104 protein-coding genes, 1 other RNA gene, 1 pseudogene and 1 riboswitch (2 of these 107 only partly in view) are annotated in these 112015 nt (G+C 72.0%); of the genes and pseudogenes, 49 read left to right on the top strand and 57 right to left on the bottom strand.

The features are described from left to right. Both ABZ876_RS15790 and ABZ876_RS15795 read left to right on the top strand, forming a co-directional pair. A protein-coding gene (locus ABZ876_RS15790; protein ID WP_361780222.1) for a TMEM165/GDT1 family protein crosses the window boundary here: on the top strand, window positions 1–577 show its 3' portion. Its footprint begins 5 nt before the window's first position; only the last 577 of its 582 coding nucleotides appear in the window; its start codon lies beyond the left edge, outside the window; the stop codon is at window positions 575–577. Window positions 578–800: 223 nt separating this feature from the next. Further along, window positions 801–1466 (top strand): HAD-IA family hydrolase, encoded by a 666-nt coding sequence (locus ABZ876_RS15795; protein ID WP_361780225.1) that lies wholly within the window; start codon window positions 801–803, stop codon window positions 1464–1466. 260 nt (window positions 1467–1726) lie between these two features. On the opposite strand, the gene ABZ876_RS15800 is transcribed toward ABZ876_RS15795, so the two are convergent. Continuing rightward, window positions 1727–2875: a peptidoglycan-binding protein gene (locus ABZ876_RS15800; RefSeq protein ID WP_361780227.1), complete on the bottom strand. Its 1149-nt coding sequence runs from the start codon at window positions 2873–2875 to the stop codon at window positions 1727–1729. 185 nt (window positions 2876–3060) lie between these two features. Between ABZ876_RS15800 and ABZ876_RS15805 the strand changes: the two genes are divergently transcribed. Further along, window positions 3061–5277, top strand: coding sequence for a DHA2 family efflux MFS transporter permease subunit (locus tag ABZ876_RS15805; protein ID WP_361780230.1), 2217 nt, complete (start codon window positions 3061–3063; stop codon window positions 5275–5277). Window positions 5278–5381: 104 nt separating this feature from the next. Here the strand turns inward: ABZ876_RS15805 and ABZ876_RS15810 are convergent, their stop codons facing one another. Beyond that, a complete protein-coding gene (locus ABZ876_RS15810) occupies window positions 5382–5900 on the bottom strand; it encodes a GNAT family N-acetyltransferase (RefSeq protein WP_361780233.1) in 519 nt (172 codons plus the stop codon). A gap of 163 nt (window positions 5901–6063) precedes the next feature. On the opposite strand from ABZ876_RS15810, the gene ABZ876_RS15815 reads away from it, so the two are divergent. Continuing rightward, window positions 6064–6741: a hypothetical protein gene (locus tag ABZ876_RS15815; protein WP_361780236.1), complete on the top strand. Its 678-nt coding sequence runs from the start codon at window positions 6064–6066 to the stop codon at window positions 6739–6741. Window positions 6742–6746: 5 nt separating this feature from the next. After that, a complete protein-coding gene (locus tag ABZ876_RS15820) occupies window positions 6747–7397 on the top strand; it encodes a hypothetical protein (protein WP_361780239.1) in 651 nt (216 codons plus the stop codon). 38 nt (window positions 7398–7435) lie between these two features. Here ABZ876_RS15820 and ABZ876_RS15825 read toward each other — a convergent pair whose 3' ends face one another. Beyond that, entirely contained in the window at window positions 7436–7864 is a 429-nt protein-coding gene (locus ABZ876_RS15825) for a DUF1992 domain-containing protein (protein WP_361780242.1), read from the bottom strand. 118 nt (window positions 7865–7982) lie between these two features. Between ABZ876_RS15825 and ABZ876_RS15830 the strand changes: the two genes are divergently transcribed. Further along, window positions 7983–8387 carry a hypothetical protein gene (locus ABZ876_RS15830; RefSeq protein WP_361780245.1) on the top strand — a complete coding sequence of 135 codons (405 nt, stop codon included), beginning with the start codon at window positions 7983–7985 and terminating at the stop codon, window positions 8385–8387. A gap of 22 nt (window positions 8388–8409) precedes the next feature. On the opposite strand, the gene ABZ876_RS15835 is transcribed toward ABZ876_RS15830, so the two are convergent. Both ABZ876_RS15835 and proP read right to left on the bottom strand, forming a co-directional pair. After that, the gene (locus ABZ876_RS15835) at window positions 8410–9084 is read right to left on the bottom strand and encodes an O-methyltransferase (RefSeq protein ID WP_361780248.1); all 675 of its coding nucleotides are present in this window, start codon (window positions 9082–9084) and stop codon (window positions 8410–8412) included. 193 nt (window positions 9085–9277) lie between these two features. Next, window positions 9278–10615: a glycine betaine/L-proline transporter ProP gene (gene proP / locus ABZ876_RS15840; RefSeq protein ID WP_361780251.1), complete on the bottom strand. Its 1338-nt coding sequence runs from the start codon at window positions 10613–10615 to the stop codon at window positions 9278–9280. 403 nt (window positions 10616–11018) lie between these two features. On the opposite strand from proP, the gene ABZ876_RS15845 reads away from it, so the two are divergent. Then, window positions 11019–13070, top strand: a complete 2052-nt coding sequence (locus tag ABZ876_RS15845; protein ID WP_361780254.1) for a bifunctional glycosyltransferase 87/phosphatase PAP2 family protein — start codon at window positions 11019–11021, stop codon at window positions 13068–13070. Here ABZ876_RS15845 and ABZ876_RS15850 read toward each other — a convergent pair. Further along, window positions 13027–14652, bottom strand: coding sequence for a glycosyltransferase family 87 protein (locus ABZ876_RS15850; protein ID WP_361780257.1), 1626 nt, complete (start codon window positions 14650–14652; stop codon window positions 13027–13029). The two genes, ABZ876_RS15845 and ABZ876_RS15850, sit on opposite strands and share 44 nt — an antisense overlap. Before the next feature lie 221 nt (window positions 14653–14873). Further along, entirely contained in the window at window positions 14874–16109 is a 1236-nt protein-coding gene (locus ABZ876_RS15855) for a cytochrome P450 (RefSeq protein ID WP_361780259.1), read from the bottom strand. Between the two features lie 258 nt (window positions 16110–16367). On the opposite strand from ABZ876_RS15855, the gene ABZ876_RS15860 reads away from it, so the two are divergent. Next, complete coding sequence (locus ABZ876_RS15860) at window positions 16368–17537, top strand: steroid 3-ketoacyl-CoA thiolase (protein ID WP_361780262.1); 1170 nt, start codon at window positions 16368–16370, stop codon at window positions 17535–17537. A gap of 44 nt (window positions 17538–17581) precedes the next feature. On the opposite strand, the gene ABZ876_RS15865 is transcribed toward ABZ876_RS15860, so the two are convergent. Together ABZ876_RS15865 and ABZ876_RS15870 are read right to left on the bottom strand one after the other, a co-directional pair. Beyond that, on the bottom strand, window positions 17582–17857 hold the full coding sequence (locus ABZ876_RS15865) for a DUF397 domain-containing protein (RefSeq protein WP_361780264.1): 276 nt from the start codon (window positions 17855–17857) through the stop codon (window positions 17582–17584). Further along, window positions 17817–18665: a helix-turn-helix transcriptional regulator gene (locus tag ABZ876_RS15870; RefSeq protein WP_361780267.1), complete on the bottom strand. Its 849-nt coding sequence runs from the start codon at window positions 18663–18665 to the stop codon at window positions 17817–17819. The genes ABZ876_RS15865 and ABZ876_RS15870 overlap by 41 nt, the downstream gene beginning before the upstream one ends. A 92-nt stretch (window positions 18666–18757) precedes the next feature. Between ABZ876_RS15870 and ABZ876_RS15875 the strand changes: the two genes are divergently transcribed. Beyond that, a complete protein-coding gene (locus ABZ876_RS15875) occupies window positions 18758–19180 on the top strand; it encodes an ATP-binding protein (protein ID WP_361780270.1) in 423 nt (140 codons plus the stop codon). Between the two features lie 75 nt (window positions 19181–19255). Here ABZ876_RS15875 and ABZ876_RS15880 read toward each other — a convergent pair whose 3' ends face one another. The 10 genes from ABZ876_RS15880 to ABZ876_RS15925 form a co-directional block, all read right to left on the bottom strand. Then, window positions 19256–19672: a transglycosylase SLT domain-containing protein gene (locus ABZ876_RS15880; RefSeq protein ID WP_361780273.1), complete on the bottom strand. Its 417-nt coding sequence runs from the start codon at window positions 19670–19672 to the stop codon at window positions 19256–19258. Window positions 19673–20095: 423 nt separating this feature from the next. After that, a complete protein-coding gene (locus ABZ876_RS15885) occupies window positions 20096–20593 on the bottom strand; it encodes a DoxX family membrane protein (protein WP_361780678.1) in 498 nt (165 codons plus the stop codon). Between the two features lie 304 nt (window positions 20594–20897). Continuing rightward, on the bottom strand, window positions 20898–21836 hold the full coding sequence (locus tag ABZ876_RS15890) for a CHRD domain-containing protein (protein ID WP_361780276.1): 939 nt from the start codon (window positions 21834–21836) through the stop codon (window positions 20898–20900). A 112-nt stretch (window positions 21837–21948) separates the two neighbouring features. Then, the gene (locus ABZ876_RS15895) at window positions 21949–22872 is read right to left on the bottom strand and encodes an ECF transporter S component (protein WP_361780279.1); all 924 of its coding nucleotides are present in this window, start codon (window positions 22870–22872) and stop codon (window positions 21949–21951) included. Then, a complete protein-coding gene (locus tag ABZ876_RS15900; RefSeq protein ID WP_361780282.1) occupies window positions 22869–24608 on the bottom strand; it encodes an ATP-binding cassette domain-containing protein in 1740 nt (579 codons plus the stop codon). The genes ABZ876_RS15895 and ABZ876_RS15900 overlap by 4 nt, the downstream gene beginning before the upstream one ends. Then, window positions 24605–25693, bottom strand: a complete 1089-nt coding sequence (locus tag ABZ876_RS15905) for a CbiQ family ECF transporter T component (protein WP_361780285.1) — start codon at window positions 25691–25693, stop codon at window positions 24605–24607. The genes ABZ876_RS15900 and ABZ876_RS15905 overlap by 4 nt, the downstream gene beginning before the upstream one ends. A gap of 5 nt (window positions 25694–25698) precedes the next feature. Continuing rightward, a complete protein-coding gene (locus tag ABZ876_RS15910; RefSeq protein WP_361780681.1) occupies window positions 25699–26346 on the bottom strand; it encodes an SCO2322 family protein in 648 nt (215 codons plus the stop codon). Window positions 26347–26396: 50 nt separating this feature from the next. Next, window positions 26397–27632, bottom strand: coding sequence for a prenyltransferase/squalene oxidase repeat-containing protein (locus ABZ876_RS15915; RefSeq protein WP_361780288.1), 1236 nt, complete (start codon window positions 27630–27632; stop codon window positions 26397–26399). A 139-nt stretch (window positions 27633–27771) separates the two neighbouring features. After that, window positions 27772–27841: riboswitch (cobalamin riboswitch) on the bottom strand. Window positions 27842–27968: 127 nt separating this feature from the next. Further along, on the bottom strand, window positions 27969–28388 hold the full coding sequence (locus ABZ876_RS15920; RefSeq protein ID WP_361780291.1) for an alpha/beta hydrolase: 420 nt from the start codon (window positions 28386–28388) through the stop codon (window positions 27969–27971). A 123-nt stretch (window positions 28389–28511) separates the two neighbouring features. Further along, window positions 28512–29534 carry an MBL fold metallo-hydrolase gene (locus ABZ876_RS15925; RefSeq protein ID WP_361780294.1) on the bottom strand — a complete coding sequence of 341 codons (1023 nt, stop codon included), beginning with the start codon at window positions 29532–29534 and terminating at the stop codon, window positions 28512–28514. A gap of 186 nt (window positions 29535–29720) precedes the next feature. Here ABZ876_RS15925 and ABZ876_RS15930 point away from each other — a divergent pair, with 186 nt between their 5' ends. Continuing rightward, the gene (locus tag ABZ876_RS15930; RefSeq protein WP_361780297.1) at window positions 29721–31181 is read left to right on the top strand and encodes an aldehyde dehydrogenase; all 1461 of its coding nucleotides are present in this window, start codon (window positions 29721–29723) and stop codon (window positions 31179–31181) included. A 3-nt stretch (window positions 31182–31184) separates the two neighbouring features. Then, window positions 31185–31418: a ferredoxin gene (locus ABZ876_RS15935; RefSeq protein ID WP_361780300.1), complete on the top strand. Its 234-nt coding sequence runs from the start codon at window positions 31185–31187 to the stop codon at window positions 31416–31418. A 230-nt stretch (window positions 31419–31648) separates the two neighbouring features. Here ABZ876_RS15935 and ABZ876_RS15940 read toward each other — a convergent pair whose 3' ends face one another. Beyond that, a complete protein-coding gene (locus ABZ876_RS15940; protein WP_361780303.1) occupies window positions 31649–32296 on the bottom strand; it encodes a TetR family transcriptional regulator in 648 nt (215 codons plus the stop codon). Between the two features lie 224 nt (window positions 32297–32520). On the opposite strand from ABZ876_RS15940, the gene ABZ876_RS15945 reads away from it, so the two are divergent. From ABZ876_RS15945 to ABZ876_RS15955, 3 genes are read left to right on the top strand one after another with little or no spacing between them, the layout of a single operon-like run. After that, window positions 32521–33975, top strand: coding sequence for a glycosyltransferase family 4 protein (locus ABZ876_RS15945; protein ID WP_361780306.1), 1455 nt, complete (start codon window positions 32521–32523; stop codon window positions 33973–33975). After that, complete coding sequence (locus tag ABZ876_RS15950; RefSeq protein ID WP_361780309.1) at window positions 33969–34721, top strand: class I SAM-dependent methyltransferase; 753 nt, start codon at window positions 33969–33971, stop codon at window positions 34719–34721. Before ABZ876_RS15945 ends, ABZ876_RS15950 begins: the two co-directional genes overlap by 7 nt. Next, entirely contained in the window at window positions 34718–35788 is a 1071-nt protein-coding gene (locus tag ABZ876_RS15955; protein WP_361780312.1) for a prenyltransferase, read from the top strand. Before ABZ876_RS15950 ends, ABZ876_RS15955 begins: the two co-directional genes overlap by 4 nt. A 61-nt stretch (window positions 35789–35849) precedes the next feature. Here the strand turns inward: ABZ876_RS15955 and ABZ876_RS15960 are convergent, their stop codons facing one another. After that, window positions 35850–36416 (bottom strand): nucleoside deaminase, encoded by a 567-nt coding sequence (locus tag ABZ876_RS15960; protein WP_361780315.1) that lies wholly within the window; start codon window positions 36414–36416, stop codon window positions 35850–35852. 84 nt (window positions 36417–36500) lie between these two features. Here ABZ876_RS15960 and ABZ876_RS15965 point away from each other — a divergent pair, with 84 nt between their 5' ends. Both ABZ876_RS15965 and ABZ876_RS15970 read left to right on the top strand, forming a co-directional pair. Continuing rightward, window positions 36501–37466, top strand: a complete 966-nt coding sequence (locus tag ABZ876_RS15965; protein WP_361780318.1) for an antibiotic biosynthesis monooxygenase — start codon at window positions 36501–36503, stop codon at window positions 37464–37466. A gap of 46 nt (window positions 37467–37512) precedes the next feature. After that, window positions 37513–38892, top strand: coding sequence for an FAD-binding oxidoreductase (locus ABZ876_RS15970; RefSeq protein WP_361780321.1), 1380 nt, complete (start codon window positions 37513–37515; stop codon window positions 38890–38892). 23 nt (window positions 38893–38915) lie between these two features. Here ABZ876_RS15970 and ABZ876_RS15975 read toward each other — a convergent pair whose 3' ends face one another. Continuing rightward, on the bottom strand, window positions 38916–39209 hold the full coding sequence (locus ABZ876_RS15975) for a hypothetical protein (protein ID WP_361780324.1): 294 nt from the start codon (window positions 39207–39209) through the stop codon (window positions 38916–38918). A gap of 161 nt (window positions 39210–39370) precedes the next feature. Between ABZ876_RS15975 and ABZ876_RS15980 the strand changes: the two genes are divergently transcribed. After that, on the top strand, window positions 39371–39925 hold the full coding sequence (locus ABZ876_RS15980; protein WP_361780326.1) for a hypothetical protein: 555 nt from the start codon (window positions 39371–39373) through the stop codon (window positions 39923–39925). Between the two features lie 16 nt (window positions 39926–39941). On the opposite strand, the gene ABZ876_RS15985 is transcribed toward ABZ876_RS15980, so the two are convergent. From ABZ876_RS15985 to ABZ876_RS16025, 9 genes are all read right to left on the bottom strand, one after another. Continuing rightward, complete coding sequence (locus tag ABZ876_RS15985; RefSeq protein WP_361780329.1) at window positions 39942–40976, bottom strand: LLM class F420-dependent oxidoreductase; 1035 nt, start codon at window positions 40974–40976, stop codon at window positions 39942–39944. A gap of 110 nt (window positions 40977–41086) precedes the next feature. After that, window positions 41087–41812 carry a hypothetical protein gene (locus tag ABZ876_RS15990; RefSeq protein WP_361780331.1) on the bottom strand — a complete coding sequence of 242 codons (726 nt, stop codon included), beginning with the start codon at window positions 41810–41812 and terminating at the stop codon, window positions 41087–41089. Window positions 41813–42004: 192 nt separating this feature from the next. Next, window positions 42005–42919, bottom strand: coding sequence for an N-acetylmuramoyl-L-alanine amidase (locus ABZ876_RS15995; RefSeq protein ID WP_361780334.1), 915 nt, complete (start codon window positions 42917–42919; stop codon window positions 42005–42007). A gap of 10 nt (window positions 42920–42929) precedes the next feature. After that, entirely contained in the window at window positions 42930–43592 is a 663-nt protein-coding gene (locus ABZ876_RS16000; protein ID WP_361780335.1) for a class I SAM-dependent methyltransferase, read from the bottom strand. A 131-nt stretch (window positions 43593–43723) separates the two neighbouring features. Continuing rightward, entirely contained in the window at window positions 43724–45463 is a 1740-nt protein-coding gene (locus ABZ876_RS16005; protein ID WP_361780338.1) for an MFS transporter, read from the bottom strand. A 396-nt stretch (window positions 45464–45859) separates the two neighbouring features. Further along, window positions 45860–46501 carry a response regulator transcription factor gene (locus ABZ876_RS16010; protein WP_361780341.1) on the bottom strand — a complete coding sequence of 214 codons (642 nt, stop codon included), beginning with the start codon at window positions 46499–46501 and terminating at the stop codon, window positions 45860–45862. Window positions 46502–46562: 61 nt separating this feature from the next. Further along, entirely contained in the window at window positions 46563–47771 is a 1209-nt protein-coding gene (locus ABZ876_RS16015; protein WP_361780344.1) for a sensor histidine kinase, read from the bottom strand. Window positions 47772–47857: 86 nt separating this feature from the next. Then, entirely contained in the window at window positions 47858–48580 is a 723-nt protein-coding gene (locus ABZ876_RS16020; RefSeq protein ID WP_361780347.1) for an ABC transporter permease, read from the bottom strand. Beyond that, window positions 48580–49491: an ABC transporter ATP-binding protein gene (locus ABZ876_RS16025; protein WP_361780350.1), complete on the bottom strand. Its 912-nt coding sequence runs from the start codon at window positions 49489–49491 to the stop codon at window positions 48580–48582. The genes ABZ876_RS16020 and ABZ876_RS16025 overlap by 1 nt, the downstream gene beginning before the upstream one ends. A 263-nt stretch (window positions 49492–49754) precedes the next feature. Here ABZ876_RS16025 and ABZ876_RS16030 point away from each other — a divergent pair, with 263 nt between their 5' ends. Genes ABZ876_RS16030 through ABZ876_RS16040 form a run of 3 tightly spaced genes read left to right on the top strand, consistent with a single transcriptional unit; the run spans window position 49755 to window position 52728 of the window. Continuing rightward, on the top strand, window positions 49755–50612 hold the full coding sequence (locus ABZ876_RS16030; protein ID WP_361780353.1) for a MaoC/PaaZ C-terminal domain-containing protein: 858 nt from the start codon (window positions 49755–49757) through the stop codon (window positions 50610–50612). 47 nt (window positions 50613–50659) lie between these two features. Continuing rightward, complete coding sequence (locus ABZ876_RS16035; protein ID WP_361780356.1) at window positions 50660–51745, top strand: Zn-dependent alcohol dehydrogenase; 1086 nt, start codon at window positions 50660–50662, stop codon at window positions 51743–51745. Window positions 51746–51777: 32 nt separating this feature from the next. After that, entirely contained in the window at window positions 51778–52728 is a 951-nt protein-coding gene (locus tag ABZ876_RS16040) for a 3-oxoacyl-ACP reductase (protein ID WP_361780359.1), read from the top strand. Window positions 52729–52879: 151 nt separating this feature from the next. Here ABZ876_RS16040 and ABZ876_RS16045 read toward each other — a convergent pair whose 3' ends face one another. Next, the gene (locus ABZ876_RS16045; protein ID WP_361780362.1) at window positions 52880–53041 is read right to left on the bottom strand and encodes a hypothetical protein; all 162 of its coding nucleotides are present in this window, start codon (window positions 53039–53041) and stop codon (window positions 52880–52882) included. 954 nt (window positions 53042–53995) lie between these two features. After that, window positions 53996–55048 (bottom strand): annotated as a pseudogene (locus tag ABZ876_RS16050) (hypothetical protein); the annotation flags it as partial. A gap of 365 nt (window positions 55049–55413) precedes the next feature. On the opposite strand from ABZ876_RS16050, the gene ABZ876_RS16055 reads away from it, so the two are divergent. From ABZ876_RS16055 to ABZ876_RS16065, 3 genes are read left to right on the top strand one after another with little or no spacing between them, the layout of a single operon-like run. Further along, a complete protein-coding gene (locus ABZ876_RS16055; protein ID WP_361780365.1) occupies window positions 55414–56313 on the top strand; it encodes a Nif3-like dinuclear metal center hexameric protein in 900 nt (299 codons plus the stop codon). Next, on the top strand, window positions 56310–57053 hold the full coding sequence (locus ABZ876_RS16060) for a C4-type zinc ribbon domain-containing protein (protein WP_361780684.1): 744 nt from the start codon (window positions 56310–56312) through the stop codon (window positions 57051–57053). The genes ABZ876_RS16055 and ABZ876_RS16060 overlap by 4 nt, the downstream gene beginning before the upstream one ends. A gap of 12 nt (window positions 57054–57065) precedes the next feature. After that, a complete protein-coding gene (locus tag ABZ876_RS16065) occupies window positions 57066–58394 on the top strand; it encodes a bifunctional RNase H/acid phosphatase (protein WP_361780368.1) in 1329 nt (442 codons plus the stop codon). A gap of 32 nt (window positions 58395–58426) precedes the next feature. On the opposite strand, the gene eda is transcribed toward ABZ876_RS16065, so the two are convergent. Then, window positions 58427–59089, bottom strand: a complete 663-nt coding sequence (gene eda / locus ABZ876_RS16070; protein ID WP_361780371.1) for a bifunctional 4-hydroxy-2-oxoglutarate aldolase/2-dehydro-3-deoxy-phosphogluconate aldolase — start codon at window positions 59087–59089, stop codon at window positions 58427–58429. Between the two features lie 153 nt (window positions 59090–59242). After that, window positions 59243–60043, bottom strand: coding sequence for a peroxide stress protein YaaA (gene yaaA, locus ABZ876_RS16075; protein WP_361780374.1), 801 nt, complete (start codon window positions 60041–60043; stop codon window positions 59243–59245). A gap of 139 nt (window positions 60044–60182) precedes the next feature. Here yaaA and rnpB point away from each other — a divergent pair. From rnpB to ABZ876_RS16090, 3 genes are all read left to right on the top strand, one after another. After that, window positions 60183–60587: RNase P RNA component class A (gene rnpB, locus ABZ876_RS16080), an RNA gene on the top strand. Window positions 60588–60741: 154 nt separating this feature from the next. Then, window positions 60742–61812, top strand: a complete 1071-nt coding sequence (locus ABZ876_RS16085; protein ID WP_361302063.1) for an NADH:flavin oxidoreductase/NADH oxidase — start codon at window positions 60742–60744, stop codon at window positions 61810–61812. A 109-nt stretch (window positions 61813–61921) separates the two neighbouring features. After that, window positions 61922–62257 (top strand): TraR/DksA C4-type zinc finger protein, encoded by a 336-nt coding sequence (locus ABZ876_RS16090; protein WP_361780687.1) that lies wholly within the window; start codon window positions 61922–61924, stop codon window positions 62255–62257. A 135-nt stretch (window positions 62258–62392) separates the two neighbouring features. On the opposite strand, the gene ABZ876_RS16095 is transcribed toward ABZ876_RS16090, so the two are convergent. Together ABZ876_RS16095 and ABZ876_RS16100 are read right to left on the bottom strand one after the other, a co-directional pair. Beyond that, window positions 62393–62752, bottom strand: coding sequence for a MazG-like family protein (locus ABZ876_RS16095; RefSeq protein ID WP_361780376.1), 360 nt, complete (start codon window positions 62750–62752; stop codon window positions 62393–62395). 23 nt (window positions 62753–62775) lie between these two features. Continuing rightward, window positions 62776–63321, bottom strand: a complete 546-nt coding sequence (locus tag ABZ876_RS16100; RefSeq protein WP_361780379.1) for a DoxX family membrane protein — start codon at window positions 63319–63321, stop codon at window positions 62776–62778. Between the two features lie 227 nt (window positions 63322–63548). Here ABZ876_RS16100 and ABZ876_RS16105 point away from each other — a divergent pair, with 227 nt between their 5' ends. From ABZ876_RS16105 to ABZ876_RS16125, 5 genes are all read left to right on the top strand, one after another. Further along, window positions 63549–64739 (top strand): serine hydrolase, encoded by a 1191-nt coding sequence (locus ABZ876_RS16105; RefSeq protein WP_361780382.1) that lies wholly within the window; start codon window positions 63549–63551, stop codon window positions 64737–64739. 228 nt (window positions 64740–64967) lie between these two features. Beyond that, complete coding sequence (locus ABZ876_RS16110; protein ID WP_361780385.1) at window positions 64968–66332, top strand: multidrug effflux MFS transporter; 1365 nt, start codon at window positions 64968–64970, stop codon at window positions 66330–66332. Further along, window positions 66272–67459, top strand: coding sequence for a serine hydrolase domain-containing protein (locus ABZ876_RS16115; protein WP_361780388.1), 1188 nt, complete (start codon window positions 66272–66274; stop codon window positions 67457–67459). The genes ABZ876_RS16110 and ABZ876_RS16115 overlap by 61 nt, the downstream gene beginning before the upstream one ends. A gap of 12 nt (window positions 67460–67471) precedes the next feature. Then, the gene (locus tag ABZ876_RS16120) at window positions 67472–68464 is read left to right on the top strand and encodes a small ribosomal subunit Rsm22 family protein (RefSeq protein WP_361780390.1); all 993 of its coding nucleotides are present in this window, start codon (window positions 67472–67474) and stop codon (window positions 68462–68464) included. 328 nt (window positions 68465–68792) lie between these two features. After that, complete coding sequence (locus ABZ876_RS16125; RefSeq protein WP_361780393.1) at window positions 68793–69530, top strand: bifunctional DNA primase/polymerase; 738 nt, start codon at window positions 68793–68795, stop codon at window positions 69528–69530. A gap of 18 nt (window positions 69531–69548) precedes the next feature. Here the strand turns inward: ABZ876_RS16125 and ABZ876_RS16130 are convergent, their stop codons facing one another. From ABZ876_RS16130 to efeO, 4 genes are all read right to left on the bottom strand, one after another. Then, entirely contained in the window at window positions 69549–70550 is a 1002-nt protein-coding gene (locus ABZ876_RS16130; RefSeq protein WP_361780396.1) for a hypothetical protein, read from the bottom strand. A gap of 86 nt (window positions 70551–70636) precedes the next feature. After that, window positions 70637–71512, bottom strand: a complete 876-nt coding sequence (efeU, locus tag ABZ876_RS16135) for an iron uptake transporter permease EfeU (RefSeq protein ID WP_361780399.1) — start codon at window positions 71510–71512, stop codon at window positions 70637–70639. A gap of 3 nt (window positions 71513–71515) precedes the next feature. Beyond that, window positions 71516–72799, bottom strand: coding sequence for an iron uptake transporter deferrochelatase/peroxidase subunit (gene efeB / locus ABZ876_RS16140; protein WP_361780689.1), 1284 nt, complete (start codon window positions 72797–72799; stop codon window positions 71516–71518). Window positions 72800–72829: 30 nt separating this feature from the next. Beyond that, window positions 72830–73963 carry an iron uptake system protein EfeO gene (gene efeO / locus ABZ876_RS16145; RefSeq protein ID WP_361780402.1) on the bottom strand — a complete coding sequence of 378 codons (1134 nt, stop codon included), beginning with the start codon at window positions 73961–73963 and terminating at the stop codon, window positions 72830–72832. 197 nt (window positions 73964–74160) lie between these two features. On the opposite strand from efeO, the gene ABZ876_RS16150 reads away from it, so the two are divergent. Further along, window positions 74161–74805, top strand: coding sequence for a PhzF family phenazine biosynthesis protein (locus ABZ876_RS16150; protein ID WP_361780405.1), 645 nt, complete (start codon window positions 74161–74163; stop codon window positions 74803–74805). A 17-nt stretch (window positions 74806–74822) separates the two neighbouring features. Here ABZ876_RS16150 and ABZ876_RS16155 read toward each other — a convergent pair whose 3' ends face one another. Both ABZ876_RS16155 and map read right to left on the bottom strand, forming a co-directional pair. Beyond that, a complete protein-coding gene (locus ABZ876_RS16155; protein ID WP_361780408.1) occupies window positions 74823–75491 on the bottom strand; it encodes a biliverdin-producing heme oxygenase in 669 nt (222 codons plus the stop codon). A 128-nt stretch (window positions 75492–75619) separates the two neighbouring features. Further along, window positions 75620–76477: a type I methionyl aminopeptidase gene (map, locus tag ABZ876_RS16160; RefSeq protein WP_361780411.1), complete on the bottom strand. Its 858-nt coding sequence runs from the start codon at window positions 76475–76477 to the stop codon at window positions 75620–75622. Window positions 76478–76538: 61 nt separating this feature from the next. Here map and ABZ876_RS16165 point away from each other — a divergent pair, with 61 nt between their 5' ends. Beyond that, the gene (locus ABZ876_RS16165) at window positions 76539–76769 is read left to right on the top strand and encodes a hypothetical protein (RefSeq protein ID WP_361780414.1); all 231 of its coding nucleotides are present in this window, start codon (window positions 76539–76541) and stop codon (window positions 76767–76769) included. A 25-nt stretch (window positions 76770–76794) separates the two neighbouring features. Here ABZ876_RS16165 and ABZ876_RS16170 read toward each other — a convergent pair whose 3' ends face one another. Both ABZ876_RS16170 and ABZ876_RS16175 read right to left on the bottom strand, forming a co-directional pair. Next, window positions 76795–78060 (bottom strand): MFS transporter, encoded by a 1266-nt coding sequence (locus ABZ876_RS16170; protein ID WP_361780691.1) that lies wholly within the window; start codon window positions 78058–78060, stop codon window positions 76795–76797. 148 nt (window positions 78061–78208) lie between these two features. Beyond that, entirely contained in the window at window positions 78209–78811 is a 603-nt protein-coding gene (locus tag ABZ876_RS16175; RefSeq protein ID WP_361780417.1) for a hypothetical protein, read from the bottom strand. 142 nt (window positions 78812–78953) lie between these two features. On the opposite strand from ABZ876_RS16175, the gene ABZ876_RS16180 reads away from it, so the two are divergent. From ABZ876_RS16180 to ABZ876_RS16190, 3 genes are read left to right on the top strand one after another with little or no spacing between them, the layout of a single operon-like run. Beyond that, window positions 78954–80099, top strand: a complete 1146-nt coding sequence (locus tag ABZ876_RS16180; protein ID WP_361780420.1) for a sialidase family protein — start codon at window positions 78954–78956, stop codon at window positions 80097–80099. Between the two features lie 37 nt (window positions 80100–80136). Beyond that, complete coding sequence (npdG, locus tag ABZ876_RS16185; RefSeq protein ID WP_361780423.1) at window positions 80137–80841, top strand: NADPH-dependent F420 reductase; 705 nt, start codon at window positions 80137–80139, stop codon at window positions 80839–80841. 28 nt (window positions 80842–80869) lie between these two features. Next, a complete protein-coding gene (locus ABZ876_RS16190; RefSeq protein WP_361780426.1) occupies window positions 80870–81109 on the top strand; it encodes a hypothetical protein in 240 nt (79 codons plus the stop codon). Here the strand turns inward: ABZ876_RS16190 and ABZ876_RS16195 are convergent. After that, window positions 81099–81896 (bottom strand): site-2 protease family protein, encoded by a 798-nt coding sequence (locus ABZ876_RS16195; protein WP_361780429.1) that lies wholly within the window; start codon window positions 81894–81896, stop codon window positions 81099–81101. The two genes, ABZ876_RS16190 and ABZ876_RS16195, sit on opposite strands and share 11 nt — an antisense overlap. Window positions 81897–81998: 102 nt before the next feature. On the opposite strand from ABZ876_RS16195, the gene ABZ876_RS16200 reads away from it, so the two are divergent. Beyond that, window positions 81999–82496, top strand: a complete 498-nt coding sequence (locus tag ABZ876_RS16200) for a DUF6578 domain-containing protein (RefSeq protein ID WP_361780431.1) — start codon at window positions 81999–82001, stop codon at window positions 82494–82496. 95 nt (window positions 82497–82591) lie between these two features. After that, entirely contained in the window at window positions 82592–85951 is a 3360-nt protein-coding gene (locus ABZ876_RS16205) for a BTAD domain-containing putative transcriptional regulator (protein ID WP_361780694.1), read from the top strand. Between the two features lie 27 nt (window positions 85952–85978). Here the strand turns inward: ABZ876_RS16205 and ABZ876_RS16210 are convergent, their stop codons facing one another. The 3 genes from ABZ876_RS16210 to panB form a co-directional block, all read right to left on the bottom strand. Next, window positions 85979–86794 carry an ABC transporter permease gene (locus ABZ876_RS16210; protein WP_361780434.1) on the bottom strand — a complete coding sequence of 272 codons (816 nt, stop codon included), beginning with the start codon at window positions 86792–86794 and terminating at the stop codon, window positions 85979–85981. After that, on the bottom strand, window positions 86791–87816 hold the full coding sequence (locus ABZ876_RS16215; RefSeq protein WP_361780437.1) for an ATP-binding cassette domain-containing protein: 1026 nt from the start codon (window positions 87814–87816) through the stop codon (window positions 86791–86793). Before ABZ876_RS16215 ends, ABZ876_RS16210 begins: the two co-directional genes overlap by 4 nt. Before the next feature lie 288 nt (window positions 87817–88104). Then, on the bottom strand, window positions 88105–88986 hold the full coding sequence (gene panB / locus ABZ876_RS16220) for a 3-methyl-2-oxobutanoate hydroxymethyltransferase (protein ID WP_361780440.1): 882 nt from the start codon (window positions 88984–88986) through the stop codon (window positions 88105–88107). A gap of 234 nt (window positions 88987–89220) precedes the next feature. On the opposite strand from panB, the gene ABZ876_RS16225 reads away from it, so the two are divergent. From ABZ876_RS16225 to ABZ876_RS16240, 4 genes are all read left to right on the top strand, one after another. Further along, window positions 89221–90813 (top strand): MFS transporter, encoded by a 1593-nt coding sequence (locus tag ABZ876_RS16225; protein WP_361780443.1) that lies wholly within the window; start codon window positions 89221–89223, stop codon window positions 90811–90813. A gap of 104 nt (window positions 90814–90917) precedes the next feature. Beyond that, complete coding sequence (locus ABZ876_RS16230) at window positions 90918–91538, top strand: TetR/AcrR family transcriptional regulator (protein ID WP_361780446.1); 621 nt, start codon at window positions 90918–90920, stop codon at window positions 91536–91538. Between the two features lie 188 nt (window positions 91539–91726). Further along, window positions 91727–92764: an endonuclease/exonuclease/phosphatase family protein gene (locus ABZ876_RS16235; RefSeq protein WP_361780449.1), complete on the top strand. Its 1038-nt coding sequence runs from the start codon at window positions 91727–91729 to the stop codon at window positions 92762–92764. Window positions 92765–92928: 164 nt separating this feature from the next. Continuing rightward, window positions 92929–94149 carry an MFS transporter gene (locus ABZ876_RS16240; RefSeq protein WP_361780452.1) on the top strand — a complete coding sequence of 407 codons (1221 nt, stop codon included), beginning with the start codon at window positions 92929–92931 and terminating at the stop codon, window positions 94147–94149. A 237-nt stretch (window positions 94150–94386) separates the two neighbouring features. On the opposite strand, the gene ABZ876_RS16245 is transcribed toward ABZ876_RS16240, so the two are convergent. The 4 genes from ABZ876_RS16245 to ABZ876_RS16260 form a co-directional block, all read right to left on the bottom strand. Further along, window positions 94387–96141, bottom strand: coding sequence for an NAD+ synthase (locus ABZ876_RS16245; RefSeq protein WP_361780455.1), 1755 nt, complete (start codon window positions 96139–96141; stop codon window positions 94387–94389). Window positions 96142–96326: 185 nt separating this feature from the next. Further along, window positions 96327–98267 carry a S53 family peptidase gene (locus ABZ876_RS16250; RefSeq protein ID WP_361780458.1) on the bottom strand — a complete coding sequence of 647 codons (1941 nt, stop codon included), beginning with the start codon at window positions 98265–98267 and terminating at the stop codon, window positions 96327–96329. Window positions 98268–98547: 280 nt separating this feature from the next. Then, window positions 98548–99171 (bottom strand): DUF305 domain-containing protein, encoded by a 624-nt coding sequence (locus tag ABZ876_RS16255; protein ID WP_361780461.1) that lies wholly within the window; start codon window positions 99169–99171, stop codon window positions 98548–98550. Then, complete coding sequence (locus ABZ876_RS16260; protein WP_361780464.1) at window positions 99168–99869, bottom strand: DUF3105 domain-containing protein; 702 nt, start codon at window positions 99867–99869, stop codon at window positions 99168–99170. Before ABZ876_RS16260 ends, ABZ876_RS16255 begins: the two co-directional genes overlap by 4 nt. 152 nt (window positions 99870–100021) lie before the next feature. Between ABZ876_RS16260 and ABZ876_RS16265 the strand changes: the two genes are divergently transcribed. Then, window positions 100022–100456, top strand: coding sequence for an Rrf2 family transcriptional regulator (locus ABZ876_RS16265; protein WP_361780467.1), 435 nt, complete (start codon window positions 100022–100024; stop codon window positions 100454–100456). Window positions 100457–100521: 65 nt separating this feature from the next. Here the strand turns inward: ABZ876_RS16265 and ABZ876_RS16270 are convergent, their stop codons facing one another. Continuing rightward, on the bottom strand, window positions 100522–101703 hold the full coding sequence (locus tag ABZ876_RS16270) for a globin domain-containing protein (RefSeq protein WP_361780470.1): 1182 nt from the start codon (window positions 101701–101703) through the stop codon (window positions 100522–100524). A 309-nt stretch (window positions 101704–102012) separates the two neighbouring features. Between ABZ876_RS16270 and glnA the strand changes: the two genes are divergently transcribed. The 4 genes from glnA (at window position 102013) to ABZ876_RS16290 (ending at window position 106377) form a co-directional block, all read left to right on the top strand. After that, a complete protein-coding gene (glnA, locus tag ABZ876_RS16275; RefSeq protein WP_361780473.1) occupies window positions 102013–103374 on the top strand; it encodes a type I glutamate--ammonia ligase in 1362 nt (453 codons plus the stop codon). 672 nt (window positions 103375–104046) lie between these two features. Next, window positions 104047–104991 (top strand): hypothetical protein, encoded by a 945-nt coding sequence (locus ABZ876_RS16280; protein ID WP_361780476.1) that lies wholly within the window; start codon window positions 104047–104049, stop codon window positions 104989–104991. Window positions 104992–105305: 314 nt separating this feature from the next. Beyond that, window positions 105306–105794, top strand: a complete 489-nt coding sequence (locus ABZ876_RS16285) for a hypothetical protein (RefSeq protein ID WP_361780479.1) — start codon at window positions 105306–105308, stop codon at window positions 105792–105794. 103 nt (window positions 105795–105897) lie between these two features. Continuing rightward, window positions 105898–106377: a nucleoside deaminase gene (locus ABZ876_RS16290; protein WP_361780481.1), complete on the top strand. Its 480-nt coding sequence runs from the start codon at window positions 105898–105900 to the stop codon at window positions 106375–106377. Here ABZ876_RS16290 and ABZ876_RS16295 read toward each other — a convergent pair. Genes ABZ876_RS16295 through ABZ876_RS16305 form a run of 3 tightly spaced genes read right to left on the bottom strand, consistent with a single transcriptional unit; the run spans window position 106370 to window position 109573 of the window. Then, on the bottom strand, window positions 106370–107389 hold the full coding sequence (locus ABZ876_RS16295; protein WP_361780484.1) for a TolB-like translocation protein: 1020 nt from the start codon (window positions 107387–107389) through the stop codon (window positions 106370–106372). The genes ABZ876_RS16290 and ABZ876_RS16295 overlap by 8 nt on opposite strands. Next, complete coding sequence (locus tag ABZ876_RS16300; protein WP_361780487.1) at window positions 107386–108681, bottom strand: MFS transporter; 1296 nt, start codon at window positions 108679–108681, stop codon at window positions 107386–107388. The genes ABZ876_RS16295 and ABZ876_RS16300 overlap by 4 nt, the downstream gene beginning before the upstream one ends. A 1-nt stretch (window position 108682) precedes the next feature. Continuing rightward, window positions 108683–109573, bottom strand: a complete 891-nt coding sequence (locus ABZ876_RS16305) for an alkaline phosphatase family protein (RefSeq protein ID WP_361780490.1) — start codon at window positions 109571–109573, stop codon at window positions 108683–108685. 192 nt (window positions 109574–109765) lie between these two features. On the opposite strand from ABZ876_RS16305, the gene ABZ876_RS16310 reads away from it, so the two are divergent. Further along, on the top strand, window positions 109766–110683 hold the full coding sequence (locus tag ABZ876_RS16310; RefSeq protein ID WP_361780493.1) for a DUF72 domain-containing protein: 918 nt from the start codon (window positions 109766–109768) through the stop codon (window positions 110681–110683). Window positions 110684–110987: 304 nt separating this feature from the next. Further along, window positions 110988–112015, top strand: the start of a protein-coding gene (locus ABZ876_RS16315) for a bifunctional [glutamine synthetase] adenylyltransferase/[glutamine synthetase]-adenylyl-L-tyrosine phosphorylase (RefSeq protein WP_361780496.1). It continues 1972 nt past the right edge of the window; 1028 of the gene's 3000 nt are visible here — the first part of the coding sequence; it begins with the start codon at window positions 110988–110990; its stop codon lies off the right edge, out of view.

A 112015-nucleotide genomic window follows, 5' to 3' on the forward strand; every position in this document is an offset into this window, starting at 1 on the left:
CAGCATCACCGTCCTGGCGCTCGTCTTCGGCGTCGTCTTCCTGGCCGAGCTGCCGGACAAGACGGCCCTCGCCGGACTCGTCCTCGGCACCCGTTACCGCGCCTCGTACGTCTTCTCCGGTGTCGCCGCCGCCTTCCTGCTGCACGTCGTGCTCGCCGTCGTGGCGGGCAGCCTGCTGACCCTGCTGCCGCAGCAGATCGTGCACGGGATCACCGGCGTCCTCTTCCTCGGGGGTGCCGCCGTGCTGCTCCTGAAGAAGGACGATGGCGAGGAGGAGATCCGCCGGCCCGAGAACCAGAGCTTCTGGAAGGTGTCCACGGCGGGCTTCATGCTCATCCTCGTCGCCGAGTTCGGCGACCTCACCCAGATCATGACGGCAAACCTCGCGGCGCGTTACGGCGACCCGCTGTCGGTGGGCCTCGGTGCGGTTCTCGCCCTGTGGGCGGTCGCCGGGCTCGGCATCGTCGGTGGCAGGGCGCTGATGAGGCGGGTGCCGCTGAAGCTGATCACGAAGATCGCGGCGCTGCTCATGCTCGGGCTCGGGGTGTGGAGCCTGTTCGAGGCCGTGGCGGCGTGACGGCCTTCGTGGGGGCGGTGTCCGGACGGTGAACGGCTGATGGCGGCGTGCCGAAGGCTCCGGGGGGCCGGTGGCGTGACGTCGGCTTGTTTTGTACCGTGAAGGAACAAAGTGGCTCCCGCCCGCTTCCCCTGACCGGCGGGCGGGGCCGCCTTGTCCCGTGGGGCATACCCCTGTCCCGGTCCCAGGGGCGTATCCGGCCCCTTTCTCGCGCCTTGGAGCCATGCCGATGACGGCCACCACCGTTCTCACCGCCCGCGCCCTGCTGCTGGACATGGACGGCACTCTCGTCAATTCCGATGTCGTGGTGGAGCGCTGCTGGCGGCGGTGGGCGGAGCGGCACGGGCTGGACGGCGACGAGGTGATGAAGGTCGTGCACGGCCGTCAGGGCCACGCCTCGATGGCCGTACTGCTGCCCGACCGCCCCATGGAGCAGAACCACGCCGACAACGCCCGCATGCTGGCCGAGGAGACCGCCGACATGGACGGCGTGGTCGAGATCCCCGGCGCCGCCGCGTTCCTCGCCTCCCTTGCCGGGCTTCCGCACGCCTTGGTGACGTCGGCGGACGTGGCGCTGTCCACCGCGCGCATGGCCGCCGCGGGGCTGAGGCTGCCCGATCTGCGGATCACCGCCGAAAGTGTGGGCGCGAGCAAGCCGGACCCCGAGGGGTTCCTCAAGGCCGCCGCCGAACTGGGCGTCGCCCCGGCCGACTGTGTGGTCTTCGAGGACTCCGGCGCGGGGATCGCCGCGGGGCGCGCCGCCGGGATGCGGGTGGTCGGTGTCGGCCCCCGGGCCGGGGCGCACCGTCCCGACGTACTGGTCCGGGACCTCACCCAGGTCCACGTGGAGGCCACGTCCGACGGTGCGATCCGGCTGCACGTCGACTGAATCCGGCTGCACATCCGCGGCCCGGGTCGGGTGTCGGCCGGCTCGGGTGGCGTGTCGGTGGGCCCAGGTCGGGTGTCGGCCGGGTCGGGTGGCGTGTCGGTGGGGCGGGTCGGGTGTCGTCGGCTGGCTCGGGTGGCATATCGGTGGGCCCGGGTCGCGTCTCGGCTGACTCGGGCGCACATCCGTGGGCCCGGGCCGTGTATCGGCGGATCCCGGCTGCACATCGAGCGGCCGGAGTCCCGCCCCGCCGGTGGCCGTCGTCAGGGCTCGCTCGTCTCCGACTCCAGCGCCGCCCGTGTCGCCGGACCGTACACCCCCGGATCGTCCTGGGTGACGCCGCGGGCGAGCTGATAGGTGCGGACCGAGTTCTCCACCTGGTCGTCGTACACGCCGTCGACGGGGCCGACGTAGAGGTTCAGTTCCCGCAGCCGCAGTTGGAGCTCCTCCACCTCCGGGCCCTCGTCGCCCTGGCGCAGGACCTGGGTCTGGGCCCGGTTCCGTCGGCTGCCGCTGTCCGGGCTCGGCGACACGGAAGGGGTCGCCTGCGCGGTCGTCGTCCGGCTCGGGGTGGCCGAGACGGACGGGGTCGCCGACGCACTCGACGTCGACGCGGAGGACGAGGGGCTGGTGCTCGGTGGTGGAGTCGTACGCGTCGCGGTTGCCGGCGCGGACGTGGTGGACGCCGCTCCCGAGGTCCCGCCCGGCGACGGGCCCTCCGGCACGCTTGCGCGGATGGCGTCGGGCAGTGCCGTGTCCCGCTGTGGCGGGTGGTACGAGAACAGCCCGCCGGCGAACCCCGCCGCTGCCGCGACGGCCACCACCGCACCCCCGGCGGCCGGCAGGACGGCGCGTCGCCGGCGCCGGGGCGGCTCGCCGTCCGGGGGCTCGGGGCCGAGCGGCGCGTCCGGTACGGCGCCGAGCTGCACGGTTTCGTCCGCCCCGCCGTTCGCGTCCGGTACGGCGCCGAGCTGCACGGTTTCGTCCGCCCCGCCGTTCGCGTCCGGTACGGAGCCAGGCCGTAGAGCCGCGTCCGCCTCGCCGGGCGCGCCCGGTGCGGTCCTCGCCTCGGCCGCCGCGACGGGTGCGGTCCCCGCCTCGGCCGCCGCGGGCGGATCGGATGCATCCGGTGCATCCGGCCCGGTGCCGGATCCCCCGCCCTGCGCCGGTACCGCCGGACGGCGCAACGTCCCGTCCGGCGGTATCACCACCGTGTCCTCCCGCGCCGCGGACCCCAGCTCCACATACGGCCGAATCCGCAGCGGATCGAAGTCCTCCGCCGCTGCCGCCTCTGCCGTGCGTGCTTCCCTGAACGCATCGGAGGCCCGCTGGGTGCATGCGCACGACGGCGTACCGTCCGGCCGCCGCGGCGCCCCGCACTCCGGGCAGGCCCGTCCGTTCGATCCGCTCACGCGTGGGTCCCCTCCCCGACGAGTTCCAGCGATTATGCAGATCTCCCTCACGGAATCTCCCAGGAACCCCCGGAATCCCTGCTTCCCATCCGGACTAAACGGGGCGTAATGGGACGCACCGGACACGATGGGAGTGCACGATGGACGAGAGCCAGAGGTCGACGACCGTCCACGGGAGGCCTTTGATGACCAGTGACGCACAGGGCGGGACGGGAGAGGCGGCGGAGGTGACGGACAAGACGGATACGGCGGGCGTGTCGGACCCCACGGGCGCGCCGGACCCCACGGCTGCGTCGGACGCGCTGGACGCGACCGGGGCGGAGACGCCCAGCAGCGGCTCCGGCGATTCCGGCGGCCCCTTCGGCGGGCGGGGCACCGCGCTCGCCGACGAGAGCGTTCACGGCAGCGTCCTGGTCTCCATCGGCGCGCTGCTGCTCGGCATGCTGCTGGCCGCACTCGACCAGACGATCGTGTCGACCGCCCTGCCCACCATCGTCAGCGACCTCGGCGGCCTGGAGCATCTGTCGTGGGTGGTCGCGGCCTATCTGCTCGCCTCGACCGCGGCGACACCGCTGTGGGGCAAGCTCGGCGACCAGTACGGCCGCAAGAATCTGTTCCAGACCGCGATCGTCATCTTCCTCATCGGCTCGACGCTGTGCGGCATGGCGCAGAACATGCCCCAGCTGATCGCCTTCCGCGCTGTCCAGGGGCTCGGCGGCGGCGGGCTCATGGTGCTGTCGATGGCGATCGTCGGCGATATCGTCCCGCCCCGGGAGCGGGGACGCTACCAGGGGCACTTCGGTGCCGTCTTCGGCACCACGAGCGTGCTCGGGCCGCTCCTCGGCGGACTGTTCACCCAGCATCTGAGCTGGCGCTGGGTGTTCTACGTCAACCTGCCCGTGGGAATCGTCGCCCTCGCCGTGATCGCGGCCGTCCTGCGCATCCCGAGGAAGGCGGAACGGCATGTCATCGACTACCTCGGCACCTTCCTCATCGCCTCCGTCGCCACCTGTCTGGTTCTGATCGCCTCGCTCGGCGGCAACACCTGGCCCTGGGGCTCACCGCAGATCGCCGGCCTGGCGGCTCTCGGCGCCGTCCTGCTCGTCGCCTTCCTTCTCGTCGAACGCCGGGCCGCCGAGCCCGTCCTGCCGCTGAAGCTGTTCCGCGTGCGCACCTTCTCGCTCGCCGCCGTCATCAGCTTCATCGTCGGCTTCGCGATGTTCGGCGGGATGACGTACCTGCCGACCTTCCTCCAGGTCGTCCACGGCATCAGCCCCACCGTGTCCGGAGTGCACATGCTGCCGATGGTGGCCGGCATGCTGCTGACGTCCACCGCCTCCGGCCAGATCGTCAGCCATACCGGCCGCTGGAAGGTCTTCCCGATCGCGGGCACCGCGGTCACCACGGTCGGCCTGCTCCTGCTGCACCGGCTCGACGAGTACAGCGGTACCGCGCAGATGAGCATCTGCTTCTTCGTCTTCGGCCTGGGCCTCGGCCTGGTCATGCAGGTCCTGGTGGTGATCGTGCAGAACTCCGTCAGCTACCGGGATCTCGGCGTCGCCACCTCCGGTGCCACCTTCTTCCGCTCCATCGGCGCCTCGTTCGGGGTGGCCGTCTTCGGCGCGATCTTCACGGGCCGCCTCGGCGGCGAGCTGTCGGCGGCGCTCGCCGGGCGCCCTCTCCCGGCGGGCGTCACCCCCGGCACCCTGAAGGCCGATCCGCGCGGCATCGCGGCCCTCCCGCCCGCCGTGCGGCCCGCCGTCCTGCACGCGTTCTCCGTCTCCATCACCGACGTCTTCCTGTACGCCGCCCCCGTCGCCCTCCTCGGCTTCGTCCTGGCGTGGTTCCTGCGCGAGGACAAGCTGCGCGGCTCGGTGACGGCGCCGGACGTCACCGAGACGCTGGCGAGCAATCCGGTGGAGCGTACGTCGTACGACGAGGTGTGCCGGGCACTGTCCGTCATCGGTTCGCGGCAGGGGCGGCGCGAGATGTACGAGAAGATCACCCAAAGGGCGGGCTACGACCTGCTGCCCAGTGCGAGCTGGCTACTGCTGCGGATCAACAAGTACGGCTGGGCCGAGCCGGCGATCCTCGCCGAGCGCAGCACGGTCCCGCTGAACGTCATCCTCGGGGCCGCGCGGCAGGTGGAGGAGCGGGGCCTCGCGGTGCGCGAGGGGCTCGACCTGATCCTCACCGAGCGGGGCCGGGAGGCGGCCGACCGCCTGCGCGAGGCCCGTGAGGAGTCCCTGGCGGAGCTGCTCGGCGACTGGTGGGGGCCGGGCCGCCCGACCGACCTGCGCAAACTGGTCCAGGAACTGAACGCCGAGATGTGCGGCTGCGACGCGGAACGCCCGCACGACCGGACGGGCCCGAGGACGAGGACGCCGGGGCGGCCTCTCTAGGACGGGCAGCCCCGGCCGCGCCCCCTCCGGGCCCCGGCCGACAACCCGGGCCCCGGCCGCCTCCCCCGGGCCCCGGCCGACAACCCGGGCCCCGGCCGGCATCTCTAGGCCCCGGGTTCGGGCTCCAGGGCCGGGGTCAGCGGCTTGCAGAACCAGTGATCCGCGTACGGCTCGTCGTTGTGCGGCTCCGTCTCGACGTACCCCAGCCGGGCGTACAGGGCACGGGCCTCCACCAGGTCGTGGCGCGTGTCGAGGACCATCCGCCGTGCGCCGAGCGCCCGGGCGTGCTCCTCCGCGGCGGTGACGAGCAGCCGGGCCCCGCCCCTGCCGCGCAGTTCCCCGCGCAGGAAGACCCGCTTGAGCTCGGCCGTGGCCGGGTCCGTGAGCCGTACGCCCGCGGTCCCCGCAGGTTCACCCGCGTACCGCGCCACCAGCAGCACGCCGCCGGGCGGTGCCAGATGGGCGCCGGTGTCGGCGGCGATCTCGCGCTCCAGTTCGTCCGGGTCGGTCGAGCGCCCCTCGTGCAGCCGGTACCAGCGGTCGCTGACCTCCGTGTAGTACGCGCGCCACAGTGCGGCGGCGATGGGCGAGTCATGGGGTTCGGCAGCGACGGTCCAGGTCATGCCGGACATTGTCCGGACTGCCGGGGAGGCGCCCGCAACCGAATATGCGGCTCGGTAAGGCGCCCCCCGTCGGGGCGGCCGGTCGTGTGGCTCGTTTGGCGGCGGCCCTCCGGGCAACCCGGGCGGAAGACGGCCCGCCGGGCCGAGAAACCGGAAGGCAACCATGTCCACAGGACTGATCATCGCTTTGATTGTGATCGTGATCGTGGCGGCTGTCGTCGCGGGAGCGGCCGCCGTCTCCCCGCGCGTCCGCGGCGTGATGGGCGGGCGGGGGCTCAAGCGCCGCTTCGGGCCCGAGTACGAGCGGGCCGTGGTCCGGCACGACGGCGACGCCAAGGCCGCCGAACGGGAACTCGCCGCACGCCTGGAGAAGTACGGTTCGCTGCGGGAGCAGCCGCTGGAGCCGGCCGAGCGCGAGCGGTACGCGGCGCGCTGGACGGCCGCCCAGGAACGCTTCGTCGACTCCCCTGGGGATGCGGTGGCCGAGGCGGACCGGCTGCTCGCCGAGCTGGCGGGCGCGCTGGGCTTTCCCGACGGCGGGCGCTACGAGGAGCAGCTGGACGCGCTGTCCGTGCACTACGCCGACCATGTCCAGGGCTACCGGCGGCTGCACCGGGCCGCCCAGACCCCGGTCACCGGCGCCGCCGACGGCCGCACGGGCACGGAGGAGAGGCGGGCGGCGCTGCTGGAGGCCCGTGCGCTCTTCGATGACCTCGTCGAACCCGCGCGCCGGCAGCGGGCCGGAGCGGTGGCGGGCACGCCCAAGCACGCCGTCGGCCGCACCGAGGGACAGTCCCGTCTTCCGTGGGGCTTCCACAGGCAGCATGCGAAGGGGAGTTGAGGATGATGACTGATCGGACAGCGGGCGGGGGCGACGAGCGCCGGAAGGAAGGCGAGATGCCGCCCGAGGGCGTCGAGCGACGGGACTCCGCCGACGTGCGGTCCGAGGGGTTCGCGCGCCGCGAGGACGTACGGCCGGAAGGGACCGATCCCCTGGAGGCCGCGGATGTGCGGCCGGCGGGACTCGGGTACCGGGAGGAGGCCGACATGCGATCCGAGCGGGCGTATCGGGAGGCCGCCGGCCTGCGCCCCGAAGGCACCGGTTACCGGGAGGACGCCGGTACAGGCGGCGCGGGGGCCGGGTACCGGGAAGGCGCCGGTACAGGCGGCGCAGGGGCCGGATACCGGGAGGGCGCGGAGTCGGGGCAGGGACAGGCCCGGCTGCTGCCGCGCGAGGAGTGCGACAGGTTCGCGCAGCGCCTTCAGCACGCCATCGGTGAGTTCGTCGACGAACCGCGCGACGCCGTCGAGGAGGCGGACCGTGTGGCGCAGGAGGTCGTCGCACGGCTCTCGGAGGCCGTGGCCTCGCGTCGGCGGACCCTGAAGGCGTCGTGGCAGGACGCCGGCGACGACGCCCACGCGGGCGCCGACACCGAACAGCTGCGGCTCGCTCTGCGCGACTACCGTGTGACCGTCGAGCGGCTGCTGAGTCTGTGAGTCGCCGGCCGCGGGCCGAAGGAGGCTGAGGCCGCCGTTCAATGCCTGGGAGCGCCGGGATGCCCGCCCGCCCGGCGCTCGCGCCACTGCCGTACGACGTCCTCGACGTCGTACGGCTTGAGGCCCAGCGGCGGGCCCGGTGGCGGTTTGAACATCATGTCGCGGATCTTGGCGTTGAGGTCCTCGATCAGGCGTCGTACCACCCGCTCGGACGGTGCCCCCACGGCGGCGATCAGGGTGTCCTCGGCCTCCTTGCGCAGGGCCAGCGTCGGAGGCAGGACCGCCAGACCCTCGTGCACCATCTTCCGCTTGATCCACCAGAGTTCGTCATAGACCGTCTCGGAGACCGAGGCCGAGGGCCGGCCCGCACCGGGGAGGTTCGCGAACTCCCCGCGTTCCTGGGCGTCGCGGATCTGTTTGTCGACAAAAGACTCGAAGCTGACGCCGGGTGGCTTGCGCTCGGTCATGGGTCCATTGTGCCGGACGTCACCCGACGCGGCGATCGGGCGAATTATCATTCGGCCGCGGACGCCAACCGGGCTCGCCCGCAGGACACTTGAACCGCCGCACCCAGGAGGAGCGCACGTGCTCGAACTCACCATGGCCTCGGTCTCCGCGGCGGACGCCGGGGCGACGGCCGGCATGATGATGGCCGACGCGCCCAGCGACCCGGGGTCCGTGCTGCGGGTGGGCCGGGACACGTCCGTGTGCCGGCTGGTGACCCCGGACGACTGGCTGTTCGTCTCGCGCGTCCACCTCGAGTTCCTGTGCGGTCCGGAGGGTGACTGGCAGGTGGGCTGGCTGCGCGGCTCCCTGGCCGAGCCGTCCTCCGAGGTGGTGCTGACCCTGGCGGGACAGCCGGCCCAGGCCCTGCCCTACGGCGGTGCGGTCAGGCTTCCGCGCGGTGCCTCGGGCGAGTTGGTCATCCGGGACCGCACCGCTCCGCGCAGCGTGAACGTGGGTTTCTACCACGAGGCACACGCGGCGTAGACAGGGCCTGGGCCGGCCGCCGTCAGTCCACGACGCGCGCCAGCGCGAACCCGTCGTGTCCCTTGCTGCCCACCGTCTGTACCGCCGTCCCGTCCAGCTTGGGGTGGGTGGCGATCAGTTCGAGCGCGGCCCGGGTGCCCCGCACGCTCGGGTCGTCGCTGTCCGCTTCGGTGACCCGGCCGCCCCGCACCACGTTGTCGACGACGATCAGGCTGCCGGGGCGGGTCAGCTTGACGGCCCACTCGACGTAGTGCGCGTTGTTGGCCTTGTCCGCGTCGATGAAGACGAGGTCGAACGGGTCCTGGCGCTCCTCCGCCAGCTTCGGCAGCGACTCCAGCGCCGGGCCGACGCGGACCTCGGTGATCTTGCCCAGGCCTGCCCGGGCCAGGTTGCGGCGGGCGACCTCCGCGTGCTTGGCGTCGTACTCCAGAGTGATCAGCCGGCCGTCCGCGGGCAGTGCGCGGCCCAGCCAGATCGTGCTGTAGCCGCCGAGTGTGCCGATCTCCAGGATGCGGCGCGCACCCTGGATCCGGGCGAAGAGCTGGAGCAGTTTGCCCTGGTTCGGCGCGACGTTGATGGGCGGGAGCCCGGACGCCTCGCTGTCCCGCAGGGTCGCGGAAAGTGCCTCGTCGGCGGGGGCGAGGAGGCTGGTGAAGTACGCGTCGACGTCGTCCCAGAGCTCTTGCGCTGTGCTCATGCACCGTCCCTTTCCCGGATCTGGTTAGGCGCTCTAACTAGCCACCCTAACGAAGATAGCCGGGGCGGGATGTGCTGTCAGCGGATCTACGGCGACGGGACGGGAAGTCAGCCGATCGAGGGAGGAACGGGAGCGCCGGGGCCGCGGTCGCCCTCGGGGCGAGACGGCCCCGGCGTCCCCCGCCGGATCCGGGTCAGTGGTCCGCGCGCTCCACCGAGGGCGCCGAACCCGGCAGCGGACGGCCCGCCGACTCCGTCATGAACCACACCGAGGCACCGCCGATCACGGCCGCCGCCATCATGTAGTAGGCGGGCATCATCATGTTCCCGGTCGCGCCGATCAGCGCCGTCACCACCAGCGGGGTCGTGCCGCCGAACAGGGACACGGAGACGTTGAAGCCGATCGAGAGCGAGCCGTAGCGGACCCGGGTCGGGAAGAGGGCGGGGAGCGCGGCGGGCATCGCCGCCGTGAAGCAGACCAGCAGCAGCCCCAGCGCGCCCATGCCGAGCGCGACCGCGAGCAGGCTGCCCTGACGGATCAGCAGCAGCGCCGGGATCGACAGCGACAGGAAGCCCGCACAGCCCACGGCGATCACCGGACGGCGGCCGATCCGGTCCGTCAGCGCGCCCGCGAACGGCTGCACCACCATCATCAGCGCCATCACGCCGAGCACCACCAGCAGCCCGTGGGTCTCGTCGTACTTCAGCTCGCTGGTGAGGTAACTCGGCATGTACGACAGCAGCATGTAGTCGGTGACGTTGAAGACGAGCACCAGGCCCATGCACAGCAGCAGCGCCTTCCACTGGCCCGTGATCATCTCGCGCAGCGGCACCTTGGGGCGGTCCGCCTCGGCCTTCTTCACCTCCGCCGCGAACGCCGGGGTCTCCTCCATGCGCATCCGCAGGTACAGGCCGATGATGCCCATCGGGCCCGCGATCAGGAACGGGACGCGCCAGCCCCAGGCGACCAGGTCCTCGGAGGACAGCAGCGCCGTCATCAGGGTGACCAGGCCCGCGCCGCCGATGTAACCGGCGAGCGTGCCGAACTCCAGCCAGCTGCCGAGGAAGCCGCGCTTCTTGTCCGGCGCGTACTCCGCGATGAACGTGGAGGCGCCCGCGTACTCACCACCGGTCGAGAAGCCCTGGACCAGGCGGGCCGCCAGCAGCAGGACCGGCGCGCCGACGCCGATCACCGCGTACGACGGGATCAGGCCGATCGCGAACGTGCCCACCGCCATCATGATCATGGTGAGGGCGAGCACCTTCTGCCGCCCGATCCGGTCGCCGAGCGGACCGAAGACCATGCCGCCGAGCGGGCGGACCAGGAAGGCGGCGGCGAAGGCGCCGAAGGTCGACAGCAGCTGCGCGGTGGCGTTGCCGGACGGGAAGAAGACCTTGCCCAGCGTCACCGCGATGTAGCTGTAGACGCCGAAGTCGAACCACTCCATCGCGTTGCCGAGCGCGGCGGCCTTCACGGCGCGCCTGACCAGCGCGGGGTCGGTGACGGTTGGCCCTGGAGGGGCCGGGGACACGGGTGCGACGGATGCGGTGGGTGGTGCGACGGTCGGCAAGATTCCGCTCGCCTGCCTTTCGACGGGGACAAGGACAGGGCCCGCCGATGCGCGGCAGGACCGGTGGCCTGCCGCAGGGACGGGTTGAAAAAGCGACCATAGGGGCACTTGTCGCCTTTACGTGATGTGGCTGGTTGAACCCATGGCGTAACCAAATGCGGTATATCCAGGGACGACGGCGCGGTCACGAACGGTGGGCCGCCCCCGTCGATGTGATCCATCTCGCACACGGAGAAGGGAACCGAAGTCGTCCGCCCACTGCCGTCGGGCGGACAAGATCCGGGCGGACTTCAGATGAAGAGCGGGTTGCCTGCGTCATGCACATGGGACGCACGGGACGAATGGGGCGGAGGGTCGACCGTACGTGGCGAACGTGGAGCACAGCGGGCAGGTGGCCGGTGGCTTCGGGACGGGGACCCCTCAGGAGACGAAGGCACGGCTGAGAGCCGCCCGCGTGGGCCTCTGGCTGATCGCCGCGGTCCTCGCGGTACGGCAGGTCGCCGTCGTCGTGGGCACCCCCCGGGGCGAGCGGCTGACGGTCCTGGAGACCTGGGTCGGGCCGAACGGTGTCCTGCATGTGAAGGCTCCGCTGTACGACTCGACGCGGTTCACCGGTACGCCGTTGGCCGGACTCGTCCTGAAGTCCCTCACCCGGTCGGCCCAGCAGGCCCTCGGCTGGAGCTGGACGTTCGGCACGCTGCTCCTGGTCGTCGCGCTCGGCCTGATCGCAGCCCGCGCCCTGCCCCAGCCGGTGACCCGGCGCAGCTCGCTGCTCGCCGCGCCCGTCGCGATCAGCCTCTTGATGCTGTCGCTGCCCGTGCGCAACACCCTCTCTCTCGGCCAGACCAGCATCATCCCGGTCCTGCTGGTCCTGCTCGGCTGCTTCGTGGTGCGCGGGGAGCGGACCGGAGGACTGCTGATCGGCCTCGGCGCCGCGCTCCAGCCGACCGTGCTGGTGTTCGCGCCCCTGCTCTGGTTCACCGGCCGCCGTCGCGCCGCCGCCTCCACCGTCGGCACCTTCGCCGTGTGCACCCTGCTCGCCTGGGCCGCGATGCCGTACGACTCGTACACCTACTGGGTGCACCACCTGGCCGGCACCGGTCTGGGCGGCAAGGCCGACGACCACACCAACCAGTCCCTGCACGGCGCCCTGCTCAGGCTGGGCCTGTCCGGACCGCTGGAGATCGGCCTGTTCTTCGTCCTGGGCGCCGTCGTCGCGGCCCTCGGGCTGCGCCGCGCCGTCCGGTACGCACGGGACGGGCAGCTGCTGCTCGCCGTCGCGGTCACCGGGTGCGTCGCGGTCGCCGTCTCGCCCACCAGCTGGCAGCACCAGCTGCTGTGGGTGCTGCTCGCGGTCGTCGGCCGGGTCGGCGCGAGGGCCTCGGACCGGTATGTCTGGCCGGTCGCCGTCGTCCTGGTGATGACGCTGCCCGCGAGGATGATGCTGCCGAACATGACGGTGGCCGAGCCGCTCCGCGACAACCTGGTGCTGCTGGCCGCCCTTGCCGCCGCCACCTTCGTACCGTTCCTGTCCCGCACCTCCCCCTACTACCGGTCCCCCGTTCCCACGCGGTACGCGCCGTCCCTTCCCGCCCGGCCGCGGCACGTCCCGCTCCTGCCGTTCCTGCGCCGGGTCCTCACCCGGCCCAATCTGCTGCTGGAACTGCTCCTGATCCGGGTCACCTACGCCGCCTACTCCCGGGTCCGGCTCGCGGCGACCGGCGACGACAACACGGCGGGGCGGGCCACCGCCGAACGCCACGGCGACCAGATCCTCGGACTCGAGCGATTCCTCCGTCTCGACGTCGAGCGCGGGGTCAATCACGCCGTCGTCAACATCGGCTGGCTGCGCGGCTTCTTCGACTTCTATTACGAATCCTTCCACTTCCTGGTCCCGCTGACCGTGCTCGCCGTGCTCTACCGGCGCCGTCCGGGCGACTACCGGTGGGGGCGCTCGGTGCTCGGGTTCACCACCCTGGTCGCGCTGGCCGGTTTCTGGCTCTACCCGCTGGCCCCGCCGCGACTGATGCCGCACCTCGGCATCGTCGACACCGTGCACGGAGTCCAGGACTTCTCCAAGCCGGACTACGGTGCGCTGACCGCGGTCACCAACCAGTACGCGGCGATGCCCTCGCTGCACTTCGGCTGGTCGCTGTGGTGCGGGCTCACCGTCGCGGTCCTCGCACCCAAGTGGTGGATGAAGGTCCTCGCCCTGCTGCACCCCCTCCTCACGGCCTCCGCGATCGTGGCGACCGGCAACCACTGGGTGCTGGACGCGGTCGGCGGCGCGGTCGTCGTCGGCGCCGGTTTCGGGCTCGCCTCTCTGCTCCAGGGGCCGCGCGCCCGGGCGGCGGACGACGTCACCGAAGAGATCAGCAGCGCCCCTGTTCCGGTGAAGGCCCGTACTCCGAGCTGAGCCGGTAGGTGCCCGCGGTGGTGACCGTCAGCCGCGTGAACTCGCCGTCCCGGGCGAGGCAGCCGCCGTCGGTGTGCAGCCACGGCGAGTAGGCGACCCGCACGGTCACCGAGCCGGGCCGCGCCACCCGCACATCCATCTCGGCGCTCGTCGTGCGCAGGACGGTCGCGGGCGCAGTCACCAGCGGTACGGCGTCCCGCACCCGGTACACCCTCCAGTGCGCGTCCTGCCACACCGGCTCCAGCCAGGCCGGACGGTGCTCGCGCACGAGCCGCGCCTCGTCCTTGGCGTATCCGTCCGGCTTGCCCGGCGGCAGGACGACGAACCCGACCCCCCAGCGGTCCAGCCACCGGCGGTAGGCCCCCGCCGAGAACGTGCCGTCGTAGAAGAGACGGCCGCGCTCCATGTCGAGCTGCCGGTTCCAGCCGCGCGCCAGATTCACGTGGGGGGCGAGGGCGGTGGCCTCGCGGTGGTTGCGCGCGGGGACCGCCTCGACCCGGGTGCGGTCCGCGCCGAGCCCCTCCAGCGCACGTAGCACCCCGTCGGCGTCCGCGGCCCAGGCCGGCACCGCGGTGGAGACCCGCAGATCGTCGACGGTCTTACGGCCCACCCAGGTGACGGAGAAGACCAGTGCCGCGACCAGCAGCACCCGCCGGGGCCTCCGCAGCCGGGGCGCGGTCAGCAGCACCGCGAGCAGCGCCGCCGGCCCGAACAGCTCCGCGAACCGCTCGACGTTCGTCCCGATCGGGGAGGGGACCAGATACACGAGCACGGTCCCGGCCGCGTACACGACCGCGCCATGGCGTGCGACCCGCCAGCGGCGCGGGGCCGACGCCGCCACGGCCAGCCCCAGCAGCGCCGGCTGCCAGACGCGGTCCGCCGACATCGGCTGCTCGCCGGTGAAGGGGAACAGCAGGGTCGTCGTGGCGACCACCGCGAACGGCGGCACCAGCAGCACCGCGGCCCGCCCCCAGTCCCGTACGCACAGGAAGCCGGCCCCGACCACCGCCAGGAACAGACCGGCCACCGGGCTCGCCATGGTCGCGAGCGCCGCGCACACCGCCGCGGACACCAGCCGCCGCTGCCCGGCCAGCAGGACACAGCCCGCCAGCCCGAAGGCGACACCCAGCGCGAACGTGGTGCGGCCCGAAGCCACGTCGCACCACAGGGCCAGCGAGGCCAGCAGCGCCGGACCGGCCGGCCGCCGCACCCCGGCGCGCACGAGCAGCACCGCGGCCAGCCAGGAGGCGGCCACCCCGGAGACCACGGTGACCGTGCGCACGCCGAGAGCCGCCATCAGATACGGGGAGATCAGGCTGTAGCTGGCGGTGTGCATCCCGCCGTACCAGAAGAGGCTGTACGCCGATCCGCCGTGCCGGTCCGCGAACCCGGCCCATGCCTCCTGCGCCGCGAGGTCGCCTCCGCCGGTGGCGAGGAGCAGCCACCACACCGCGTACAGCGGCAGGGTGGGGAGTGTGGCGAGGAGCGGGATCCGGTGGCGCGCCCGGAACGCCCCCGGGCGCCGGTTCCGGAAGGCGGCCGTGTCCTTTGGCCGGACCGGTGCGAGTTCGGCAGGGATCACGGGTGCGTGTTCCGTTCGTTCCGTGCGGCGTATTCGGCGACTGCGGCGCCGGCAGGACGACTGTGCCCCGCAGAAGACGCGGAACGGAAGAAGGACGCTCACCCGTACGGGTGCTGATGTGGCGTACGGGACGTGAAGGAGGCAGGGGCGGGGCGTAGGGGACTGCCCCTGCCTCCCACGGGACGGGCCGGCGGCGCCGGGAGGCCGGCGGCCCGCGTCTGTCAGCCCGCGGTCACCTCTAGCTCCTTCACCCCGTTGATCCAGGCGGAGCGCAGCCGGCGCGGGTCGCCCACCGGCGCTATGCCGGGCATGGTGTCGGCTATCGCGCCGAAGATGAGGTTGATCTCCAGCACGGCCAGGGACTTGCCGAGGCAGTAGTGCGGGCCTCCGCCGCCGAACCCGAGATGCGGATTGGGGTCGCGGGTGATGTCGAAGACGTCCGGGTCGTCGAAGACCTCGGGGTCGTGGTTGGCCGAGGAGTAGAAGAGGCCGATCCGGTCTCCCCTTCTGATCCGCTTGCCGCCCAGTTCGGTGTCCTGGGTGGCGGTGCGCTGGAAGGAGACCACCGGGGTCGCCCAGCGGACGATCTCCTCCGCGGCGGTCGACGGGCGCTCCCGCCGGTAGAGGTCCCACTGCCCGGGATGGGTGAGGAAGGCGTGCATCCCGTGCGTGATGGCGTTGCGGGTCGTCTCGTTGCCCGCGACGGCGAGCATCAGGACGAAGAAGCCGAACTCGTCGGGGCCGAGATTGCCCTCGTCCTCGGCGGCCACCAGCGTGGTCACGATGTCCTCGGCCGGGCACCGCTTGCGCTCGGCGGCCATGTTCATCGCGTACGCGATGATCTCCGTGGCCGACTCGGCGCCGACCTGTTCGGTGATGGCGTACTCCGGGTCGTCGTACGCGATCATCCGGTTCGACCAGTCGAAGATTTTCGCCCGGTCCTCCTGCGGGACGCCGATCAGCTCGGCGATGGCCTGGAGCGGCAGCTCGCAGGCGACCTGGGTGACGAAGTCGAAGGGGCCCCGGTGCGCGCGGGCCTGCTCCACGATGGCCTGCGCCCTGGCCCGGAGCCGGTCCTCCAGCGCGCGGATGGCCCGCGGCGTGAAGCCGCGCTGCACGATCTGGCGGACCCGGGTGTGCTCGGGTGGGTCCATGTTCAGCAGGATGAACCGCTGGGCGTCGATCGCCTCGCGCCGGATGTGCTCGTTGAAGCGGATGATCGCCGTGTTAAGGCAGGAGGAGAAGAGCTCCGGATGCGTGGAGACGTACTTGACGTCCGCGTGCCGGGTGACGGCCCAGTAGCCCTCGTCCGCGAAACCGGCCACACCGCGTGGCTGGGGGATCCAGTGGACCGGTTCGGTGCGGCGCAGCTCGGCGAACTCCGGCAGGGGCACACGGTGGTGCAGCACGTCCGGGTCGGTGAAGTCGAACCCGTCGGGCAGCGCGGGACAGGGCATGGGACTCCCACCATTCTGACGGCCCATCAGGAATTGTCGTGAAGGTAGTAACGGGTTCTACAAGCCGCAAGGGGTCCAGCAGGCCCAATTGCGCACGAAACTCGTGCAGATCACGACTTCGGGGACTGCACGACCCTTGCGGCCTTGACGGCCGGGTCAGCAGACTGCAAGGAGAACTAGAACGCGTACTAGTTCTGCGTGGCGGGTGGGCCGGGACGCCCGCGCCGCGCGGGTGACCGAGGAGAGGACGAGCCCCCCATGGCCGCGGAACCCGTGATCGTCGAAGCCGTTCGCACCCCCATCGGCAAGCGCGGCGGCGCGCTCGCCCATCTGCACCCCGCCTACCTCCTGGGCGAGACCTATCGCGAACTCCTCGGCCGCACCGGCATCCCCGCCGACTGCGTCGAGCAGATCGTCGGCGGCACGGTGACACACGCCGGGGAGCAGTCCATGAACCCCGCGCGCACCGCGTGGCTGGCCGTCGGGCTGCCGTACGAGACCGCGGCGACGACCGTCGACTGCCAGTGCGGCTCCTCCCAGCAGGCCGCGCACATGGTCGCCAACATGGTCGCGGCGGGCGTCATCGACGTCGGGATCAGCTGCGGCGTCGAGGCCATGTCGCGGGTGCCGCTCGGCTCCGGATCCAAGCACGGCCCGGGCAAGCCGTTCCCGGAGGAGTGGAACGTGGACCTGCCGAACCAGTTCGAGGCGGCCGAGCGGATCGCCCGGCACCGCGGGCTCGCCCGGGAGAACGTCGACGCGCTCGGGCTGATCTCCCAGGAGCGCGCCGCGGTCGCCTGGTCCGAGGAGCGGTTCAAGCGCGAGACGTTCGCGGTGCAGGTGCCGACGACCGAGGAGGAGCAGCGGGCCGGTCAGGGCATGTGGCGGCTGGTCGATCGGGACGAGGGACTGCGGGACACCTCGATGGAGGCGCTGGCCGGGCTCAAGCCGATCATGCCGACGGCGGTGCACACGGCGGGCAACTCCTCGCAGATCTCGGACGGCGCGGCCGCGCTCATGTGGGCGTCGAAGCGGATGGCGCGCGCCCTGAAGCTGAAGCCCCGGGCACGGATCGTGGCGCAGGCGCTGGTGGGCGCGGACCCGCACTTCCACCTCGACGGCCCGATCGACGCGACGAAGGCGGTGCTGGGCAAGGCCGGGATGTCGCTCACGGACATCGACCTCGTGGAGATCAACGAGGCGTTCGCATCGGTGGTGCTGAGCTGGGCGCAGGTCTTCGACCAGGACCTGGAGAAGGTCAACGTGAACGGCGGCGCGATCGCACTCGGGCACCCGGTGGGGGCGACGGGGGCGCGGCTCATCACGACGGCCCTGCACGAACTGGAGCGCGCCGACAAGGAGTTCGCCCTCATCACAATGTGCGCGGGCGGCGGCCTGGCCACCGGCACGATCATCCAACGGCTGTAGCGATTGGCGGATTCGGGCCCGGACGGGCGGCCCCGGACCGGGCGTCAGCTCGCGGCTGACGCCCACTCGACGAACGTGGTGAACGCGGCGGGCGGGAAGGCGAGCATCGGGCCCGTGGGGGTCTTGGAGTCGCGTACGGCTACGGTGGCGCAGGGGGCTTCGGCGATCTCTACGCACTCGCCGCCTTGGTCGCTGCTGTAGCTGGACTTACGCCACGTGAGGCCGCCGAGTGGTGCGCACTCCACGCAATCGCCGCCTTGGTCGCTGCTGTAACTGGACTTACGCCACTGGATCCCCGTCAGAGCCGCGTTGCTCTCCATAACGTTCCTCCATCACGCGCCGGATCAGCTCCGCCGAGTCCTTCAGGGACAGCGCGGCGGCCTGCAGATGATCGTAACGGAGCGAGCAGTCCCTGACGGTGTCCGGATTCGCGGTCGGATGCCCGCTGCCGTAGCTCTCGGTGTAGACGATGGTCGGATCGCTCACGAAGCGGTAGAGGTTGAACGAGCCTGTCAGCCCGGCGTGGGCTCCAGCTGAGAACGGCAGCACTTGGATGTTGATCCGGGGGTTGTCGTCGAAGGACAACAGACGGGCCAGCTGGCCTCGCATGGTCTTGGGCCCGCCGATCTCCTGGTACAGGGCGGCCTCACTGAGGACCATCCAGAGGACCGGCGGCTCCTCCTTCTCGAAGATGCGCTGCCGGGCCAGCCGTACCGTGGTGCGGTCGTCGAGGTCGGTCCGGTCGAGCGCGCCGAGTGTGCCGCGCACGTACGCAGCGGTTTGGAGCAGACCATGGACCATGCCCATCTGGAAGGTGTAGATCTCGGTGGCCCGCGCCTCCAACTCCGCCGTCTGTTGAAACCAAGCCGGTAACTGACTCCGCATCACCAGCCCGACCAGCCGCGAAAGCAGCCCACCCGTCCCCAACGCCGCATCCACCCGTTCGCTGAACTCCGGTGTCGGCAGCTTTCTGGCCGTTTCGATCTGGCCCACCAGTGAACCGGTGTAGTTGATGACGTCCCCGAGCTGCCTCTGGGTCAGCCCCGCGGCCTCCCGGTGGCGGCGCAGCTCGAACCCGTAGTAGTCGAGCGGTGAGGCGCCCGGGTCGAGGACGTTGATGTGGGTCACGTACAGCCCCCTCTCGCACAACTCGGCCCACTGCGGCACCGGTTGTATCCCATCTGTAGCGCAGCGTAGTCGCGGCAGGTCAGCCTTGCACCGTGAACGACTACATTCCCCCCGCCCTGCTGGACCCCCGCCCCACCCGCTACCGCATGCGCCTGACCGTCGGCGAGCACTCGGCGCGGCACATCCGGCGCGTCATCCGTTCGTTCCTGCACGAGTGGGAGATGGCCGAGCTGGCCGACGCCGCGGAGCTGGCCGTGAGCGAGCTGGTCGCCAACGTCGTACGGCATGTTCCGGACCGGCGGTGCGCGCTGCTGGTGCAGCGGCGGGCGGCAGGCGTCCGGGTGGAGGTGACCGACGGGTTCGCCGGGCTTCCGTCGGCCCGGCGTGAGATGCCCGAGGACGCGGAGGGCGGCCGGGGGCTCGTCTTACTGGACGCGGTGGTCGACAAGTGGGGTGTGGAACCGGAACCCTCGGGCGGCAAGACCGTCTGGTTCGAGTGCCTGGCGCCCCGCTGAGGCGCGTGCGCACGCGCCGAAGGCGGCGACCCCGGGATGGGGGTCACCGCCTTCGCAGTCACAGCGTCAGGCCTGTCAGTACCAGTGGTGGGTGGACCAGAAGTTCCACGCGGCGGCGGGGCTGCCGTAGCGGGAGTTCATGTAGTTCAGGCCCCACTTGATCTGGGTGGCCGGGTTGGTCTTCCAGTCGGCACCGGCGGCCGCCATCTTGGAGCCCGGCAGAGCCTGGACCAGGCCGTAGGCGCCGGAGGAGGCGTTGGTGGCGTGGACGTTCCAGCCGCTCTCATGGGTGACGATCTTGTTGAACGCTTCGAACTGCGTGGCGTCCGGGATCATCTGGTGCGCGATCGCCTTCGCGTTGGAGGCCGAGGTGGGGGTGGCGGCCTGAGCGGGCGCCGAGGTCATGGCCAGGCCTGCCGCGGCGGCGGCGAGGGCGGTGGCGGCGACGGCCTTCTTCGGGTTGGCGATGCGGCGGATGAAGGAGACGGACACAGAGAAACCTTTTTCGTTGGGGACATGGGCGTCGCACACATGCCGGAACCACACGGAGGCGGTGGGGGGCATACGCCGGCGCCGCGACCCGGGTGGGTTCGTGGCGCCCTGCGACGTCATCCAGAGAAGCAGGCGGAGAACTCGTCCGCAATGCCCCCTTTTACTAGTTGTGGTCGCATTCGCGGCAAAGGTGTCCTGTGTGACGTGGCTCTCAATCCCCAGGTCAGGCGGCCAATTGACGAGTTCATGGCCGGGTGCGGGGCTACGGCCTCGGGCCGTAGGTGACGGTGGTCACGTGGGGCTCGTCACGGTTTGCGTGGCGGATGGTCGATAGTGCTTATACAGGGAGAAACCGGACAGTGTGAGCTGGGTCGCACGAGAGGGGAGCGCGATGTGACCGGCGTCGCACGCGGGGGAGGGCTCTCAGAGGCTCAGCGTGATCGCGGAGGCGATACCGCCGAGGCCCAGGGCGACGGCGGCCGAGGTCCAGCCACCCCTGCCCCAGGGGAAGAACCGGTCGACGGACAGACGGCCCGGACCGATGGCGGCGACGGCGAGGGCCGCGACGGCGATGCAGACGCTGTACTCCACACCGCCTTCCGTCTCCCACAGGCCGTTGGCTGCGGTGACGGTCACCATGGCGTTGATCATCACGCCGATCAGGGCGGCGGCCGCGAGGGGGGTGAGCAGTCCGAGCGCCAGACCGAGGCCGCCGAGGAACTCGGAGAGGCCACCGATCACGGCGAAGACCTTGCCCGGACGGAAGCCGAGGCCGGCGAACGCCTGGCCGGTGGCCGTCAGGCCCTTGCCCCCGAAGATCCCGAAGAGCTTCTGGGAGCCGTGCGCGGCCATCAGCAGTCCGAAGGTCAGCCTGAGGAGCAGAAGCCCCCAGTCACCGGCCCATGACTGCGGCCGTGGCATGCGGTGCGCTGCCGGTTTCGTGGGAGCCGACGGCCGGTTCGAGTCGCTCTTCGCCATCTGAGTGCTCCGGTGGATACGCCGTGACGGGCGCTCACTCCAGCTTTTCGCAGAAGTCCCGGTCGTGCACCTCGGCCCCGGGTGCCCCTGAACCGTCAGGACGAGCTTGCCCTGCGCCTGGCCGGCTTCCAGTGGTCGACGCCGTCGGCCCACCGCTGCCGTCCCTCGATCCCTTGCGGCGCTCCCGGGCAGCCGTCGTCCGTCCGTCGCCGGGGCCGGGAGACCCCGGCCCCGGCGACGGCGGATGTCAGCGCTGTACGAAGACGTAGTCCGCCTGGTAAGGCACTCCGGCGATCGAACCCGGGGTGCAGGAGCCGGCGGGGGCGACTCCGCCGACGGTGTTCAGCCGCAGGATCTCCGTGGTGGCGGCGAGCAGTCCCCGGTGCTTGCCCGACCCGGTGGCCTTGAGGTCGAGCTCGGGGATGTTGCCGTCGCCGTTGGGTGTCTTGCCGATCAGGGCACCCGTGACGGCGCTGCCGTCCGGTGCGACCCATTGCGGTGTGCCGGAGCCGGGCTTGACGAAGGAGTGCCGGATGGCGCCGCCGAGCAGAGCGTTCACGTCTCGCTGGGCGAAGGCGTAGCCGCCGCCGGCGGCCGGCTTGCACTCGTAGATCTGCACGCCCTTGACCACGGACGCCTGGAAGCTGTGCGCCGCGCTGTGGAACGGGACGGCCGTGGTGACCTTGTGGAGCTGGCCGCGGACGGCGCCGCCCGGGAACTCGGCGGTGTGCAGGTTGGCGTAGAACGAACCGGGGTCGGTGGTGAGCTTCTCGAGCAGGGCCGGGTCGTTCACCTTCACGGTGCCGGTGACGGTGTGGCCCTTGGTCTTGCCCAGCAGCTTGCCGAAGTCGACTTCGACGCCGCCGTTGGTGCCCTTGGCGCCCTGGTGGATGTGGAGCGAGGTCGGCCTGCCGGTGTGGCGCCAGGTCACGGCGACGGACACCTTGTCGCCCCGGACCTTGATGAACTCGAGCGCGGCGCCGTCCTTGTCCCCGACGGCCGGCCCGCCCGCGACGGGCACCTCGTTGGCGCCCCGCAGGCTCGCGGCGAGGATGGTCGTGTCCTTGCCGGTGTGGCCCGTGGTGGCGTGGGCCGGGATCACTGTGGCGGCGATGCCGCCGGCGGCGGCCACCGCTACCGCGGCGATGGTCAGGCTCCGACGGCGTGCCGGGAGCATCCCGTTCATTCCCATGATTCTTTTGTCTCCCCCTATTTCAGCCGACGCCCCCTGCGTCGGCTTCCGGGCATATGTACGGAATGGAACTTGGATGGGACTCGGTCCGGATCCGTGACGTGCATCACAGGCCGGCCTCCGCGCCGGTGCCGCCTGGGTCCTGGTGGGGGTCGAAGGCCACCGGGCTCTCGAAGGCCGCGCGGCGGGTCGCCCGGCGCAGTGCCTTGAGGACGGCCGGGCCGAGGAAGCAGGTGAGGACGGCCGTGAGGACGGCACGGCCCAGGTCCCAGCCCAGGGAGGTGGCCAGGCAGTACGCGAGGAAGTGGGCGAGGTTGGCGGCGAGACGGGCGTGCGGGTCGTAGGCGATGTTCGAGGCGAGCGCCCCCATGAAGGGCCAGCCGGCCAGGTTCATCACCGTGCCGTACGCGAACGCGGCCAGGAACCCGTACCCGGCGAGCAGCGCCACCTCGCCCCGCCCTCGAAGACCGTTCGGCCCCGGCAGCAGTCCCGCGCCCAGCGTGAACCACCCCATGGCGAGCATCTGGAACGGCATCCAGGGGCCGACCCCGCCGGTCAGCAGCGCGGACGCGAACATCGTCACGTTGCCGAGCACGAACCCGAAGCCCGGCCCCAGCACCCGCCCGCTCAGCACCATCAGGAAGAACATCGGCTCGAGGCCCGCGGTACCCGCGCCGATCGGGCGCAGTGCGGCGCCGGTCGCGGCGAGCACACCGAGCATGGCCACGGCCTTCGGCCCCAGTCCGGACTCGGAGACCGCCGCCGCCACGACGGCGACGAGCAGAACGAGCAGCCCGGCGAAGAGCCAGGGGGCGTCCTGGGCGTGCGCGCCCAGCCCCGAGGCGGGATCGGCGAACAGAGGCCAGGTGAAACCCACGGCACCGACCGCGCTCACCAGGAGGAGAGCGGCGACGGATCGGGGACCTAGGCGCACGGGACGGGCCTGGGGGGCCGCGACGGCTCGTGGTCCGGAGGCCGTGACGGCCGACGGCTCGGCGGACGTGACCGGATCCGGCGAACGGTGGCTCATGACGACAGCGCCCCCCGGACCTGGGAGACGGTGAGCCACCGCTGCGGGGCGAGGACCTTCGCCACCTGGGGCGCGTACGACGGGGAGGCGACGACCACCTCGGCGGTGGGGCCGTCGGCGACGACCCCGCCGTCCGCGAGGATCACCACGCGGTGCGCGAGTTCGGCGGCCAGCTCCACGTCGTGCGTGGCCAGGACGAGGGCGTGGCCGTCGGCGGCGAGTCCGCGCAGCACGGCCACCAGACGGGCCTTCGCCGCGTAGTCGAGACCGCGCGTCGGCTCGTCCAGGAGCAGCAGCGGGGGCCGCGCGGTGAGCACGACGGCGAGCGCGAGCGCCAGCCGCTGCCCCTCCGACAGGTCCCTCGGGTGGATGTCGTCCGCGACGCCCGGCAGCAGTTCGGACACCAGGGCCCGGCAGCTGCCCGCGGCGGCGCCGGCGTCCCGGTCGGCCGCCGCGCACTCCGCCGCCACCGTGTCCGCGTACAGCAGGTCCCGAGGCTCCTGCGGTACGAGGCCCACACGGCGCACCAGGTCGCGCGGTGCCGTGCGGTGCGGCACCGCGCCGCCGACCCGCACACGGCCACGGGCCGGTTCGACCAGCCCGACCAGCGAGGCGAGCAGCGTGGACTTCCCGGCACCGTTGCGGCCCATGAGGGCGACGGTCTCGCCCGGGCCGACGGTGAGGTCGACATGGCGCAGTGCCTCGACGCGGCCACGACGGACGCCGAGGGACTCGACGACCGCGGCGGGCAGGGGCTTCGCAGGCGTCGTAGGGGTGTCCGTTTCCTCGACTTCCTCGACTTCCTCGACGACGGGTGCCGGGGTGCGCCGCCGCAGGAAGCGGCGCCGGGCGGGGACGGGTGCGGGATCGGGGTGCACGGTCCGACGCGGGCTGCCGGCCTCGCGCGGCCCGGGCACCGCCCCCGCGAGCCGCTCACGCAGGGCACCCGCGCGGCGGCGGGCGTCACGGACGGTCAGGGGCAGCGGGGACCAGCCCGCCAGCCGGCCGAGGCCCACCACCGGCGGATAGACCGGGGAGACCGCCATCACCTCCGCCGGGGTGCCGAGGACCGGGCGGGCGCCCGGAGCCGGGAGGAGCACGACCCGGTCGGCGTAGTGCACGACCCGCTCCAGCCTGTGCTCGGCCAGCAGGACCGTCGTGCCGAGGTCGTGGACGAGCCGTTGCAGCACGGCGAGGACCTCCTCGGCCGCCGCCGGGTCCAGCGCGGACGTCGGCTCGTCCAGGACGAGGACCTGAGGGTGCGGGGTGAGCACCGAGCCGATCGCCACCCGCTGCTGCTGACCGCCGGAGAGGGTGGCGATCGGCCGGTCCCTCAGGCCCGCCAGCCCGAGCAGGTCCAGGGTCTCCTCGACCCGCCGCCGCATCACCTCGGGGGCGAGCCCCAACGACTCCATTCCATAGGCGAGTTCGTCCTCGACGGTGTCCGTCACGAAGTGGGACAGCGGATCCTGCCCCACCGTGCCGACCACGTCGGCGAGTTCGCGCGGCTTGTGCGTACGGGTGTCGCGCCCGGCCACCGTGACCCGGCCGCGCAGGGTGCCGCCGGTGAAGTGCGGGACCAGCCCGCTCACCGCGCCGAGCACCGTCGACTTGCCGACCCCGGACGGGCCGACGAGCAGCACCAGTTCGCCCTCCGGGACCTCGAAGTCGATGTCCCGCACCACGGGTTCGGCCGTCCCGTCGTACGTCACGGAGACCTTCTCGAAGCGGATCACGCGGCCTCCTCGGGGGCGGGGGTGACGAACGCGGGCAGCAGACCGAGCAGCACCGCCGCCGCGGGGAGCAGCGGCAGTGCCGGGGCGGTCAGGGGGACGACGCCGGGATGCAGGGCGGCGGCGTCGTAGGCGGCGCAGACGGCCGGGATCACCGCCGCGGCGGTCCCGGAGCCGGCGACCAGCCACGCCCGCGCGCCCCAGATGTCCGGGCGGTAGCGGGTGCGCGGCGAGCGGCGGCCGCCCAGCCGCAGCCCGGCGAGGGCGGCGGTGAGACCGGCGAGCAGGACGGGCAGCCCGTACGCGGTTCCCTCCGCGGTCAGCAGTCCGTACGTGCCCGCGCAGACGCCGAGCAGCCCGCCCAGCGTGAGGGCGGTGGTGGTACGGCGGACGGCCGGCGGGACGGCGGCGGTGCGGCCGAAGCCGCGCGCGTCCATGGCGGCGGCGAGCGCCACCGAGCGTTCCAACGCGCCCTCCAGGACGGGCAGTCCGACCTGGAGCAGACCCCGCAGGCCCCGGTCGGGCCGGCCGCGCAGCCGGCGCGCGGCCCGCAGCCGCCGTACGTCGGCGACGAGATGCGGGGCGAAGGTGAGCGCGACGACGACCGCCACGCCCGCCTCGTACAGCGCGCCCGGGAGGGCCTTCAGCAGCCGGGCCGGGTTCGCCAGGGCGTTGGCGGCGCCCACGCAGACCAGCAGCGTGGCCAGGCGCAGACCGTCGTACAGGGAGAAGACGAGACTCTCCGCGGTGACCCGGCCGCCGAGGCGGATCCCCTGCGCCCAGTGCGGGAGCGGGACCTCGGGGAGGGTGACGACGGTGTGGGTGCCGGGGATGGGGGAGCCCAGGACCACCGCGAACAGCAGGCGGATGGCGATGACGGCGAGGCCGAGCCTGGCGAAGGCGGAGTAGGAGCGGGACCAGGGGGCGCAGGTGCGGCGGGCTGCCACGACATAGGCGGACACGGCGACGAGGAGGGCCAGCAGAAGCGGGTTGGTGGTGCGGGTGGCGGCGGTGGCGAGACCGAGGGCCCACAGCCACCAGGCGCCCGGGTGCACGGCAGGCCGGCCGCGGCCGGGACGGGACGCCACCGCCGTCAGCCCCTGCGGCGGCGCGCCTGCCACAGCGCCGCGCCGCCCAGCGCGGCCACGGCGGCCACGCCCGCGAGGACGCCCACGGACGGGCCGTGGTCCGCCGCGCTCTTCGCCGGCGCCTGCTCCTTGCGGGCCGTGCTCTTGGCCGGGCCCTGTTCCTTCCCCGTCTCCCGGCCCGTCGTCACCTGCTCGCCGCAGCCCTTGCCCGGATAGCCCGCGATCGCGCACAGCAGGGCGTTGGTGTCGTAGCGCAGGGGATCCGCGACCGCGGCGAGCGCGTCCGCCGTCGTCGCGTCGCCGGGCACGCGGGCGCAGGCCGTTCGCGGGGCCGGCGGGGTCTCGCCGGAGGGCGCGTCCGCCGCCGTACCGAAGTCGAGGACCAGGGCCACGCGCTTGTCGCCGCCCCGCGCCGGGGTCCCGGCGCAGATCGTCGCGAAGTCCGCGCCGCCGCGCGGCTTCGTGGCGTCCGCCGAGTCCTCGCTCACCGCGAACCGGAAGCCCTGCACATCCCCGTCGGAGGGGCGGCTGGTCGACGGGCCCTGGGTGGCGTACGTCCAGGCACTGCCGTTCCGCTCCCAGAAGGACCAGTAGCGGTAGCCGACGGCCTGGGCCGGGCCCGCGCTCCCGAGCAGCACGCACACCACCACCATCAGCAGCAGGAGCGGTGCGGTCGGGAGCGGGGCGCCCGCGCGGACGCGGGTCACGGCTGCTGCCGCTTGCCGCGCCCGCTGAGCAGGAAGCCGATGCCGATGCCGGCGACCAGGAAGACGCCGACGATCCACCACACGCCGAAGCCGGAACCCGAGTCCGTCTTCTTGCCGGACTTCTCGGTCTTGCCGGTCTTCTGGGCCGTGGCGGCCGCCTGCGGCGCCGGGCCCGTCGCGTTCAGCGCGGTGACCAGGTCGGAACCGCCGAAGTGGCGCGGGTCGGTGCCCGTCGCGTGCGCGGCGAGGATCAGCTGGGCGTACGCCGCCGGGCCGCTCTGCCGTGCCCACGGCCCGGAGTGGGTCTCCAGCCAGTGCAGGGCGCCGGCCGCCCGCTCGCCCTGGCCGATGGTGGCGAGGGCGACCACCGCGTCCGCCGTGTTGCCGAAGTCCGGCTGGTCCTTGGCACCGGGCAGCGCCGAGATGAGGTGCTGGTCCTTGGCCAGGGCCTTGAGGAGGTACGCGGCGCCGTTGTGCGCGGCCTGGCGCGCATCGGTCGCCTTCCCGCACGCCGGGGCCGTGCCCTCCGCCGGAGCCTTCTCCCCGGCGAGCCCCTTGCCCAGCGCGCCGGTCACGGCCGCCGCCGTGGCGTCGGCGTTGGCGGTGAGCGCACCCTTGTCGTCGGGCTGGTAGGCGAAGGCGCCCGCCCCGTCGCCGCCGCAGGGCAGCGCGAGCTTCAGCAGCGCGTCGTACGGGGACTTGCCGTCCTTGCGTACATCCTCGGGCCGCTGCCCCGCCGCCGAGAGCGCACCGATCACGACGGACGTCGAGTTCGCGTCGCTCGCGCCACCCGCGGTGTAGCCCCAGCCACCGTCCTTGTTCTGCACGGACTCAAGCCAGGTCAGCGCCTTGCCGGTCGCGCTGCCGTGGCCACCGAGCGCGGCCAGGGCCTGCACGGCCGCCGCGGTGTTGTTGGTGTCGACGGGCGTCTTGGCGTCGCACTTCGCGGTCGGCTGCGCGCGGTACGGGGCGAAGGCGCCGTTGTCGCACTGCTGTCCCGTCAGCCAGTCCACCGCAGCGGCGGCGGGCCGCACACCGGCCGTGTGCTGGGCGAACAGGGCGAGCGACTGACGCCATACGCCGTCGTACGTGGGGTCCGCGGTGCCGTAGAGGCCGTGCGGCAGGGAGGGCGAGGCGGAGGGGGAGGGGGCGGTGGCGGTGGCTGCCGTGGCGGGGGCCCCGCCGAGGACGGCTATGGCGGCCAGCACCGCTGCGCTGCGGCGAACGATCATGATCGGGGGGGTGCCTCTCCCTTGGTGTCCGGGAGCAGGGCGGCACGGGGCATCCCCGGGCGGCTCGGCTCCGTAGACCTCGACGGTGCCGTGCACCGGCGGGCCGCCGGTGCGCGTGAGCCGGTCACGTCCCGTACGCGGTGTTCCGGCTCACCGCCTGCGAGGCGGCTCACGGTTGCGGGTCAGCGCCGGATTTGCACCGGCTTCCCCCCGTACGGGTGTGAGTACGACCCGGCTACTGTACCCGCCGGTAGAAGGGGGCCTGGAAGGCCCCTGCGCAAGGCCTCCGGCGGACTCCGGCCGGGGCCGTGCGCGGCTGCCCCGGCGGGCCCCAGGTCAGAGGGACGTGAGGAAGCCGATGAGGTGGGCGTTGACCTCCTCGGGACGTTCCTCGGCGATCCAGTGGCCGGTGTCGCGCAGCATCACCACGTCCCGGAGGTCCGGTACCACGGCGCGCATCCGCGTCTCCAGGTCCGGCCCGGCGACGGCGACGTCGAGGCCCTTGTCCCCGCCGATGAACAGCGCCGGAGGGGTGATCCGGGCGCCGTCGAACGCGGCGGTCAGCGCCCGGTTGCGGTCCAGGTTGCGGTACCAGTCGAGCGGGCCGGTGAAGCCGCTCGCGGCGACCTCGGCGACCTCGGCGACCTCAGCGACCTCAGCGAACTCGGCGAACTCGGCGAACTCGGCGGCGTGGGCGGCGATGTCGTCCTCGCTCGGCCAGCCGGGGAGCCGGTCCGGCTCGGGGAGCATGGCCATTGGCTCGGTGTCCTCCCGCACCACCGGGATCAGGGCGGGGGCCTCACCGGAGAGCCCGTCGCGGCGCCTCGCGGCCCCCGGTCCGGCGCCCGGGGCCGAGCGCGCGGCGTGAGGGCTTCGGCTCTACACCGCCGTGTACGCCACCGGGTCCGTCCCCGGTACCGCCTCCGCCCGGCCCAGTTTCACCAGGCGGCGCAGATGGGCCTCCGCCTCCGAGACCGCGATGTTCCGGGAGCCGTAGGGGATGTCGTCCCAGGGGCGGTTCCACTTCATGCGCGCGGCGAGCTGCCAGAGGGTCAGCGGGGTGCCGAGGAGGGCGAGCAGGCCGGTCAGCCGCTCCTCGTGGTGGGCCAGCAGTTCCCGGACGCGGGCGGGCGCGTCGGTGAAGGGGTGCTGGTGGGCCGGGAGCACCTCGGCGGGCGCGAGCCGGCCGACGCGTTCCAGGGAGTCGAGGTAGTCGCCCAGCGGATCGGCGGCCACGGCGGTGTCCTCCAGGTCCTCGTACAGGCCGATGTGCGGGGTGATCTCCGGCAGCAGGTGGTCGCCGGAGAACAGGCGGCCGTGGCCCGGGAGTCCGGCGGGATGCTCCTCCTCCAGGTGGAGACAGACATGGCCGGGCGTGTGCCCCGGGGTCCAGATCGCGCGCAGGCGGCGGCCCGGGAGGTCCAGCAGCTCGCCGGGGACGATCTCGCGGTCGGGCAGGGCGGGGGAGAGGCCGGGCAGCGAGCGCGGGGTGCGCAGCGGCGCGAGGTGCTCCTCGGGGGCGCCGGCCGCCGCGAGCTTGGCGCTCATATAGGCGAACCAGTGCTCGGGGCGGGCCTGCCGGGTGCGCCGTACGACCGCGGTGTCCGCCGCGTGCATGGCGACCCAGGCACCGGAGACCTCGCGGACCCTGCCCGAGAGGCCGTGGTGGTCGGGGTGGTGGTGGGTGATCACCACCCCGTGGATCTCCTCGGCCGAGGTGCCGCACGCCGCCAGTCCGTCGGTCAGCGCGTCCCAGGAGTCCGGGTCGTCCCAGCCCGTGTCGACCAGCACCGGGCCGCGGTCGGTGTCGACGACGTACACCAGCGTGTGGCCGAGGGGATTGCGCGGGATGGGAACCCTGAGGGACCGCACGCCCCCGCCGTGATCGGCCGTCCGCGTCATGCGTCCCCCCATCGCCGTCCTCCGGCCACTATAACTAGAACATGTTTCGAAGGTAGCCCGAGTCGACCTCCCGGGCCCGATCTCCCCGCCCCCGTCCGTGGACTCCGTGGGCCGGAGCTGGTATCAGTGGCGGTGTCGGCGATACCTGATGGATCGTCAGGGAGTGTCCCGGGGAGGCAGTCGGCCATGACCGAGCTCGTGGAACACGGACAGCTGTTCATCGGCGGGGAGTTGACCGACCCCCTGGGCAGGGACGTCATCGAGGTGGTCTCCCCACACACCGAGGAGGTCATCGGACGCGTGCCGCACGCCTCGCGCGAGGACGTCGACCGGGCCGTCGCCGTCGCGCGCCGCGCCTTCGACGAGGGGCCCTGGCCGCGGACGGCACTCGACGAGCGGATCGGGGTCGTCACGAGGATCAAGGACGCGATCGGCGTCCGGCACGAGGAGATCGCGCGTGTGATCTCCTCCGAGAACGGCTCCCCGTACTCCTGGAGCGTCCTCGCGCAGGCGCTCGGCGCGATGATGGTCTGGGACGCGGCGATCACGGTCGCGCGGGACTTCCGCCACGAGGAGCGGCGCGCCGGGGTCCTCGGGAGGATCCTCGTACGGCGCGAGCCGGTCGGGGTCGTGGCGGCCGTCGTGCCGTGGAACGTCCCGCAGTTCGTCGCCGCCGCCAAGCTCGCGCCCGCGCTGCTCGCCGGCTGCACGGTGGTGCTCAAGCCGTCGCCCGAGTCCCCGCTCGACGCCTACCTCCTCGGCGAGATCGCCCGCGAGGCCGGGCTGCCGGAGGGCGTGCTGTCGATCCTGCCCGCGGACCGCGAGGTGAGCGAGTACCTGGTCGGGCACCCCGGCGTCGACAAGGTGTCCTTCACCGGGTCCGTGGCGGCGGGCAGGCGCGTGATGGAGGTCGCCTCGCGGAACCTGACGCGCGTGACCCTGGAGCTGGGCGGCAAGTCGGCGGCCGTGGTGCTGCCCGACGCGGATCTCTCCCAGGCCGTGGCGGGCATCGTCCCGGCCGCCTGGATGAACAACGGCCAGGCGTGTGTGGCCCAGACCCGCATCCTGGTGCCGCGCTCGCGCTACGACGAGTTCGCCGACGCCTTCGCCGCCGCGGCGAGCGCGCTGGCGGTCGGCGACCCGCTGGACCCGGCCACCCGGATCGGCCCGCTGGTGGCCAGGCGCCAGCAGCAGCGCAGCCTCGACTACATCCGGATCGGCCAGGAGGAGGGCGCCAAGATCCTCACCGGCGGCGGGCGTCCGTCCGGCCTGGAGCGCGGCTGGTACGTCGAGCCGACCCTCTTCGGCGATGTCGACAACGCCATGCGCATCGCCCGCGAGGAGATCTTCGGCCCCGTCATCTGTCTGCTTCCGTACGGCGACGAGAGCGAGGCCGTGAGGATCGCCAACGACTCCGACTACGGGCTGAGCGGCAGCGTGTGGACCGCGGACGTCGAGCACGGCATCGAGATCGCCCGGCGGGTGCGCACCGGCACGTACTCGGTGAACACCTTCAGCCTCGACATGCTGGGCCCCTTCGGCGGCTACAAGAACTCCGGCCTCGGCCGGGAGTTCGGGCCCGAGGGCTACGGCGAGTTCCTGGAGCACAAGACGATCCATCTGCCCGCCGGGTACGAAGAGGCGTAGCGCATGGGCGACCGCTGGCACATCGAGGTCGACCGCGGCCTGTGCATCGGCTCCGCGCAGTGCGTCCACCGGGCGCCCGACGCCTTCCGCCTCGACTCCGCCCGGCAGTCCCACCCCGTCGTACCGGACGCCGACGCGGGCGAGCCGGTTCTGGAGGCGGCGGAGAACTGCCCGGTGGAGGCAATCCTGATCACGCTGGCGGGAAGCCGGGAACCGGTGTTCCCGCCGGAGGACTAGATGCCCGAAATAGGTGAAAAAATCAAGGTTTGGGGGCTTCCATCCGGAGAGGGCGGAGCTACACTGATAAGTGCCTACGGGATGAGCGAAGACGTTCAACCGGAGTAGCCGACTTTGGCGTGAGGTTACGATTTCCGCTTAGGCCGACATCGACGGTCGATCGAAAAGACGTTGGAAGATCGCAAGATCGGAAAACGGTTGGAACTTGTCTCGTAGGTCTTTTTCGTGCCCTAGTCCCGCCCGACGGCCCCACGCGTGAGGTCGATCAGCCGGCACACCGTCTCGATGTCGATCTTGACCTGGGCGATGGAGGCGCGCCCCGAGAGCCAGGTGATCAGCGCCGAGTGCCAGGTGTGCTCGATCACGCGGACCGCGGCCAGCTGCTCCGGCGCCGGGTCCTCCAGCCCCATGGCGTCCAGGATGATCGCCGTCGTCTGACGGGAGACCTGGTCCACCTCCGGCGAGACACTGCGGTCGGCGAAGGTCAGGGCGCGCACCATGGCGTCGGCGAGATGCGGCTCGCGCTGCAACGCCCGGAAGGCGCGCATCAGTGTCTCCGCCACCCGCTCGGCCGCCGTCTCACCGGCCGGCGGCTTCTTCCTGAGCGTGCGGTGCAGGTGCTCCAGCTGGTCCTGCATGGTCGCGACCAGCAGATGCACCTTCGAGGGAAAGTAGCGGTACAGGGTGCCGAGTGCCACCTGCGAGGACTCCGCGACCTCCCGCATCTGCACCGCGTCGAAACCGCCCCGGCCGGCCAGCTGCGCGCTCGCGTGCAGGATCCGGCGGCGGCGCGCCTCCTGCCGCTCGGTGAGCGGGGGCGAGGCCGGCTGCACCGCCGGCCGCGCGGTACTGGATGGCACCTTGGCTTCCGCAGGCATGGGTCCCGTTCCGTGTTCCGTGACCGTCGGTGAGGGTGAATGACCGCACAGCTCGGACAGCATGGCAGGGGTTCGCGCCGTGGCGCGAATCACCCGATCCGCCGCTCCCCCTGCCCTTACCTGCCGGTAGATTCAGAGCCTCTTCAACGATCAAGTCTGAAACTTGTTCTAGATTACCGTCCCGTCGTAATCTCGCGGGAAATCGCAGGGAGAAGGGGCCGAGAGTGACCGCTGAGGCCAGGGAGGCCGGTCCCGGGGAGGGGTCGGCCGCGGACGGGGAACACCCGCTGCGCATCGCGCTCCTGACGTACAAGGGAAACCCGTTCTGCGGCGGCCAGGGCGTGTACGTACGGCACCTCTCGCGCGAGCTGGCCCGGCTCGGCCACCGGGTCGAGGTCATCGGCGCACAGCCGTACCCCGTGCTCGACGAGGACGAGGACCTCGCGGGTCTCTCCCTCACCGAACTGCCGAGCCTGGACCTCTACCGCCAGCCCGACCCCTTCCGCACCCCGCGGCGCGAGGAGTTCCGCGACTGGATCGACACCCTCGAGGTCGCGACGATGTGGACCGGCGGCTTCCCCGAGCCGCTGACGTTCTCGCTGCGCGCCCGCCGCCATCTGCGCGCCCGGCGCGGCGACTTCGACGTCGTCCACGACAACCAGACACTGGGCTACGGCCTGCTGGGCGACGTGGGCGCGCCCCTGGTCACCACCATCCACCACCCCATCACCGTGGACCGGCAGTTGGAGCTGGACGCGGCCGACGGCTGGCAGCGGCGGGCGTCCGTCCGGCGCTGGTACGCATTCACCCGGATGCAGAAGCGGGTCGCGCGCCGGCTGCCGTCGGTGCTCACCGTCTCCGGCACCTCACGCCAGGAGATCGTGGACCACCTGGGCGTCTCCCGGGACCGTGTCCATGTCGTGCACATCGGCGCCGACACCGACCTCTTCTCGCCGGATCCCTCGGTGCCGCAGGTGCCGGGCCGGATCGTGACGACGTCCAGCGCGGACGTGCCGCTCAAGGGACTCGTCTTCCTGATCGAGGCGCTCGCCAAGGTGCGGACCGAGCACCCCGGCGCACATCTCGTCGTCGTCGGCAAGCGCGCTCAGGACGGCCCGGTCGCCCAGGCCATCGAGCGGTACGGGCTCGAAGGCGCCGTCGAGTTCGTCAAGGGCATCTCGGACGCCGAGCTGGTCGACCTGGTGCGCTCGGCCGAGGTGGCGTGCGTGCCGTCGCTGTACGAGGGCTTCTCGCTGCCGGCCGCCGAGGCGATGGCGACGGGTACGCCGCTGGTGGCCACGACCGGCGGCGCGATACCGGAGGTCGCCGGACCCGACGGCGAGACATGCCTGGCGGTGCCGCCCGGAGACGCCGGCGCGCTGGCCGCCGCGCTGAGCCGGCTGCTCGGGGACCCGCAACTGCGGGCGCGGCTCGGCGTCGCGGGCCGTGAGCGGGTGCTGCGCCACTTCACCTGGGCCAGGGCGGCCCAGGGCACGGTGGCGCGGTACCGCGAGGCGATGGCCGGCCGTGCCGTCCCCGTGGCGGCGCGCCCCGACCGTTCCCCCGTCACGCGTGCCGCCCGCCCCCTGGGCTCCCCCGGTGCCGCGGCCGCGACGGCCGGTGCCGCCGCAACTGTGACCGACGTCGATTCCAACCGCGAAAGCAGGGCCACGTGCTGACCGTCGACTTCTCCCGGTTCCCGCTCGCCCCGGGCGACCGTGTCCTGGACCTCGGCTGCGGTGCCGGACGGCACGCCTTCGAGTGCTACCGGCGCGGCGCCCAGGTCGTGGCCCTGGACCGCAACGGTGAGGAGATCCGCGAGGTCGCCAAGTGGTTCGCGGCGATGAAGGAGGCCGGTGAGGCCCCCGCGGGAGCCACCGCGACCGCCATGGAAGGGGACGCCCTCGCGCTGCCCTTCCCCGACGCCTCCTTCGACGTCGTGGTCATCTCCGAGGTCATGGAGCACATCCCGGACGACAAGGGCGTCCTCGCCGAGATGGTCCGGGTGCTCAAGCCGGGCGGCCGCATCGCGGTCACCGTGCCGCGCTACGGCCCCGAGAAGGTCTGCTGGGCCCTGTCCGACGCCTACCACGAGGTCGAGGGCGGCCATATCCGCATCTACAAGGCCGATGAACTCCTGGCGAAGATGCGGGAGGCGGGCCTGCGGCCGTACGGCACCCATCACGCGCACGCACTGCACTCGCCGTACTGGTGGCTGAAGTGCGCGTTCGGCGTCGACAACGACAAGGCGCTGCCGGTGCGCGCGTACCACAAGCTCCTCGTCTGGGACATCATGAAGAAGCCGCTCGCCACCCGGGTCGCCGAACAGGCGCTGAACCCGCTGATCGGCAAGAGCTTCGTGGCGTACGCGACCAAGCCCCACCTGCCGCAGCTCTCCGAGCAGTCCGAGGCGGCCGCCCAGTGACGACCCCCCGGACGGAACACCTCGTCCTGCCCGGGGTCCTCACCGCCGAGCAGGCCGCCGCGACCGTCGGCGGGATTCTCGCCGTGCAGCGGGAGGACGGAGCCATACCGTGGTTCCGCGGGCACCACCTCGACCCGTGGGACCACGTCGAGGCGGCCATGGCGCTCGACGCGGCCGGGGAGCACACGGCGGCCGAGCAGGCGTACGACTGGCTGGCCCGGCATCAGAACCAGGACGGCTCCTGGTACGCGGCGTACACCGACGGCGACCCGGAACACGTCACCGACCGCGGCCGTGAGACGAACTTCGTCGCGTACGTGGCCGTCGGCGTGTGGCATCACTACCTGGCCACCGGTGACGACGCCTTCCTGGACCGGATGTGGACGACGGTCTACGCGGCCGTGGAGTTCGTGCTCCGGTTGCAGCAGCCCGGGGGGCAGATCGGCTGGAAGCGGGAGGACGACGGCACCGACGTCACGGACGCCCTGCTGACCGGGTGCTCGTCCATCCACCACGCGCTGCGCTGCGCCCTCGCCATCGCCGAGCAGCGGGAGGAGCCGCAGCCGGACTGGGAACTGGCGGTGGGCGCGCTGCGGCACGCGATACGCCGGCACCCCGAGCGGTTCCTGGACAAGGACCGCTACTCGATGGACTGGTACTACCCCGTCCTCGGCGGTGCCATGACGGGGGCGGAGGCGAAGGAGCGCATCGAGGCGGACTGGGAGCGCTTCGTGGTGCCGGGCCTCGGGGTGCGGTGTGTGGTTCCCAATCCGTGGGTGACCGGCGGCGAGTCGGCCGAACTGGCGCTGGCACTGTGGGCGATGGGAGAGTCCGACCGTGCGCTGGGGATCCTCCAGTCGATCCAGCACCTGAGGGACCCGGAGACGGGCCTGTACTGGACGGGCTACGTCTTCGAGGACCGTACGATCTGGCCTCGGGAGCTGACCTCCTGGACGGCGGGTTCCCTGCTGCTGGCCGTAGCGGCGCTCGGCGGAGACGAGCCGACCTGCGCGGTCTTCGGCGGCGAACGACTGCCCCGGGGCCTGGATCCGGACTGCTGCGCCTAGGAACACCCAGGCCGTTTTCCGGAAGTTTCCGGAAGTCGCAAGTGGCCGGGGGGAGTGACCGTCAGTACGGGTGCCGGTTCGGCTTCTCCCGCCACGCCTGGTAGGCCCTGTCACCCAACTCGGGGTACATCTGCTCGATGGTGATGGTCCTCTGGTCCAGGGGCCGCTGGAAGTCCTCGTACTGGAAGTCGTCACTGAACCCGATGTCCTCGGTGGCTTTCCAGTCGCAGCTGTAGTAGACCGCGTCCATCCGCGCCCAGTAGATGGCACTCATGCACATCGGACAGGGCGCGCCGCAGGTGTAGATCGAGCATCCCTGGAGCATTCGGGCACGCTCCGGCAAGACGTCGGGGGACCCCTCGGGACGAGGCACCAATTCCAGTGTGTACTCGTTCTGATGCTCTTCGGAGACCGTGGGCGCATCCGGGTTGAGGACCTGGATGGCCTTGCGGATCGCTTCCACCTCGCCATGCGCGGTGGGGTCTGCCGTGAGGAGCACCCGGTTCTGTCCGCGAGCGATGATCTCGCCGTCGCGCGTGATCACGGCACCGAAGGGACCGCCCCAGCCTTTCTCGACGGATTCGGTGGCCAGTTGCGCCGCTTCGGCCAGGTACTCCTTGGGTCCCATCTCGGTGCCTCCGATTCAGACGCTACTTGTGCGCCCCAGACGCTACTTTTGCGCCATATATGCCTTCTACCTACTCTAGGGGTGGTGAGTCCGCATGCAACCCCTGGCTTCCACAACGAGAGCGCGACCGTCGTGACCTCCCAAAAGGTCCGCCGGGGTTGTGAAGACGACTACCGGCGCTGGCAGGATCGAACGAACGAGGCCGCAGGCGAATTCGACGGGTTCGAGGGCATGGAGCAGTACCCGCCGACCGCCGAAGGCAACGAGTGGGTCGTCGTCTTCCGCTTCTCCCGTCTGGATCAGCTCACCGCTTGGCTGAGCTCCGATACGCGCCGTGAACTCCTCGAACAGGCAAGCGTTCTGTTCGAGGAACCCCCCACACAGGAAGTTCTCGCGGGCGGCACTCCGGTCCATGACGCCGTCACTGCGGTGATCTCGCACGACGTGCGACCCGACCAGGAACGGGCGTTTGGGGGCTGGCAGGAGAAGATCCTGGCGGCTCAGCGAAGGTTCCCCGGCTTCATGGGCTCGGAGTTGTTCCGGCCCGTGAAGGGGGTCCAGGACAAGTGGGTCACCGTCTTCCGCTTCGACACCCGGCAGCACCTGGACACATGGCTCGAATCCCCCGAACGTCAGAGGCTTCTCGACGAAGGGCGGGACAGCTTCGTCTCCTACGACGTGCGTAAGGTCGGATCCGCGTTCGGCAGCTGGTTCCGCTTCGAGCAGGGCGAGGAAGAGGGCGCTCCGGCCAACTGGAAGCAGGCCATGTCCGTGGTACTGGCCCTCTATCCCACCGTCAAGATCCTCAACATCACGGTGGGCCCCGTGCTCAGCGATCTCGGCGTGCCCGGCTATATCGCCCTGTTCATCTCAAATGTGTTGAGTGTCTGCATCCTGACGTGGCTGCTGATGCCGTTGGTGAACAGAGCCCTCACCTTCTGGCTGATGCCAAGACGGGCGCCATCCCTCCGCATCGACGTGGCAGGCGCCGCAGTGGTGGTCATGTGCTGGCTGGTGTTCATCGCGATCTTCGGTCTGACCACCGGCTGACCGAAACGAGCCGATCCGGAGGCCGTCGGGCGACGAGGAGGCCGTCATGAGCGAACGCAGCCGTCGCCCGGGCATAGAGGGCGCACTCTTCCGCAGGGGCGACGCCGAATACGAGGCCATCCGCACGAGCGCGGTCTGGAACGAACTCAAGCCGGACCGGTACCCCGACCTGATCGTCCGGGCCGCCTGCGAACGGGACGTCCCGGAAGTGCTCGGGCTGGCCCGGTCCCGCGGTCTGCGGCTCGCCGTCCGAGCGGGTGGACACAGCTGGTACGGCTCATCACTGAGGGACGGAGGCGTACTCCTCGACCTCTCCGGACTCGATCGGTGGAGCATCGACGCCGACTCGGCTACGGCGACCGTGCAGCCCGGTGCCATCGGCAGCGAGTTCGCCATGGAGCTCGCCCGGCACGGCCTCGCCTTCCCGGCAGGGCACTGCGCCTCCGTCGCTCTGGGCGGATACCTGCTCAGCGGCGGACTGGGCTGGAACTCCCGTCTGTGGGGAGCGGGCTGCGCGAGCATACTGGAGATCACCGCTGTGACAGCCGACGGTGAAGTGCTCAGGTGCACCGAGGAGGAGCATCCCGGCCTGTTCTGGGCGGCGCGGGGAGCCGGTCCCGGCTTCTTCGCCGTCGTCACCGGCTTCCGTCTCCGCCTTCAGCCGCGACCGGCCGCGCTCGCCACGACCTCCTATGTTTTCCCTCTTGCGGCAGTCGGCCCCGTTGCCCGCTGGGCCGGCGCGACGGCGCGTGAGCTCCCCGCAAACGTCGAGTCGGCCTTCGTACTGGCCACACAGGACGCGTTCCGCGGGATGGCCGAACCGCAGTCCAAGGTGGTCGTGGTCACCGCCACCGCTTTCGCGAACTCGCGCCCCGAAGCCGTCCGCGCCCTTCGTCCGCTGCGGAGTTGCCCGCTCTCCGAGCGCCCGCTGTCCCGGCGACTGGACCAGCCGACATCTCTTGCCGCTCTCTACGACACCTCCACGGGCATATGGCCCGAACAGCACCGCTATGCGGCCGACACCCTGTGGTCGAGCGAGGACCACGCCACGCTCCTGGCGCAATTGGGCGAGGTGTTCGCCGCAGCACCCTCCGGGAAGTCGATCGTGCTGGCGCCCGTCTCACCGGTTTCACAGCAGGAGGAGCTGCTGCGGAACATGGCGTTCTCCGTGCTCGGAGAGAGCTACGTCGTGCCGTACGCGATCTGGGACGATCCGGCGCAGGACGAGGTCAACGTGCGCTGGCTGCGCGAAGCCATGGGCACGGCGGAGCGGTTCGGGACCGGGCATTACATCGGCGAAGCGGACCTGACCGCCGATCCCTCCCGCGCCCGCCGGTCGTTCACGCCTTCCGATTGGGAGCGTCTGCAATCTCTGCGGGCGGAGTACGACCCACAGGGCCTCTTCTTCTCCTACCTGTCCGCCTGAGGCGGGTTCCTCCCGGCGCTGGCTCAGTGGCGCTGGATGCGGTTGGCGATGGCGTGGCCGACGAAGAGGTAGACCACGGCGGCCAGACCGTATCCGGCGACGACGCGAGCCCAGGCCTCGTCGAACGTGAACAGGTCACGCGACCAGCCCGCGAGCCACGTGGCGGTGTGGTGGACGAACTGCACCAGGGCGTTGCCCGGGTTCGCGTCCAGCAGGTACATCAGGATCCACAGGCCCAGGATGAGGGCCATGACATCGGCGACGACCGCTATGACCGTGCCGGCTTGATTGGCACCGTTGCGATATCGAGGGGACATGCCCTCCGGATTGCCCGCCGCCCTTCGTTGAAACCCCCCGGGACCCGCGAAGCCCTTGCGGGACAAGGCATTCACCCGATCGGTCCCTCCGGGGCGGCGCCGCCCCGTGGGGCGGGAGAGGCTGCCGGTGGAGCAGTCGCCTTCCCTACCCGGAGGACCCCGTGCCGGCATCGATACGAGCCTTCGCCCTGGCGCTCGCCCTGTGCGGCGCCCTGCTTGCCGGGGTCGTCGCCTGCGGGAGCGGCGCCGCCACCCGGGAGGTCGCCGCCTACATCACGGTCCCCTCGCCCTCGCCGAGCACCCCGGCGCAGTGGCAGAGGCTCGCCAAGGCCCGTTTCGCGGTGAACGCGGGTCTCGCGTCCGGGGCGGTCCACCAGTGGATCGTGAAGCCGTGGAAGGCCGGGGCGTTCTCGAAGAAGGCGAAGGGACGCAACACCGCGCTGATGAAGGCGTCCCTGGCGGGCACGTTCGCGTACCACCGGCTCATGGCCGCCCGGCGCAACGCCCAGGGACACCCCGCGCTGTCCCGGGCCATCGCCCCGCTCGCCCCGTCCATCGACTCCCTCAAGTCCCTGCCGGGCAGGCTCCGCAAGGGCGACGAGTCGGCCGCGGGCTCCTTCGACGCCGTCATCCGCCAGGTGAAGGCCGGGGGAAAGAGCGCGGGCGTCCCCGTCCGGTCCCTGGTCCCGTCGACCCCTCAGCTCGCCCGGGGCTGACCGGGCCGGCGCCGCCCTAGCCGTTCAGTTCGGCCAGCACCCGCAGCGTGTGCGGGTCGGGGGACAGGGCCAGCAGGTCCGTGACCGGGCCCTTGCGCCACAACTCCAGGCGTTCCGCGATACGCCGGCGCGGCCCCACGAGGGAGATCTCGTCCGCGAAGGCGTCGGGCACGGCCAGCACCGCCTCCTCCCGCCGGCCTTCCAGGAACAGTCGCTGGACCCGGTGCGCCTCCTCCTCGTAGCCCATGCGCGCCATGAGGTCGACGTGGAAGTTGCGGGCCGCGTGGCCCATTCCGCCGATGTAGAAGCCGAGCATCGCCTTGACCGGCAGCAGTCCCTCGGCCATGTCGTCGCAGACCTTGACCCGGGCCATCGGCGCGATGAGGAAGGAGCGCGGGCCCCCTTCGCCGCCGGCCTCCCGCAGCCCGGCCAGCGACGCCTCGTACACCTCGGGACGGGTCGGCGACCAGTACAGCGGCAGCCAGCCGTCCGCGATCCGTACCGTCTGCGCCACGTTCCTCGGGCCCTCCGCGCCCAGCAGGACGGGAAGGCCGGCCCGCAGCGGATGAGTGATCGGCTTCAGCGGTCTGCCGAGTCCGGTGCCGTCCACGCCCCGGTACGGCAGGGAGTGGAAGCGCCCGTCCAGCGTCACCGGGGCCGCGCGCCGCAGCACCTGGCGCACGACGTCTACGTACTCGCGGGTCGCGGTCAGCGGGGAGGCGGGGAACGGCCGTCCGTACCAGCCCTCGACGACCTGCGGCCCCGACAGACCGAGGCCGAGCATCATGCGCCCGCCGGAGAGGTGGTCCAGGGTAAGCGCGTGCATCGCCGTGGCGGTGGGGGAGCGGGCGGCCATCTGGGCGACCGCCGTCCCCAGCTTGATCCTCGACGTCTGTGCGGCGATCCAGGTCAGCGGGGTGAAGGCGTCCGAGCCCCAGGACTCGGCGGTCCACACGGAGTCGTAGCCGAGCCGTTCGGCCTCCCGCGCCAGCATGACCTGGTCCGCCGCGGGCCCGCGGCCCCAGTAGCCGAGCGCCAGTCCCAGCCGCATCACGCCTCCAGACGATCGGTGACTGACGCCACGTCAGTTAGCTGCCGAGGTGCGACTGTACGACGACGGCCCCCCGCCCGGAAGGGGCGAGGGGCCGTGCGGAAGGGGGCTCAGCCCCGTTGGATACCGCTGGTGTCCTGGAGCACGCCGCGGCGGCCGTCCTGCGTCTGCGCCACCAGGCCGGGGCCGCGCTGCTCGACGGCCAGGTACCAGGTGCCGGGCGCCAGTTCGGCGATCGGCGTGGGCGAGCCGTCCTCCGCGTAGAGCGGACGCGGCACCGGCACGGCGAACCAGAACGGCGAGAACTCCGCGGCGGGAGCCTGCTGCGGCTGAACGCCGAACGGCTGGGTCTGCTGCAACTGGCCGCCGTAGGGCTGCTGTTGGGCGCCCGGGTAGCCGTAGCCCGTCTGCGGCTGTGCGCCGTAGGGCTGGGGGGCGGCGGGCTTGGGGGCGGGGATGAGGGCGGCCTGAAGGGCCGGGACGAGCGGGGTGGCGATGGCCGCGGCGGCCAGGACGAGGGCGGCGATGAAGCCGAGGACGAGACCGGAGCCGGCGTCCAGGCTGCCGGGGACGTCCACCAGGAACCAGAACAGGCTCCACGCGGCGAGGATCGTGAAAGCCGCGCCGACCGTTGCGAGGTCCAGACCGGCGATCTTGCGAGGCTGCGGCAGGCAACGGTTGGCGACGATCAGAGCGGCACCGATGACCCCACCCATGTAGAGGCCGAGGCCTACACCGAGGGTGTCCCAGGCGTTCGAGGCGCCGCTGAAGCCCGCGGCCGAGTAGAAGTCGAGGAACGACGCGATGAACAGCAATACCGCTGCTCCTATCACCACGCCGTCGCCTCTAGTGAGGGAGCGGATATTCACTTCGGGTCCTTCGTCTGTCGTCTCGTCGTCGGTGGAGGCGTCGCTGTCACCATGTCGCCGTCGGGCCGCGGGGTGAAGCGCCGGGGGCAGCCCCTCGTCGTAGGGTCGACACTATCGTCCGCCCGTCCGGGGTGTCCGCCGGGCCCGTACGGGTGATCGCTACCCGCGCAGGAAGCCCACGATTCCCTCGGAGATTCCCTGCGCCGCCCTCTGCCGCCACGCACCGCTGGTCAAGCGTGCGGCGTCCGTGCTGTCGCGCATGTTGCCGCACTCGATGAACACCTTCGGAACGGTGGACAGGTTGAGCCCGCCGAGATCACTGCGTACGTCGAGACCGGTGCCGTCGCCCACGTAGTTCGAGGGCTTGCTCCCGGTGACGCGGGTGAAGCCGGCCTCGATGCGTTCGCCCAGGTCCCGCGAGGGGCCCACGATGGGGCGGGTGTCGGCGGCACCCTTGTGCACGGAGGCCGGGAGGATGACGTGGAAGCCGCGGTCACCCTGCGCCGCGCCGTCCGCGTGGACGGAGACCGCCGCGTCCGCGTGCGCCGCGTTGCCCATGCGCGCCCGCTCGTCCACACACGGCCCCCACGCGCGGTCGCCGTCCTGGGTGAACTTCACGGTGGCGCCCTGCCGTTCGAGGATCGTGCGCAGCCGGCGCGCCACGTCGAGTGTGAACCGGGCTTCGGTGTAGCCCGAGTTGGTGGAGGTGCCGGTGGTGTCGCACTCCTTCCGGGCCGTGCCGATGTCCACCGGGCGATTGATCTCGGTGGCGTGCCGGAAGTTGCCGGGGTTGTGCCCCGGGTCGACGAGGACGACCTTCCCCTTGAGCGAGCCTGACGGGGCCGGGGCGGGGGAGGAGGGGGAGAGCTTTCCGTCGTCCTCCGAGGGCGCGGCCGCGGGCGGGCCCGTCCTGGGTGCCGCACCGGCCGGTCCGCCGCCGGTGTCGGCCACCGCCTCGTACACCAGCCAGCCGAGCAGGGCGGCCGGCACCAGCGCGGCGATCGCGACCGTCAGCGGCCCGCGCCGCGGGCGGCGGGGCTCGGGGGCATCGAAGTCCGGTCCAGCGTACGACATGCCTGCGACCCTAACCGCGCGTCGCGCCCGCCGCCCGCGTTCGCCTCAGGACGCGCAGCGAATCGGTCGCCGAGACCTCCGTGAACGCGCCCGACTCCAGGGCCCGGAGGTAGACGCGGTAGGGGGCCTGGCCGGTGAACTCGTCCTCCGGCTCCGGGAACACGTCGTGGATCACGAGCAGCCCGTCTTCGGCCACGTGGGGAGCCCAGCCCTCGTAGTCGGCGTTCGCGTGCTCGTCGGTGTGGCCGCCGTCGATGAAGACGAGGCCGAGGGGGCTGTTCCAGACGGCGGCCGCCTGGGGCGACCGGCCGACGAGCGCGACCACGTGGTCCTCCAGGCCCGCCTTGTACAGGGTGCGCCGGAAGGCCGGCAGGGTGTCCATCAGGCCGACCTCGGCATCGACCGTCTCCGGGTCGTGGTACTCCCAGCCCGGCTGCTGCTCCTCGCTGCCGCGGTGGTGGTCGACCGTGAGCGCGGTGACACCGGCGGCGCGGGCCGCGTCGGCGAGCAGGATCGTGGAGCGCCCGCAGTAGGTGCCGACCTCCAGCAGGGGCAGCCCCAGCCGCCCGGCCTGGACGGCGGCCTCGTACAGCGCGAGCCCCTCGCGCAGCGGCATGAACCCCTTCGCGGCCTCGAAAGCGGCCAGGATCTCAGGCTTCGGCGCCGCGGGCATGGGGGTCCTCTCGGTCGTACGTACGGGCAGGTCCCGCACGGCCGCGCAGGGCGTTTCGTACGGACCTGTAGGCGCCCCATGCTGCCGCACCCCCCGCCGCGTGGGCGACGGGGGGTGCGGATCGGCGAGGGTCAGGCCAAGACCGTCTCGCCCGGCAGGGAGAGATCCAGATCCACCGGGCGGACGTCGCCGGTGTGGCTGGCCGACGAGGCGAGCGGGGCGTGGCCCGCGGCCCTGGCGGCCACGACATAGGGGCCCTGTGCCGGCACGGCCAGCGCATAACTGCCGTCCTCCGCGGAGAGCGTGGCGCCCGCCTGGCGGCCCCGGCGGTCGATCAGCGTGACCTTGGCGCGGGCGACCGGGGCTCCCCCGGCGTCCAGAACCCGGCCGCGGAAGCCCCGCAGCACCTCCTCGGCCCGCTCCAGGCCGGCGTCCTCCTCGCTGCTCGCGCGCAGCTGGGGGTGGGCCGAGGGGCGCTGCCCGGGCAGGAACAGGGCGAGCAGCAGGCCGACCGCCACCGCGGCGGTCGCGATCACGAACGAGACGTGGAAGCCGTGCATGGTCGGGATCGCGATGCCGTTCACATGCTGCGCGGTGTTGGCGAGCACCATGCCGATGACGGCGCTGGAGACCGATGTGCCGATGGAGCGCATCAGGGTGTTGAGGCCGTTGGCCGCGCCCGTCTCCGAGGCCGGGACCGCGCCGACGATCAGCGCGGGCAGCGAGGAGTAGGCGAGGCCGATGCCCGCGCCGAGGATCACCGACGTCACGACGGTCTGCCAGGCGGCGTCCATCAGGCCGAGACCGCCGCCGTAGCCGATCCCGATGACGAGCAGGCCGGTGATCAGGGTGACCTTGGGGCCGTAGCGGGCGGAGAGGCGGGCGTAGAGCGGTGCCGTGAACATCATCGTCAGGCCCAGCGGGGCCACGCACAGGCCCGCGACGACCATCGACTCGCCCAGGCCGTAGCCGGTGGCGGCGGGCAGCTGGAGCAGCTGCGGCAGCACGAGCGAGACCACGTAGAACGAGACGCCGACCATGATCGAGGCGAGGTTGGTGAGCAGCACCTCGCGGCGGGCGGTGGTGCGCAGGTCGACCAGCGGGGCGGCCACGCGCAGCTCCAGCAGGCCCCACAGGACGAGGACCACGACGGACGCACCGAACAGGCCGAGCGTGGTGCCGGACGCCCAGCCCCAGTCGCTGCCCTTGGTGATCGGCAGCAGGAGCAGCACAAGGCCGGCGGACAGGCCGAGCGCTCCCGGCAGGTCGAAGGAGCCCCGGGCGCGCGCGGGGGACTCCGGCACGACGAGAAGGGTCAGGACGATCGACAGGACGCCGAGTCCGGCGGCGCCGAAGAACAGGATGTGCCAGTCGGCGTGCTGGGCGACCAGGGCCGCGGCGGGCAGCGCGAGTCCGCCGCCGACGCCGATCGAGGAGCTCATCAGGGCCATCGCCGAGCCCAGCCGCTCCCGGGGCAGCATGTCGCGCATGAGGCCGATACCGAGCGGGATCGCGCCCATCGCGAAGCCCTGGAGCGTACGGCCGGCGAGCATCGGCAGCAGGGCGTCGGTGAACGCGCTGACCAGTGCGCCGACCACCATCACGGCCAGGCTGGAGAGCAGCATCCGCCGCTTGCCGTAGAGGTCACCGAGGCGGCCCATGATCGGGGTGGCCACGGCGCCCGAGAGGAGGGTGGAGGTCAGGACCCAGGTGGCATTGCTGGGTACGGTGCTCAGCAACCGGGGCAGATCCTTGATGACCGGGACCAGCAGCGTCTGCATCACCGCGACAACGATGCCCGCGAAGGCGAGCACCGGCACGATCGCGCCGGGCGGCCTCCGAGCGGGCTGGTCGGTCGTCGTGTGCGTCATGACAGGGGGCCTCCAGGGCCGGGAGTGAACGGGAGCGGACGGCCGCGCGCGGCATCCGTGCGGCATCCGTGCGGCGCGATCGTGCCGGTGCAACCTGTATGCACGGGCAACTATTCCGTTGCTTCGGCGGACTAACGAATCCTTGACCGGTGCTTGGGTTTCCGACGTCCCGTCAGCTTCGGGGCCGCCGGAACCGGCCATCGTGGTCATCAGGCCGAGGGCGCTGCTCAGCCCCCTCCGCAGAGTCGATCTGCACGGCGCACCGAGGTTGGTCATGTCCTCCACCGCGGGCCGGCCCCAGGTGCTCTCCGGCCGCTCGGCATCCGGAGGGGTCGGCGGGCCCGGCCGGCAGCCGTTCCGTGCATGCGCGGCCCGTCGGGCCGTCTCGGCGCGGCTCTAGAGCCATCCTTGCCGCCGGGCCTCCCGCATCGCCTCCATGCGGTTGCGGGTGCCCGTCTTGCCGATGGCGGAGGAGAGGTAGTTGCGCACGGTGGACTCCGAGAGATGGAGCCTCGCGGCGATGTCCGCGACCGTCGCCCCGTCCACGGAGGCGTTCAGCACGTCGCACTCGCGGGCGGTCAGCGGGTTGGGGCCGGCGCTGAGGGCGGCCGTGGCCAGGGCCGGGTCGACGACCGTCTCCCCGGTGAGGACCCGCCGGATCGCCGCGGCCAGCTCCTCCACCGGGCCGTCCTTGACCAGGAAGCCCGCGGCGCCCGCCTCCATGGCGCGGCGCAGATAGCCGGGCCGTCCGAAGGTGGTCAGGATCAGCACCCGGCAGTCCGGGGCCCGCTCGCGCAGCACGGCCGCCGCGTCCAGGCCGCTCATGCCCGGCAGTTCGATGTCCAGCAGGGCCACATCGGGGCGGTGGGCCAGCACGGCGTCCACGATCGCGTCGCCCGCCGCGATCTGCGCGACCACCTCGATGTCCTCCTCCATGCCGAGCAGCAGGGCGAGGGCGCCGCGCATCATGCCCTGGTCCTCGGCGAGCAGGACGCGGACGGACGGGGCGGGCCGGTGGTCCCCTGGTATCTCCTTCACGGCCCCATCGTAAGGAGGAGCCGACGGCTCCCCGGCCGGACGGACGACGCCGGCCGGCCGGTCATGTCCCACCGGGGGCCGTGGACAGCGGCACCCTCGGCTCCTGGGCGATGTCCGCGCCGTCCACGGGGAGTTCGGCGGTGACCGTGAAGCCGCCGCGCGGCGACGGGCCGGCCCGCAGGGAGCCGCCCGCCGCGGCGAGACGCTCGGTCAGGCCCTTCAGACCGGTGCCGCCGGCACCCTCCGAAGCGGGCCGCGAAGGAGCACCGTCCCCGTCGTCGACGACCTTGAGCCGGACGCGTTCGGACGTGCCCTCGATGGTGATCTCGCAGTGCGCGGCACCGCTGTGGCGCACGGCGTTGGTCACGGCCTCCCGCACCACCCAGCCGAGCAGGGCCTCGGTCTGGGGGGCCAGGGGCGGCCCCGACCGGCGTACCCGGGGTTCGATGCCGGCGGCCGTCAGGGCCGAGCGGGCGCCGTCCAGCTCCGCGGCGAGGCTGCCCTCGCGGTAGCCCGTCACCGCCTCACGGATCTCGGTGAGCGCCTGGCGGCCCACCGACTCGATGTCGGTCACCTGTGCCAGCGCCGCCTCCAGGTCCCGGGGGGCCAGACGGCGGGCCGCCTCGGACTTCACGACGATCACGGACAGGGTGTGCCCCAGAAGGTCGTGCAGATCGCGGGAGAAGCGCAGACGCTCCTGCTCCACGGCGCGCCGGGCCAGCTCCTCCCGGGCGGCGCGAAGATCCCGTACCGCCTCGGCGAGGGAGAGGATCGCGGCCGTGACCATCGTCGACAGGAAGGTGCCGTAGGCGATGTTCACCCAGTCGCCGCCGTCGCCGCGCACGGCGGTGACGGCTCCGGCCAGGGCGGCGACACCCAGGCCGGTCCTCCCGAGCCAGGGGCCCCGCACGATCGCACCCGTCGCCAGGCCCAGCAGCGGGAAGAACAGCAGCCAGCTGCCGCCGTATCCGATGGCCAGGGCGCAGGTCACCACGCCCAGCAGCAGCAGCGCCACCCGTGTGGACCGCGCCTCGCGCTTGCACTTGTCGAAGGCGCGGAAGGCTACGTGGATATAGAGCGAGTTGAAGGTGAGCAGACCCAGACCGCCGATCCACGGGTTGGTGGTCTTGCCCTGGAAGATGTTCGAGAAGGCGCCCAGCCCCATCAGCAGCCAGGGCAGCAGGGTGAACCCGCTGGGCGGCGGGCCCGGGTGCTCCGGCGCCTCTCCGCCCTTCCGGGCCGCTTTCTGCCTGGGCCGGAACCGCCGCATGTCCGCCCTGTACGCCTCACATGCGAGCCGCCACGCGCTCCGGTGCCGGAAAAACCCGCGCCACCAGGACATGTCTCGCCCCCCGTTCAGACGGTCGCCGCGCTGCGGCGGTACGACAGCACGGCGTACGAACCGAACGCCACCAGCCAGGCCGCGAGCACGAGGATCGCGGCGAGCGCCGGAGCGTGCCCGTCGGCGACCGCCGTGCCGAGCTGCGCGAAGCGGCGGGTCGGAGTGTACGCGGACAGCTCCCGCAGCCAGCCGGGGAACAGCTCGACCGGGAACCACAGGCCCCCGAGCACCGCGAGACCCAGGTTGCAGACCAGGTTCGCCACGCCCGTGGTCTGCGCGGTCAGCCGGTAGCCGTTACCGAGACCGAGCAGGGTGAAGGGGATCGAGCCGAGCCACAGCAGCAGCGCGATCGCCGCCCACTGCCAGGCGGCCAGCCGTACGCCGTTGACCAGGCCGCCCGCCGCGAGCACCGCGACGATCGCGGGCAGTACGGTCACCGAACCGGTCAGCGCCCGCCCGGCGACCACCTGGCGCGGGGTCATCGGGGTCACCCTCAGCTGCCGCAGCCAGCCGATCGCCCGGTCCTCGGCGACCCCGCCGCCGGTGTTGAGAGCCGAGCCGACCGCGCCGTAGGCGGCCATGCCCACCATGGACGCCGTCTTCCAGCCGCCGCCGCCGTCGTTGCCGCCGATGTTCGTGAACAGCAGGTACATCATCACCGGCACCGCGACCCCGCCGATCACAAAGCCGGCGTCGCGCAGGGTCCGGCGCACCTCGAGCCGCAGATAGTCCCACATCACACCGTCTCCCTCTCGTGTGCCGTCAGGGCCAGGAACGCGTCGTCCAGCGACGCCGGCGCCACCTCCAGGCCGCGTATCGCGCCCAGTTCGGCCAGGGCGATCACCGTCGCGTCCGAGTCGTCGGTGCGCAGCAGCGCCCGGTCCCCGCGCACCTCCAGCGACCGCACACCGGGCAGCAGGGTCAGGCCCTCGGTGCCACGGCCCGCCAGGTCGATGGAGACCAGGTTGCCGCCCGCGGACCGCCGCAGCTGCTCACCGGTGCCGTTCGCGACGATCCGGCCGCGGTCGATGACGACGATCCGGTCGGCGTACGCGTCCGCCTCCTCCAGGTAGTGGGTGGAGAACAGGACGGTGTGACCGTGCCGGGCGTATGTCCGCATCGCATTCCAGAAGGCGTGCCGGGCCTCCACGTCCAGGGCAGCCGTCGGCTCGTCCAGTACGAGCAGGGCAGGGTTCCCGGCGAGCGCGACCGCGAAGCGCACACGCTGCGTCTGGCCCCCGGAGAGCCGGTCCACGCGCCGCCCGGCCAGCTCGGTGATCCCGGCGAGGTCCAGCGCCCGGGCCACGGGCATCGGGTCGGGGTAGCGCCCGGCCACGAACGACACCAGCTCGCGCACGGTGACCCGGGGCACGGCCCGCGCCTCCTGGAGCATGGCGCCCACCCGGCCCGCGCGCACCGCCCGCTCAGGGGGTGTGCCGTACAGCTCCACCGTCCCCTCGTCCGGCTCGCGCAGGCCCAGCAGCAGCGAGATGGCGGTCGACTTGCCGGCGCCGTTGCGGCCCAGGAGGGCCACCGTCTCGCCGGGTGTGATCTCCAGGTCGATGCCGTCGACGGCGCGGACGGCGCCGTAGGTCTTGACCGCCCCCGTGAAGGACACCGCGGGCGGTGTCCCGGTCGTTTTCGTCATGGCCACGACGCTACAAGCGCCGGAAGCCGCCCGGCAGATGCGCTTGTACGGGCTCCGGCAGGACAAATGTCACCCCTTCGGATCTGACGAGGTGTCAGGAGACCGCGTCGGGAGCCTTCACAACCGGCGGGCGCTGGGCTATACAGGGTGCGCCGTACTGAAACGCGTTCTAGAACGAGCGGGTTCCGCGGCCCCGTGACGACCTCGGTGCGGCCGACGGTGCGGACGGCCGCGCCGAGGTCCTGGACCCTGCGAGGAGACCCATGCCCATCGACGCAGCCAAGGCCCTCGCGGCCGAGCCCCGTACCGGCGAGATCTCCTGGAACTCCAAGGACGTCCAGCTCTACCACCTCGGCATCGGCGCGGGCCTGCCTGCGACGGACCTCGACGAGCTTCGCTACACCCTGGAGTCCCGGCTGCACGTCCTGCCGAGCTTCGCCACCGTCGCCGGCTCCGGCTCACCCGGTGTGATCAAGAGCCTGTCCATGCCCGGCATCGAAGTCGACCTCGCGCGCGTCCTGCACGGCGGCCAGACCCTCACCCTGCACCGGCCCGTCCCGGCGGCCGGGACGGCGACCGCCACCGGCCGCATCGCCGCCGTCTACGACAAGGGCACGGCGGCGATCCTCGTGATGCGCACCGAGGTCGCCGACGCCGACGGCCCGCTGTGGACCAACGACGCCCAGATCTTCGTACGGGGAGAGGGCGGCTGGGGCGGCGATCGAGGCCCCTCCGCAGGACTCGACATGCCCGCCGGCGATCCCGACAAGACCGTGGAACGGCCGGTCCGCGAGGACCAGGCCCTTCTGTACCGCCTCTCCGGCGACTGGAACCCGCTGCACGCCGACCCCGAGTTCGCGAAGCTCGCCGGGTTCGAGCGGCCCATCCTGCACGGCCTGTGCACCTACGGCATGACGCTCAAGGCGGTCGTCGACACACTGCTCGGCGGCTTCGTGACCCGGGTGCGGTCCTACCGCACGCGCTTCGCCGGGATCGTGTATCCCGGCGAGACCCTGCGTATCCGCATGTGGCGGCAGGACGGCGCCGTGCGGGTGGCCGTGAGCGCCGTGGAACGGGACGACGCGCCCGTCCTCGCCGACACCGTCGTCGAACACACCTGAGAGCAGCACGCCCCAGCCACCGAGTCGTCCTCGAGGGGAGCCGCACCATGCGCGCAGCCGTACTGCACGAGATCGGCCAGGACAAGCTGGAGGTCCTCGACGACATCGAGGCGGCCGGCTTCGGTCCCGGGAAGGTGAGGATCCGGATGCGTGCCACGGGCCTGTGCCACTCGGACCTGTCCGCGATGAACGGCGTACTGCCGCAGCCGGCCCCCTTCGTGCCGGGACACGAGGGCGCGGGCGAGGTGCTGGAGACCGGCGGGGGAGTGAGCCGTGTGAAGGCCGGTGACCGGGTCGTCGTGTGCTGGCTGCCCGCCTGCGGCGCGTGTCCCGCCTGCAAGCGAGGGCAGACCGAGCTGTGCCTCGCCGGGTTCATGAACGCCGCAACCCCCAACTTCCGGCGCTCCGGCGGCGGTTCTTCCGACGTGTTCGGCTTCGCCGGCACCGGCACCTTCGCCGAGGAGGTCGTCGTCGACGCGGGCTGCGCGGTGCCCATCCCCGACGACGTGCCCTTCGACATCGCGGCGCTGATCGGCTGCGGGGTCACCACCGGACTCGGGGCCGCCCTCAACACCGCCGAGGTGGAGGCCGGCGCGTCGGTCGCCGTCATCGGCTGCGGGGGCGTCGGCATCTCCGCGATCCAGGGTGCGCGGCTCAGGGGCGCCACCGAGATCGTGGCCGTCGACCCGGTCGCCTCCCGCCGCGAGTCGGCCCTGCGGTTCGGCGCCACCAGGGCCGTCGCCCCCGACGCCCTGCCCGACGCCAAGCAGCAGGTGACGGGCGGCGAGGGCTTCGACCACGTCTTCGAGGTCGTCGGAAAGTCGGCCACCGCCCGGACCGCGTACGAGAACACCCGGCGCGGTGGCACCCTGGTCGTCGTCGGCGCGGGCGCGCTGGACGACTTCCTCCAGCTCAGTATGTTCGAGCTGTTCTTCGACGAGAAGCGGATCCTGCCGTCGCTGTACGGCGGCGGAGACGTCCTGCGCTCCTACGAACGCACGATCGCGCTGTGGCGGGCGGGCCGAATCGATCTGGAGGGCCTGATCACGCACCGGGTGCCGCTGGCCGGGATCAACGAGGCGCTCGACCAGATGCGCACCGGCACGGCGCTGCGCACATGCATCGAGATCTGAACCTTCGACCAGCGTGACGGGAGCTGAGCCCGATGTCACTGCCCCTTGAGGGACGGACCGCGATTGTCACGGGCGCCGGGCGGGGCCTCGGCCGGGCCGAGGCGCTGGAACTGGCCCGGCTCGGCGCGTCCGTCGTCGTCAACGACTACGGACAGCCCGGGCGCGACGGCTCCGGCGCGGCCTCCTCGGTACCCGCAGAGGAGGTCGCCGCCGAGATCCGCGCGGCCGGCGGCCGGGCCGCCGCCCACAGCGGGGACGTGGGGGACCACGAACAGGCCCGCGCGATGCTGGAGTTCGCCGTCGAGGAGTTCGGTCCGCTGGACATCCTCGTCAACAACGCGGGCATCCTGCGCGACCGCATGGTCTTCTCGATGTCCGAGGACGAGTGGGACTCGGTGATCCGCGTCCACCTCAAGGGCCACTTCAACACCACACGCTGCGCCGCCGCGCACTGGCGGGACCGGGCCAAGGCGGCCGGGGGTCCGGTGTACGGGCGGATCGTGAACACGTCCTCGGAGGCGTTCCTGGCGGGCTCGGCCGGTCAGCCCAACTACGCGGCGGCCAAGGGCGGGATCGTCGGGCTCACGACCTCCACCGCCCACGCCCTCGCCAAGTACGGGGTGACGGCGAACGCGATCTGCCCGCGCGCCCGCACCCGGATGACCGAGGACGTCTTCGCCGGCGACGAGCGGCCCCACGAGGGCCTCGACCCGCTGGCCCCCGAGCACGTCGCCCCGCTCGTCGGCTATCTGGCCTCACCGGCCGCGGCACAGGTGAACGGGCAGCTTCTCGTGGTGCACGGCGGCATGGTCGCGATCGTCGAACGCCCCCGGGTGGGGGCCAGGTTCGACACCAAGCAGGACGTCTTCACCTACGACGAACTCGACGCGCTGCTCACCCCGCACTACGCGCAGCGGCCACGGGGCGAGACGTTCGCGGCCTTCGAGGTGCTCGGGCTCAGGCATGCGGCGGCCGATCGCTGAGCCCTCGCCGGGCAGTCGGCCGTCCGTCGGCCCGGGGAGCCGTGCACGGAAAGGCCCCGCCCGTCGTGGGACGGGCGGGGCCGTGTCCGCTGCGGTGACCGGCGCGCTCGCCGTGGTGGACGCGCGGTCGGCCGGCGCCGCCTGGTGCCGGTCAGGCCGCGGTGCCGGTGTCCTCCGGCTGCGCGGACGGCTTGCGGTGCCGACCGTGCGGTGCCGCCTCGTGATCCTCGGCGGCGACCGGGCCACGGTGCCGGCCGTGTCCCAGGTCCTGGGCCTCGGCGTACAGCGGCGATGCGGTGCTGGTGTCGCTCATGAGAAGTGTTCACCCCGTCAACATGATCCTTCGTACAGCCGGGCGAGTCTAACGGGCCGCGGTGACAGCGGCGTCGGGGGTTACGAGGACGGTCGTGTCGGGGGCGTCGAGGACGGCAGTTGCCGGGACGGCAGCCCCCGGGGCGGCGGGGGCCGGTGGGGTGGGGGCCGACAGGCGGGTCTGCGCGAGAGCGCGGCGCAGGGAGGCCCCGGTCGACGCGGGGGCCTTGCGGGGGCGTGACGGGGGCGGCTGGTGCGACGGGAGCTGTTGCACCGGGGTTTGTTGCGACGGGGGCTGGTGCACCGGGGTTTGTTGCGACGGGGGCTGGTGCGGTGGGGTTTGTTGCGCCGGGGTCTCTTGCGATGGGATCTGTTCCCACGGGACCGGTTGCGACGGGCGCTGTTGCGGGGGTGTCTGCTGCGTCGGGGCCTGTTCCAACGGGGCCTGTTCCAACGGGAGCTGTTGCGCCGGGGGCTGTTGCGGTTGGACCTGTTGCGACGGGACCTGTTCCAACGGGGGCTGTTGCGGCGGGACCTGTTCCAACGGGGGCTGTTGCGGTGGGGCCTGTTGCGACGGGACCTGTTCCAACGGGGGCCGTTGCGCCGGGACCTGTTCCAACGGGGGCCGTTGCGCCGGGACCTGTTCCAACGGGGGCTGTTGCGGCGGGACCTGTTCCCGCGGGACCGGTTGCGACCGGGGCTGGTGCAGCGGGGGCTGGTGCAGGGGGGTCTTTTGCAACGGCGCCTGTTGCAACGGCACCGGCTGCACCGGTCCCGAGCCCGCCGTTTGCGCCAGCGCCGTTTGCGCCGCTTGCGCCTGTGCCGATTCCGCCTCCGCGGATCCCGCCTCCGCCGATCCCGGCCTCCCCGGACCCCACTCCGCCGATTCCCTCCCCGCCGGTCCCGGAAGCGGGCGCGGTGCTTCGGGTCCCGCGAAGCGCGGGGCGGGCCGTTCGCCCGATCCCGAAGCCGAAGGCCCGGCCGTCGCCACGGGGGGCTCCAGCCGCGCCACCCCGCACCGCACCGCGCCCGTCGTGAACGGCAGCCGCAGCACCCCCTCCGGGGTCCACAGCCCCGTTCCCGCCAACCAGCCCTGAGGCGCGGCAAGATGCAGGACCCCCCGGTGCGCGGGGCGCCAGACCCCGATCCAACTGCCCGCCGCCCCGTCGACCCTGAGTGCCACCGCGCAGCTCTCCGGCGTGAGCACCTGTCCCGGCTGGATCGCGAACGGGGTCACCGGGCAGTCCAGGTGCAGGCAGTCGGGAAAGCGCACCGGCAGCATGCTCCCCAACACGCCCCAGCCGAGACGCTCGCGTCCCGGTGAGGGAGCGTCCGAGCCGATCAGCAGCAGCCCGCTGTCCGCATCCGCGAGCAGCAGCCGGTCATGGCTCCCGTCCGCGATGTCCAGCAGCGGCGACACCTCCCCCCGCGCCAGATCCACCACCACCGTCTTCGTGGGACCTCCGTCCGCGGTGCGGTCCAGGGCCAGCATCCGGCCGGTACGGTCCAGCCAGACCCCGCCCGAGCAGTGCCCGGGCAGCTCCGCCAGGCGCTCGGGCCCGCCCGCCCCGCCCGCCACCAGCCACACCGTTGTGGAGTGCGGGCCCACCGCGAGCGCGAACGCGCAGTCCCCCGTCGGCGCGGGCGGCAGCAGCCGCAGCCGGGTCCCCTCCCAGGGGCCGTCCACCGTGCCCAGCGGGAGCTCCCCGGTCCCGGGCCCGGTCGGATACAGCAGCGAGAACAGGTGGCGCCCGTCCACGAGCCGGTGGATCAGCACCCGGCCGTCGGCCAGCGGCTGCACCTCGGTGCCGGATTCCTCCGGCTGGTTGCCGGGCAGCGGTACGGCGTACGGCTCGGGTCCGTCCAGGGTCCAGCGCTCCGGGTACCAGGACTCGCCGTCCAGGGCGAGGCGGGCCGCGTAGGACCCGTCCGCGGTGATCACGCATCCGGGCCGGGCCGCCCACTCGCTCCCGTCCGCCGCGGCGGACGTGAAGGCACAGGCCGTCATCGTTCGGTCACCTCCGGCGACGAAGCTAGTTTCGTACGCACGGACGTGGCCTGCGGGGACGGCCGCTTCACACATAAGGGTGTTCGTGCGGCCGATCGCCTGAGGAAACGGGGGCGGATGTGCTGCACGGAAGGGCGCGCGCGACGCCCGTACACAACCCACGCCCCTTCGACCACTGGCCGAGTCGCCTCCGCCTCCGCCTCCGACGGCCGCGGGATCCCGCCCGCCTCCGCCCCCGGGCCACGCGCCTTGAACACCGCGACCGCGGGCCTCACCCGGCCGCAGGGGGAACGCTCCGGAGCCCGGCCTGCGGAAGTCAGCCGCGACCGGTGGGGCAGGGACCCGGGGCAGGTAGCCTTTTCCCCGTGCCCCGTCTGTCTGAAGTCATCGCCGCGCTGGAGACCCTGTGGCCCGCCGAGCGGGCCGAGTCCTGGGACGCGGTCGGCACCGTCGCCGGCGACCCGGACCAGGAGATCTCCCGCGTCCTCTTCGCCGTTGACCCCGTCCAGGAGATCGTCGACGAGGCGGTGAAACTGGGCGCGGACCTGCTGGTCACCCACCATCCGCTCTATCTGCGCGGTACGACCACGGTGGCGGCCTCCACCTTCAAGGGCCGGGTCGTGCACACCCTCATCAAGAACGACATCGCCCTGCACGTGGCCCACACCAACGCGGACACGGCGGACCCGGGCGTCAGCGACGCGCTCGCCGGCGCACTCGACCTGCGGGTCGTACGCCCCCTCGTACCGGACCCGTCCGACCCGGAGGGCCGCCGGGGCCTCGGCCGCGTCTGCGAACTCGACCACCCCCTGCCCCTGCGCGAGCTGGCCGCCCGCGCCGCCGAGCGACTGCCCGCCACCGCGCAGGGCATCCGGGTGGCCGGCGACCCCGAGGCCGTCGTCCGTACGATCGCGGTCAGCGGCGGCTCCGGCGACAGCCTGTTCGACGAGGTCCGCGCGGCCGGTGTCGACGCCTTCCTCACCGCGGACCTGCGCCACCACCCGGCGTCCGAGTTCATGGCGGGGCAGGCCCACCGTCCTCTCGCGCTGCTCGACGCGGCGCATTGGGCCACCGAATGGCCCTGGTGCGAGCTGGCCGCCGCCCAGCTCGACGAGATCTCCGACCGGCACGGATGGGACCTGCGCGTCCACGTCTCGAAGACGGTCACCGACCCCTGGACCGCCCACGCGGCGTCCGCCACCGCCCTTCCAAGGAGCGCTTCGCGCGCCCCCTCCGATACGAAAACCCCTGGAGCCCCCAACTGAACGCCGCGCCCGCCGACCAGATCCGACTCCTCGACGTACAGGCTCTGGACGTGCGTCTCCAGCAGCTCGCGCACAAGCGGAGGTCCCTGCCCGAGCACGCCGAGATCGAGTCGCTGACCAAGGACCTCACGCAGCTGCGCGACCTGCTGGTGGCCGCGCAGACCGAGGAGAGCGACACCGCCCGCGAGCAGACCAAGGCGGAGCAGGACGTGGACCAGGTGCGCCAGCGCGCCGCCCGTGACCAGCAGCGCCTCGACTCGGGTGCGGTCACCTCCCCGAAGGACCTGGCGAACCTCCAGCACGAGATCGCCTCGCTCGCCAAGCGGCAGGGCGACCTGGAGGACGTGGTCCTGGAGGTGATGGAGCGCCGCGAGTCCGCGCAGGAGCGGGTCGCCGAGCTGACCGAGCGGGTCGCGTCCGTGCAGTCGAAGATCGACGACGCGACCGCGCGCCGGGACGCGGCACTCGAGGAGATCGACGGCGAGGCCGCGACGGTGGCCAAGGAGCGTGAGGTCGTCGCGGGCTCGGTGCCCGCGGACCTGCTGAAGCTCTACGACAAGCTGCGCGAGCAGCAGGGCGGCATCGGTGCGGCCAAGCTGTACCAGCGCACCTGCCAGGGCTGCCGCCAGGAGCTGGCGATCACCGAGCTGAACGAGATCCGTGCGGCCGCCCCCGACACGGTCGTCCGCTGCGAGAACTGCCGGCGCATCCTGGTGCGCACGTCCGAGTCCGGCCTGTAAGAGGCGACGCGCGTGCGGGAGTTCATCGTCGAGGCCGACGGCGGTTCCCGGGGCAACCCGGGGCCCGCGGGGTACGGCAGCGTGGTGCGGGACGCGGCGACGGGCGAAACGCTCGTGGAGCGGGCCGAGTTCATCGGGACCGCCACCAACAACGTCGCCGAGTACCGGGGGCTGCTGGCCGGGCTGCGCGCGGCCCACGAGCTCGATCCGGCCGCTCGGGTGCACGTCCGTATGGACTCCAAGCTGGTCGTGGAGCAGATGTCGGGCCGCTGGAAGATCAAGCATCCGGCGATGAAGCCGCTGGCGATGCAGGCGGCCGCCCTCTTCCCGCCCGGACAGGTCACGTACGAGTGGATCCCGCGCGAGCGGAACAAGTACGCGGACCGGCTTGCCAACGAGGCGATGGACGCGGGGAGCCGGGGGGAGCGGTGGGAAGCCGCCCGGTCCACCGCGGAGCTGGACACGCACCAGGTGACGGCCCCCGAGCCGGCCGGCCCACCGGGCGACGCGGCCGCGGGCGCGGCCCGCGCCCGGGCGGCCCTGGCAGCCACCACCGCCGCCCCCGCCACCACCACTGCCGCCCCGGCCACCACCCGTGAGGCCGCTCGTGGCGGTGGTTCCACGACGACTGCTGCCGGTGAGGCCGCTCGTGGCGGCGGTTCCACGACGGCCGATGTGCGGGCCGCCCGCAACGTCGCCTCCGTCCGGCCCGACCTCGGCACCCCCACCACCTTCGTTCTGCTGCGGCACGGCGAGACCCCGCTCACCCCGCTCAAGCGGTTCTCCGGCAGCGGCGGCAGCGATCCGTCGCTGTCCGACGTCGGCCGGCGCCAGGCGGAACTCGCCGCCGGTGTGCTCGCCGCGCGGGGGACCGTCCAGGCCGTCGTCTCGTCGCCGCTGGCCCGCTGCCGGGAGACCGCCGCCATCGTGGCCGACCGCCTCGGCATGGAGGTGGGCATCGACGACGGGCTCCGCGAGACCGACTTCGGCGCCTGGGAGGGCCTCACCTTCGGCGAGGTCCGCGAGCGGTACCCGGACGACATGGACGCCTGGCTCCGCGACGCCGAGGCCGGGCCCAGCGGAGGCGGAGAGAGCTTCGAGGCCGTCGCCCGCCGGGTCGCCGCCGCGCGGGACAGGCTCGTCGCCTCGTACCCGGGCCGCACGGTCCTGCTCGTCTCGCACGTCACGCCGATCAAGACGCTGGTCCGCCTCGCCCTCGGGGCACCCCCTCAGGCGCTGTTCCGTATGGAGCTGTCGGCGGCCTCGCTGACCGCGGTGGCGTACTACGCGGACGGCAACGCGAGCGTCCGCCTCCTCAACGACACGTCCCACCTGCGCTGAGCGGGCGGCCCCCGGGTCCGGCCGCCGAGGCGCTACGCCCGAAGCGCGGCAGCCTCCCGTGCCAGCCCCTCGATCCTCGCCCAGTCCCGCGCCCCGACCGCGTCCTGCGGAACCATCCAAGTGCCGCCCACGCAGCCGACATTGGGCAGCGCCAGGTACTCCGGGGCGTTCACCGGGCCGATCCCGCCCGTCGGACAGAAGCGCGCCCGGGGGAGCGGCGCGGCCAGTGACCTCAGATACGCCGTGCCGCCCGCCGCCTGCGCAGGAAAGAACTTCATCTCCGTGACGCCCCGTTCCAGGAGCGCGACGACCTCCGAGGCCGTCGAGACCCCCGGCAGGAACGGCACCCCGGACGCCTGCATCGCCGCCAGCAGCGCATCCGTCCACCCCGGGCTGACCAGGAAGCGAGCGCCCGCCGCCACGCACTCGCCGACCTGCGTGGGCGTGAGCACCGTCCCGGCCCCGACCAGCGCGCCCTCCACCTCCGCGGCGATCGCCCGGATCGCCTCGAGCCCGGCCGCGGTCCGCAGGGTCACCTCGATCGCGGGCAGCCCGCCCGCCACGAGAGCCCGCGCCAGCGGTACGGCATCGGCGGCGTCCGTCACCACGACCACGGGGACGACAGGGGCGAGGTCGAGGAGGGGGGCGGCGGAGGGAGACGAGGGCACGGGTGAGGAGGGCAGGGGTGAGGTCATGACCTCATCCTGCCGAGGGGAAACAGCACCTGCAATGAACGTTGCAGAGAATGCAATGCAGCTGAAGAAGCCCATGAAGCTGGTGAAGCTACTGAGCCGATGAAGCTGGTGAAGCGGATGTGGCAGACGCCGGGAGACCCCGGCAGACGCCACTCAGTGGATCTCGGTCACCACCACATCCAGCGACCAAGCCTTCCCCGCCCGGCCCGGAGCCTCGGCCTCCACCGCATACCCCAAGTCACGCAGCGCCTCCACCAGCTCCGCGGGACCGGCCGGGGCGGCCCCCGCCGTCAGCAGGCTGCGGACGATCCGCCCCTTGGTCGCTTTGTTGAAGTGGCTGACCACCGACTGCTTCTCCACCCCGTCCACCGTGCGGGAGTGCAGCACCCGCACGGTCGCCGTCCGCCCGGCGACCTCGCCCTTCGGCTTCCACGCGGCCGCGTAGGCGGAGGAGCGCAGGTCGAGCACCAGCCCGTCGCCGGCGGCCTCCGGCAGGGCGGAGGCCATCGGTGTACGCCAGTGCGCGCCGAGTGCGCCCAGCCCGGGCAGCTTGACGCCCATCGAGCAGCGGTAGGAGGGAATCCGGTCCGTCACGCGGACCGCGCCCCACAGGCCGGAGAAGACCAGCAGGGACCCGGCCGCGCGCCGCCGGGCCGCCGCGTTCAGCGAGGCGAGGTCCAGGGCGTCGTAGAGCACACCGGTGTAGATCTCCCCGGCGGGCCGTGCTCCCGCGGTTCGCAGCCCGGCGTTCTTGGCGATCTCCCCGCGCAGGCCCTCGCCGATCCCGAGCACCTCGCGCGCCTTGTCCTCGTCCCCAGAGCACAGTTCGACCAGCTCCCCGAGCACGGCCTCCCGCGCGGTGCGCAGCCCGGGCAGCGACAGCGACTCCAGCTGCAACGGGGTGGCGTTCCCCGAGGGAGCCTTGCCTTCGGACGGGGGCAGCAGGACCAGCACGGATTCTCCTTCTCTCGGGCTCCGCGTCAGCGTACGGCGTCGGAGGCGCGGCCCTTCACGCAGCCTGATCATGAAGCAGTTCCTCTGACCGCCGGAGCGGGCCGGTGCGTGCGCCCGGTATCATGGTCGTCACGGCAGACGAGCCGGGCGGACGGCCGCGTGGGGGTTGTTGTGAACCTCCCCGAGGAACGTCCGGGCTCCACAGGGCAGGGTGGTGGCTAACGGCCACCCGGGGTGACCCGCGGGACAGTGCCACAGAAAACAGACCGCCGGGGATCTCGGTCCTCGGTAAGGGTGAAACGGTGGTGTAAGAGACCACCAGTGCCCAGGGTGACCTGGGCAGCTAGGTAAACCCCACCTGGAGCAAGGTCAAAAGGAGCCGCCGTCACAGGCGGTTCTGCGCGGACGCTTGAGGGCTGCCCGCCCGAGTCCGCGGGTAGACCGCACGAGGCCGACGGCAACGTCGGCCCTAGATGGATGGCCGTCACCGAGGGGCCCGCGAGGACCCCCGGTACAGAACCCGGCGTACAGCCCGACTCGTCTGCCCCCTTCGGCACGCCTGGCCGGTGGTGTGTGCCACGAGCGGCCGGGGTACTCGGGGGTGCACCCACCGTGCGGGGCGTCCCGCAGGAACCCAGGTCGTCACGGCTCGACGGCTGGGGGCACCCGCCGTCCCACATCCCTCTGCGAGGCCTCCGATGAGCCGTCTCTTCTCGCCGCTCACCCTCCGCGGCACGACCTTCCCAAACCGGGCCTGGGTGGCCCCCATGTGCCAGTACAGCTCGGTCGACGGCTATCCGCAGGACTGGCATCTGGTCCATCTCGGCTCCCTGGCACGCGGCGGGTCCGGCCTGGTCATGCAGGAGGCCACGGCAGTGGAACCCGAGGGCCGGATCACCCCTTCCGACGCCGGCATCTGGGATGACGGGCAGGCCGCCGCGTACAAGCGGATCACCGACTTCGTCCACGGGCAGGGAGCCATTGCCGGCATCCAGATCTCCCATGCCGGCCGTAAGGCGTCGACGGCACCGCCCTGGGAGGGTGACGTGTACGTCGAACCGGAGGCCGGAGGATGGCAGACGGTCGCACCGTCACCGCTGCCGTTCGGCGACTGGCCGGCCCCGCGGGAGCTCGGCGCGGACGACATCCGCGCTCTGGTCCGGGCCTTCGGCGAGGCCGCCGCGCGGGCGCTGTCCGCCGGCTTCGAGGTCCTGGAGATCCACGCCGCGCACGGCTATCTGCTGCACCAGTTCCTGTCACCGCTGTCCAACCACCGCAGCGACGAGTACGGAGGCGATCTCGACGGACGCAGCCGTTTCCTGGTCCAGGTCACCGACGCCGTACGGGCGCAGTGGCCGGAGGACCGCCCGCTGTTCGTACGCTTCTCGGCCACGGACTGGGCCGACGGCGGCTGGACCCCGGAGGAGACGGTCGAGCTGTCGCGGCACCTGGTGGCCCACGGCGTCGATCTGGTGGACATCACCAGCGGCGGGCTCGTCCACAACGCCCGTATCGAAGTGGAGCCCGGCTACCAGGTGCCCTTCGCCCGAGCCGTCCGCGAGGGCGCGGCCCTGCCCGTCTCCGCGGTCGGCCTGATCACCGCACCGGAGCAGGCCGACCAGATCCTCGTGGACCGCTCGGCCGACGCGATCATGCTCGCGCGCGAACTGCTGCGCAACCCGACCTGGCCGCTCCGCGCGGCCCACGTGCTCGGTGACGACGTCCCGTGGCCGAAGCAGTACCAGCGTGGCCGCCCACGTCATCGCTGAGGCCGTCGTCGCCCGAGCACCCGGGAATTCGGCACAAGACAATGAGGTTTCCTCCGATATGAGCGATCAACGCATCAATGCCGCTTTTCCCGCACCCCAGGGCGAGTCGATGCGGGCGCTGCTCGCGGCCGACCGTGTCGGCACGCTGCAGCAGATATCCGCCCTTAGCCGTGAGTTCGAAGGGATCGTCGAGGCGAACGCACTGGTGGCCATTGACGACGAGCACGACCCGGAGGGGGCGAGCACGGCCTTCGAGCGGGCGCACGTCGCCGCCCTGCTGTCCCAGGCGCGCGAGCATCTGAACGATCTCGATCGCGCCCTGGAACGGTTGGAGAGAGGCGACTACGGGCGCTGCGAGCAGTGCGGTGAGCCGATCCCGACGGAGCGCCTCGAAGTTCGCCCGGCGGCGAAAACCTGCGTGCGCTGCGCGTCCGTAGTTCGCTGAAGGGGCCTCGGCGACGACATCACCCACGCCTGGCTGTCCGGCAACGCCCGGCGCCTGCTCGGCGCACGGGCGTGATCTCAACGAGGATCCCCGAGCGTCTCAGGAGCCCTGTGCGTCGCAGGATCCCTGAGCGTCTCAGGAGCCCTGTGCGTCTCCCGCGTCCGGCGTGCTCAGCGAGCGTGTCGTGACCCGCTCCAGATGGGCCGTGAACACCTCGCGCGCGTCCGGGGTCATCGTGCGCAGTGCCACCAGGGCCGTGATCACCACGTCGCACAGCTCGGCCTGGACGTCCTCCCAGCTGTGTGTCGTGCCCTTGCGGGGGTTCTGCCCCGTCGCGCCGATCACCGCCTGGGCGACCTCGCCGACCTCCTCCGACAGCTTCAGGACCCGCAGCAGCAGGCCGTCGGCGCCGCCGTGCGCGCGGTGTGTGTCCAGCCAGGCGTGCAGCCGGCCGATCGAGTCCCAGAGGTCCGCGGGAGTGCCGTGCTCGTTCATACCCGCAGCGTCCCATGCGGCCGCTACTCGTCGAACAAGGCCTCCTGTTCCCCTTCCCTCTTCCTCCGCAGCCGCTTGTTCCGTGTCCCGATCACCAGTGCCGTGGCCGCCGCCGTCACCGCGAACGCCGCCGGGACCATCCAGTCGCGGTTCACGGCGTGCCCGAAAAGCGCGTCCACGGAGAGCCGGCCGGGCCCGGTGACCGCCAGGCTCGCCGCCGTGAGGCCGAGGGACGCCGCGTGCTCGTAGCCGCCGCTCTGGGCGAAGAACCCGTTCGGTACGTGCACCGCCGCCGCCCCCGCCATCGCGCCGGCCGCCGCCGCGCCGGCCGCAGGCGTCATGAGGCCGAGCGCCAGCAGCATCCCACCGCCCGCCTCCGCGAGCCCGGCCGCAGTCGCGCTCGCCTTCCCCGGGTGGTACCCCACGGACTCCATGAACTGCCCCGTGCCCTCGATACCGCCGCCGCCGAACCAGCCGAACAGCTTCTGTGTGCCATGGGCGGCCAGCACCCCGCCGGTGCCCAGCCGGAGCAGCAGCAGTCCCACGTCACGTCGGTCGACACAGTCCACGATCACTCCCGGGCCAGACAACAGGAACGGTTCCTGCTCCGCGTTCCCACCGTCCCATCGCCCACGCTCATCCGGCCCGCCCACGGTGCCGTTCGGGTGGCAGGGACCGTACGGGGCCGGGGCGGACCACCGGGAACTCCGCTGGTGACCCCGTCATGACCCGGCCTTTGCCACCCTTTTGTCACCCCGCCGCCTGCTGCCACAGGCTCACTTTGTACGGTCCCGGGGTGCGTGATTCCGCTTCGTTCTCCCCCCGTGCCGCGCGCGTGTCACGGCGTGCCGTTCTCGGGCTCGCCGCCGCCGCGCCGCTGACCGCCGCCGCGCCCGTCTCGGCACGCCCCGGGCGCTCCGCGCCCGTCGGCGGTGCGCGCCTCGGGGCTTCGGGCGTGCAGGTGCAGGCGGCCGCCGCCGGCCTGCCGAGGAAACTCACCGCCCGCTCCTGGCTCGTCGCCGACCACGCGAGCGGCGAGGTGCTGGCGGCGTACAACGCCCACCGGCGGCTTCCGCCCGCCTCCACGCTGAAGATGCTGTTCGCGGACACCGTGCTCGGGAGGTTCGAGCGGAGCCTGACCCACAAGGTGACCGACGCCGAACTCGCGGACGTCCCCGCCGGATCCAGCCTTGTCGGCATCAAGCCCGGAATCACCTACACCGTGGCTCAGTTGTGGCTCGGTGTCTTCCTCCGCTCCGGCAACGACGCGGTGCACGTCCTGAGCCACCTCAACGGCGGGCTCGCGAAGACCGTCGCCCAGATGCAGGCCAGGGCCGAGGACCTCCAGGCCCTGGACACCCATGTGGTCAGTCCTGACGGCTTCGACCACAAAGGACAGCTGTCCTCCGCGTACGACCTCACCCTGTTCGCCCGTCACGGCCTGAAGAACGCCGACTTCCGCGGGTACTGCGCCACCAGGACCGCCGACTTCCCGGCGGGCGGCAAGAAGACCTTCCAGATCCAGAACACCGACCGCCTGCTGACCGGTGCGTGGGGCCTTGGCACCTACAAGGGACTCATCGGCGTCAAGAACGGCTACACCAGCCACGCCGGCAACACCTTCACGGGGGCCGCCACCCGCGGGGGCCGCACCCTTCTGGTGACCGTGATGCACCCCGAGCCCGGCGGCAACGGCGTCTACGAGGAGACCGCCGCCCTGCTCGACTGGGGCTTCGCGCACGCCGGGGCCGCCCGGGCCGTGGGTGCGCTGGTGGAGCCGCTCAGCGAGGGCGGGGCGAAGGCGACGCCCGCGCGGGCGAGGGCAGGGCGTGGGGTAGCACCGGGCGCCGGGGGCGCCACCGCGCGTGACAGCTTGTCATGGGGCCTGGCCGGCGGGGGAGTGCTGGCGCTGCTGGCCGGCGGGGCGCACGCGCTGCGGGAGCGCAGGCGGCGGGACGCGACCGAGGAGGGGCGTCACCGGCGTTGACGAGGGTGACACCGGCTGCCGTCGAGGGGCGTCGGTGCCGCCGGTGTGCGGGCAGCCGTTCCGTGATCCGTGCGCATCCCGCGGCCCCGCGCGGGGTCCACCCCGCGATCCTCGTCTGTCCGTCCGTCATGGACCCGCAGCGTAGGGGGCGGGTTCGCGACCGCTTCGCCTGCCACCCCGCAGGAACTGAGAGCATGGTGGGCGGACCGTGAGACGAGGGAGGGGCAGATGCCCGAGCGTGGCCGCACCACGCAGCACCACAACGAGCCGGAAGGCCACATACCCGAGGCGGAGGCGACCGTCTCCGCAGCGCCCCCGCCGACCGCCGGCGCCGCACCCCCCGCCCGGGACGGTGCCGCGCTCCGCCGTACCGGTCTCCTGGTCACCTTCCTCCTCGGCGGCCTCACCGCCACACCCCCGCTGGCCATGGACATGTACCTTCCGTCCCTGCCGGAGGTCACCACGTCCCTGCACGCGCCCGCCGCGACCGTGCAGCTCACCCTCACCGGATGCCTCGCAGGCATGGCGCTCGGCCAGCTGCTGGTCGGCCCGATGAGCGACAAGTGGGGGCGGCGGCGCCCGCTGCTCGCGGGGCTGGCCGTCTATGTCGTCGCCACCGCGCTGTGCGCGTTCGCGCCCTCGGTCGAGGCGCTCGTCACGTTCCGGTTGGTGCAGGGGCTCGCGGGCGCGGCCGGGATCGTGATCGCCCGCGCCGTCGTCCGCGATCTGTACGACGGCGTGGCCATAGCCCGGTTCTTCTCCACCCTCATGCTGATCTCCGGGGTCGCGCCGATCGTCGCGCCGCTGATCGGTGGCCAGATCCTGCGCGTCACCGACTGGCGGGGCGTCTTCGTCGTTCTCACGGCCGTAGGCATCGCGCTCGCCGCGCTCGTCTGGGCGAGGCTGCCCGAGACGCTTCCCCGGGCCGGGAGGCACTGCGGGGGAGTGGGCTTCGCCCTGCGCTCCATGCGGACCCTGCTCGCGGACCGCGCCTTCACCGGCTACACCGTCGCGGGCGGCTTCGCCTTCGCCGCGCTCTTCGCCTACATCAGCGCCTCCCCGTTCGTGATCCAGGAGATCTACGGCGCCTCCCCGCAGACCTTCAGCCTGCTGTTCGGCCTCAACTCCGTGGGGCTCCTGGTCGCCGGGCAGATCAACGGCAAGGTTCTGGTGGGGCGGGTCGGTCCGGACAAGGTGCTGGCGGCGGGCCTCACCGTCGTCACGCTCGCCGCGGCCGCACTGCTGCTGATGGTGACGGGCGCCCTCGGGCCCGTCGGGCTCGCCCCGGTCGCCACCGCCCTGTTCGTCCTCATGTCGGCGATGGGCTTCACCCTCCCCAACACCCAGGCACTGGCCCTGATGCGCACCCGTCACCACGCCGGTTCCGCTTCCGCGCTGCTCGGCACCTCCTCCTTCCTCATCGCCACCGTCGTCTCACCGCTCGTCGGGATCGCCGGCGTGCACACCGCCGTCCCGATGGCCGTCGTCCAACTGGCGGCCGCACTGGTGGCCGCCACCTGCTTCGTGACACTGTGCCGTCCCTGGAACACCCGCACACACGCGGGCGTGGAGAGTTTGGGGGAGGAGCGCTGAGCGCACCGAGACTGCGCATCGACACCCCGGAGCGGGCCGGGCTCGATCCGGAGGAACTGCGTCTTGTCGTACGGGACCTCCACGACGCCGTCGGCGGGAAGCGCCCCTGGGCGGCGGGTGCCGTGGTGATCGCCGGGCGCGGCCCGGTGATCGCCCTGGAGGAGGCGGCGGGCTGGGCGGTCCGTTACGCCGCGTACGACGCGGAGACGGACCGGGGCGTCGAACTGCCGCCCGAGGCACGGGTGCCGATGACCGTGCACACGCCCTTCGACCTGGCCTCGCTCACCAAGCTGTTCACGGCGGTCGCCGCGATGCAGCAGCTGGAGCGCGGCACGCTCGGCATCGACGCGCGCGTGGCGTCGTATCTGCCGGAGTTCCACGCGGCCGCCGAACACGGCATCACCGTACGGCAGCTGCTCACCCACACCTCCGGGCTGCGGCCCGAACTCCCGTTGTACGACTGCCCGTCGCCCGCGGCCCGGCTGGCGCTGCTGCGCGCGGAGGCCCCGGCCGGACCGCCCGGCACCCACCGCTACTCGGATCTGAACCTGCTGCTGTTGCAGTACGTCCTGGAGCGTGTCACCGGCCGCACCCTCGACGTACTCGTCCGCGACGGCATCACCCGCCCGCTCGGGATGACGGCGACGGGCTTCGGGCCGTGCCCGGACGGGGCGGCCACCGAGGACCAGCGGCGGCCATGGGCCAAGGCGGACCGGGGCATGCTGCGGGGGGTGGTCCACGACGAGAACGCGTGGGCGCTCGGCGGGGTGGCCGGACACGCGGGCCTCTTCTCGACGGCACGGGACCTGGCCGTCTTCTGCCGCACCCTTCTGTCCGGCGGCTCCTACGGGCCCGCCCGCATCCTGGGCCCCGACTTCGTCGAGTTGATGCTCACCCCGCCGGGCCTGGGCTTCGCGGTCGACCAGCCGTGGTTCATGGGCGCGCTGGCGGGCCGGGGCGCGGCGGGCCACACGGGCTTCACGGGCACGTCCCTGGTCCTGGACCCCGCGACGGACACCTTCCTCGTCCTTCTCGCGAACACCGTCCACCCCCGCCGCCGGGACCCGGACCACCGGGTGCGGGTGGCGGCCGGAGACCGGCTGGCGCGGGCGGTCCGGGGCACCTGAGAGAATCGGTGGGTGAACGCCCCCGTCTCCCCAGCCGACACCCTTCGCGCCGCCCTCGCCGGACTGCTCGACGGGCTTCCGCCGAGGCAGGCCGCGGCGGCCGTGGAGCGGCTGATCGCCAACTACCGGGGGCGCACCCCGACGGACGCGCCCGTGCTGCGGGACCGTTCGGACGTGGTCGCGTACGCCGCGTACCGGATGCCCGCGACGTTCGAGGCGATGTCCGCGGCGCTGGCTGCGTTCGCCGACGCCGCGCCCGGATGGACGCCGGGGAGCCATACGGACATCGGCGGCGGCACGGGCGCGGCGACCTGGGCCGTCAGTGCGACCTGGGACGGGGAGCGCCCGGTCACCGTGCTCGACTGGGCCGAGCCCGCGCTCGCGCTGGGCCGGGAGATCGCCGCCGCCCACCCGGCGCTGAGGACCGCCGCATGGCACTGCTCTCGTATCGGATCGGGACTCTCCCTCAAGAGCACTGATCTCGTCACGGTCTCCTATGTCCTCGGCGAGCTGACCGAGGGCGACCGTGCCGCGGTCGTCGACGCCGCCGCAGTCGCCGCGCAGGCCGTCGTGGTCGTCGAACCCGGCACCCCGGACGGCTATGCCCGGGTCATCGAGGCCCGCGACCGTCTGATCGGCGCTGGATTCCGCGTCGCCGCGCCCTGTCCGCACAGCGCGGCCTGCCCCATCGTTCCCGGCGAGGACTGGTGCCACTTCTCGGCCCGGGTCAGCCGCTCCTCGCTGCACCGGCAGGTCAAGGGCGGCTCGCTGGCGTACGAGGACGAGAAGTTCAGCTATGTGGCCGCGGCCCGCTTCCCGGTGCACCCGGCCGCCTCCCGGGTCGTCCGCAGACCGCAGATCCGCAAGGGCCAGGTGCTTCTCGACCTGTGCGGCCCGGACGAGTCCCTGCACCGCGACACCGTGACCAAACGCCACGGCCCCCTCTACCGGGCGGCCCGGGACACGCACTGGGGCGCCCCCTGGCCCCTACCGCACGAGGACTGACGCACGGGCCCCGAAACCGCCCCGCGGGAAACGGGCCGGTCCTCGGCCGTCGGTCCTCGGCCGTCGGTCGTCGTCAGTGGTCGGTCGTCGTCAGTGGTCGGTCGTCACCGGGGCGGTCGTACGGCAGTGTGGAGGGGCACTCCGTCGGGCATTCCTCCGTCTCCCCGTCCGCCGGATACATGGCGGTAAATCCCGCAATGCCCTCTCATACCGGCTGGCGGTCGGCGTCCCCCGGCTACCCCGGATGGGGGCTCCGGTCACCCAGGGCTCAGGATGGTGGGACGATAGGGGGATGTTTCCCGACCACGGCAGTGAGACGAGGGGATAGATGAGCGCAGAGTTCGGCCGCCGCGCGGGCGGGCAGGGCAGGATCTCCCAGTGGCTGCGTGGACGCCGTCCCGCCCGTCTCAAGGAGGACGCCGACCACGGCGGCCGCGAGGCGATGCTGCTGGCTGCCGCCGCCGCGGGACTGCCGCTCGCGCCCGCCGCGCACCCCGTCGGCTACCGCTGCTCCTGCGACCGCATCGGCTGTCCCACGCCCGCCCGGCACCCCGTCTCCTTCGCCTGGCAGACCCAGTCCACGACGGACCGGGCGCAGGTCGAGCGCTGGGCCCGGCACCAGCCGCAGGCGAACTTCATCACCGCGACCGGGATGGTGCACGACGTGCTGGACGTCCCGCGGGAGGCCGGCGAGGAGGCCCTGGAGCGGATACTCGCCTCCAGCGTGGAGGTGGGACCGGTCGCCGCTACCGGCGACGGACGCATGCTGTTCTTCACGCTGACCCGCGGCACCCCCGAGGACGAGGACGAGTGGTGGCCGTGCGAGCTGGACTGCCACCCGGAGACGATGGACGAGCACCCGGGCCTGCGCTGGCACTGCCGGGGCTCGTACGTCCTCGTACCGCCCGCGCAGCTGCCCGGTGAGCTGACGGTTCAGTGGGTACGGGGGCCGGAGCACGCGCTGCCGGATCCGCTGAGCCTGCTGGAGCACCTGACGGACGCGTGCGCGCGGTACGCCGAGGACGCCCCCGAGGACCGGCTCGCGGGCTGGCCGCACCGGCGCTGAGCCGGAGCACCGGGGCGGCTACTCGCCCTGCGCCCCCGTCAGCCCCTGCACCCGGCTCAGGAATTCCACCTTCCCGTGCGCCGGGTCCAGCACCGCCTGGTTGGAGACGAACTCCAGCGTCAGCGACTGCTTGACCTCGCCGGTCACCAGGGCCTTGATGTTCACGTCGTTGATGTTGATGTTCACGCCCCGCGCGGCCGTCTGCTTCTCGTAGTGGCGCGTGGCGAAGAACACCAGCGCGCCGCCGTCGGTGGTGCGCAGCCCCACCGGGGCGTACGCGCCGTTGGTCAGCGGCTGGTCGACGTACTGGCGGGCCAGCCCGGGCTTGCGCGCGTCCGCCAGCCGGCCGGCCCGCCACTGTGAGGTGTGCGGGCCGGGCGCGAAAGCGTCCCCGCCGTTGCGGAGATACGACGTGAACGCCGCCGGGAGCCCGCGCGGTCGCACGGCGAGCGCCGCGTCGTCTGCGGTGACGGGCTTGGCCCAGCCGTCCTTGTCCGTCTCGAACGCCGGCACGTCGTTCGCCGCGAGGATCGTCAGATACGACACCGACCACACCTTGTCCGGGTCTGAGCGGCTGAAGACGAGCAGCCAATGGGCGTCCGCGCTGCCCTTGTTGGCGTGGGTGTCGGCGACGAACCAGCGCGGCCAGCCCGCCTTCTTCGGGATCGTGAACCTGGCGTCGGTCAGCTTCAGCGGAGAATGGCCGGGATTGCCGCCCGGGTTGTTCCTGTGCCCCGCCTCCAGCTTGCCGGCGTCGATGTCGGCGAGGGCGCCGGTGACGCGGTCCGCGTCCTTGGAGCGGTCGTAGGTCTTGTCCGCCTTGTTGTAGGCGGCGAGGAAGTCCTCGAGCGCGCGGGCGGCCTCCGCCCTGGTCGCCGTCGGCACGACCTCGCGTTCGCCGTGGACGACGACACAGCCGCTCGCCGCCATGGACACAGCGGCGGCCACCGCCGCCGCCAGGACGAAGCGACTGTGACGACGAAACGTTCGAGGGTTGCGATCCCCGCGATCCCTGCTCATCAGTGACCTTCACCTTCCCCTTCCCGGAGGCGAACCCTACCGGGGCGGGGAGCCGGGCGGGCGGGGGGTTCCCCAACCCGCCTGCGTCACTCGGACGCGGGCACCTTCGTCTCGACCGCAGGCGCGGCCCCGCCCGCCTGCCGGCCCGTCAGCCGGGCGATGAACTCCGGCGTGACGAGGAAGACGGCCAGGGTCGGAACCAGGTACAGCGCCCAGACCGCCAGCTGGACGACCGTCGGGTCCGGCTGGAAGTTGAAGACGCCCTTGAGCAGGGTGCCGTACCAGCTGTCCGGCGGGATGACACCGCTGATGTCGAAGGCCAGGTCCGTCAGACCCGGGATCCAGCCGGCCTCCTGAAGGTCGTGGAAGCCGTAGGCGAGTACGCCCGCGGCGACGACGACCAGCATGCCGCCGGTCCAGGTGAAGAACTTGGCGAGGTTGATCCTCAGGGCACCGCGGTAGAACAGCCAGCCCAGCAGGACCGCGGTGGCGAGCCCCAGGGCCACGCCGATGAGCGGGCGCGGGGTGCCGTCGCCGGCCGCGTGCACCGACGCCCACACGAACAGCGCGGTCTCCAGGCCCTCCCGGCCGACCGCCAGGAACGCGGTGGCGACCAGTGCGCCCGTGCCCATCGCGAGGGCCGCGTCCAGCTTGCCGTGCAGTTCGGACCTCAGATGCCGTGCCGTGCGCCGCATCCAGAAGACCATCCAGGTCACCAGGCCGACCGCGACGATCGACAGAGAGCCGCCCAGCGCCTCCTGCGCCTGGAACGTCAGCTCCTGGGAGCCGAATTCGAGAACGCTGCCGAAGCCCATCGCGAGCGCGATCGCGATGCCGATGCCGGTCCAGACCGGCTTCAGGGCGTCCCTGCGGCCGGTCTTGACCAGATAGGCGATCAGGATGCAGACGACGAGGCTGGCCTCCAGCCCTTCCCGCAGGCCGATCAGATAGTTGGAGAACACGGGCTACGCCTCCTCGGACAGCAGGCTCCGGCCCCACCAGTCGTCCTTGTCGCGGACGCCGGGCGGGACGGCGAAGACGGCCGAACCGACATGCTGGATGTACTCGTTGAGTGCGTCGGACGCCGAGAGCCTGCGCTGCAACGGGATGAATCCCTTGCGGGGATCGCGCTGGTAGGCGAGGAAGAACAGCCCCGCGTCCAGGCGGCCGAGCCCGTCCGTGCCGTCGGTGAAGGAGTAGCCGCGGCGCAGGATCGTGATCCCGTCGTTGGAGTCGGGGTGCGCGAGCCGTACGTGCGCGTCGGGCTTCATCGCCTTCAGGAACGGCGCGTCGTGCTCCTTCGCCTTGCCGACGGGGGCGCCCTCTCCCTTGTCGCGGCCGAAGACGTCCTCCTGCTCCTGAAGCGAAGTGCGGTCCCACGTCTCGATGTTCATGCGGATACGCCGGGCCACGAGGTATGAGCCGCCCGTCATCCAGTGCGGTCCGTCGCCGTCGCCGACCCACACGAACTTCTTCAGCCGGTCCGTCTCCGTGCCCGCGATATTGCGGGTGCCGTCCTTGAACCCCATGAGGTTGCGGGGCGTCTGGGCGTCCGGGGTGGTCGACGACGTCTTGCCGAAGCCGAGCTGCGACCAGCGGATGGCGACCTTGCCGAAGCCGATGCGGGCCAGGTTGCGGATCGCGTGCACGGCGACCTGCGGGTCGTCCGCACAGGCCTGGACGCACAGATCGCCGCCGGTGCGGGACTTGTCGAGGTTGTCGCCCGGGAACGGGGGCAGATCGACCAGCGCCTCGGGCCGCTTGTCTCCCAGCCCGAACTTCTCGAAGAACGACGGTCCGAAGCCGATCGTCAGCGTCAGCCGCGACGGCCTGAGACCCAGCGCCTCACCGGTGTCGTCCGGCGGGGCCTCGGCGAGCCCGCCGTAGGCGCCCTCACCCACCGCCTGGCCCGCCGTCATCCGCCGCGCGGCCGCCGTCCAGTCCTTCAGCATCTGCACGAACTCGGCGCGGTCGCCGGTCTTCACATCGAAGGCGGCGAAGTGCAGCCGGTCCTGCACGGGCGTGGCGATACCCGCCTGGTGCGCGCCGTGGAAGCCGACGGCGGCACCCGTACCGGCGCCCGCCGGGTCCAGGTCGTCGCCGGTACGGGTCATGGCCACCGCACCGCCGGCCGCGGCGGCGCCGAGCGCGAGCCCCGCGCCGCCCCAGCCGATCAGGGCGCGTCGCGAGGGGGCCGGGGAGGAGGTGGCGGTGGTCTCCGGAGCAGTTGTGTCCGTCGCGTCCGTCATGTCCGTCGTGTCCGTCATGGTCGCAGCTCCCTACTTCACAACCGCGGCGGCGAGCTTCGAGAGCGGCTCGGCTAGCGCGTTCACCGCGTCCGAGAGTTCCTTGCGGTCGTCCTTGCCGACCTTGTCGTAGGAGACGAAGTCGTAGGAGGTCTTGTTGGTGCGGTACTTGTCCAGCAGCGTGTTCAGGGCCGTGAACTGCTTGTCCAGCTCGGTGACCAGCGCCGCGTCGTTCTTCTGCGCCACCGGCTTGAGCAGCTCGTAGGCCTTCTGCGCGCCCTCGACGTTGCCCTTGAAGTCGACGAGGTCGGTGTGCGAGTAGCGGTCCTCCTCGCCGGTGACCTTGCCGGTGGCGACCTCGTCGAGCAGCTCCTTGGCGCCGTTGGCCATGGAGGTCGGGGTGATCTCGGCCTTGCCGACCCGGGACTGCCAGTCCTTCAGATCGGTGACGAGCTGGTCGGCGAGGGTCTTCTCCTCGGCGCCGACCTTCTTGTCCTGCCACAGGGCCTTCTCCAGCCGGTGCCAGCCGGTCCACTTCTGGCCCTGCTCCAGGCCGTCGGCGCGCGTGTCGACCTTCGGGTCGATGTCACCGAAGGACTCCGCGACCGGCTCGGTGCGCTCCCAGCCGATGCGGGAGGAGGCGTACGCCTTCTTCGCGGCCTCCAGGTCGCCGTCCTTGACCGCCTTCACGAAGGCCTCGACGCGGGGCAGCGTCTCGTCGGCCTGGTCCTGGGCGTACGCACGGTAGTCGGCGACGGCCTTGTCCAGCCTCGGGTCCCGCTTGGCGGCCGAGCCGCCGGTGACGGTCAGCTTCTGCCGCACGCCGTGGCCCTTCATGCCGGGCCGGCAGGCGATCTCGTACGAACCGGCCTTGACCTCGGCGGTCAGCGTGTACTTGGTGCCCGGGCCGATGTTCTCCTTCTCCGAGACGATCCGGTCGTCCGGGAACACGATCTCGACCTCGGTGGCCTTCGAGCCCTTGTTCTCGATGCTCAGCGTGACGTGGCCGGCCGGGACCGACTTCGTGGAGGTCTCGCACTTCGAGTCGGCGGCCGTGACCTGGATCGCGTCGCCTTCCTTGGCGTCGCTCTTGGCGGTGCAGGCCGTGACGGCGGTCAGGGCGGCCGCGGCGGCTGCGGTGACGACGGAGAGTCGGACGGCTCGCATGGATGCTCCAGGCTCGGGTCGGGCAGTTCGGTGAGGCTGCCCTAACTTACATGAGGCTTACCTGACTAAAAACCACCCCTGTCGAAATTCGGCATCGCGGAAAGATCACAGGCACGGCTTCATCACAACCGCCCACCGCGGAGCCGGGAAACGGTCGAGACGGCGGCCGGGCGGGCGGGGGGTGCTTCAATGCCCGCGTGACTGACTACGACGTGCTGCGCGTCTTCTGCGGACCGCGCGGCGCATACGGCAACGCACTGGGCGTCGTCCGCGACGGTTCCGCGGTCCCGGAGCCAAGTGACCGCCAGGCGTTGGCCGCGAAGCTCGGCTTCAGCGAGACCGTGTTCGTCGACGACCCCGAGCGCGGCGTCATCGACATCTACACGCCCACCCTGCGGCTGCCGTTCGCCGGGCACCCCTGTGTAGGCGCGGCCTGGCTGCTCGACGTACCGGAACTGGTCACCCCGGCCGGGATGATGGGGGCGCGCCTGGACGGCGAGTTCAGCTGGATCGAGGCCCGCCCGGAGTGGGCGCCGCCGCGCACGCTGCGGCGGTACGCGACGGCCGCCGAGGTCGACGCCCTGGACGTCCCCCCGCCGGGGGAGTGGATCTACGCCTGGGCCTGGGAGGACGAGGCGGCGGGCCGGATCAGGGCGCGAGGATTCCCCGGCCGTGACGACGGCATCGACGAGGACGAGGCGACGGGTGCGGCGGCCCTGCTGCTGACGGCCCGGCTGGGCCGTGCGCTCAACATCCGCCAGGGGGCGGGTTCCCAGATTCTCACGGCCCCGCAGCCTGAGGGATGGGTCGAGGTCGGGGGCCGGGTCTTCCTGGAGCGCTGAGGGCCGCCGGGCGCCGGCTAGGCGCTCTGCGGGAACTCCTCGCCCAGGGCCCGCAGGACCGTCGTGTTCATCGCGTAGGCCCGCTCGCATTCTGCGATGACCCGCTGTTTCTCCAGGTCGTCCGCCCGGATCCCGTCCAGGAGCGCCCGGTATGTCCGCTTGAACGCGGCCGGGTTGGCGATCCCCTCGAACACATAGAACCGCACCCCATCGCCCTTCCGGGTGAAACCCCAGGTCCTCTCCACGGTGTCGCGGATGATCTGGCCACCGGCGAGGTCGCCCATATAGCGGGTGTAGTGGTGGGCCACGTACCCGCCGGACCACTGCTCGGCGCACTCCCGCACCCGCGCCGCATACGCCCGTGTCGCGGGCAGCGCGGTGAGCCCGGCCCGCCAGCGGGGGCCGCGCAGATGCGTGAGGTCGCGCTCCAGCGCGGCCAGCCGGAACAGCTCCGGCCGTACGAAGGGGCCGGCCACCGGGTCGCCGGCCAGCCGCTCGGCGCCGGCCTCCAGGGCCTCGTACACGAACCACAGCTGCTCGGTGTACCGGGCGTACGCCTCGATGCCGAGCCTGCCGGCGAGCAGATCGGTGATGAAGGCCGAGGTGTTCGCTTCCCGGTGGCGGTCGTGGGACGCGGTGCGCAGGAGCGTCGAGAACGCCGTGCGGGACGGGTCCGGCGCGTTCATGGGGCCTCCACGGTTTTACCGACAGTCTGTCGGTAAAACCGTACCCAGGATCCCGGGGCTTCTCCACACGGCGGAGCCCGCTCCGTGACGGAGCGGGCTCGCGGAGGCGGACGGGACGTCCAGGGGGCTTACGGCAGGGTCAGGATCTCCGCGCCCGTGTCCGTGACGACCAGCGTGTGCTCGAACTGGGCCGTGCGCCTGCGGTCCTTCGTGACGACCGTCCAGCCGTCGTCCCACATGTCGTAGTCGTGCGTGCCGAGGGTGAGCATCGGCTCGATGGTGAAGGTCATGCCGGGCTGCATGACCGTCGTCGCGTGCGGGCTGTCGTAGTGCGGGATGATCAGCCCGGAGTGGAACGACGAGTTGATCCCGTGCCCGGTGAAGTCCCGCACCACGCCATAGCCGAACCGCTTGGCGTACGACTCGATGACCCGCCCGATCACGTTGACCTGCCGGCCCGGCCGGACGGCCTTGATCGCGCGGTTGAGGGACTCGCGGGTGCGCTCGACCAGCAGCCGGGACTCCTCGGCCACGTCGCCGACCAGGTACGTGGCGTTGTTGTCGCCGTGGACGCCGCCGATGTACGCCGTCACGTCCAGGTTGATGATGTCCCCGTCGCGCAGGACCGTGGAGTCCGGGATGCCGTGGCAGATGACCTCGTTGACCGAGGTGCACAGCGACTTGGGGAAGCCGCGGTAGCCGAGCGTCGACGGATAGGCGCCGTGGTCGCACATGTACTCGTGCGCGACCCGGTCCAGCTCGTCCGTGGTGACGCCCGGGGCGATCAGCTTCGCCGCCTCGGCCATCGCCCGGGCCGCGATCCGCCCGGCGACGCGCATCGCCTCGATGGTCTCCGGGGTCTGCACCTCGGGCCCCGTGTACGGGGTCGGCGCGGGTTTGCCGACGTACTCGGGGCGCCGGATGTTTCCGGGAACGGAACGGGTGGGAGACAGCTCTCCTGGTACGAGCAGTGACTGGCCAGACATGCCAGCGAGTCTATCCAGCGCGTCTACGGGAACATGGGCCCTGGTGAAAGGAGCTCCTGCAATGGCGCTGTTCAAGAAGCGGACGGTCGGGAAGCCCGGAGAGTGGTACTACTGCCTGGAGCACCGCAAGGTCGAGGAGGGCCCGGAGTGCCCGGCCAAGGACCGCTTCGGGCCCTACGCGTCCCGCGCTGAGGCGGAGCACGCGATGGAGATCGCGCGCGAGCGGAACGAGGAGTGGGACACCGACCCCCGCTGGCACGACGCTCCCGCGGGGGAACGGGAGGACGACTGAGCGGCCGGGGCGTGCGGGTCGGGCCTCAGCCCGCCGTCCCCGCCCGGCGCGCCCTCATGCGCCTCGCGTGTTCGTTGGTGCGGGCGTCGTAGTCCATCAGCGCCGGGAGGCACAGGGCCAGCAGGGCCACCGCGCCCGTGCACACCAGGCCGCCGGACCAGATCGACGTACGCACGCCCCGCCACGCCGCCATCCCACCGGAACGGACCTGGCCCAGCTGGGGGCCGACGGAGTACGACAGCAGCTCGATCCCGGCCAGGCGGCCCCGCAGCTCGTCCGGGATCGTCTGGTTCCACATCGCACCGCGGAAGATCCCGCTGATCATGTCGAAGCAGCCGCCGAGGGTCAGGAACAGCAGCACCAGCCAGACGTTCCGCACGACCCCCGCCGCCGCGACGGCCAGGCCCCAGCCCGCCGCCGCGAGGACCACCATCCGGCCGTGCCGGTGGATGCGCGATGTCCAGCCGCTGGTCAGCGACACGACCAGGGCTCCGGCCGGGATGCTCGCGTACATCAGTCCGAGCGACCACGCGGCCCCCAGCTCGTCCGCGAGGAACGGCAGTACCGCCAGCGGCATCGCGAAGAGCATCGCGGCGATGTCCACGGCGTACGTGCCCAGCAGTTCCTTCCGGCTCCAGGCATACCGTGCGCCCTGCGCGATCGACCGCAGCGAGGGTTTCACCGCCTCGTGCGACGCGGGAGAGGCGGCGAGGCCCACGACCAGCGCGACGGACGCCACGAAGGTCACCAGGTCGGCGGCGTACGCCCAGGCCAGGCCCGCATACGCCACCACCACACCGGCCAGCGCCGGTCCGGCCACCCCGCCGATCGTCCAGCGCAGGGAGTTCAGCGAGGCGGCGGCGGGCAGGTGCTCGTGCGCCACGATGCGCGGCACGAGGGAATCGAGGGCGGGGCGCTGGACCGAGGCGAGCGCCGAGCTCAGGGCTGCGACCACATACAGCGGCCAGACCCGGGGCTCGGGCGGCACCGCGTTCAGCAGCAGGGCGGCGCACAGCAGACCCTGGCCGGCCTCCGTATGGACGATCAGCTTCCGTTTGTCCAGGGCGTCGGCGAGCGCACCGCCGTACAGGCCGAAGACGATCAGAGGGACGAGTTCCACGGCACCGATCGCGCCGACGGCCGCCGTGGAGCCGGTGAGCTCCTTCAGCTGCACGGGCAGTGCGACGAAGGTCAGGAAGCTGCCGAAGTTGGTGATCAGCCCGGCCAGCCAGAGCCTGCGGAAGTCCGCCGAAGCCTGCCACGGCGCGAGGTCGGGGAGCAGGGCGCGCAGCCGGGGGCCCGGTTCCGCGTCGGCGGGCGGGGCCGCGGCGAAGGCGGGAGTGGGTGGGGGAGGTGGCGGGCCGTGGGAGGTGTCTTCGGTCACGACGGGCCATGCTCAGCCGACCCGGCGCCCGGGGCAACCGGTTTTCCCCGGGTGCTCACCACCGTGTCGGCGGCGGCGACGTCAGCTGGTCGGCCAGGCGCGACAACCGGTCCCGGAAGCGACGACGGCCCCGCGGGACCGGCAGCGCGTTCTCCCCGGCAGCCGCGCTCACCAGGTGCTGCACCGTGTCCAGATCGAGGTCCGTGTCCACCGGCACCGTCAGCGCCTCGTGCGCCATGGCCACCAGCTCGCGGTCCCCGGACTCCAGCGCCAGCACCGTGGCCCCGGCCCGTCGCGCGTCATGGACCCGTTCCAGCAGCCCCGCCCCCGGCGCGGCGGGCGACACCACCAGCAGCGTCTCCCCGCGCCGCGCCGCCGACAGCCGCCCGAGCCCCACCGCCAGATGAGCCGGGTCCGAGGTCCGCGCCGCGTGCCGGACCAGCGTCGGCGACAGCTCCGGCGTACCCGACCAGGCCGCCTCGTCGACCAGGTGCGCGGCCAGATGCCAGGGCTCGTACTCCTCCGTGCCGACCAGCAGCAGCCCGCCCCCGTGCGACACCACCGAACCGCGCAGGGCCCCCGCGAACCGCCGCGTGGCACCCAGCCACTCGGTCCCGGCGAGCACTTCCCGCAGCAACGCGACCCGTACGGCGTCCATACGAAGGCATCCTGCCGCAACCGGCCACTCGTGACCCCGAGTTCATCCCGAATTCGCCTCGACGGGGCAAAGAGCCGACCCAGAGTTCACAGCGGCCGCGTCCCGTGCCGCAGCCGTTCCCCCCCCCCCCCCGAGGAGCCGCATGACCGAGAACACCCGGGCAGTCGAGTCAGGCGAGACCACCGAGATCCCCGAAGGGGCCGGTACCGCCGAGGCCGTCGGGGGGGCCGTGCCCTTCCGGGCGGGACGCGAAGGCTACGCCAGCTACCGGATCCCCGCCGTCGCCGCGACGCGAGCCGGTACCCTCCTCGCCTTCTGCGAGGGGCGGGTGACCTCCTCCGCCGACCACGGGCACATCGACATCGTGCTCCGGCGGTCCACGGACGGCGGCCGCACCTGGGGCCCGCTCCAGGCCGTCGCCCGCAACGGCAACGGCCTCGCCGGCAACCCCGCGCCGGTCGTCCTGGACACCGGCCGCATCCTGCTCGTCCACGTCCGCGCGGCGGCGAGCGCGACGGAGGACGCCATCCTGCGCGGCAAGGTCAAGGCGGCCGACGGGCGCCGCGTCTGGGTGCAGCACAGCGACGACGACGGGCTCACCTGGTCCGGCCCGCGCGAGATCACCGCGCAGGTGAAGAAGCCGGGCTGGCGCTGGTACGCCACCACCCCCGGCCACGCCCTCCAGCTCACCACCGGCCGTGTCCTCGTCCCCGGCAACCACACCCTCCCGCCCGCCGGCACCGACACCGGCACCGAGGCCAAGTACAACAGCGGCCACTGCCTCCTCAGCGACGACCGCGGCGAGAGCTGGTACCTCGGCTACCTGGACGAGAACACCAACGGCTACGTCAATGTCAACGAGACCACGGCGGCCGAACTCCCCGACGGACGCGTCTACTTCAATGCCCGCAACGACTCCCCGTCCCCCGGCAACCGAGCCGACGCCCACTCCGCCGACGGCGGCCGCACCCTGGTGAAACCCTTCCGGCCGCAGGCGGCCCTCGTCGCCCCCGTCTGCCAGGGCAGCGTCCTGCATCTGCGCGATCCCGACCTGCTCCTGTTCTCCGGCCCCGCGGACCCCGCCTTCCGCGCCCTGATGACCGTGCGCGTCTCCGCCGACGCCGGCACCACCTGGCGGCCCGCGTACCCCGTCGACGGACTGCCCGCCGCCTACTCCGACCTGGTCCGTGTCGACGCGGACACCGTCGGCCTGCTCTACGAGACGGGCGACTTCGGCGCCTACGAGACGATCACCTTCCGCCGGATCCCGGTGGCGGCCCTCGCCTGAGCGGCATGCGGGACCGCAGCGCACGTAGAGTCGGCCCATGACCTCTAGCGACAGTGCATCCAAGGCCCCCGCCAAGGACCCCTGGGACCTCCCCGACGTCTCCGGGCTCGTCGTCGGCGTGCTCGGCGGAACCGGGCCGCAGGGCAAGGGCCTCGCCTACCGGCTCGCCAGGGCCGGCCAGAAGGTGATCATCGGCTCCCGCGCCACGGAGCGCGCCCAGGCCGCCGCCGGGCAGCTCGGCCACGGCATCGAGGGCGCCGACAACGCCGAGACCGCGCGCCGCAGCGACCTTGTGATCGTCGCCGTGCCCTGGGAGGGCCACGGCCCGCTCCTGCAGTCCCTGCGCGAGGAGCTGGCCGGCAAGCTCGTCGTCGACTGCGTCAACCCGCTCGGCTTCGACAAGAAGGGCGCCTACGCGCTCAAGCCCGAGGAGGGCAGCGCCGCGGAGCAGGCCGCGGCCCTGCTGCCGGACTCGCGGGTCACCGCCGCCTTCCACCACCTGTCCGCGGTCCTCCTCGAGGACCCGGAGATCGAGCAGATCGACACCGACGTCATGGTCCTCGGCGAGGAGCGCGCCGATGTCGAGATCGTGCAGGCGCTGGCCGGCCGCATCCCCGGCATGCGCGGCGTCTTCGCCGGGCGGCTGCGCAACGCCCACCAGGTCGAGGCTCTCGTGGCGAACCTGATCTCCGTCAACCGGCGGTACAAGGCGCACGCCGGGCTGAGGGTGACCGACGTCTAGGCCGGCAGGGGCCGGCCGGGCCGCGGGCATGGGGGACACTGGACGCCGTACGACACCACCGTCCGTCCGTCAGGAGCCGACCCCCATGCCCCGCCTCGCCTTCTACGCCCTCGCCGTGTGCGTCCTGTCCGTCGCCGCGGCCGTCGTCTCCTTCGTCCAGGGCAGCTGGCTGGGGATCGTCTGGGTGCTGCTCGCGGGAGTGTCGTCCAACATGGCCTGGTACTACGTCCGCCGCAGCCGGGGCCGGGGCCGTTCGGTCACCGGCTGACGCAGACGTCGGGCGTGGGCCGCCAGAAGCGGTACAGCTCCTGACCGCAGTAGCTGTGCAGGTCGTCGATGCCCAGTGCGTTCAGGACCGAGTGGACCGCGTCGAAGAACGCGACGTTCACCGACGGCATCCACAGGATCGCGAACACGGCGAGCAGACCGAACGGTGCGAACGGCTCCACCTGGCGCTTGACGTTGTACGACAGCCACGGCTCGATCACCCCGTAGCCGTCCAGGCCCGGCACCGGCAGGAAGTTCAGGATCGCGGCCGTGACCTGGAGCAGTGCCAGGAAGGCCAGGGCGAAGCGGAAGTCGGCGGGCACCCCGTCCAGCGCGTGCAGCCAGAACGGGGCCGTGCACACCGCCGCGAACAGGACGTTCGTCAGCGGCCCCGCCGCCGAGATCAGGCTGTGCCGCCAGCGGCCCCGGATCCGGCCCCGCTCGATGAAGACCGCGCCGCCCGGCAGACCGATCCCGCCCATGATCACGAAAAGCACCGGCAGCACGATGCTCAGCAGCGCGTGGGTGTACTTCAGCGGGTTGAGCGTGAGATAGCCCTTCGCGCCGATCGAGATGTCACCGCTGTGCAGGGCGGTGCGCGCGTGCGCGTACTCGTGCAGACACAGCGACACGATCCAGGCGGCCGTGACGAACAGGAACACGGCGACGCCCGGCTGCTCGGCGAAACCGGTCCAGGTTGCCCAGCCGGTGACCGCCGTCACGCCCAGCAGCCCGACGAAGACGGGGCTGATCCTCCGGTCGCTGCGCCGGGTGGCGGCGGTGGTCATGGGGCTCCCTGGACTCGACGTGTGCGGGGGACTGCCCGACCGTACCGGGCACACCGGGAAAACGTCTCGCCGTTGCGCCCGAGTTCCGCAAAGGTGGGGGGCGTGGGTATCTGGAAGGTGTTCTACGCGGACTGGCAGATGGAGTGCTGCGGCACACCGTTCTCGGTGGGCGAGGAGGTGAGCTGGCCGTTGCTGCTCGCGGACGCCGACGACGTGCTCGGCGGAGGCTGGGACGACGGGCTGAGCACCTTCGCCGGACCGGCGGAGGAGGTGACCGGCGCGCTTCGGCTGGTGCGGGCGGCGGACGGCCTGGTCGCCGCCCTGCCCGGGGACGCCGCGCCGGCGAACGCCCATCGGAGCGGTCTGCTCTGCGTCGAGCGGCACAGCGACGGCTGGGACGAGACCACCGGGTACGTGCGTGCGATCCGGGTGGTGAACCAGGCCTTCGCCCCCGTCTCACCCGGCTCGCGCAGCTATGCACCGGTGCCCGGCGAGCGCTCGCTGGACGTCGTCCACCGCTGTCCGAAGTGGTTCGGCGAGGGACGGCCGGGCGTCCTCGTCGACCTCGATGTGCCCGGCGGGGCCCTGCAAGGCCCGTGAACGGCCCGCCAGGACTCCCGGCTTGTCCGCCCTCTCGGCCCCCCTCGAGCCGGGGGCCCATGAGCAGGGCGGTACCTCCCTCGTCACCGGAGACAATGGACCCCGTGCGCTATCGCATCCTCGGCACCACCCAGGCACTCCGCGCCGACGGCACGCCCGTCCCGGTCGGCGGGGCACGGCTGCGTGCTCTGCTGACCGTGCTCGCCCTGCGGGCCGGACGGCCGGTCCCGGTCGCCCTGCTCGTCGACGAGGTGTGGGACGGCGACCCGCCCGCCGACGCCACCGGTGCCCTCCAGGCGCTGGTCGGGCGGCTGCGCCGGACGGTCGGGCCGGACGCGGTGGAGTCGGCGGACGGCGGCTACCGGCTGGCGGCGGCCCCGGACGACGTCGACCTGCACCGCTTCGAGCGGCTCGCCGGCGAGGGTCTGCGCGCGCTGGCCGACGGCGACCCGGGGAAGGCGGCGGTCGTGCTCGACGACGCCCTCGCCCTGTGGCACGGGCCCGCCCTCGCCGACCTCCCGGACCGTGCCGCGGAGGGGGCCCGCTGGGAGACCCGCCGCCTCGACGCGCGGCGTGCCCGCCTGGCCGCCGCCCTCGCGCTCGGCGACGGGGAGCAGCATCTGCCCGAGCTGACCGCCCTGTGCGATCTGCACCCGTTCGACGAGTCCCTCCAGGCACTGCGGCTGCGCGCGCTGCGCGACGCGGGCCGTCCGGCGGAGGCTTTGGCCGCCTACGAGGACGTACGACAGCTGCTGGCGGACCGCCTCGGGTCCGACCCGGGTCCGGAACTGCGGGTGCTGCACGGGGAGCTGCTGCACGGACAGGCGGCGCGTACCTCGGCATCCGTACCGTCCGGCGCCCCGCCGCACGCCGACGCCCCCCACACCACCGTCCCGCACGCGGCCGCCGCACCCTCCGGTAGCACGGGTCCCGTCCCCTCGCCGCGCCCCGGCAACCTCCGGGCCCGCCTGACCTCCTTCGTAGGGCGGGACACCGACATCGAGACCCTGCGCGGCGACCTCGCGGCCGCCCGGCTCGTCACCCTGCTCGGACCCGGCGGCGCCGGGAAGACACGGCTGTCGCAGGAGGCCGCCGAGACCGTGGCGCGCGAGGCCCCGGACGGCGTGTGGCTGGCCGAGCTCGCGCCCCTCGACGACCCGGAGGCGGTGCCCGAGGCCGTGCTGACCGCCGTGGGGGCCCGGGAGACCGTGCTGCGCGGCGCCGGCGCCGAGGAGATGCGTGTCGTCGCCGACCGGCACGACGACCCGCTCCTGCGGCTCGCCGAGCACTGCTCCCGCCGCCGCATGCTGCTCATCCTCGACAACTGTGAACACGTCGTGGACGCCGCCGCCCGCCTCGTCGACCACCTGCTGCGGCACTGCCCTGGGCTGACGGTCCTCGCCACCAGCCGCGAACCCCTCAGCGTGCCGGGAGAATTGCTGCGCCCGGTCGGACCGCTTCCGCAGCCGTACGCGCTGAAGCTGCTCGCCGACCGCGGCGCCGCCGCCCGGCCCGGCTTCCGCGTCGACGCCGACGAGGACACCGCCGCGGCCGCCGCGGAGATCTGCCGCCGCCTCGACGGACTGCCGCTCGCCATCGAACTGGCGGCGGCCCGGCTGCGGATGCTGTCGCCGCGCCAGATCGCCGACCGGCTCGACGACCGCTTCAGGCTGCTCACCTCCGGCAGCCGGACCCTGCTGCCCCGGCAGCAGACCCTGCGGGCCGTCGTCGACTGGTCCTGGGACCTGCTGGACGCGGACGAGCGCGCGGTGCTGCGCCGGCTGTCCGTCTTCTCCGGCGGCTGCGACCTGACCGCCGCCGAGGCCGTGTGCGGCCCCGCCGCTCTGGAGGCGCTCGGCTCGCTCGTCGACAAGTCCCTTGTGGTGGCCGCCCCTTCGGGCGACGGACAGATGCGCTACCGCCTGCTGGAGACCGTCGCCGAGTATGCCGGCGAACGGCTCGACGAGTCGGGTGACCGGCCCGACGCCGAGCGCGCCCACCTCACGTACTACCGCGAACTGGCCCGCACCACCGACCCGTTGCTGCGCTCGTCCGCCCAGCGCGCCGCGATCGAACGGCTCCAGGTGGAGTACGAGAACCTGCGCACCGCCCTGCGCCGTGCCGTCGCCGCCCACGACGAGCAGGAGGCACTGTGTCTGCTGCTCTCGCTGTGCTGGTACTGGCAGATGCGGGATCTGCGCGCCGAGGGCCGTATCTGGTCCGCCGCCGTCATGGCGCTCGGCCCCGATCCCTTCGTGGCGCCCGCGCGGCCGGTGCCCGACCTGCCCGAGCGGTGCATCGACAGTCCGCCGCCGATGCGCCCGGAGATCCTCGACGAGGCCCGCCGCGCCGCCCACCTCGTCCATTTCGCCTGCATGGACATGGCGTTCCAGGCGTGGGACACGCCGCAGGCCAGGGAGAAGCTGCGCGTCGTCAGCGAGACCTACCGTCCCGGCCAGCCGCAGATCTGCCGGGTGCCCGGTTCCCTGTGGTTCTTCGCGGTCCTGCTCAGCACCGATCTGGACCGGATGATCGCGGCCCTCGACGAGTCCGTGCGCACCTGCCGCGAACTCGGCTACACCTGGGAGCTGGCGCAGATCCTCCAACTGCGCGCCAACATGCTCGCCAACCGCAGCGACTGGGCGGCGGACGCGGCCCGGGATGCGGACGAGGCACTGGAGATCTTCCGCCGGCTCGGGGACGCCTGGGGCGCGGCCGAGGCCCTGTCCGCCCGCGGCGAGGCCCGCGAACGGCGCGGCGACTGCCTGCCCGCCGCCGACGACTACCGGGCCGCCCGGGAGTACGCCGAACAGCTCGGGGCCCGCTCCCAGATGGCCGTGCTCGGCGCCCGTCTCGGCAGTGTGCTGCTGGAGGCCGGGCAGGGCGAAGAGGGGGAGCGGCTGCTGCGCCAGGTCATCGAGGAAGCCCACGACAAGACGAACGGTGCCCGTCCGTTCGCCCGGCTCTCGCTGGCATGGTGGCTCAGCCGTACCGGCCGGCTGTCCGAGGCGCGCGAACAGACGCGCCTGCTGCGCAGCGAGTTCGGCGACTTCGGCTTCCCGGTCTTCGACGGCATCGTGCTCGGTCTGAACGCCTGGCTGGATGTGCTGGAGGAGCGGTACCCGCAGGCCCTGGCCACGGTGCGGCAGGCGCTCGAGCGGGCCGGGGACCGGATGGCGGTGATGATCGCGCCGCATCTGACGTCGACTCATCTGACGACCGCCGCGATCGCGCTCGCCCGTGCGGACGGCGGGAGCCGCGCCCGGGACGCGGCGGTCTGCCTGGGTGCCGCCGACGGGCTGCTGCCGCCCGGCCACTACCCGGCGAGGATGGAGCGCGAGACCCGGGCCAGAGCGGAGGCGGACGTGCGGGCCGTGCTGGGCGACGCGGCGTACGAGGCCGCGTACGCGGAGGGCGGCGGCCTCTCCGCCAAGGAGGCCACCGCCCTCGTCTGACACGGGCCGGCCGTGCCGCCCGGCCGGTCAGCTCTTGGTGGTGAACTTGCGGATGGCGATCGGCGCCATCACCGCCGTGAGGACGACCGACCAGCCGAGGGTCATCAGCACGTCGTGGGCGACCGGCTGGTGGCCGTTCATCAGGCCGCGGGCCGCGTCCGCGAGCGTCGACAGCGGGTTGTAGTCGGTGAAGGCCTGGAGCCAGCCCGGCATGGTCGTGGTCGGGGCGAAGATCGACGAACCGAACTGCAAGGGCATCAGCACGAGAAACCCCATCCCTTGGACGGCCTGGGCGCTCTTCATCACCACGCCCAGGGTCAGAAAGATCCACATGACGCCGAACCCGAAGACCATCGACAGACCTATGGACGCGAACAGGCCGGGCACGTTCGACACCGACAGGCCGAGCAGGAAGCCCACCGCGAGCAGGACCGCCGTGGCGACGAGCATCCTCCCGATCTCCACGGTGATCTTGGCGATCAGGACGGAACCCCGGCTGATGGGCAGGGACCGGAAGCGGTCCATCACGCCCTTCTGGAAGTCCTCGTTGAAGCCGGTGCCGACGCCCTGGGCGATGTTCATGCCCATCATCGCCATCAGGCCGGGCACCACGTAGTTCACATAGGCGTGCCGGTCGTGCGCGATCGCGCCGCCGAAGACGAACACGAACAGCAGACAGAAGACGATCGGGAACAGGATCGCGTCGAACATCGACTCCGGGTCCTGCCGGATCCACAGCAGATTGCGGCGGACCAGGGCGCCGACGTGGCGCAGATTGCCGCGCAGCCCGATGCGGCCGTCGGTGACCGGAGCGGTGGGCGCGGTGACGGTGGCCGTGCTCATACGGCGACCTCCTCGGGGGCGGGGGAGACGTGCTGCGCGACGCCGGCCCGGTGGCCGGTGAGTGACAGGAACACCTCGTCAAGGCTGGGCAGTTCGGTGGAGATGCCGGCGAGCGTGATGCCGCGGGCGGTGAGCGCGCCGACCACCGCGGTCAGCTGCTCGTCGCTGAGGATCGGCACGAGGACGGTGCCGGTCTCGGTGTCCACGGTCGCGTGGCCGGGGCCGGTGAGGCCGAACTCGTCGAGCGCGGTGGCCGTCGGGCGCAGCTCCCGCGGGTCGGCCGGGCGGATGCGCAGCGTGCGGCCGCCGACCCGGGCCTTCAGCTCGTCGATACCGCCGCCCGCGATCACCTTGCCGCGGTCGATGACGGTCAGCTCGGAGGCCAGCTGCTCCGCCTCCTCCATGTACTGGGTGGTGAGCAGCACGGTCGCGCCCTCGGCGACCATCCGCTTGACCTCGGTCCACACCTCGTTCCGGGTGCGGGGGTCCAGGCCGGTCGTCGGCTCGTCCAGGTAGAGAACGGCCGGATGCCCGATCATCGAGGCGGCGAGGTCCAGTCGCCGCCGCATACCGCCGGAGTACGTGCGGGCCGGGCGCTTGGCGGCCTCCGTGAGCGAGAACCGCTCCAGGAGCCCGTCGGCCCGGGCCCGGGCCTCCTTGCGGGGCAGGTCGAGGAGCCGGCCGATCATGTACAGGTTCTCGAAGCCGGAGAGCTTCTCGTCGACCGACGCGTACTGGCCGGTGAGGCCGATCACACGGCGGGTCTGGCGTGGCTGCCGTACGACGTCGTAGCCCGCGACGGTGGCGTGGCCGGCGTCCGGGGTGATGAGGGTGGACAGGCAGCGGACCAAAGTGGTCTTGCCGGCGCCGTTCGGCCCGAGCACGCCGAGGACGGTGCCCTCGCGCACATCGAGGTCGACGCCGTCCAGCGCCCTGGTCTCGCCGTAGTGCTTGACCAGCCCCCGTACGGTGACGGCCGCGTCCGGGGCGGCCTCGCTGGGGTGGTTGTCGATTCGCGTCATGCCGACCAAGGTGTCAGCCGCCACCGACAAACCGCCGACAGGTCGCCTACACGGTCGCCTACAGCGGCCGACGATCCCCCGACGCTCACTGAAACCCTCAAGGGAGGCACCACGACGGCGGGCAACCCGGTCCGGGAGAGCGGCGCCGGTTCGGGCGCGGAAAGGACGACAGCCCGCCGACGGGGGAAGATCGGCGGGCTGTCGCGCGCCCCGTCAGGGGGCGCGGGATACTGCGGGGCCGGCCAGAGGCGGCCCCGCAGTGGGTCGGTCAGCGCACCCGGCGGCCGCTCAGTGGACCGAGTGCTCCTCGAGCGGGAACGTTCCGCCTGTGACGTCCTCGGCGAACGCCCTTGCCGCGTCGCCCATGACCTGGCGCAGATCCGCGTACTTCTTCACGAACTTCGGCACCCGGCCCCCGGTCAGCCCCAGCATGTCGGTCCACACCAGCACCTGCGCGTCCGTCTCCGGTCCGGCCCCGATGCCGACCGTCGGGATGTGCAGCATCCGCGTCACCTCGGCCGCCAGCTCCGCGGGAACGAGCTCCAGGACCACCGCGAACGCGCCCGCGTCCTGCACCGCCTTGGCGTCCCGCATCAGCTGCGCGGCCGCCTCCTCGCCCCGGCCCTGCACGCGGTAGCCCATCGCGTTGACGGACTGCGGGGTCAGGCCGATGTGTGCCATGACCGGGATGCCGGACTCCACCAGCAGCTCGATCTGGCGGTGCGAGCGCTCGCCGCCCTCCAGCTTGACCGCGCCGACCCCGGCCTCCTTCACCAGGCGCGTGGCCGAGCGCAGCGCCTGCACCGGGCCCTCCTGGTAGGAGCCGAAGGGCAGGTCGCCGACGATCAGCGCACGCCTGGTGCCCCGGACGACCGCGGCGGAGAGCATGGTCATCTCGTCGAGGGTGACGGGTACGGTCGTCTCGTACCCGAGGTGGCAGTTGCCCGCCGAGTCGCCGACCAGCATGACCGGGATGCCGGCCTCGTCGAACACGGACGCGGTCATCGCGTCGTAGGCGGTGAGCATGGGCCACTTCTCGCCGCGTTCCTTGGCGGCGGTGATGTCGCGGACGGTGATGCGTCGGGTGCTCTTTCCTCCGTACAGCGCCTTGCTGCTGTCGGAGGGCTTGAGCGCACCCTGGACGGGCTGGGCAGCCGGAAGCTGCGTCATCGCAACGGCTCCTTCGGTCATCTCGAGGCGCCCTGACGGCGTCCCCGGATCACCCCCATGGTGGCACCTCGTGCCACGGGCGGCTAGTAGCGGAGGCGCCGGGCGTCACCCCGGGCCACCGGCCCGGACCGCGGCACGCTCCCGTCCTTAACGGCTTCGTAAAGAAGTCAACGTCTTCGTAAAGAGTTTCGATACGAGACGGTTCCGTTTCGTAAATGCCCTAGGCTCGTGACCATGACTACTCCAGCTGCCTCTGTCGAACGGCGGGTGCCGGAGGCGGTGCACCAGCGCCGATGGGCCATCCTCGGCGTACTGATGCTCAGCCTGCTGATCGTTGTGCTCGACAACTCCATCCTCAACGTCGCCATCAAGACGATCTCCACTCCGGCGCCGACCGGTCTCGGTGCCACCCAGAGCGAGCTGGAGTGGGCCATCAACGCCTACACCCTCGTGTTCGCCGGGCTGCTGTTCACCGCGGGCCTCCTCGGCGACCGCCTGGGCCGGAAGAAGACACTGCTGGCCGGACTCGTCGTGTTCGGCGCGGGGTCGGCGCTCGCCGCGGAGTCCGGCTCCCCGGCCCAGCTGATCGCGTTCCGCGCGGTGATGGGCCTCGGGGCCGCCTTCGTGATGCCCGCGACGCTCGCGGTCCTCATGAACGTCTTCGAGCGCGAGGAGCAGCCCAAGGCCATAGGCATATGGGCCGGCGGCGTCGGCCTCGCCATCGCGATAGGCCCGATCACCGGTGGTGTGCTCCTCGCCCACTTCTGGTGGGGCTCGGTCTTCCTGATCAACGTGCCGATCGTGATCCTCGCGCTGGCCCTGATGATCTGGCTGGTCCCCGACTCCCGAGACCCCCGCCCCGGCCGGGTCGACCCCGTCGGCGTGGTCCTGTCCGTCGTCGGCCTGGTCCTGCTCGTCTACGGCATCATCAAGGGCGGCCAGCTCGCCGACTTCACCGACACCAAGGTGCTGGCGACGATCGCCGCCGGTCTCGCCGTCCTCGCGCTGTTCGTGGTGTTCGAGAAACGCAGCGACCATCCCTCCATCGACGTCACGTACTTCAAGAACAAGGTCTTCTCCGCCGCCATCGCCGCGATAGCCCTGGTCTTCTTCGCGCTGATGGGCGTCACCTTCTTCTCGGTCTTCTACACCCAGAGCGTCCGGGGCTACTCGCCGCTCCAGACGGGTCTGCTGATGCTGCCGCTGGCCGCCGCACAGATGATCTTCGCGCCGCGTGCCCGGCTGCTGGTGGACCGGTTCGGCAACCGCGCCACGACCACCGCCGGCATGATCGTCATCGCCGCGATGCTCGCCGCCTTCGCCGCACTGAAGGCGGACACGCCGATCTGGATCCTCGAGGTCGTCTTCTTCCTCATGGGTACCGGCATGGCCCACATCATGACCCCGACCAGCGTCGTCATCATGCAGGCGCTGCCGCGCGAGAAGGCCGGCTCCGCGTCCGCGCTCAGCAACACCTTCCGCCAGGTCGGCGGTGCGCTCGGCATCGCCGTGCTCGGCTCCGTGCTGTCGACGACGTACCGCGACCGCGTCGAGGACAAGCTGGCCTTCCTCCCGGCGGGTGTCCGGCACACCGCGGGCGAGTCGATCGAGGCGACGCTCGGCGTGGCGGAGAAGCTCGGCCCCAACGGCAAGGCCCTGATCTCCCCGGCCAACGACGCCTTCCTGCATGCGATGCATGTGACGGCGCTGTGGGGAGCGGGCGTGGCGGTGATCGGCGCGCTCGTGGTGGCACTGTTCCTGCCCGGGAAGACGCCCGTGGCGCCGAAGGGCACGGAAGAGGCGGAGTTGGTGGCCGCCGACCACTGACGACCGCTGACGAAGCGTCAAGACCGGGCACCGGCAGGGTGCCGGTGCCCGGCGCCGCGCATCCCGCGGAGAATGACCCCAGTGAAGCAAGGACGGAGTCGAACGTGAGCCTCGCCGACAGCCGGCCCGAGCAGTACTGCCCCGTACGCGGACGCCCCCGCAGCGAGGCCGTCGAACGGGCCATCATCGAGGGTGTGATGAAGCTCATCGAGGACGGTATGCCCCTCGCGGACCTGTCCATAGAGCGCATCGCCCGCACCGCCGGCGTCGGCAAGGCCACCATCTACCGCCGGTGGAGCAACAAGGAGGACCTCTTCGTCGACGTCCTGCGCGCCACCGAGCCCGAGGACCCCGAACTGCCCGGCACCTCGATGCGGGACGACCTCGTCGTGCTCCTGGAGTCGCTGCGGCAGCGCGGTCTGGCCAGCCGCTCGTCGGCGATCCTCCACAACGTGCACGCCCAGATGAAGAGCAGTCCCCGGCTCTGGGCCGCCTACCACTCCACCGTCGTCGCCCCCCGGCGCCGGCTCGGGCTCGAAGTCCTGCGCCGCGGGCAGGAGAACGGCGAGGTGCGAGGGGACGTGGACATCGAGCTGATGAACGACATCCTCGTCGGCCCCATGCTGGTGCGTTCCGTGCTGCGCGCCGACGCCGCGCTGGAGGAGGGCCTCGCCGAGGAGATCGTCGACACGGTCCTGGAAGGGCTACGGCCCGTCAGTTCCTGAGCCTCCGGGTCCCTGTGTGCTGGTTTTGTCACAGAAGACCCCCTCGTGCCCGTCTCCGGAACTCCGGAACCGCCGTCCTCGTCCTCGTCCGCGTACGGCCGTCATGGGACGGCAGGATCGGACCGATCATCCCCTAGGGTCGTAACCCGGGGGGACGACGGTGTGCACGGCAAGGTGTGAGGCGACGTATGGCGCAGGCGTACATGGCGGAGACGGGCAGCGGCGGCAAGGGTCCCCACCGCCCAGGATCCCGGCTCCGGCGCCTCGTCCACAGACTGCGCGGCGACCGCGGCATCTGGCGCCGCGGCATCGTGACGGCCGCGCTCGCCCTCCTGCTCGCGCTGGTGATGCTGCTGCACGCGCAGATCCCCAATGCCGTCGGCAACCTCGGCAGTCTCACCGAGACCTTTCTTCCCTGGTTCGGTGTCGTCGGCGTCCCGCTGCTGCTGATCCTGGCGCTGGTGCGGAAGTCGGCGACCGCGCTGATCGCCGTGCTGGCGCCGATGGCGGTCTGGCTCAACCTCTTCGGCGGGCTGCTCGGCGACAAGACCGGCAGCGGCGGCGACCTGACCATCGCCACGCACAATGTCAACGCGGAGAACCCCGACCCCTCCGGCACGGCCCGCGACGTCGCCGCCTCGGGGGCGGACGTACTGGCCCTGGAGGAGCTGAAGGCGTCCGAGGTTCCGGTCTACGAGCGGGCGCTGGCGTCGGTGTACAAGTACCACTCGGTGCAGGGCACGGTCGGCCTGTGGAGCAAGTACCCGCTCGGCGGGGTGCGTGCCGTGGACATCAAACTGGGCTGGACACGTGCGATGCGGGCCACCGTGGACACGCCCGAGGGGCAGATCGCCGTCTACGTCGCCCATATGCCCTCGGTGCGCGTCAAGCTGGCGGCCGGGTTCACCGCGCGTCAGCGCGACACCAGCGCGGACGCGCTCGGCGGGGCCATCGCCCATGAGCAGCTGGACAGGGTGATCCTGCTCGGAGACCTCAACGGCACCATGAACGACCGTGCCCTCAACGAGATCACCTCGCAGATGCGCTCCACGCAGGGCGCGGCGGGCAGCGGCTTCGGTTTCAGCTGGCCGGCGTCGTTCCCGATGGCGCGGATCGACCAGATCCTGGTCCGGGGCGTGGAGCCGATGAGCTCGTGGACCCTGCCGCGCACGGGGAGCGACCATCTGCCGGTCGCGGCCCGTGTGAAGCTCGGCATGGGGTCGTAGGCCACGGGGCCGGGTGACGTGGGGCGGGGTGGCATGGGGCCGTGCGACATGGGGCTGTAGGACAGGGGGTCTCAACCCGCCGGAATACTTGACATGAGACCCTTTGTTCCGTACTTGAACATACTGACGTCCCCAGTACGGAACTCCGCTCTGAAAGGCCCCTCATGCCCCTGGCCCTGCTCGCCCTAGCCGTGGGCGCCTTCGGCATCGGCACCACCGAGTTCGTGATGATGGGCCTGCTGCCCGAGGTCGCGGACGATCTGCACATATCCATCCCCACAGCCGGGCACCTGGTCTCGGCGTACGCGCTGGGTGTGGTGATCGGCGCGCCGCTGCTGGCCGCGGTCACCGCCCGGCTGCCCCGCCGCGCGGTCCTCATCGGCCTGATGGCCCTGTTCGTCGTCGGCAACGCGCTGTCCGCCCTCGCGCCCGGCTATGACTGGCTGCTGGCCGCACGCTTCCTGAGCGGACTGCCGCACGGCGCCTTCTTCGGCGTCGGCGCGGTCGTCGCGACCGGTCTGGTCGCCCCCGAGCGCAAGGCCCGCTCGGTCTCGCTGATGTTCATGGGCCTCACGGTGGCCAACATCGCCGGCGTACCGGTCGCCACCCTGATGGGCCAGCACCTGGGGTGGCGGGCGACGTTCCTCGGCGTCGGCGCGATCGGCGTGGCGGCGATCGTGTCGCTCTCCCTCCTGATCCCGCGCGACCACACCCACGTCCCGGCCGGCGGCCTCAGGGGCGAGCTGGCCGCCCTGCGTTCCCTGCCGGTCTGGCTGGCGCTGGCCACGACGGTGGCGGGCTTCGGCGCGCTGTTCGCGGCGTACAGCTACATCACGCCGATGCTGACGGACGCCGCCGGCTACGCGGACGCCAGCGTGACCCTTCTCCTGGCCCTGTTCGGCGTGGGCGCGACGATCGGCAACCTGGTGGGCGGCCGCCTCGCGGACCACTCGCTGCGGGGGACCCTCTTCGGCGGTCTGATCGCGCTCGCGGCGGTGCTGGGGCTGTTCCCCCTGCTGATGAACGCCGAGTGGAGCGCGGCCCTGGCCGTGGCGCTGCTGGGCACGGCCGCGTTCGTCACCGGCTCCCCGTTGCAGCTCATGGTCATGGAGAAGGCGTCCGCCGCCCCGTCCCTGGCGTCCTCGGCCAACCAGGCGGCCTTCAACCTGGCCAACGCGGGCGGCGCATGGATCGGCGGCCTCGCCCTGGCCGCGGGCCTCGGCGTCACCTCCCCGGCGCTCGCGGGCGCGGGACTGGCGGTGCTGGGCCTCGCGGTGGCCGGAGCCGCCTATGCCGTGGACCGACGCCGCAGTGCCCCGCGGCCCGGCCGGAAGCGGCTGGTGGCGACGCACGTTCCGGAGCACGCCGAGAGCGTGCACGGCTGAGGCGCGAGCTCGGCCGGGCCGGGCGTCGAGGCCGTGCGGGCCGCGACGCGGGTCAGGGGGCGGGTCAGGCGGGCGGGTCAGGGGGCGGCAGCCCGCGGCCACGCCCGCCGTGCCGGGGACGCCGTGCCGGGGACGCCGTGCCGGGGACGCCGTGCCGGGGACGCCGTGCCGGGGACGCCGTGCCGGGGACGCCGTGCCGGGGACGCCGCATCGGACCACGGCGCCCCCGGCGGAGCGTCACGCGTGCTCGCGCCAGCGGTTGGTGATCGGCAGACGGCGGTCCTTGCCGAAGCCCTTCGCCGAGATCTTGGTGCCCGGCGGGTACTGCCTGCGCTTGTACTCCGCCGTGTCGACCATGCGCAGCGTCTTCACCACCAGGTCGCGGTCGAAGCCCGCCGCCACGATGGCGTCCGCGCCCTGGTCCCGGTCCACGTACAGATCCAGGATCGCGTCCAGGACCGGGTAGTCGGGCAGCGAGTCCGTGTCGACCTGTCCCGGGCGCAGCTCCGCGCTCGGCGGCTTGCTGATCGAGTTCTCCGGGATCGGCGGCGTCTGGCCCCGCTCCGCCGCCGCGCGGTTGCGCCACCGCGCCAGCTGGAAGACCGACGTCTTGTAGACGTCCTTGATCGGGCCGTACGCGCCCACCGAGTCGCCGTACAGCGTGGAGTAGCCCACCGCCAGCTCCGACTTGTTGCCGGGCGCCAGCACGATGTGGCCCTCCTGGTTGGAGATCGCCATCAGCAGCGTGCCCCGCAGCCGGGACTGGAGGTTCTCCTCCGCCAGGCCGGTCAGCCCGAGGGCGTCCATGTAGGCGCTGAACATCGGCTCGATGGGGACGGTACGGAAGTGCAGGCCCGTGCGCCGGGCCAGCTCCGCCGCGTCGTCCCTGGAGTGCCCGGAGGAGTACTTGGACGGCATGGAGACGCCGTACACGTTCTCCGCGCCCACCGCGTCGCATGCGATCGCCGCGACCAGCGCCGAGTCGATACCGCCCGAGAGACCGATGAGGACGGACCGGAAGCCGTTCTTCGTCACGTACGCCCGCAGGCCCGTCACCAGAGCCGAGTAGACCTCCTCGTCGTCCTCGAGCCGGTCCGCGTACCCGCCCGTCAGCTCGGGCTCGTACGGCGGCAGCGGCTCCTCGGACAGCACCAGGCGGTCGATGCGCAGCCCGTCGTCGACGACGCCCTCCGGCGCGTCCGGCTGCGCCGCCGGCAGATCGAGGTCCAGGACCACACAGCCCTCGACGAACTGCGGCGCCCGCGCGATCACCTCGCCGTCCGGGCCGACCACGATCGAGTCCCCGTCGAAGACCAGCTCGTCCTGCCCGCCCATCATGGCGATGTAGGCGGTGGTGCAGCCGGCCTCCTGTGCCCGCTTGCGCACCAGCTCAAGGCGTGTGTCGTCCTTCTCCCGCTCGTACGGCGAGGCGTTGATCGAGAGCAGCAGCCCGGCCTTGGCGGTGCGTGCGGCCGGCACCCGGCCGCCCTCCTGCCAGAGGTCCTCGCAGATGGCGAGGGCGACGTCGATCCCGTGCAGCCGCACCACGGGCATCGTGTCGCCGGGCACGAAGTAGCGGAACTCGTCGAAGACGCCGTAGTTGGGCAGGTGGTGCTTGGCGAAGGCGAGGGCGACCTCACCGCGGTGCAGCACCGCCGCCGCGTCCTGAGGGGCGCCGGCCGGCTGGCCGTACTTGGGCTGGGCGGTCTCGCAGCGGTCCAGGTAGCCGACGATCACCGGCAGCTCCCCGAGGCCCTCACCGGCGAGACGCGTGGCGAGGTCCTTCAGAGCCGCGCGCGAGGCCTCGACGAACGACGACCGCAGGGCCAGGTCTTCGACCGGATATCCGGTCAGCGCCATCTCCGGGAACGCCACCAGATGCGCTCCCTGGTCGGCGGAGTGCCGGGTCCAGCGGACGATCGCCTCGGCGTTCTGGGCGATGTCTCCGACGGTCGAGTCGATCTGATTCAGGGCGAGGCGTAGTTGAGGCACGCGCCCAGTGTAATCGTCAAAGCGACGCAATGGGGTGTGGCCCAGCCCACGCGGCCGACGGCGGGGAGCCGGGCCGCCCCGCCTAGTGCCGATCCCGATCGTGCCGATCCCCGGGCGCACGCGCACGTGCGCCCGCCCCCCGCCGAGGGGGACGGGCGCGACGCGTCACCGAGAGGTTCCGCCGGTCAGTGGCGGCGCCACGAGTCGACGTAGCCCGGGGCGGGCGAGCCCACGCCGGTCACGTCGTCGTAGCCCTTCACGGCCTTCAGGGAGCTGTCCTGGCCGAGGCTGCGCACGGAGGTGCTCAGACCGCCGCTCGCGTCCAGGCCGTTGACGAAGTCGACGCGTGCCACGGCGAGGCCGGAGCCCGTCGGGTTGTCCGTGACGTCGTGGAACGACTTCGAGCCGTACTTGGCGTAGATCGCCGGGTTGGCGAAGCCGATGGCCTTGCCGCCCTGCGCCTGCTGCGCCAGGGCCTGGACGGCCGCGATCACCGGCGCGGCGAGCGAGGTGCCGCCGATCCGGTACTCGCTGTACTGCTGCGAGCCGTCCGGGAAGGACTGCGTCTGGCCGACCAGGAAACCGGTGTTCGGGTCGGCGATCGCCGCGATGTCCGGGACGACACGGTTGCCCGCGGCGTTGTTCGCCGTGGCCAGCGCGTTCGGGACGACGCCCTTCTGGTAGTAGGGCTGCGGCACGGTCTTGCTGGTGCCGCCGCCCGCGCCCGAGGTGAAGGCGCCGGGGAAGTTCTCCCAGCTCTTGCCGTCCTTGGACAGCGCGGCCTTCTCGGTGCCCCAGCCGGTCTCCCACAGGTACTTGTCGCCCTTGCCGACCGCCAGCGAGGTGCCGCCGACCGCGGTCACCCACGCCGAGTTGGCCGGGGTGTCGACCTGCTTGGTCCCGGTGTTGGCGACCTCGTCACCGTTGTCGCCGGAGGAGAAGTAGAAGCCGATGCCCTGCACCGCGCCGAACTGGAAGACCTGGTCGTAGGCGGCCGCCAGGTCCGGCGTCTGGTTGGCCTCGATGTCGCCCCAGGAGTTGGAGACGATGTCGGCCAGGTGGTTGTCGACGATCTTGCTGAGCGAGTCGAGCAGGTCGTCGTCGTAGCAGGAGGCGGCGCCGACGTACGTGATGTCCGCGGCGGGGGCGACCGCGTGCACGGCCTCGACGTCGAGGGTCTCCTCGCCGTACCAGCCGGCGGCCCCGCACTCCTTGGTCTTCGTGTAGCCGTTCGGCAGCACCTGGCGCAGCTGGCTGGTGCTGTACGCGGCGTCGCCGTTCTTCTTCGCGTAGGTGGCCGCGTCGAAGGCGATGGTCGGCGAGGCGTAGGCGTCGGTGATGGCGATCCGGACGCCCTGGCCCGTGTACGTCCCGGCGCCGTACGCGGCTCGCAGCTGCTTGCCGGTGTAGCCCTGGACGGCGTACGGGATCTTGGTGCCGTACGCGTCCGGCAGCGCGTTCGCGATGTTCGAGCCGTAGTACGAGGAGAACGGCCCGGAGTTCTTGAACACGGCGTCCGGCGGCGGCAGCTGGTCGCGGTGGCTCGCCTTGTGCGGGGCGTTGTCCAGGCCGGTGACGGTCAGCACGGCACCCTTGAGGGCCGCCGGCGCGGAGGCCTGCTGCGACGGTGCCCGGTAGGTCTTCGCGCCCTTGGCGTAGTTGTGCAGCTGGGTGCCGAACGCCTTCTCGGCGGCGGCCACGTCACCCGTCACGGCCACGTAGTGCTGCGTGACCGCGGTGACCTCGAGGCCCGCGGACTTCAGCCACGACTTGACCGCGCTCACCTGGGCCTTGGTCGCGCCGAAACGCGCCTGCGTCTGCCGGGCGTTGAGGTACTTGCCGTACAGCGGCGAGCTCGGGTCGGAGACGGCCTTCGCGTAGGCGGCCAGGCCCGCGGCGTCGCGGCCGGCGAGGTAGACGCGGGCGGAGACCTGGGCACTGTTCGAGGTCGCGCCCTTGTCCGCCTTGGCCGTGGCCCACACGGGCTTGGTGCCCGCGAGCGAGGCCCGGCCGGGGTTGTCCGCAGCGTGCGCCGCGGGAATGCCGAGCGCCAGTGCGCCGGTGAGCAGTGGCAGTGTCGCTGCCAGGCTCACTCCGGCGCGCGCCTTGGCGCGGTTGGATCTCATAGAACCCCCTGGATGCGGTTCGTCGCATGGAGTGGTCGGTCGGTGATCCGCGTAGACCATCGCGCGGTGACGGCGAGGTGAATGGATCACACGATCGGGGCCACTCTCCCGGTGAACAGTTCATGCCAGGGGAATGAAATGGCCAAGAAGAAGCCAAGTGGCCGCCGATAGGGGGCATTTGACCAGGTTTCGGCAACTCCCGTTGATTGCGGGAAGGTTTCGATCGGCGCGGTTTCCTTGCGGCGGCCTGCGGCCCCCTCATGGACAGGGGCGAGACTCCCTAGTCGCGTGGCTTGGCGCCCCGCTCCTTGAGCATCGTCGCCATCAGCTCGATCTCCGACTGCTGTGCGTCGACCATGCCCTGCGCGAGCTTCTTCTCCACGCCCACCGTGCACTTGGCGACACAGCCCTCGGCCATGTGGATGCCACCCTTGTGGTGGTCGGTCATCAGCTGCAGGTAGAGGATCTCGGCCTGCTTGCCCCGCAGCGTGTTCAGCTTCCTCAGCTCGGTGTTGGTGGCCATGCCCGGCATCAGCGCGCCGTCCTCGCCGGAGGCCATGTCGCCCATGCCCATCCAGGTCATCGGCGGATCGGCGGACACCTTCGGCAGTCCCCACAGATCGAGCCAGCCCAGCAGCATGCCGCGCTGGTTGGCCTGCGTCTGCGCGATGTCGTACGCGAGCCGGCGCACCTCCTCGTTCCGGGTGCGGTCGCGCACGATGTACGACATCTCCACGGCCTGCTGATGGTGGACCGCCATGTCCCGCGCGAAGCCCGCGTCCGCGGAGTCGGCGGTGGGTGCCTTCGTCGTGGGCCCCGTGTCCTCGGCGACCGCGTAGGTGATCGCTCCGGCCGCGACGAGCGCGGCCGCCGCGGCCCCGGCGATCCAGCCGATGTGCCTCACTGGCCCAGCCCGCCCGTGCAGGCCGCGCCCGGCTCGGGCGTCTGGGCGCCCTGGACGAACTCGGCGAAGAACTTGTCGACGTTCGGGTCGCTCGCGCTCGTCACCGTGCGCTGGTGGGCCCAGGCGGAGAGCATGATCGGGTCCTTCTGGTCCTCGACGGGGCTCATCAGCGTGTACGGCGTCTGCCTGACCTTGGCGGCGAGCGCGTCGATGTCGGACTTGGCCGCCTTGCCGTCGTACGTCACCCAGACCGCGCCGTGCTCCAGCGAGTGCACGGCTTTCATGTTGTCGACGGGCTTGGTGTAGACGTCGCCGTTGCAGTTCTGCCACACCGGGTAGTGGTTGCCGCCGACCGGGGGCTCCATGGGGTAGGTCACCGACTTCGTGGTGTGGGTGCGGCCCAGTGTGCCCTTCCACGTGCGGACACCGTCCGGGCCGGTGACGAAGTGACCCGGGTTCTTGGCGTGGCCCGCCCCCTTGGAGCCGCTCGCATCCTTGGCGTCGCTCGCCGCGACGGCCTTGTCGCCGGTCTGCGACTGGATGAGGACGACACCGCCGGCGACGAGACCGCCGGCGACGACCACACTGGCCGCGATCGTGAGGATCCGGTTGCGCCGCTGCCGGGCGCGCTCTGCGCGACGCATCTCCTCTATCCGGGCCTTGCGGTCGGCGGAGCCGGTCTTGTTGGCGGAGCCCATGGCCAGTCCTTTTGGAGGGGGGAGGACGTTCGGGACCGCTGATCGTAGTGGGCGGGGGTGGCACGGACGTGGGCCGGACACGCCAATGACCGAAGAAGCGGCTTTCGTTCCGATAATTTGAAGACGAGATGCGCATTATTTACGCTGAAGGCATGCGGCTGTTGCGCTCCACCGACCTCGCGCTGCGCGTCCTGATGCGGCTCGCCGTCGCCCACGGGTCCAGCCCCACGACCCGCGAGGTCGCGGCGGGCATGGATGTGCCCTACACGCACGCCGCCAAGGTCGTCGCGGAACTCCAGCACATGGGTCTGCTCGAGGCGCGCCGCGGCCGGGGCGGCGGACTCGCGCTCACCGAGGCGGGCCGCACGGCGTCCGTCGGCGCGATCGTGCGTGCCTTCGAGGGGGAGGGCGACGTCGTCGACTGCGAGGGAGCCACACCGTGCCCCCTGCACACCGGATGCCGGCTGCGGGGTGCGCTGCGCCGGGCCCAGGAGGCGTTCTTCGCCACGCTGGACCCGGTGACGGTGGAGGACGTGGTGGCGGCGCCGACGGGGCCCCTGCTGCTGGACATCTCCCGGATGCCCTAGGGCCCGCCTTTCGGACGCCGAGCTGATCCGAACGGCAGGCCCTGCCGCGAGGTGACCCCGGCCCGTCAGTCCTGGGCCAGCCAGAGGTCCGGCCCGAACACCTCGTAGTGGATGTCGGCGGGCGCCACACCCTTCTCGATGAGCTGGGAGCGCACCGCCCGCATGAAGGGCAGCGGACCGCACAGGTACGCGCGGGTGCCGGGTGCGACCGCCACCGGGGAGAGGTCGACACGGCCGGTGCGCGCGGCCTCGGGGGCCTCCTGCTCGTACCAGAAGTGCACGTCGGCGTTTGGCAGCTTCGCGGCGAAGCCCTCGTGATCGGCGCGCAGGGCGTGCGCGGCGGGGGAGCGGTCCGCGTGCACGACCGTGACCGGGGCGGTGTGGCCGGTGCGGGCGAGCTGCTCCAGCATGGCGATCATCGGGGTCACGCCGATACCGGCGGAGGCGAGCAGCAGGGGTGTGTCCGTGGCGTCCAGGACGAGGTCGCCGTACGGGGCGGACAGCTCCAGAGTGTCGTTCTCGTGCACGCGCGCGTGGAGGTGGCCGGAGACCTCGCCGTCGGGGGCCGTGTCGCCCTGCACCCGCTTGACGCTGATCTGCCGCAGCGGCGAGCCGGGGGCGGCGGAGAGGCTGTACTGGCGGATCTGCCGGGCGCCGTCGGGGAGTTCGACGCGGACGGAGACGTACTGGCCGGGGCGGAAGTCCGGGACGGGACCGTCGTCGGCCGGGCGCAGCTGGAAGGTGGCGACGTCCGCGGTCTCCTCCACGCGTCCGGTGACCTTCCAGGTCCGCCAGCCGGTCTGCCCGCTCGCCGCGTACAGCCGCTTCTCGATCGCGATCAGCGCGTTCGCCATCAGCCAGTAGACCTCGTCCCAGGCGGCCGCGACCTCGGGGGTGACCGCGTCGCCGAGGACCTCCGCGATGGCCGCGAAGAGGTGCTGGTGGACGACCTTGTACTGCTCGGGCGTCACCGCCAGTGAGGCGTGCTTGTGGGCGATGCGGTTCAGCATCACGTCGGGCCGCCGGTCCGGGTGCTCCACGAGCGCGGAGGCGAAGGCGGCGATCGAGCCCGCCAGTGCCTGCCGCTGGGTGCCGGCCGCCTGGTTGCCGCGGTTGAAGAGGTCGCGCAGCAGCTCCGGGTGGGCTGCGAACAGCCCCGCGTAGAAGCGCTCGGTGATCTCGCCGAGAGAGGCGCCGACGGCGGGAAGGGTGGCGCTGACGGTGGCTGCGGACTGTCCGGACAGCATCGGCACTCCTTGCATGGGGGATGGGCGGCCCGTTCGACCGTCACCACGCTAATAAAACTTGCATTTGAGATGCAAATTTTAGGGGGGAACCCGGACGGGGTCGGCCATTACAGATGGGCCGACGAGCAGGCAAGATGGGCGGCAGAGCGGAACACCCGCCCAGTGAGGCGTTCAGTCCGGGATCGGTCGGCCGATCATGGTCCGCAACGCGCACGAAACGCTGTTGTGGTGGGATGCTCAGGTGCCCGACCGTCTCTCCCGCGGCACCGGGGACAGACGGCCTGACCAGCAAGGATGGGGAAGCGGAAGATGGACAAGCAGCAGGAGTTCGTGCTCCGGACGTTGGAGGAGCGCGACATCCGTTTCGTACGCCTGTGGTTCACGGACGTGCTGGGCTTCCTCAAGTCCGTGGCCGTGGCGCCTGCCGAACTGGAGCAGGCCTTCGACGAGGGCATCGGCTTCGACGGCTCCGCGATCGAGGGCTTCGCGCGCGTCTACGAGTCCGACATGATCGCCAAGCCGGACCCCTCGACGTTCCAGGTCCTGCCCTGGCGCGCCGAGGCCCCGGGCACGGCCCGTATGTTCTGCGACATCCTCATGCCGGACGGCTCCCCGTCCTTCGCGGACCCGCGCTACGTCCTCAAGCGCGCCCTGGCCCGCGCCTCCGACCTGGGCTTCACCTTCTACACCCACCCGGAGATCGAGTTCTTCCTGCTGAAGGACCGCCCCCTCGACGGCAGCCGTCCCACCCCGGCCGACAACTCCGGCTACTTCGACCACACCCCGCAGAACGTCGGCATGGACTTCCGCCGCCAGGCGATCACGATGCTGGAGTCGATGGGCATCTCGGTCGAGTTCTCCCACCACGAGGGCGCCCCGGGCCAGCAGGAGATCGACCTGCGCTACGCGGACGCGCTCTCCACGGCCGACAACGTCATGACGTTCCGCCTGGTCATGAAGCAGGTGGCGCTGGAGCAGGGCGTCCAGGCCACGTTCATGCCGAAGCCGTTCTCGGAGCACCCCGGCTCCGGCATGCACACGCACCTGTCCCTCTTCGAGGGCGACCGCAACGCGTTCTACGAGTCGGGCGCCGAGTACCAGCTGTCCAAGGTCGGCCGCTCCTTCATCGCGGGTCTGCTGCGCCATGCGGCCGAGACCTCGGCGGTCACCAACCAGTGGGTGAACTCCTACAAGCGCATCTGGGGCGGCTCCGAGCGCACGGCGGGCGCCGGCGGCGAGGCCCCCTCCTACATCTGCTGGGGCCACAACAACCGCTCCGCCCTGGTCCGCGTCCCGATGTACAAGCCGGGCAAGACCGGCTCGGCGCGGGTCGAGGTCCGCTCGCTCGACGCGGGCGCCAACCCGTACCTGGCCTACGCGGTCCTGCTGGCCGCCGGCCTGAAGGGCATCGAGGAGGGCTACGAGCTGCCGCCGGGCGCCGAGGACGACGTGTGGGCGCTCACGGACGCCGAGCGCCGGGCGATGGGCATCGAGCCCCTCCCGCAGAACCTCGGCGAGGCGCTCGCCCTGATGCAGCGCAGCGACCTCGTCGCCGAGACCCTGGGCGAGCACGTCTTCGACTTCTTCCTGCGCAACAAGAAGCAGGAGTGGGAGGAGTACCGCTCGGAGGTCACGGCGTTCGAGCTGCGCAAGAACCTGCCGGTGCTGTAGCCCAGGTCATCAGCGGTTTCCCGCTGATTCGCCGCGTGGGGCCGGACGGTCAGGGACCGCCGGCCCCACGGCGTCCCAGCGCTTCCCTGGGCCGTCCCCGGGCCGTCCGGCGCCGGACCGGCGGTCCGAAAGAGGACGGATCGCCGTGGCCGGGGCACTGGCCGAGCGTCTCGACGCCTCGCCGGCGTCCGGCAGCACGCGGCGGGTCGAAGTGATAGAGCCGGCCCGACAGCGTCCAAGGCCCTTGGCCGAAGGCCGCCTTCTGCTCGGGCGTCATAGCTTCCCACTTCCGGAGCCAGGCCTGGGTGCCGGTCGACAGGCCGGGCTCGGGCTCCGGGGGCTCCGGCGCGCAGCGCTGCACGAACCACGCAGGCAGCAGCTCCGAACGGGCTGCCACTCGGCACCGGCGGGGGCGCCGAACCGCTCCCGCCCAAAGCCGCCTGCGCCGCCCGCCGAGGCCTGATCATCCGCCGTCTGTGGGCCAAACCAGTCAACGCGCCCGGCCGTTCAGGGGACACCCGGGCCGTCGGCGGCGCGGCTTCCAGCCCGCACCACGCTGCAGGGACATCCCTTGTACGACGTGTGGGCGTTCATGGCGCCCTTTCCCGAGAACGACAGCAGGCCGGGGCGGCCGGTCCTGGCCTGTCACAGAGAAGGAGAAGCCGGATGGTCATGCGAACGTCCCGACCGGTGTGGCATCGGTGGGTGTCGGCTGCGGTGGCGGCGGGGGCAGCCGGCCTCGCGGTGGCGGGGCCGGCCGCGGCCGTGGCCGCCCAGACAACGGTGGACTGCGACGCCGACCCCAACGCCCTGCAACCCGCGATCACCGCCGCTTCCCCCCGGGACACGCTGCTGGTGCGGGGGACCTGCACCGGCAACTTCACCATCGACAAGGACCTGACCTTGATCGGCCTGAGGCGAGCGGTCCTCGACGGCACGCACACCGGCACCACCCTCACGGTCACCAACGGCGCTCAGGTGCAACTGAAGAGCCTGACCGTCACCAACGGCAGCGGCTTCAACGGCGGCGGCATCGTCAACAACAGCGGGAGCACGCTGACGCTGTACCACTCGACGGTAAGCGACAGCACCGCCGTCAACGCCGGCGGCGGCATCTTCAACGACGACAACAGCACGGTCGTGCTGGACGACTCCACGGTGCGCAACAACACTGCGAGCCCTGGCAACGGCGGCGGCGTCTTCAACGCGCAGAACAGCGCCCTGACGCTGTACCACTCCACGGTCAGCGACAACACGGCGGGGAGTATCGGCGGCATCTACAACTTCCGCGGCACGGTCGTGCTGGACCACTCCACGGTGCGCAACAACACCTCCGCCTCCGACACCGGCGGCATCTACAACTTCGCCGGCGGCGTGTTGGTGCTGATCAACTCCACGGTGACGCGCAACACCGCGAACAACGGCAACGGCGGCGGAATCTCCAACGACAGCACGGTCACACTTATCGACTCGGCGGTGACGCGCAACACCGCGAACAACGGCATCGGCGGCGGAATCTACAACAACAACAAGGTGACGCTGGACCGCTCGACGGTGCGCAACAACACACCGGACGACTGCGCCCCGGCAGGCAGCGTTCCCGGCTGCCCCAGCTGAGGACGCATCCGCAGGGCACCCGGGTCCCTGTCCCGGGTGCCCCGGCGTCGGCAAGACGGCAAGAGCCGTGGCCCCACGCTCACTTCTGCGGCAATGCCGGGATTCCGTCGGCCGAATTGGTGCCGGGAGCCCTGGCCCACGGGGGCCGCCGACATGTACCTGCACGAGGTCGAGCAGCGCAATGCCTCCGACTGCTTTGTTCCGCTTCGGGTGCCGGCCGAATGCCTACCGATCAAGATGCGCGCGACCCTATGCTGTGCGCGGCGGTGCGTTGGTCTCACCGCTTTGGGGGGCGAAGAGCCGGCGGGGGGCCGATGGCTGCTTTCGGTAATTTATTCTCATGGCTGTTCGAAGGGGTGTACCGGGGGGACGACGACGGGGCACGCCACCTCGAAGCGATCCGGGCGCTCCAGCCGCAGCGTGACGATGCCTTCGAGCACGCCTATCTCTACTCGTGTCTCAGCGTTCTCGACACCAAGGCCCAGGCGCTCCTGTCCTATGACGGAATTCTGATGGCCGCCAGCTCGATCACGTTGTCGATGTTCTCACGGGACATCACCACGGGGAGTGTGCTGGTGTTCTCGTCCCTCGCCGTCAGCGGCATTTCCTCCGCCCTGTGTCTGAATGTCGTATGGGTGCACTGGACCGACACGGGTGAGCTGGAGAACTCCGATGACCTCTTCCTGAAACTGCTGCACGTGCGCAACCGAAGGACGCTGAGCTATCGGATCTCCTGGATCATCGCGCAACTGGCGGCCATCTTGCTCCTTCTTGGCGTGGTCCTTGAAAGAAGGGTTGCGTGAAAGGTGCGGCGATAGTCTTTCGAGAGTCTTCCCAGGATTTTCCTGAATGTGGCGCGCACGCGCAGTATCGACCTGTGAAGCCTGCTGGCGTATGCTGCCGGGCGTGACTCTCACAACGGTGGACACGGAATGCTTCGAAGCCGCGCTGGCAGAGGCGCGGAAGGGGCTGGACGCCGGTGGGGTTCCCGTCGGCGCTGCCCTCCAGCGGGACGGCCGCCTCGTCGCCGTAGGCCACAACGAGCGGGTTCAGCGCAACGACCCCATTGCACACGGCGAGATGGCGTGCCTGCGTAACGCCGGCCGTTTGACGTCGTACGAGGGCACCACGCTGTACACGACCCTGTCTCCGTGCGAGATGTGCACCGGCGCGATTCTTCTGTTCGGCATCAAGCGACTGGTGGTCGGCGAGGCCACGACCTTCGCGGGCGATCTGAACGCTTTCACCGAACGCGGCGTGGAAGTGATTCTCCTCGAAGACGCCCGGTGCAAATCCCTCATGGCGGAATTTCAGGAACGCTACCCGGACGTCTGGGCCGAGGACATCGGCCAGGCGCCGTCGGCCGAGGCCGAACGACTCATCTGACGTACGCCGGGGACACGGCCGCGGTGCTGATGCGCCGCGGCTTTCCCGTGCCGTCCGCCGGGAGTTCGTACAGGTCCGCCCCGTAGTCGCCGGGGAGGGCGTAGACCAGGGTGTGATCGTCCCGCCAGACGGCCTGGTCGTCGACGCTGCGGGGCTCCGCCAGCGGGGTCTCGCGCAGCGTGCGCAGGTTCAGGACGTACAGGTGCCAGGGGGCGTCCTTGGGGAGAGCGGTGACGCGTTTCTTGAACGCGATCCGGGTACCGTCGGGGGACAGGGACGGGCACTCCACATTCGTGTGAAGGGTGGTCACCGTGCGGCTGCGCAGGTCTCCGCGTATCAGGTACGTCGTCCCGTGCGTGGCGAGCGTCGCGTAGAACGTGCGGTCGTCGGAGGCGAAGGTCACGCCCCAGAAGTTCACGTCCGCCGCGTGGTACGTGCTGCCGTCCTTGACGATCCGGTACGCCTCCAGGGACGGGGTGAGCGCGCCCGTACGGGTGTCCACGATCGCCGTACGGGTCGAGAAGTTCGTACCCGCGTACGAGTCCCCGCCCACGAAGGCCGTCCAGGCGGCGAAGCGGCCGCTCGGGGAGACCCGGGCGCGGGACGGGATGCCCGGGACGTCGTAGCGGGCCCTGATGTGCAGGGAGGCGTCGAGGATCGCCGCCCGGTAGGTGTCCGAGACGGGTCCGTGCACCGCCTGGAGGCACACGCCGGTTCCCGAAGCGGCGTAAAAACGCAGGCACTTGAGGCCGGACGCCGTGCGCGGGCCCGAAGGGCTGGTGGCGGGGGCCGCCACCAGCTCGTCGCGGTGCGGCCCCCATGCCATGTTGCGGAACACCATCCGGCCGGGCTGCGTCAGGGTGACCGCACCCGGAGTGACGTTCGGGCCGCCTGCCTGTGTCCGGTCGCGCCGATCGGCGCGGGCGGAGGCGTGCAGCACGGAGGCCACGGCCACCGCCGCCAGGACGACCACCGCCGACAGCAACACCAGGATGCGGTTGCGTACGGTCATGCCGTTGCCTTGTCTCTCGGGCGAAGGGTCAGGGAGAAGGCGGCGCACGCCGCCAGCGCCACCGCCGACGCCGTGAGCGCCGTACGGTCGCCCCATACCGTCCAGGCCGCCCCGAACCCCAGCGAGCAGGCGAACCGGGCGAGGGCCTGGCCCGTCTGCACCAGCGCCAGTCCCGACGAGCGCAGGTGCTCCGGCACGCCTTCCGAGGCCGCCGCCATCAGCACCCCGTCGGTCGCCGCGTAGAAACCGCCGTGCAGGAGCAGCACCGCGTAGGGCAGGGCGGTGCCGTGCCAGGACGTGAGCAGCAGCGTGTACGCCAGGAGCAGCGCCGCGTGGCCCGCCAGGAACACCGTCCACCGGCCCGCCCGGTCCGCGAGCCGGCCCAGCGGCACCGCCAGGACCAGGAACGCCGCAGCCGTGCCCAGCGGAAGCAGCGCGAACCAGCGGTCGGGGACGCCGAGGCGCCGTTGCAGCAGCAGATACACGAAGGAGTCGCTGACCGTCGCCAGCCCCAGCAGCAGCGCGCAGACCGTGATCCGGCGCAGCTCATGGCGGTGGAGCAGCCCGACCGCCGCACGGAGGGTCGGACGGTCGGCCGGGGCGGTCCGCGCGGGCGGCCCGGCCGGGACCGGCTGTCGCCTGCCGCCCGGCACGAACAGCACCAGGACCAGCACCCCGACCACCGCCACACAGAAGCTGACCGTGAACACCGCGTCGTAGCCGTCCACCGTGGCCCGCAGGATCAGGAACGCCACGAGCGGGCCGAGCAACGCGCCCGCGGTGTCCATCGCCCGGTGCACCCCGAAGGCGCGGCCGCGGGTCTCCGGACTGCTGGACAGCGAGATCAGCGCGTCCCTGGGCGCCGTGCGCAGGCCCTTTCCGGTGCGGTCGGCGGCCAGCACCAGGCCGATGGGGGTGAGGGTGTGCACCAGCAGCAGGAGCGGTTTGCACAGCGCCGAGATGCCGTAGCCGAGGCCCGCCACCCACTTGTGACGCCCTCCGCCCCGGTCGGCCAGATGGCCTCCGGCGAGCCGTACGAGCGCCGAGAAGCCGTTGTAGATGCCGTCCAGAAGCCCGAAACCCAGCGGGGACAGGCCGAGGCCCGCCACCAGGTACAGCGGGAGCACCGCCGTGACCATCTCGGACGAGACATCGGTGACCAGGCTGACCGTGCCGAGCGCGAGCACCGTGGGAGCGACCGCGGCGCGGCGCCGCCCGGCGGGGGGCCGGGTGGCGCCGTCCGCGGCCGCCGGTGCCGACGGGGAGCCGGCGCGGCTGTCCGCTACATACACGTCAGGACGCCCAGATGCCGGTGATGTCCTTGGCGGAGGCCGCGTTGCCCGCGTGCGTCGTCAGGCCCTGGGTGTCCTCCAGGGTGCGCAGCAGGTCGTAGTGGTTGTACGTGGTCGAGCTGCTCGACCCGGCCGTCACCGGCTGGCCGTACAGGACCGTCGGGATGCGGTTGCCGCTGAGCCGGTTGTCCTCGTCGAAGGTGACGACGAGCAGGCTGTTGTGGGTCTTGGCCCAGGTGGCGTACGCGCCCAGGTTGTTCTCCAGCCAGGTGTCACCGGTCGACACGGAGCAGTCGTGCATGTCGCTGCACAGGTTGGGGACGACGAAGGAGACCTGGGGCAGCGTGGAGTAGTCGGTGGGGAACTGTGCGAGGGTCTTGGCACTCGACGTGGGGACGTTGCTGAATCCGAACCAGGGGTTGTGCTTGCGCGCGTACTTGCCGCTGCTGCACGTGGTCGAACCCTGGCTGGGCAGCGACTCGTTGTAGCTCGCCCAGGTCCGGCCCGCGGCGATCAGCTCGGAGGCCAGGTTCCGGGCGGAGGAGAAGCCCGGCGTGTAGCAGCTGTCGTCCGTGATGCCCTGGGTGGAGCCGGAGAACAGCGCGAAGTAGTTGGGCTGGCTGGGGTGGGTCTCGGCGTACGACTGGGTCAGATTGGCACCGCCGGACGTCAGCGAGTTGATGTACGGGGCGCTGGAGGAGCCGATGACCTGGCTGTAGGCATGGTTCTCGAAGACCACGACGACCACGTGGTCCGGGCTCGGCACGGCGCCCGCGGCGTGCGCGGGGGACTCGCCGCCGAGCCCGGTCCACAGCCCGATCGCTGCGACGGCGAGGGCCGCGGCGGACGCCACGGCGGTGCGGGTACGGCGGTAGACGGAACGGCCGGACACTTCGACCTCCGGTAGGGGGAGGGTACGGGGAGGCGGTGCGGACAGAGCATGCGCACGCCAACGTTCCATACCCTCACGCCGTCTCACCCGGCGGATGAAAACGCGGTGAATTGCTGCCGCTGACAGGCGCCCGCGTCAACACAGCACCGAATACGCCGCGCTGACGCCGCGTCGGGCGGGTACCCGCGGCCCATGGGTGAGATCCTTGTGGGGACGTGTTCCTGGACCGACCGGGCGCTCGTGGCGAGCGGGTGGTATCCGCCGGGGCGGCGCGACGCCGAGGGACGCCTGAGGTTCTACGCGGAGCGGTTTCCGGTGGTGGAGGTGGACTCGTCGTACTACGCGCTGCCCAGCCCCCGCACCAGTCGGCTGTGGGTGGAGCGCACACCAGAGGGCTTCGTCTTCGACGTCAAGGCCTTCTCCCTGCTGACGGGACATCCGACGCGGCCGGCCGCGCTGCCCGCCGATCTGCGCCCCGCCCTGTCCGGCCGGCGGGCAGCCCCGCCGGACGGCGGGGACGTGGGGCTGCTGGACGAGGTGTGGGCGCGCTTCACCGAGGCGCTGTCACCGCTGCGGGAGGCCGGGCGGCTCGGCGCCCTGCTGTTCCAGTTCCCCCCGTCGCTCGCGCCGGGCCGGGGCGCGGAGGAGTTCGTACGCCGCTGTCGCGAACGGGCCCATGGCTGGCCGTTCGCCGTGGAGTTCCGGCACCCGGACTGGTGGCGGGGCGGCCGGGGCACCGCCACCACGGCGCTGCTCGCGGACCTGGATGCCGCCGCCGTGGCCGTGGACACGGCACAGGGGCTGCCCGCCTCCATGCCGCCCGTCACGCCGGTGACCGCGCCCCGGCTCTCCGTCGTCCGCTTCCACGGGCGCAGCCCGGCCTGGGGCACGGGGTCCAAGGAGGACCGCTTCCGCCATGCGTACGCCGGCCGCGAGCTGGGGGAGTGGGTGCCGCGGATCCGTGCCCTGGCCGAGCGGACCGACCAGGTGCACGTGCTGTTCAACAACTGCTGCGGCGACGCGGCGGTCCGCGCGGCCGAGACCCTGGGCCGACTGCTGGACGAGCAACTCCCGCAGCCAGGGCCCGCCCGGACCGAGACGCCCACCTGACCGCCACGCTGCGGCCGGGGCGGGAGAGACCAGGCACCCCGGCCCGGGCCACGTTCTCCCGGGGCCGGGACTCATCTGTCCCGGAACGGGAGCCGGAGACGCACGCACCCCGCATCGGGAGCCGGAGACGCACGCACCCCGCATCGGGAGCCGGAGACGCACGCACCCCGCATCGGGAGCCGGAGACGCACGCACCCCACATCGGCCGGGCGCCCCTCTCCCACCCCCTCGCGGGCGCTTCCGGCGGGTGCTGCGGCTAGGCTCAAAGCCGCAGGACCTTGATCGACGCTCGGGAGGCCAAGGGATGACCGTGCCCCAAGGACGCAGGAGCAGTACCTTCACCCGGCTGCTGCGGCACGGCTTCACCGATCCCTCCGCCGCCGAGCGGCTCCTGGAGAGCGACGAGCTGGAGCCGATGAGGGCCGACCCCGTGCTGCTCGAGGCCCTGGGCGGGACGGCGGATCCCGATCTGGCGCTGCGCGGGCTCGTCCGGCTCCTGGAGGCGCAGCCCACCCCCACCGGCCGGCGGGAGCTGCTCGACACGCTGATCGCGGCCAAGCCCCTGCGGGACCGGCTGCTCGGCGTCCTCGGCGCCTCCGCCGCGCTCGCCGACCACCTCGCCCGCCACCCCGGCGACTGGTACGCGCTGGTGACCTACGAGCCCCAGGACCTCCACCCCGGGGTGGAGGAATTCGAACGGCAGCTCGCGGACGCCACCGACCCCGTCTCGCTGCGCGTCGCCTACCGCCGCTGTCTGCTGTCGATCGCCGCGCGCGACGTGTGCGGCACCACCGACGTCGCCGAGACCGCCGCCGAACTGGCCGACCTCGCCACCGCCACCCTCCGGGCCGCCCTCGCCCTCGCCCGGGCCGCCGCCCCCGACGACGCCGCGAGCTGCCGGCTCGCGGTGATCGCGATGGGCAAGTGCGGCGGCCACGAGCTGAACTACGTCTCCGACGTGGACGTGATCTTCGTCGGCGAGACAGCGAACGGCGCCGACGAGCGCAAGGCCCTCCAGGCCGCGACCCGGCTCGCCTCGCACATGATGCGGATCTGCTCCGAGACGACCGTCGAGGGCAGCATCTGGCCCGTCGACGCCAATCTGCGCCCCGAGGGCAGAAACGGCCCGCTCGTGCGCACCCTGAGCAGTCATCTCGCCTACTACCAGCGCTGGGCCAAGACCTGGGAGTTCCAGGCCCTGCTCAAGGCCCGCCCGGTGGCCGGCGACAGGGAGCTCGGCGAGCAGTACGTGACCACCCTCGCCCCCCTGGTCTGGGGAGCCGCCGAGCGTGAGAACTTCGTCGCGGACGTGCAGAAGATGCGCCGCCGGGT

This window comes from Streptomyces sp. NPDC046931 (genome assembly GCF_040644655.1).
Taxonomy (GTDB): domain Bacteria; phylum Actinomycetota; class Actinomycetes; order Streptomycetales; family Streptomycetaceae; genus Streptomyces.

What these genes read in the sequence shown, in the direction of transcription:
- ABZ876_RS15795 (WP_361780225.1), top strand. Translation starts at nt 801, where the DNA reads ATGCCGATGACGGCCACCACCGTTCTCACCGCCCGCGCCCTGCTGCTG.
- ABZ876_RS15805 (WP_361780230.1), top strand. Translation starts at nt 3,061, where the DNA reads ATGACCAGTGACGCACAGGGCGGGACGGGAGAGGCGGCGGAGGTGACG.
- ABZ876_RS15810 (WP_361780233.1), bottom strand. Translation starts at nt 5,900, where the DNA reads ATGACCTGGACCGTCGCTGCCGAACCCCATGACTCGCCCATCGCCGCC.
- ABZ876_RS15815 (WP_361780236.1), top strand. Translation starts at nt 6,064, where the DNA reads ATGTCCACAGGACTGATCATCGCTTTGATTGTGATCGTGATCGTGGCG.
- ABZ876_RS15820 (WP_361780239.1), top strand. Translation starts at nt 6,747, where the DNA reads ATGACTGATCGGACAGCGGGCGGGGGCGACGAGCGCCGGAAGGAAGGC.
- ABZ876_RS15825 (WP_361780242.1), bottom strand. Translation starts at nt 7,864, where the DNA reads ATGACCGAGCGCAAGCCACCCGGCGTCAGCTTCGAGTCTTTTGTCGAC.
- ABZ876_RS15835 (WP_361780248.1), bottom strand. Translation starts at nt 9,084, where the DNA reads ATGAGCACAGCGCAAGAGCTCTGGGACGACGTCGACGCGTACTTCACC.
- ABZ876_RS15855 (WP_361780259.1), bottom strand. Translation starts at nt 16,109, where the DNA reads ATGCCCTGTCCCGCGCTGCCCGACGGGTTCGACTTCACCGACCCGGAC.
- ABZ876_RS15860 (WP_361780262.1), top strand. Translation starts at nt 16,368, where the DNA reads ATGGCCGCGGAACCCGTGATCGTCGAAGCCGTTCGCACCCCCATCGGC.
- ABZ876_RS15865 (WP_361780264.1), bottom strand. Translation starts at nt 17,857, where the DNA reads ATGGAGAGCAACGCGGCTCTGACGGGGATCCAGTGGCGTAAGTCCAGT.
- ABZ876_RS15885 (WP_361780678.1), bottom strand. Translation starts at nt 20,593, where the DNA reads ATGCCACGGCCGCAGTCATGGGCCGGTGACTGGGGGCTTCTGCTCCTC.
- ABZ876_RS15890 (WP_361780276.1), bottom strand. Translation starts at nt 21,836, where the DNA reads ATGAACGGGATGCTCCCGGCACGCCGTCGGAGCCTGACCATCGCCGCG.
- ABZ876_RS15895 (WP_361780279.1), bottom strand. Translation starts at nt 22,872, where the DNA reads ATGAGCCACCGTTCGCCGGATCCGGTCACGTCCGCCGAGCCGTCGGCC.
- ABZ876_RS15910 (WP_361780681.1), bottom strand. Translation starts at nt 26,346, where the DNA reads ATGGTGGTGGTGTGCGTGCTGCTCGGGAGCGCGGGCCCGGCCCAGGCC.
- ABZ876_RS15915 (WP_361780288.1), bottom strand. Translation starts at nt 27,632, where the DNA reads ATGATCGTTCGCCGCAGCGCAGCGGTGCTGGCCGCCATAGCCGTCCTC.
- ABZ876_RS15920 (WP_361780291.1), bottom strand. Translation starts at nt 28,388, where the DNA reads ATGGCCATGCTCCCCGAGCCGGACCGGCTCCCCGGCTGGCCGAGCGAG.
- ABZ876_RS15925 (WP_361780294.1), bottom strand. Translation starts at nt 29,534, where the DNA reads ATGACGCGGACGGCCGATCACGGCGGGGGCGTGCGGTCCCTCAGGGTT.
- ABZ876_RS15930 (WP_361780297.1), top strand. Translation starts at nt 29,721, where the DNA reads ATGACCGAGCTCGTGGAACACGGACAGCTGTTCATCGGCGGGGAGTTG.
- ABZ876_RS15935 (WP_361780300.1), top strand. Translation starts at nt 31,185, where the DNA reads ATGGGCGACCGCTGGCACATCGAGGTCGACCGCGGCCTGTGCATCGGC.
- ABZ876_RS15940 (WP_361780303.1), bottom strand. Translation starts at nt 32,296, where the DNA reads ATGCCTGCGGAAGCCAAGGTGCCATCCAGTACCGCGCGGCCGGCGGTG.
- ABZ876_RS15960 (WP_361780315.1), bottom strand. Translation starts at nt 36,416, where the DNA reads ATGGGACCCAAGGAGTACCTGGCCGAAGCGGCGCAACTGGCCACCGAA.
- ABZ876_RS15970 (WP_361780321.1), top strand. Translation starts at nt 37,513, where the DNA reads ATGAGCGAACGCAGCCGTCGCCCGGGCATAGAGGGCGCACTCTTCCGC.
- ABZ876_RS15975 (WP_361780324.1), bottom strand. Translation starts at nt 39,209, where the DNA reads ATGTCCCCTCGATATCGCAACGGTGCCAATCAAGCCGGCACGGTCATA.
- ABZ876_RS15985 (WP_361780329.1), bottom strand. Translation starts at nt 40,976, where the DNA reads ATGCGGCTGGGACTGGCGCTCGGCTACTGGGGCCGCGGGCCCGCGGCG.
- ABZ876_RS15995 (WP_361780334.1), bottom strand. Translation starts at nt 42,919, where the DNA reads ATGTCGTACGCTGGACCGGACTTCGATGCCCCCGAGCCCCGCCGCCCG.
- ABZ876_RS16000 (WP_361780335.1), bottom strand. Translation starts at nt 43,592, where the DNA reads ATGCCCGCGGCGCCGAAGCCTGAGATCCTGGCCGCTTTCGAGGCCGCG.
- ABZ876_RS16005 (WP_361780338.1), bottom strand. Translation starts at nt 45,463, where the DNA reads ATGACGCACACGACGACCGACCAGCCCGCTCGGAGGCCGCCCGGCGCG.
- ABZ876_RS16015 (WP_361780344.1), bottom strand. Translation starts at nt 47,771, where the DNA reads ATGCGGCGGTTCCGGCCCAGGCAGAAAGCGGCCCGGAAGGGCGGAGAG.
- ABZ876_RS16020 (WP_361780347.1), bottom strand. Translation starts at nt 48,580, where the DNA reads ATGTGGGACTATCTGCGGCTCGAGGTGCGCCGGACCCTGCGCGACGCC.
- ABZ876_RS16025 (WP_361780350.1), bottom strand. Translation starts at nt 49,491, where the DNA reads ATGACGAAAACGACCGGGACACCGCCCGCGGTGTCCTTCACGGGGGCG.
- ABZ876_RS16030 (WP_361780353.1), top strand. Translation starts at nt 49,755, where the DNA reads ATGCCCATCGACGCAGCCAAGGCCCTCGCGGCCGAGCCCCGTACCGGC.
- ABZ876_RS16035 (WP_361780356.1), top strand. Translation starts at nt 50,660, where the DNA reads ATGCGCGCAGCCGTACTGCACGAGATCGGCCAGGACAAGCTGGAGGTC.
- ABZ876_RS16040 (WP_361780359.1), top strand. Translation starts at nt 51,778, where the DNA reads ATGTCACTGCCCCTTGAGGGACGGACCGCGATTGTCACGGGCGCCGGG.
- ABZ876_RS16045 (WP_361780362.1), bottom strand. Translation starts at nt 53,041, where the DNA reads ATGAGCGACACCAGCACCGCATCGCCGCTGTACGCCGAGGCCCAGGAC.
- eda (WP_361780371.1), bottom strand. Translation starts at nt 59,089, where the DNA reads ATGACCTCACCCCTGCCCTCCTCACCCGTGCCCTCGTCTCCCTCCGCC.
- ABZ876_RS16085 (WP_361302063.1), top strand. Translation starts at nt 60,742, where the DNA reads ATGAGCCGTCTCTTCTCGCCGCTCACCCTCCGCGGCACGACCTTCCCA.
- ABZ876_RS16090 (WP_361780687.1), top strand. Translation starts at nt 61,922, where the DNA reads ATGCGGGCGCTGCTCGCGGCCGACCGTGTCGGCACGCTGCAGCAGATA.
- ABZ876_RS16095 (WP_361780376.1), bottom strand. Translation starts at nt 62,752, where the DNA reads ATGAACGAGCACGGCACTCCCGCGGACCTCTGGGACTCGATCGGCCGG.
- ABZ876_RS16110 (WP_361780385.1), top strand. Translation starts at nt 64,968, where the DNA reads ATGCCCGAGCGTGGCCGCACCACGCAGCACCACAACGAGCCGGAAGGC.
- ABZ876_RS16125 (WP_361780393.1), top strand. Translation starts at nt 68,793, where the DNA reads ATGAGCGCAGAGTTCGGCCGCCGCGCGGGCGGGCAGGGCAGGATCTCC.
- ABZ876_RS16130 (WP_361780396.1), bottom strand. Translation starts at nt 70,550, where the DNA reads ATGAGCAGGGATCGCGGGGATCGCAACCCTCGAACGTTTCGTCGTCAC.
- efeB (WP_361780689.1), bottom strand. Translation starts at nt 72,799, where the DNA reads ATGACGGACGCGACGGACACAACTGCTCCGGAGACCACCGCCACCTCC.
- efeO (WP_361780402.1), bottom strand. Translation starts at nt 73,963, where the DNA reads ATGCGAGCCGTCCGACTCTCCGTCGTCACCGCAGCCGCCGCGGCCGCC.
- ABZ876_RS16155 (WP_361780408.1), bottom strand. Translation starts at nt 75,491, where the DNA reads ATGAACGCGCCGGACCCGTCCCGCACGGCGTTCTCGACGCTCCTGCGC.
- map (WP_361780411.1), bottom strand. Translation starts at nt 76,477, where the DNA reads ATGTCTGGCCAGTCACTGCTCGTACCAGGAGAGCTGTCTCCCACCCGT.
- ABZ876_RS16165 (WP_361780414.1), top strand. Translation starts at nt 76,539, where the DNA reads ATGGCGCTGTTCAAGAAGCGGACGGTCGGGAAGCCCGGAGAGTGGTAC.
- ABZ876_RS16175 (WP_361780417.1), bottom strand. Translation starts at nt 78,811, where the DNA reads ATGGACGCCGTACGGGTCGCGTTGCTGCGGGAAGTGCTCGCCGGGACC.
- ABZ876_RS16180 (WP_361780420.1), top strand. Translation starts at nt 78,954, where the DNA reads ATGACCGAGAACACCCGGGCAGTCGAGTCAGGCGAGACCACCGAGATC.
- npdG (WP_361780423.1), top strand. Translation starts at nt 80,137, where the DNA reads ATGACCTCTAGCGACAGTGCATCCAAGGCCCCCGCCAAGGACCCCTGG.
- ABZ876_RS16190 (WP_361780426.1), top strand. Translation starts at nt 80,870, where the DNA reads ATGGGGGACACTGGACGCCGTACGACACCACCGTCCGTCCGTCAGGAG.
- ABZ876_RS16195 (WP_361780429.1), bottom strand. Translation starts at nt 81,896, where the DNA reads ATGACCACCGCCGCCACCCGGCGCAGCGACCGGAGGATCAGCCCCGTC.
- ABZ876_RS16205 (WP_361780694.1), top strand. Translation starts at nt 82,592, where the DNA reads ATGGACCCCGTGCGCTATCGCATCCTCGGCACCACCCAGGCACTCCGC.
- ABZ876_RS16210 (WP_361780434.1), bottom strand. Translation starts at nt 86,794, where the DNA reads ATGAGCACGGCCACCGTCACCGCGCCCACCGCTCCGGTCACCGACGGC.
- ABZ876_RS16215 (WP_361780437.1), bottom strand. Translation starts at nt 87,816, where the DNA reads ATGACGCGAATCGACAACCACCCCAGCGAGGCCGCCCCGGACGCGGCC.
- panB (WP_361780440.1), bottom strand. Translation starts at nt 88,986, where the DNA reads ATGACGCAGCTTCCGGCTGCCCAGCCCGTCCAGGGTGCGCTCAAGCCC.
- ABZ876_RS16225 (WP_361780443.1), top strand. Translation starts at nt 89,221, where the DNA reads ATGACTACTCCAGCTGCCTCTGTCGAACGGCGGGTGCCGGAGGCGGTG.
- ABZ876_RS16235 (WP_361780449.1), top strand. Translation starts at nt 91,727, where the DNA reads ATGGCGCAGGCGTACATGGCGGAGACGGGCAGCGGCGGCAAGGGTCCC.
- ABZ876_RS16240 (WP_361780452.1), top strand. Translation starts at nt 92,929, where the DNA reads ATGCCCCTGGCCCTGCTCGCCCTAGCCGTGGGCGCCTTCGGCATCGGC.
- ABZ876_RS16250 (WP_361780458.1), bottom strand. Translation starts at nt 98,267, where the DNA reads ATGAGATCCAACCGCGCCAAGGCGCGCGCCGGAGTGAGCCTGGCAGCG.
- ABZ876_RS16260 (WP_361780464.1), bottom strand. Translation starts at nt 99,869, where the DNA reads ATGGGCTCCGCCAACAAGACCGGCTCCGCCGACCGCAAGGCCCGGATA.
- ABZ876_RS16265 (WP_361780467.1), top strand. Translation starts at nt 100,022, where the DNA reads ATGCGGCTGTTGCGCTCCACCGACCTCGCGCTGCGCGTCCTGATGCGG.
- ABZ876_RS16270 (WP_361780470.1), bottom strand. Translation starts at nt 101,703, where the DNA reads ATGCTGTCCGGACAGTCCGCAGCCACCGTCAGCGCCACCCTTCCCGCC.
- glnA (WP_361780473.1), top strand. Translation starts at nt 102,013, where the DNA reads ATGGACAAGCAGCAGGAGTTCGTGCTCCGGACGTTGGAGGAGCGCGAC.
- ABZ876_RS16280 (WP_361780476.1), top strand. Translation starts at nt 104,047, where the DNA reads ATGCGAACGTCCCGACCGGTGTGGCATCGGTGGGTGTCGGCTGCGGTG.
- ABZ876_RS16285 (WP_361780479.1), top strand. Translation starts at nt 105,306, where the DNA reads ATGGCTGCTTTCGGTAATTTATTCTCATGGCTGTTCGAAGGGGTGTAC.
- ABZ876_RS16295 (WP_361780484.1), bottom strand. Translation starts at nt 107,389, where the DNA reads ATGACCGTACGCAACCGCATCCTGGTGTTGCTGTCGGCGGTGGTCGTC.
- ABZ876_RS16310 (WP_361780493.1), top strand. Translation starts at nt 109,766, where the DNA reads ATGGGTGAGATCCTTGTGGGGACGTGTTCCTGGACCGACCGGGCGCTC.